Origin of the sequence: Streptomyces sp. LBL (genome assembly GCF_029893585.1) — a bacterium.
GTDB lineage: Bacteria > Actinomycetota > Actinomycetes > Streptomycetales > Streptomycetaceae > Streptomyces.
Genome location: NZ_JARXYX010000005.1, coordinates 57672 through 169958 on the forward strand (window position 1 = coordinate 57672; position 112287 = coordinate 169958).

Consider the following 112287-nt stretch of genomic DNA (forward strand, 5'->3'; position numbering starts at 1 on the left):
GTGCGCCGCGGCGGGCGGTGCCGGGGTCGCGTTGAGCACGGACTGGAGGGTGGCGGGCGTGTTGCTGCGGCGGAACGGGGAGACGCCCTCCGTGGCCGCGTACAGGACCACGCCGAGGGACCAGAGGTCGCTGGCCGGGCCGGGGCGCTGGCCCAGCACCCGTTCCGGCGCGATGTACTCGGGTGAGCCGACGAAGCCGCCGGTGTCGGTCAGATTGGTCTCGCCCTCGATCTGCGCGATCCCGAAGTCGGTGAGTACGACCCGCTCGTGCCGGCCCAGGAGGACGTTGTCCGGCTTGACGTCCCGGTGCAGGATGCCCGCCGCGTGCGCGGCCTCCAGCGCGCCCAGCACCTCAAGGCCGGTTTTCGCCGCTTCGCGGGCCCCGAGGGTGCCCTCCTGCAACGCGTCGCCCAGCGAACGGCCCTGCACCAGCTCCATCACGATCCACGGTCGGCCGTCCACGACCGCCACGTCATGGACGTTCACCACGGCCGGATGGTCGAGCCGGGCGGCGGCACGTGCCTCGCGGCGCATCCGCTCGTACGCCGTGGCCCGTTCACGCTCGGGAAGGTGGTCCGGAAGCAGGGGCTCCTTGACGGCGACCTCGCGCTCCACCGTCTCGTCCCTGGCCCGCCACACCGTGCCCATACCGCCGTGTCCGAGCTTGGCGAGCAGCCGGTAGCGGCCGGCGATGAGTCGTCCGGTGCCGGGGTGCGGCGTGGGAGGTGCCTGCGCCGATTGGGCCGGCTGAGTCGGCTGAGTCGGCTGGGCCGGTCTCGGTTGCGCGGGCTCCGGCTGCGGCTCCGGCTCCGGCTGCGGCTGCGGCTGCGGCTCCGGCTCCGGCTGCGGTGGCACGACCTGGGTGGGCAGGGCGTACGGGTTGCCGGGGTGCGGCACGGCCACCGGCGGGCCCGGCGGATTCGGCGGATTTGGCGGATTTGGAGGGTGCAGAGCGAAACTCGTTGGCTCGTCGGACCCTTGAGGGACTCCCCCGTCGCTGCTCATGGTTCATCCATATCGCGCCAACCGGTCCGGAAGCCACCTCGAACGCTTTCCGGTCACCGACCCGTGACCAAGGTGTCGACCGCGACGTCGAAGTACTCCTTCGCCTCCGGCACCTTTACGACCGGCGCCGAGACCCAGACGTCGTACAGCCGTCCGTCCTCCTCCCAGCACAGGTCGTACGTGTGCCGGGGGCCCTCCGCCGCGCTGAATCCGTCCCAGGTGAACTCCCAGAGCGCGGCCGGACGTCCACGGTGCGCGACCCGGGTGACCCGGCCCTCGCGGTATCCGGGGTTGGTGTCCGGGCCCTCGGCCGCCGCCCGTCGCAGCACGGTCAGCGGGGCGCCCGTGTCGGGGTCGGCGACCCTGATACCGAGGCGGAAGGTGTTCCACGGTGACATGTAGAAGATCCGCTCGCCCTGCGGTTCGCGGGTGAAGCCGTCCGGCACGGCGAGCATGAACCCGGCGGGATCGCGGGAGAGGTGGTAGCCGGAGGGGGCGGAGCTCCCACTCGGGCTCAGGCCTCCACTCAGGCCTCCACTCGGGCCCCCGCTCAGGCCCCCACTCGGGCTCGGCCTCGTGCTCGTGCTCGGGCTCGGGCTCGGGCTCGCACTCGCACTCGTCGATGAGTAGGGTGCCGAACTCATCCGCGTACCCGCGCCGTTGGCGCCATCGCTCATCAGCAGCGCCGCCGCGGACACGCCCGCGCCGGCCATCGCGGCGACCAGCAGCGCGGTGATCAGCACGCCTCGCGGGGAGCGCCAGGGAAAGGCCGCCGGGGGCCGGGCGGGCTCGTCCGGCTGGGGCGGGGCGGACCCGGACGGCAGATCCGACGGGCGGTCCGACGGCAGATCCGACGGCAGATCCGACGGGCGGTCCGACGGCGGCTTCGGCGTGTGGCCGGGCGGGGTGGCGGGGGTGTCGTCGGCCGGCCCCGTCCGGGCGCGGCCGAGCGACAGGGTGTGGGTGCGCCCGGGCGGCGGAGGCGAGGGCGTGCGGCCGGTGTCCCGGAAGGTCCGCAGCATCCGCTCGGCCCGCTCCGCGTCCAGCCGTCGGTCGGGATCGCGTTCGAGGAGGCCCCGTACGACCGACAGGATCGGCGTGGCCTGAGCGGGCGGCCGGATCTCGGCGGAGACGACGGCGTGCAGGATGCCGCCCAGCGAATCGCGACGGAACGGCGACTCACCGCTCAGGACCGTGCACAGCAGCGCGCCCAGTGACCACAGGTCGGAGGGCGGACCGGTGCCGGCCCCGGACATCCGCTCGGGCGCGGTGTACTCGGGCGAGCCGACGAAGGCACCGGTCTCGGTGAGCGTGGCGGCGCCCGCGACCTGGGCGATACCGAAGTCGGTGAGGACGACGCGGCCGGTGCCCTCCTCCACCAGGACGTTCGCGGGTTTGATGTCGCGGTGCAGGACCCCGGCCGCGTGCGCCGCGCGCAACGCGCCCAGCAGGGCGATGCCGATCCGGGCGGCCTCGTCGGCGTCGACCGGGCCGTGCGCGGCGATCCGCTCGGCGAGCGAGCCGCCCTCGATCAACTCCATGACGATGTACGGGCGTTCGTCGTGCTCGACGACGTCGTGGACCACGATGATGTGCGGATGGCTCAGCTGGGCGACCGCACTCGCCTCGCGCAGGGTCCGCTCCCGCTGCCGCCGGGCTCCCTCGGCGGAGAGCGTCTCGTCGAGAGGGAGTTCCTTGACCGCCACGCTCCGGCCGAGCAGCTGGTCGCTCGCCCGCCAGACGACCCCCATACCTCCGCGCCCGAGCTGCGCCTCGAGCCGGTAACGGCCCGCAATCACGCGGGAGTTTGCCCACTCGGTCCCCATGCGCCCCATTATGCCGCAGATGGCGTCCGCGCCCTCGAAATCCGGTCGCCGCCCGACGCCACTCCTCCGACCTCTCGGTCAGTACACGTGCTGCCCCAGGCCGACAGAACGACCCGGGAGCGAACACCTGTCTACTCCCGGGCCCGCCACCGCGCGGAAGGAGGTGGCGGGGTCGGTCAGCATCGCGGGAATCGCCACGGTGGCCGCGACGATCGCGAGCAGCCGAATGACGATCCTCTTCAAGCTCTGCCCCCTGTAGTGACCACTCAGATGGTTAGGGCATGTTCACATCATGCCTACCCGGAAGAGCAACGGGAAGCAACGGGGGTCAACTGGCCTTATTACAGCGGCTGTTGCCAGCCCTGCAGAATCCACTTGAACTGCTTGCTCATCTCCTCCCAGTCCTTCTCCGGGGAAGACAAGTAGATCGCGTACTCGACGCCGTCCCGCGAGAAGTACATCTGCTCGATGGCATGGCGCGGCCCGGCGACGTAGGGCGGATCCTTGGCCAACGCCGTCCAGGTGTACTCCCACAGCGAGCCTTTGCAGTCTCGATAGGTGTTTTCCGCCATGGTCACCTGCTGGTAGTCGACCAATTTCTGGAGCTGCTGCTCGAGATCCTCCTGGTGGGACTTGGCGTCGGCGAAGTCCGGTGACTCGTCGATGGCGATCCGCACGAAGTGCCGGCCGCCGTCCGGCGTGTAGTCGATCTGCTGGAAATCGCCCTGCGGGCCGAAGACCTTCCGCTCCCAGCCCTTGGGCAGATAGAGGCTGAAGCCCACCGGGTCGTCGCGCCGGACCCACGAGGCCGGAACTCCTCCCTCCGGGGCCTGTCCGCTCCCGCTCGGGCCCGTGGGCGTCGGCAGGTCGGAGGCCTGGGCGGCCTTTTCCCGCTGCCGCGCCTCGTCCCACGCCTTCAGGCCCACGGCCATACCCCCGCCGATGATCGTGGCCAGGGCGACGACGAGAGCCAGCACGCGCAGACGGCGACGCTTGGGCGGCTGCGTGGGGGCGATGGCGGTGTGGTGCGCCGGGCCGAGCACGGTGGGGCCGGTCGCACCTGGGTACGGCGTACCGGTCGCCGGCGTGGTCACCGGTCCGTTCGCTCCCGACCGGGCCGCCGCGTCCTGGTGGGAACCGGTGTGCTGGGAACCGGTGGTGTGGGAACCCATGGGCCCCGCGACCATGGGCCCCGCGACCATGGGCCCACCCGTCATGTGACCGCCCGCCATGGCGCCGCCCGGCACGGGACCGCCCGCCATGGCGCCGCCCGGCACGGGACCGCCCGCCTCGGGGCTACCTGCCATGTGACCGCCCGTCATGGGGCCGCCCACCACGGGGCCGCCCGCCATGTGACCGGAATCCACGGTGCGGGAACCCTCATGTCTCGTCGGCACATACGCCTGGGCGGCGCTCGATCGTCGTCCCTCCGCCGCCTCGGCGAGCATCTGCTCTGCCGCGGCCATGTCGGGCCGCACGGCCGGGTCCTTGGACAGCAGCGCGGTGATGACGGGCGCGAGTGGGCCGGCGTAGCGCGGTTCGGCGGGTTCCTCCTCCACGACCGCCTGCATGGTGGTCAGCGGTGTCGTCCGGCGGAACGGCGACCTGCCCTCGACCGCCGTGTACAGCGTGGCGCCGAGCGCCCACAGGTCGGACGAGGCTCCCGGGTCGTGGCCGCGGATCCGCTCCGGGGCGAGGTAGTCGACCGAGCCGACGACCTCTCCCGTACGCGTGATGGTCGTGTCGCCCTCGATCTGGGCGATACCGAAGTCGGTGAGGAGGACACGGCCGTCCCGGCCGAGGAGCACGTTGCCGGGCTTCACATCGCGGTGAAGTACCCCGGCGGAGTGCGCGGCGCGCAGCGCCCGCAGCACCCACAGCCCGATCCGGGCGGCCTCCAGGGGCTCGACGCGGCCCTGTTCCTTGACCGCGTCGGCCAGCGAGTGGCCCTCGACCAGCTCCATCACGATCCACGGCCGGCCGTCGTGGTCCAGCACGTCGTGCACGGTGACGACGGCGGAGTGGTTGATCCGGGCGGCCGCGCGCGCCTCGGCCCGGGTACGGGCGAGAAGGACGGTCCGGTCGGCCTCGGACACGTAGAGCGCGGCGGTCAACTCCTTGATCGCGACGGCCCGGTGGAGTACCTCGTCATGGGCGCGCCACACCCGGCCCATACCGCCCGCGCCTATCGGGTCGGCGAGCCGGTAGCGCCCCGCGAGGAGCTGGCCCTGCATCTGATTCACGTTGCCCCGCAATGCTCTTGACACGGTCAGAGTAAAGACCCGTCGTCGCCGAACGGAACCGGCAGGGCCGCAAGGAGACCGCACTGTGACGGTTGTCGCTTCCCGGGACGGGAGTCAACCATGGGGCCACGAACGGTGTCCCGTCAGCCGGTGACCCGATAGGTACCGGATGCCTGCTCGTACAGCCGGGTCACCTCGTCCCGCTCGGCCTCCGGGCCGCGCACCTGCACCACGTGGTACTTTCCACCGATCAGCATCGCGATGTTGCGCACATACAGCTCGCGCCCGTCGTCCCCGGTCCAGGTGAACTGCCCCTCGGCCATGGTCCGTCCGCCCACCTGAATCGTCTTCAGCCCGGTCGCGGTGGCCCAGCTGGAGTCGCGGTACGGCTGCAACTCCGGCTCCTTCTCCCGCTGGTACACCATCGGGTCGCTGCCGTCCTCGCCCGCGGTGTCCCGTCCCGGTACGACGATGAGCTCGAAGTTGCCTTGCTTGTACACCACCTGACCGCGCCCGTTGAGCGGTGTGCGGTCCCAGCCGCCCGCGACGGCGACCTGGAAACCCTCCGTGTCCTTGCGCAGGGTGAAGCCGTCGGCGACGTCAGGTCCGGTGGTCTGGGTCTCGCCGGCCCCGGCCGACGTGGAGGAACTGTCCTGCGAGTCCGGCGAGGTCTGCTCGGGCCGGGGCTCGCTGCTCGCCTCCGGGGACTGCCCGGGCGCCGGACTGACCTCACCGGCGTTCCCGGTACGGTCCGCGGCGCCTTTCGTCCCGGAGTCGGACTTCGGCATGAAGAGCATGGCGTACGTGAGGGCGCCGACCAGCAGGAGCAGGATCAGCACCAGCAGGGTCCGGCCGAGGCTGCGCGGCGAACTCGCCTCCTCCCGCGCCCGCTTGTGCCGTCCGTGGTGGGCGGGCAGCCCCGCGCGCCGCCTGCGCACGAGCTCGCCCCGCCGCCGTATGACAGGAAGCCGGCTGGTGTCGGTGGGTGGCGCGGCGACGACATGCGTGCCGGCCTCCGGCTCGGGCGCCGAACGCACCAACGAGCGCAGCCAGCCACGTAGTTCCTCGAAGTCGAGTCGCTCGGTCGGGTCCTGCCGCAGCAGCGACTCGACGACCGGCCGCAGCGGACCGCACTCCTCGGCGAAGGCGGGCGGCTCCGCGCACACCAACTGCACGAGTTCGGCGGTCGATTCCTCCGGGTAGGGCGCGTGTCCCTGTACGGCCCGGAAGAGCAGCGCGCCCAGCGCCCACAGGTCGGTCGCGGGCCCGATCGGCGCCGCCAACTGCCAGTTCTCGTGCACCGGACCGGCCTGCTCCGGCGCCCACCGCTCGGTCACGGGGCCCACCACAGCCATCCGCGCCTGCCGGGCCCGCTCTGCGGCCAGGGCGGTCGCGGGCCCACGCCGCACGGGCGCACCGGCGGCCGGCTCGTCCCAACGCCCGGTGGACGCGGCGGCACCGGGGGGCAGCGGGTACTCCGCGCTGTTTCCTGTGGGGTTCGGCTTGTCGTACGCGCTGTGGGACCCGGAGTACGGCGACTGCTGCGCCGAGCCGTTGGCCTGTGCGGCGGGGTCGCCCTCGGGGGCACGGCGGGCACTGGGCAGCGCCGCCGGGGCGCCCTCGCGGGCAGGACGGGCACGGGGGAGAGCCGCCGGGTCACCCTCCGGGGCGGGACGCGCTCCCGGTAGGGCCGCTCGTCCGCTCTGCGTCTCCTGGACCCGGGCCGCGGCCCGCGCCCCCGCGCGATACGCGGCGATCGCCCCGGCCCGCGCCGCCCTGATGTCCGCACCGGCGTCGACCGCCCGGCTGACCGGCGCGGTGGACGCACCGTTCGCCGTCTCGGCCCCGGCAGCGGGCAGTGCGCCGGCGGTCCGCGCTTCGATGGCGGCCCGCCGAGCAGCCTCGGCATCGGCCCCGTCGAGCCCCACCGCACTCACCGGGCCTTGAGAACCCCCGGGGCTACCCGATCCAGGGGGACCGTCCGAGCCACTGGACCCCTGGGGGCCACCGGATCCAACAGGTCCACGGGAACCGGCGCCGCCTCGTGCGCCGTACGCACCGCCTCCGGAGCCGTATACGCCGCCTCCAGAGCCCTGAACACCACCACCGGCCCCCTGAACGCCGCCTCCGGAACCCTGAACGCCCGTACGGGAACCACCGGCACCCACCGATACCCCGACGCCACCGGTCCCGCCAGGTCCCGCGCCTGCCCCGCCGGGTCCCGTACCCCGTCCGCCGGAGCCCGCGGCTCCCCCGGCGGGCCCTCGCCCGTCGCCGGGCTCACCGCCCCCCGCGCCCCATTCCTGGTCCTCGACCGGCACCGGGTCGTACCCGCACAGCGCCTCTTCCGCCGCGCCGACCGCCAGGCCGGACAGCATCACCCGGCCGTCGTCGCAGACGAGCACCGTGCGGGCGGTGACGTTCCGGTGGATCCAGCCGTGAGCGTGCAGGACGCGCAGGGCCGTGAGGACGTCCGCGGCGACCTCGGCCGCCCGGTACGGCGTCAGCGGCTTCTCCGCGAGCAGCGCCGCCAACGGCCGGGCGGCCACCGACTCGCTGACTATCCACAGCGACCCGCCCTCGGCGAACACATCGAAGACCTGGTCGAGCCGAGGATGGTCGGGTATCCGTGCCGCGGCCTGCGCGGCTTCGACGGCCCGCCGTACGGCCGGATCCGTCGGCCGTCGTACGTCCCCGCCGCCGGGAACGCGACGCGCCCCGCGGTCCCGTACTCCTCGCGGGTCCCGTGCCGTGAAACCGTCCGGCAGACCCTCGGCGTCGAGCACCTCCGCCTCGACGACCTCCGGCAACGGCACCTGCCTGACCAGGACTTCCTGTCCACTGTAGGTGTCGAAGGCCCGGGTCTCGGTGAGTTCGTACTCGTCGGAGGGCGGCAGCGGCAGGCGGTAGCGGTCGGCGAGGACCCGTCCCGCATAGTCGTCCACGTTGCCTCCCCCGGCCGCCCGGTCGCTCAATTCCGTTCGTCTCGCGCGCCGTTCCGCATGTCTACCTGCGGCGTACGGCCCGCAACCACTCACGATACGTGCCGAAGGCAACCGGCAAAGAGAGGATGCGAGATCTCACGTCCCAAACCCGGGATCGAACAAGAAGTCGATCACCGCACAGTTCCTCATGCCTTTGACTGGAAGGTGGCGGTCAGCGTCTGCCAGGTACCCTCGCGCAGACCACTGTCCCAATTCGCGGCTTTCGCCGTGTACATGAGCGCGTATCCCTGGTGGTTGTTGACGACGAATCCACGGTCGATCGTCCGGTAGCGCGTCCCACCGTCCGTGTAGGTGAACTCCCAGTCGGCCGTGTTCCAGCCGCGGTAATCCGCCTTCTCTATACGGATCTTCTGGTACTGGGAGCGCCTCATGGAGTTTTCCTGGTTCTTCCAGTCCGCCACCGGGTCGTCCTGGGGCGTGGACGTCCAGGCCACGAGCAGCCTCTGCCCGTCGGGCCCGGTGAACCGGTCCCCCGCCACGTCCGTCGACCGGTACTTCCAGCCCTTGGGCAGCCGGATCGAGTACCCCTGGCTTCCCTGGTGCGTGGAGGAAGCCGCCTTGTCTCCGGCGGAAGCTGAGGAACCGGAGGAACCGCCCGACCCGGCACCCTTGCCGGACGCGCTCGTCTCGGCACCCGAAGCGCTCTGCTGCCCCGACCCGGGCCTCTCCGCCGCGGACGGTTTCTTCGAACCGTCCGTACGGGTGCCCCCACTCTTGTCCTTCTTGGTGTCGGCGCTCCCGCTCGCACTGGCCGTCACCTTGGCACCGCCGCCCAAGGCCCCGTCCGGCCCGTCCTTGCCGCCGAGCGTCAGCGCCAACACGATGCCGATCACGACGGCGAGCACCACGACCACCGCGATGAGGACCAGCGTCCTGCGCGGCACCACATCGGTGAGCGGCGCCCTGGGCACGGGTCGCGGCGGCATGTCCGGCGGAGTCATCACGGGCCACCCGGAACTCCGGCCGCCCGTCCCGCCGTTCGCCCCCTGGGTGCTCCCGTCCCGAGGCCCGGGCACCGCGCCCGACCGCGAGGCGGAAGCCGACCCCGACGCAGCCGAAGCGGAGGGGGAGGGGGAGGGGGAGTGGGAGGGGGGCACGGAGGGGGATACGGAGGGGGATACGGATCCCGTCGACGCACCCTTGCCCGAAGAGGAGGAGCCTCCCGACCCCGAAGCCGCCGGACCGCCACGGGAACCCGCGGCCGCCGCACCAGTACCCGTGCCCGAACCCGCCGCACCACCGAGCCCGGCCGCGGCCCCGGCCGATCCGCCACCGGAACGCGAGCCACCCGCGCCACCGCGACTCCCCGAACCGGCCGTCCCACCACCGGCGCCGGCCCCGGACTTCGACCCAGTCCCACCTCCGGCCCCGGGCCCGACCCCAGATCCACTACCAGTCCCAGTCCCGGTTCCCGTGCCCGTTCCCGCCCTGGAGGCATCTGTCCCGCCCCCGGACTTGGTGCGAGCCGCGGCCGCGGACGTCGCCGCAGCTCCCGCCGCCCCAGCGGCCTTCCGCATGGAGCGCAGTGCCCCGCGGAACCGCTCACCGGACTCCTCGCCCCGCTTGGACCCGCCACCGCTCGCCGGACTCCCCTTGTCCGCGGGCTCGTCGGGCTGCGGCGGCAGCGGCACGACCTTCGTCGCGTCCAGCGCCGACTCGGGCTCGGCCTTCGGCGCGTGGATCACCGCGCTGAGCATCGCCCGCGCGGCGGCGTCGTCGAGCCGCTTGACGGGGTCCCTGGTGAGCAGGCCGTAGATGACGTCCTTCAGCGGACCGGCGTTCTTGGGTTCCTCCAGCGGCTCGGTCATCACCGCGGTCAGGGTCGCTATGGCCGACCCCTTGTCGTACGGCGGCACACCCTCGACCGACGCGTACAACAGCCCGCCCAGCGACCACAGGTCGGCCGCCGGACCGGGCTTGTGCCCCCGGGCACGCTCCGGGGAGATGTAGGACGGGGCGCCGACGAGCATGCCGGTCGAGGTGATGGACGGGTCGCCCTCGACCTGGGCGATGCCGAAGTCGGTGAGCACGACCCGGCCGTCCTCGGAGATCAGCACGTTGGACGGCTTCACGTCACGGTGCAGGATGCCCTCGCGGTGCGCGGACCGCAGCACATCGAGGACCGCCAGGCCCACTTCGGCCGCTCGCCTGGGTTCGAGGAGGCCGTCCTCCCGTATGACCTCGGCGAGCGACTTGCCCTCGACGAGTTCCATCACGATCCACGGCCGGTCATCCTCTTCGACCACGTCGTAGACCGTCACCGCGCTGTTGTTGCGGATCCGCGCGATCGCCTTGGCCTCGCGCAGCGTCCGCGTGATCAGGCGCCGTTTCTCTTCCTCGTCGATGTTGGTCGGGAACCGCAGCTCCTTGACGGCGACCGTGCGGCCCAGGGTCTCGTCCTCGGCGCGCCACACCGTCCCCATGCCGCCGCGACCGAGCACGCCTCCCAACCGGTACCGCCCGGCGAGAAGACGCCCGCTGTTGTCCTGACGAGTGTCCTGACGGGATGTCCCCGCCCGCTCCGCCTCCGACATGCGTCCCCTCATGCAACCCGCCCTGACAGAGCCTCCATTGTCCCTCACCCGACAAGTGCCCGACGCCCAGGGTGCCTCTGGGGACACCGAGCCCACCGCGCAGCCCGGGACACCCCGCCCCCGCCCCCCACCGCGGGCCGCTCCCGCCTCCCGCCGCAGGCCACTCACGCCCCCATCCGCACGGCACAACCGCCCCTTCGGCGAGCGTGGTCACGAGCCTCTCCCGTGACCCCGGCCGCCCGGGTGTGGAGCAGCGCCGCCGCCCTGCTCGGCGGTCGAGCGCTGTCCCCGCACCTCGTAGAACGGCCGGGTTCCGAACGAAGATCCCGCTTCCCGACACTCGTTCGGGTGATGTCGAGTCAGAGCCCCCGAGGGTGCCTACAACTGCGTGATGTCCGGCGCCCCGAGCCGCGCCACGTCCGCCGTCAGATCGTCCGGCTGCCGCTGCGACTCCCGCTCCGCCTCCACCCGCTTCTCGTAGTACTCGATCTCCCGCTCGATCTGGTCGGTGCCCCAACCGAGCACCGGCGCCATCAGTTCGGCGGCCTCGCGGGCGCAGCGGACGCCCCGGTCGAAGGTCTCGATGGAGATACGGGTGCGCCGGGTCAGTACGTCGTCGAGGTGCCGTGCGCCCTCGTGCGAGGCGGCGTACACGACCTCGGCGCGCAGATAGTCGTCGGCGCCCCGCAACGGATCACCCAACGCGGTGTCCGCGGCTATGAGGTCGAGGACCTCCTCCGTCATCGCGCCGTACCGATTCAGCAGGTGCTCCACGCGCACGACGTGCAGGCCCGTGCGGGCGGCTGTCCGCGCCCGGGCGTTCCACAGGGCGCGATAGCCCTCCGCCCCCAGCAGCGGGACGTCCTCCGTCACGCACTCGGCGACCCGCATGTCGAGGCCGTGCACCGCCTCGTCCACCGCGTCCTTCGCCATCACCCGGTAGGTCGTGTACTTGCCGCCCGCCACGACCACGAGCCCGGGCACGGGATGCGCCACCGTGTGCTCGCGCGAGAGCTTGCTGGTGGCGTCCGACTCACCGGCCAGCAGCGGACGCAGGCCCGCGTACACACCCTGGACGTCGTCCCTGGTCAGCGGGACCGCCAGGACGGAGTTCACATGCTCCAGGAGATAGTCGATGTCGGCGCTGGAGGCGGCCGGGTGGGCTTTGTCGAGGTCCCAGTCGGTGTCGGTCGTGCCGACGATCCAGTGCCGGCCCCACGGGATGACGAAGAGGACGGACTTCTCAGTGCGCAGGATCAGGCCGGTCGAGGAACTGATGCGATCCTTGGGGACGACCAGGTGGATACCCTTGGACGCCCGGACGTGGAACTGGCCGCGCTCGCCCACCATCGCCTGAGTGTCGTCGGTCCAGACACCGGTGGCGTTGACGACCTGTTTGGCGCGGATCTCGTACTCCCCGCCCGCCTCGACGTCCTGCACCCGGGCTCCGACCACCCGCTCGCCCTCGCGCAGGAAGCCGGTCACCCGCGCGCGGTTGGCGGTCTTCGCGCCGTACGCCGCCGCGGTGCGCACGAGGGTCGCCACGTAGCGGGCGTCGTCCATCTGTGCGTCGTAGTACTGCAGCGCGCCCACCAGCGCGTCCTTCTTCAAGGCGGGCGCGACGCGCAGGGCGTGACGGCGGCTCAGATGGCGGTGCAAGGGCAGGCCCCGGCCGTGCCCGCGGGCCATCGACATCGCGTCGTACAGCGCGACGCCGGAACCCGCGTAGAGCCGCTCCCAGCCCTTGTGCTGGAGCGGGTACAGGAAGGGCACCGGCTTCACCAGATGCGGCGCGAGGCGCTCCAGCAGCAGCCCGCGTTCCTTCAGCGCCTCGCGGACGAGGGCGAAGTCGAGCATCTCCAGATAGCGCAGGCCGCCGTGGACCAGCTTGCTGGACCTGCTGGAGGTACCGGACGCCCAGTCACGCGCCTCGACCAGGCCCACGGACAGGCCCCGGGTCACGGCGTCGAGCGCGGTGCCCGCGCCGACCACTCCCGCGCCCACCACCAGCACGTCCAGTTCACGCTCGGCCATTGATGCGAGTGACTCGGCGCGCTGCGCCGGTCCCAGTGTCGCTGTCCTCACCGTTGCCTCCCGCTGTCGGTCGTGCCGGTCGCACCCCTACGGAGTGGCCCGGTCCGTATCCCCCATGCGCAAATTCTGACCGTCTTGCCCGAGTTCAGCCATCGCTCGCCCCAGCCTGTGGACAACCTTCACGGACACGCGGAACAACGCGCGCAGACCCACGAAGAGACACACGCGATCAATCCAGCATATCGGTCATATTTACTCCTAGTCTGACATTGCACTCGCCCATCTTGTCCACTGGGCTTGCGCACCTGTCCCGCTTCGGCTACTGGGAAGGACGGTCCACGCCATGCCCGCAGATCTCGCCGTCATCGGACTCGGCCCCTACGGACTGCCCCTGGCCCAGGCCGCCGTCGCCGCCGGCATCTCCACCCTCGGATACCGGACCGGACCCGAGCCCGGCTCCCTCAGCCCCGCCGAACTGCGCCGGATGCTCTCGGGGGGCTTCCGGCACGCCACCAGCCCGGCCGAGCTGGGCCGGGTGCGCACCGTCGTCATCTGCGCGCCCACCCCTCGCGGCGCGGACGGCGCGCTCGACCTGAGCCAGGTGGAGGGGGCCGCCCGTACCCTGGCGGCCCACCTGCGCCCGCACACCACGGTCATCCTGGAGTCGCCCGTGCCCCCGGGCACCACGGAGGACTTCCTGCGCCCGCTCATCGAGGAGGGCTCCGGTCTGCGCGCGGGCCGCGACGTCCACCTCGCCTACTCCCCCAGCCGGGTCGACCCCGGCAACCGCGACCACACCCCCGCCAACACCCCCAAGGTGATCGGCGGCCTCACCCCCGCCTGCACCGAGTCCGCCGCCGCCTTCTACAGCCGTCTCACCGACAAGGTGGTACGCGCGCGTGGACCGCGCGAGGCGGAGACCGTGCAGCTCCTGGAGACCAACTTCCGGCACGTCAACATCGCCCTCGTCAACGAGATGGCCGTCCTCTGCCACGACCTCGGCGTCGACCTCTGGGACGTCATCCGCTGCGCGGAGACCAAGCCGTTCGGCTTCCACGCCTTCCGCCCCGGCCCCGGCGTCGGCGGCCACGCCGTCCCGCAGGACCAGGCCGGCCGGACCGGCCGGACCCTGCGCATGGTGGAACTGGCCCAGCAGGTCAACAGCCGGATGCCGCGTTACGTCATCCAGCGCGCGGCGGCCCTCCTCAACGAGCACGGCAAGTCCGCGCGTGGCGCCCGCGTGCTGCTGCTCGGCGTCACCTACAAGGCCGACCTCGCCGACCAGCAGGCCACCCCCGCCCAGGAGATCGCGACCCGCCTGCTGGAGCTCGGCGCCTCCATCAGCTACCACGACCCGCACATCCCGTCCTGGAGCGTCCTGGACCGCCCTGTCCCCCGCGCCGACTCCCTCTACGAGGCCGCCGCCGACGCCGACCTGACGATCCTGCTCCAGCAGCACCGCACGTACGACCTCCAGGGCCTGTCGGTGAAGGCCCAGCTGCTGCTGGACACGCGGGGGGCCACGCCTACGGGGGCGGCGCATCGGCTGTGAGGGGGGCGCTCGGGACTGCCCGGGCTCCAGGGCTGGTGGCGCGGGGCTCCCTCGCATCGGTAACGTACGAGTGCGGATCCCGTCGCCCCGGGGACGGGAACCCGCATCCGGTGCCGCGCCGCTCCCTGGCGGATCCGGTACCGTGCAAAAAGTGGAGCCCACCGCAGCGGGTACTGCGGCCGGCTCCTGACGGGTTACGGGTGTCCGCCCCTACTGTGTTTGGGGGCGGCCGCTCACCGTCCGTGAATCCGCAAGATCCACCTCCTCCGGCACTTCACCATCCGAAGACGGATCCGGTCCCAGCGGGTGGGCTTGCGGTGGCGGCCCATAGGCGCCCCCTTCCACGACGCCACCCATTGACCCGGTAGGCGGCACGTGGGAACTCGGGCCGGGCCCCGAGGGCCGGGGTCCGGAACTTTGTTCTTGGAAGGGGGCACCCCACACAACTGGGGCGCCGACGTGAACGCTCCCCCCGCGACCCCGCTGACCAGCCCGAATTCGCCCCGAAGGCAACCGTGCGCCCCCGCCCCACATCTCGCGCCCCCGCAGACACACCCGGACATGCGAAAGGGGCCGGTCGCTCACCCAAGTGAGACGACCGGCCCTCTACACGTCCTACGGAACTACGGGACCCACGCGGACCACGGGCCCACGGAAACCACGCGGACTACCGCCGATGCACCGAGTCCGCCACCGTCACCTCGACGCGCTGGAACTCCTTCAGCTCGCTGTAGCCGGTGGTCGCCATCGCCCGCCGCAGCGCCCCGAAGAAGTTCATCGAGCCGTCCGGCGTGTGGGACGGGCCGGCGAGGACCTCCTCGATGGTGCCCACCGTGCCGAGGTCGACCTTCTTGCCGCGCGGGAGCTCATCGTTGACGGCCTCCATGCCCCAGTGGTGCCCCTTGCCCGGCGCGTCGGTCGCACGGGCCAGCGGGGAGCCCATCATCACCGCGTCGGCGCCACAGGCGATCGCCTTGGCCAGGTCGCCGGACCAGCCGACACCGCCGTCCGCGATCACGTGCACGTACCGGCCGCCGGACTCGTCCATGTAGTCGCGGCGGGCAGCCGCCACGTCGGCGACCGCCGTCGCCATCGGGACCTGGATGCCCAGCACGTTGCGCGTGGTGTGCGCCGCGCCGCCGCCGAAGCCGACCAGGACGCCCGCAGCTCCGGTGCGCATCAGGTGCAGGGCCGCGGTGTACGTGGCGCAGCCGCCGACGATCACCGGGACGTCGAGCTCGTAGATGAACTGCTTCAGGTTCAGCGGCTCGTGCGAACCGGAGACGTGCTCCGCCGAGACCGTCGTACCGCGGATGACGAAGATGTCCACGCCCGCGTCCACGACCGCCTTGGAGAACTGGGCCGTGCGCTGCGGGGAGAGCGCGGCGGCGGTGACCACGCCCGAGTCACGCACCTCCTTGATGCGCTGCCCGATCAGCTCCTCCTTGATGGGAGCGGCGTAGATCTCCTGGAGCCGGCGGGTCGCGGCGTCCACGTCCAGCTCGGCGATCTCGTCGAGCAGCGGCTGTGGGTCCTCGTACCGCGTCCACAGGCCTTCGAGGTTCAGCACGCCGAGGCCGCCGAGCTCGCCGATACGGATCGCGGTGGCCGGGGAGACGATGGAGTCCATGGGTGCGGCCAGGAACGGCAGCTCGAAGCGGTAGGCATCGATCTGCCAGGTGATCGAGACCTCCTTCGGGTCCCGCGTGCGGCGGCTGGGGACGACGGCGATGTCGTCGAAGGCGTACGCCCGGCGGCCGCGCTTGCCGCGCCCGATCTCGATCTCAGTCACGTCTGTGGCCTTTCCCTCTTCGTTGCAGCGTCTTCCAGTATCGCCGACGGGCACGACACGGGTACGCCAAGGGCGGCCCCGGAATGCCCGGGGCCGCCCTTCGGAAACCTGGTGACTACTTGCTACGGCTGTAGTTCGGGGCCTCTACCGTCATCTGGATGTCGTGCGGGTGGCTCTCCTTGAGGCCCGCCGAGGTGATCCGGACGAAGCGGCCCTTGGTCTCCATCTCCTCGATGGAGGTCGCGCCCACATAGCCCATGGTCTGGCGCAGACCGCCGACGAGCTGGTGCAGCACGTTGCCCAGCGGGCCGCGGTAGGGCACCTGGCCCTCGATGCCCTCGGGCACGAGCTTGTCGTCGGACGCCACCTCGGCCTGGAAGTAGCGGTCCTTGGAGTACGACCTGGCCTGGCCCCGGGACTGCATGGCACCGAGCGAGCCCATGCCGCGGTACGACTTGAACTGCTTGCCGTTGATGAACTGCAGTTCGCCGGGCGACTCCTCGCAGCCGGCGAGGAGGCTGCCCAGCATCACCGTGTCGGCACCGGCGGCGAGCGCCTTGCCGATGTCGCCGGAGTACTGCAGACCACCGTCGCCGATCAGCGGGACACCGGCCGGACGGGCCGCGAGGGAGGCCTCGTAGATGGCGGTGACCTGCGGTACACCGATGCCGGCGACCACCCGGGTGGTACAGATCGAGCCGGGGCCCACGCCCACCTTGATGCCGTCGACGCCGGCGTCGATCAGCGCCTGGGCGCCGTCGCGCGTGGCGACGTTGCCGCCGATCACGTCGACGCGGACACTCGACTTGATCTTCGCCATCCAGCTCAGGGCGTTGCTGTTGTGGCCGTGCGAGGTGTCGACGACCAGGAAGTCCACCCCGGCCTCGGCCAGTGCCTGGGCCCGCTCCAGCGCCTCGGGGCTGGCGCCCACGGCGGCACCGACGATCAGACGGCCCTCCGCGTCCTTCGCCGCGTTGGGGTACTGCTCGGCCTTGACGAAGTCCTTGACCGTGATGAGGCCCTTGAGGACGCCCGCCTCGTCGACCAGCGGAAGCTTCTCGATCTTGTGACGGCGCAGCAGCTGCATGGCGTCACCGCCGGAGATGCCGACCTTGCCGGTGACCAGCGGCATCGGGGTCATGACCTCGCGCACCTGGCGGGAGCGGTCGGTCTCGAAGGCCATGTCGCGGTTGGTGACGATGCCGAGCAGCTTGCCGTCCGGGTCGGTGACCGGTACGCCGCTGATGCGGAACTTCGCGCACAGGGCGTCGGCCTCGCCCAGCGTCGCGTCGGGGTGCACCGTGATGGGGTCGGTGACCATGCCGGACTCGGAGCGCTTCACCAGGTCGACCTGGTTGACCTGGTCCTCGATGGAGAGGTTGCGGTGCAGTACGCCGACGCCGCCCTGACGGGCCATGGCGATCGCCATACGGGACTCGGTGACCTTGTCCATCGCCGCCGAGAGCAGCGGGATGTTCACCCGGACGTTGCGGGAGATGCGGGACGAGGTGTCGACCGCGTTGGGGAGCACCTCGGATGCGCCCGGCAGCAGCAGCACGTCGTCGTAGGTGAGCCCGAGGGTCGCGAATTTGGCGGGCACTCCGTCGACGTTGGCAGTCATGACACCTTCCCCAAATGGCCTTGATCGGTGCGGATGTCCATGCTAACGGGAAGCGGTGAGCCCGAATTCCAGCGTCCCGTCCGACCGGGGGCTTCGTATGTCCGTACGGAACCGGAGCAACCCCCGTTCACCGAAGAAGCCCCTGTTCAACGCAGGCCCTACTGCTCGGCGAGCGCCCGCAGCCTGCTCAGCGCACGGTGCTGCGCCACACGGACCGCGCCGGGTGACATTCCCAACATCTGGCCCGTCTCCTCCGCCGTCAACCCCACCGCGATCCGCAGCAACAGCAGTTCGCGCTGGTTGTCAGGGAGGTTGGCCAGCAGTTTCTTGGCCCATTCGGCGTCGCTGCTCAGCAGGGCTCGCTCCTCCGGGCCGAGGGAGTCGTCCGGACGCTCGGGCATCTCGTCCGAGGGAACCGCCGTCGACCCCGGATGCCGCATCGCCGCCCGCTGCAGGTCGGCGACCTTGTGCGCGGCGATGGCGAAGACGAACGCCTCGAAGGGGCGGCCGGTGTCCTTGTAGCGCGGCAGGGCCAGGAGGACCGCGACACAGACCTCCTGGGCGAGGTCCTCGACGAAGTGCCGGGCGTCGCCCGGGAGGCGGGACAGACGGGTGCGGCAGTAGCGCAGCGCCAGGGGATGGACATGGGCGAGCAGGTCGTGCGTGGCCTGCTCGTCCCCGTCGACGGCGAGGTGGACGAGACCGCCGATCGCCCCCGGGGCCGTGCCCGCCTCGTCCTCACGCATCGGTCCATGGTGCCTTGGCGGCGGGCGATCCGTGACATCGCGCTGGTCGTTGTGCATCGAAGCGTTATGAGCAGGTGCGCCGGCACTCATCTCCTGCGCCCTCCCGTTCCGCTCGACCGACTCGTCCCCGAGGAACTCCACACCTCAAGGATGCGGCATCCGCGCCGAAACGGGCAGCGGGCGCCGAATGAGCCGCTTGACTGGCCTCGCAACCGCACCTTTCAGGGGCGCGGGGAACCGCGCGACCAGGCACCGACGGCCCGCAGCTTTCGATTGCCTGACCAGCGGAGGGCTAGTGCCGCGGCAGGCAATGTCTGCCCGAGAGGAGCGGCGTCATGGGGGTCCCCCCGCTCGAGCGCAGCCGAGAGTGGGGGAGCGTGCTGTCGGCGTGCCGGGCGGAAGCCCTCGTACTGGATGTACGTGGGTTTTCGCCCGGTGCGGCGAGAGGGCGTGCCAGGCGTCGCGACGGGGCGAACATCGCCTGTCGCGGCACTAGCGCACCAGGCCCCAGCGGAACCCGAGCGCCACGGCGTGCGCCCGGTCCGAGGCGCCGAGTTTCTTGAAGAGCCGCCGGGCGTGTGTCTTGACGGTGTCCTCGGACAGGAACAGCTCGCGGCCGATCTCGGCGTTGGAGCGGCCGTGGCTCATGCCCTCGAGGACCTGGATCTCGCGCGCGGTGAGCGTGGGCGCGGCGCCCATCTCGGCGGAGCGCAGCCGACGCGGCGCCAGGCGCCAGGTCGGGTCGGCGAGGGCCTGGGTGACGGTCGCCCGCAGCTCGGCGCGGGAGGCGTCCTTGTGCAGATAGCCGCGGGCACCGGCGGCGACCGCGAGGGCCACGCCGTCCAGGTCCTCGGCAACGGTGAGCATGATGATGCGCGCACCGGGATCGGCGGACAGCAGCCGACGGACGGTCTCCACGCCGCCCAGACCGGGCATGCGTACGTCCATCAGAATCAGGTCCGAGCGGTCGGCGCCCCAGCGGCGGAGGACTTCCTCGCCGTTGGCCGCGGTCGTCACGCGCTCGACGCCGGGCACGGTCGCGACCGCGCGGCGGAGCGCCTCTCGGGCAAGCGGGGAGTCGTCGCAGACGAGGACGGATGTCATGACCGCCCTCCGCAGCTGATGCACGTCACCTTGAGCCTCCAGGCTGGTACGAAATCGTCACCTGTGCGGTCGACCGTCTCGGGCGCCTGCCCGAGCGCTTGTGTTTTCAACCGCCTCCGCACTCTCAACGACGGTCACTCGAAAGAGTTACGGGGCCGTGCGCCCTCTTCGGCACTCTACGTGAGGGCGTGGACACGGTGACAGACATGCGGGGCCCGCCCCCGACGTTTCATCACAACCCATGCCCCATTCGGACCCTTTTCTTCCCATTCACTGGTGTCTGAAGCTAGATTCGCAATGAGTCATATTTTCATCTCCTTAGATCGCAGTCGTGCGGAGTCGTGCGGTCCTGCACGCCGCAAGGATCAACAACCTCCCAGATCGGCTACAAGGGGTTACAAGATGGCAGATTTCTCCCGCCTTCCCGGACCGAACGCGGACCTGTGGGACTGGCAGCTCCTGGCTGCCTGTCGCGGAGTGGACAGCTCGCTCTTCTTCCATCCGGAGGGTGAGCGCGGTGCGGCCCGGAGCGCTCGCGAGAACTCGGCCAAGGAGGTCTGCATGAGGTGCCCGGTGCGCGCGCAGTGCGCGGCACACGCGCTGGCGGTGAGAGAGCCGTACGGCGTCTGGGGCGGCCTGACCGAGGACGAGCGCGAGGAACTCATGGGACGGGCGCGCCACCGGCTGGTGTCGGCGGCGGCCGCGGCCGGGGACGGCCCTTCGAGCGAGTGAACAGAGTCACGGAGCAACTGAAGGAACGTTTTTCCTACGGGGGCACGCGCCGCGTGCCCCTGCTTTCGGCCGCGCCACCGGGCGACGGCACCGCGCGGGGCCACCTCGATCCGCCCTATCAGGCAGCTCGGGCAGCGGCCCGCGCCAGTTGGTCCAACGTCGCCGCCACGGCCGGCACCTTCGACAGATCGGGCAGCGTCAGCGCGACGATCTCCCGCCGGACCGGCGGTTCCAGTGTCACTGTGCGTGCGCCTCTGGGCCGTACGGACGCGACGGCGAGCTGTGGCAGGACGGCGACGCCGAGACCCGCGCCCACCAGGCCGACCACCGCGGGATAGTCGTCGCTCGCGAAGTCGATGCGGGGCGTGAAACCGGCGGCCTCGCACACCTCGACCAACTGGCCGCGGCAGCGCGGGCAGCCCGCGATCCAGGGTTCCTGCGCGAGTTCCCCGATGGCGACGGAGTCCGCGCGTGCGAGGCGGTGCCGTTCGGGTACGAGGGCGACGAGCCGGTCGGTCAGCAGCGGCCGTACGGCGAGGTCGTCCCACTCCTCGGCGCCCGCCGCCCCCTCGTACCGGAAGGCGAGCGCCACATCACAGTCGCCCTCGCGCAGCAGTTCGACGGACTGGGGCGGTTCGGCCTCCTCCAACGAGACGCGGGTGCCGGGGTGCTCGGTACGCAGGGCGGCCAGCGCCGTGGGGACGAGCGTGGAGCTGCCGCTGGGGAAGGAGACGAGGCGGACCCGGCCGGCACGCAGGCCGGCGATGGCGGCGACCTCCTCCTCTGCCGCGGTGAGCCCGGCGAGGATCCCGGCGGCGTGCCGGACCAGGGCCTCGCCGGCCTGGGTCAGCCGCATCTCGCGGCCGCTGCGGATGAGCAGGGGGGTGCCGACGGATGCCTCCAGGGCCTTCATCTGCTGACTGACGGCGGGCTGGGTGCAGCCCAGCGCCCGCCCGGCCGCCGAGAAGGAGCCGGTGGCGGCGACGGCGCGCAGCACACGGAGATGACGGGCCTCGATCACGGAGTCGAGTATAAGCGGGCCTTGGGGGCGGGGCCGGATAATGCGTCGATGCTTTTGCCGAGCGCTGCGTACCGTACCGTCATGAAGCTGCTGTCGGTGAATCCGGGCCGCCCGAAGGCCGTGCCGTACACGGCCGACCCGGAAGGCGTCACCTGCATCGACACCTCAGGGAGTTGGCGCGGGGGTGTTCCTGACCTCGCTCACCGGTTGCCGTTCGCCTGGCCTTCACGCATCGGGAGGCCCTGTGCAGGGAGCGGACGCGCGCACTCCGGGTCACTAATCTTGCGCCATGACAACGGCTCTCATCACCGGATCGACCGCGGGCATCGGTGCCGCGTTCGCACGGCGGCTGGCCTCGGACGGGCACAACCTCGTCCTGGTCGCCCGCGACACCAAGCGGCTGCGTGAACAGGCGACCGAACTGCACGACCGGCACGGGATCGAGGCGGAGGTCCTCACCGCCGACCTGGCGACGGACGACGGCATCGAGGCGGTGGCCGCTCGGCTCGGCGACCGCAGGAACTCCGTCGACCTGCTGATCAACAACGCCGGCTTCGGCAACAGGGGCCGCTACCTCGACGTGCCGATGGCCGACGAGCTGACCATGCTCAAGGTGCACTGCGAGGCGGTGCTGCGGCTGACGTCGGCGGCGTCCGGGGCGATGCGGGAGCGGGGGCGCGGGGGTGTGGTCAACGTGGCCTCGGTGGCGGCCTTCTTGCCGCGCGGGACGTACGGGGCCTCCAAAGCGTGGGTCGTGCAGTTCACGCAGGGGGCGGCGCGGGACCTGGCGGGCAGCGGCGTACGGCTGATGGCGCTGTGCCCGGGGTTCGTGCGGACCGAGTTCCACCAGCGGGCCGGGATGGGGACCGACAACATCCCGGGGTGGATGTGGCTGGACGCGGACAAGCTGGTGGCGGCGGCGCTGGCGGATCTGGCGCGCGGGAAGTCGTTGTCGATTCCGGATCCGCGCTACAAGGCGCTGATGGGTCTGGCGAAGATCACTCCGCGCTCGCTGCTCGGTGGGATCTCCTCGAAGACGGGGCGCAAGTACGGGCCCCAGTAGCGGGCGGGTGGCGCGGCGTCTCCGGTGGGACAATGGGCAGGACGGGAACCGTGCCCAGGGGGGCCGGAGGCGGCGTCATGACGTTCGTACAGCTCATCGACTGCAGGACCGACCGGTTCGACGAGATGAACCGGTTGATGGACACATGGGTCGAGCAGACCAAGGGGAAGCGGACCGCGACGCACGCGGTGGTCGGCAAGGACCGCTCCGACGCGTCGCACTTCATCGAGATCGTGGAGTTCCCCTCGTACGAGGAGGCCATGCGGAACTCGGTGCTGCCGGAGACCGACCGGATCTTCCGGGACATGGTCGCCCTGTGCGAGGGGATGCCCGAGTTCACCGATCTGGACGTGGTGTGGGACGAACAGCTCAACCCGGTGGTCGCACGGGAGTTCTTCGAGGAGGCCGGGCAGGCCGACACCGAGGCGCTGTTCGAGCGGTTCGCCGTCGACTACGTGGACCACAACCCCGCCAATCCCGATGACCTGCGGCTGGAGGGGGCGCGCGAGGAGTACGAGGGGTGGCGGCGGTCGTTCACCTTCGCGTTCCGGGTCGACGACCAGATCGCCCAGGACGACCGGGTGTGCACCCGCTGGACCTGGGCCGGCCGGCACACCGGCGATTTTCTGGGGATTCCGGCCACCCGACAGGACGCCGTCATGACCGGGACGACCTGGCACCGGTTCCGGGACGGGAAGATCTGCGAGGGCTGGTGGGAGTACGACCGGGCCGGCCTGATGGAGCAGCTGGGCGCGTTCGGGGAGTGACCCGCGAAAGGGAGCAGCTGAGCGCGTTCGGGGAATGACCCGCGAAGGGGAAGGGGCCCCGTTCCAGCACCTGGGTGCGGAACGGGGCCCCTCTGCGAGCGGGTGCCTCAGTGGGCGTGGCCGTGGGAGTGACCCCCGGCGGCCGGCTCTTCCTCTTCCTTCTTCTCGACGACCAGGGTCTCGGTCGTGAGCAGGAGGGAGGCGATGGATGCGGCGTTCTCCAGGGCGGAGCGGGTGACCTTCACCGGGTCGATGACGCCGGCCTTGACCAGGTCGCCGTACTCGCCGGTGGCGGCGTTGAAGCCCTGGCCCTTGTCGAGCTCGGCGACCTTGGAGGTGATGACGTAGCCCTCCAGGCCGGCGTTCTCGGCGATCCAGCGCAGCGGCTCGACGACCGCGCGGCGCACGACCGCGACACCGGTGGCCTCGTCGCCGGTCTTGCCGAGGTTGCCCTCGAGGACCTTGGCGGCGTGGACCAGCGCGGAGCCACCACCGGAGACGATGCCCTCCTCGACCGCGGCGCGGGTCGCGGAGATGGCGTCCTCCAGACGGTGCTTCTTCTCCTTCAGCTCCACCTCGGTGGCGGCGCCGACCTTGATCACGCACACGCCGCCGGCCAGCTTCGCGAGGCGCTCCTGGAGCTTCTCGCGGTCCCAGTCGGAGTCGGTGTTCTCGATCTCGGCCTTGATCTGGGCGACGCGACCCTGGACGTCCTTGGAGTCACCGGCGCCGTCGACGACCGTGGTGTCGTCCTTGGTGACCGTGACACGGCGGGCGGAGCCCAGCACGTCCAGACCGATCTGGTCGAGCTTGAGGCCGACCTCCTCGGAGATGACCGTGGCGCCGGTGAGGACCGCCAGGTCCTGCAGCATCGCCTTGCGGCGGTCACCGAAGCCGGGGGCCTTGACCGCGACCGCGTTGAAGGTGCCGCGGATCTTGTTCACGACCAGGGTCGACAGGGCCTCGCCCTCGAGGTCCTCGGCGATGATCAGCAGCGGCTTGGAGGAGTTGGCCTGGATGACCTTCTCCAGCAGCGGCAGCAGGTCGGAGATGGAGGAGATCTTGCCCTGGTTGATGAGGATGTACGGGTCCTCCAGGACGGCCTCCATGCGCTCCTGGTCCGTCACGAAGTACGGCGACAGGTAGCCCTTGTCGAAGGCCATGCCCTCGGTGAAGTCCAGCTCCAGACCGAAGGTGTTGGACTCCTCGACGGTGATGACACCGTCCTTGCCGACCTTGTCCATCGCCTCGGCGATGAGCTCGCCGACCTGGCTGTCCTGGGCGGACAGACCGGCGACGGCGGCGATGTCGGACTTCTCGTCGATCGGCCGGGCGGTCGCGAGGAGTTCCTCGGACACAGCCTTGACCGCGGCGTCGATGCCCTTCTTCAGGGCGGCCGGGGAGGCACCCGCGGCGACGTTCTTCAGGCCCTCACGCACGAGCGCCTGGGCGAGCACGGTGGCGGTGGTGGTGCCGTCACCCGCGATGTCGTTGGTCTTGGTCGCCACCTCCTTCACCAGCTGGGCACCGAGGTTCTCGAACGGGTCCTCGACCTCGACCTCGCGGGCGATGGTGACGCCGTCGTTGGTGATGGTGGGAGCGCCGAACTTCTTGTCGATGACGACGTTGCGGCCCCGGGGGCCGATCGTCACCTTGACCGTGTCGGCAAGCTTGTTGACGCCGCGCTCGAGGGCGCGACGGGCGTCCTCGTCGAACTTCAGGATCTTCGCCATGGGAGCGTGAGCCCTCTCGGAAATCTAGGTGAAATTAGCCGCGCCCCTGGCACCCGGCTCACTAGTGATCGCGGGGGGCCAGGGGCGCAGCTCAAGCAAGGTGCTTCGCGGTGAGGCGAAGCGGGGTGAAGCCTGGTGAAGCGAGGTGAACTACTTCTCGATGATCGCGAGCACGTCGCGAGCCGAGAGGACGAGGTACTCCTCGCCGTTGTACTTCACTTCGGTGCCGCCGTACTTGCTGTACAGCACGATGTCGCCGGTCTTGACGTCGAGCGGAAGTCGCTCGCCGTTCTCGAAGCGACCCGGGCCCACGGCAAGGACGACGCCCTCCTGGGGCTTCTCCTTCGCGGTGTCCGGGATGACCAGGCCAGAGGCGGTGGTCTGCTCGGCGTCGAGCGGCTGGACCACAATGCGGTCCTCGAGCGGCTTGATGGCAACCTTGGAGCTGGTGGTCGTCACGATCCGACCTCCCCCTTCGGAGATCACGGGGTTGACTGTCTGAGGTGGCGACCAGGTGGATCCGTCGTCGCGGGTGCCGGACCTGCCCGTCGCTAGTTGGCACTCTCCAGGGGGGAGTGCCAGAACCGAGACTATGACCGCGATTAGCACTCGGTCAAGCGGAGTGCCAATGCGTCCGGCGTGGCGGGCGGGTTTTCCTTCGGCTCGCCGTGGGTTTTCGTCGGCCGGCCGTGGGATTCCGTCGCCTCGCCGCCGGTGGTCCGGTGGCTCGGCCGCAGGTTTCCGTCGCCTCGCCGCCGGTTTCCATCGCCTCGCCGCCGGTGGTCCGGTGGCTCGGCCGCAGGTTTCCGGCGGCTCGGCCGCAGGTTTCCGTCGGCTCGCCGCCGGCGTTCCGGCGGTCCTGGTGCTCGCGGAGGTCGTCTGTGGGGCGGAACTACAGGTAGTCCTCCAGCCTTCCCACCGTCAGCCCCCTCCTCTGGATCTCCCGCAGCAGCCGTACCGTCCGCTCCCGCAGGGTCGGGGCCGCCCACTCGCCCGATGCCACCGACACGATGTCGCCGGGGCGCAGCCGGTTCCCGCCCTCGCCGAAAATCAGTTCGTCGCTCTCCATCGAGACGCGCCACAGGACGACCGCCGAGAGCCCGCAGTCGGCGGCGGCGCGCAGGGTCATCGGGTCGTACGTGCCGTAGGGCGGGCGGAGGAGACGGGGGCGGAGGCCGAAGCGGGAGCGGAGTTTCTCCTGCTGGCCGCAGATCTCGGCGCGCTGGCCGGCGTAGGGCAGGCCGCGCAGGGCCTGGTGGTCGAGGGTGTGGTTCTGGACGCTCGCGCCGACCGACTGGAGGCGCGCGAAGTCGCCGTAGCCCGGTCCGACGACCCTGTCGGTGAGGAACGTGCTGACCGGGAGCCGGAGTTCACGGACCAGGTCGACGAAGCGGGGGTCCCGCTCGGCACCGTCGTCGTAGGTGAGGAAGACGACCTTGTCGGTGGTGCGGACGCGGCGCACGGCCGGCGGCAGGCCCGGGCCCGCCGTCCGGGCGGCTGGTGGACGGGCCGGCGGCTTCGGCGCGGGCGGCAGGGGGGCGGCCAGGCCCCAGCGGCGGTACACGGGCTTCCCCGCCCCGGACGGCCCGCGCGAGCCCACCCGCTGGGCCGCCTTCCTGCCCAGCCGTTCGATGGGGTCGACGGACTGGGCGCAGCCGGTGAGCAGGGACAGCGCCAGCACCAGCGCCAGCACCGGCGCCAGCACCGGCGCCAGCACCGGCACCAGTACCGCTGCCGTCGGCGACCACCGCCTCAGCCGGATCTCGGCGGGACCGCCGTCCCGCGCACAGCCCGGCAGGAGGACGGCAGAGGCGAGTACGGCAGTGGCGTGCGCGGCAGCGGTGAGTACGGCAGCGGCGTGCGCGGCGATGTCGCCCGGCACACTCACCCGAGCCCGGAATTTGTAGGTTTGTCCTACTGTCCCCATGGGGCCGGATCCTCGCAAAGCACCCCGGCGAACCCCGGGTGACACCGCCGCCGGAGGCGGACGGTCCACCGACTGGCCCACAATGATCCGGTGAACGACCTCGCCCTCCTCCTCACCCCCGAGGGCCGCGCCCTCCTCCACGAAGTGCGCGGCACCGTCCCCGCCGACGAACTCACCGTCGCCACCCGGCTACGCCGTGAGCACCCGGCCGCACTGGTGTCGGCGGCGCTCGGGCAGGCCCGGCTGCGGCAGCGGGCGGCGGTGAAGTTCGGGGCCGAGGACGCCGGGCGGATGTTCTTCACGCCCCACGGGGTCGAGCAGTCGACCCGGACGAGCGTGGCGACATACCGCGCCGAGCGGCTCAAGGCACTCGGCGTGACCTCCGTGGCCGACCTGTGCTGCGGGATCGGCGGCGACGCGATCGCGCTCGCCCGGGCGGGGATCAGGGTGCTCGCCGTGGACCGCGACCCGGTGACGGCCGGGGCGGCCCGGGCGAACGCCGAGGCGCTGGGCCTCACCGACCTGGTCGAGGTGCGGGAGGCGGATGTCACGGAGGTGGACACGGCCTCGTACGACGCCGTGTTCGTCGACCCGGCGCGGCGGGGTGGCAGAGGCCGGATCTTCGATCCGGAGGCGTACTCGCCGCCCCTGTCGTGGGCCGTCCGGGCCGCCCTCAGCGCCCCACACGCGGCCCTGAAGGTCGCCCCGGGCATCCCGCACGAGGCCGTCCCCGCCGAGGCGGAGGCCGAGTGGGTCTCGGACGGCGGGGACGTCAAGGAGGCCGTGCTGTGGTTCGGCACGGAGCCGGGCGCCGTCCGGGCCACGCTGCTGCCGGGACCGCGCACGCTGCTCTCCCGAGGTCTGCCCGACCCCGACGTCCGCCCGGTCGGCCGGTACCTGTACGAGCCCGACGGCGCCGTCATCCGCGCCCACCTGGTCGCCGAGGTCGCCGAACAGCTCGACGGCGGGCTGCTCGACGCCACGATCGCCTACCTCACGGCTGACGAGCGGCACGTGACCCCGTATGCCTCCGCGTACGAGATCACCGACCAACTCCCCTTCAGTGTCAAGAAGTTGAAGGCTCTGCTGCGGGAACGCGAGATCGGCATCCTGACCGTGAAGAAGCGCGGGTCGGCGGTGGAGCCGGAGGAGCTGCGCCGGAAGGCCCTCCCCAAGCAACGCGGTCCGAACTCGGCGACCGTGTTCATGACGCGGGTCGCCGGGGCGCCGACCATGCTCCTCGGACACCCCGCCTGATTCAGGAGGCCTCAGCCTCGGCCGCCCGTCTCAGCAGCAGTTCCCGTTCCCGTGTGTTGTGGGTCAGCTCCGCCGCCCGTACGAACTCCGCCCGCGCCTGAGCCGTACGGCCAAGACGCATCAGGAGATCGCCCCGCACGCTCGGCAGCAAGTGGTAGTCCCGCAGGGCCGGTTCGGTGGCCAGGGCGTCGACGATCTCCAGCGCCGGGCCCGGCCCGTCCGCCATCGACACGGCGACCGCGCGGTTGAGTTCGACGACCGGGGAGGCGACCCGGGCGGCGAGCAGGGCGTAGAGCGTGGAGATCGTCTGCCAGTCGGTCTCCTCGTAGGAGTACGCCATCGCGTGGCAGGCGGCGATGGCTGCCTGGAGGGCGTACGGGCCCGGGGCGCCGGTGGTGTCGGCCCGGCCGAGGGCGGTGATGCCGCGGGCGATGAGCATACGGTTCCAGCGGCTGCGCTGCTGGTCCTTGAGGAGCACCGGCTCTCCGGACGCGCCGGTGCGGGCGGCCGCGCGGGACGTCTGGAACTCCAGCAGCGCGGTCAGGCCGTGGACCTCCGGTTCCTTCGGCATCAGACCGGACAGCACCCGGGCCAGCCGCAGAGCGTCCTCGCACAGGCCCGGGCGCAGCCAGTCGTCGCCGGCCGTGGCCGCGTACCCCTCGTTGTAGATCAGGTAGATGACGTCGAGGACGGAGCCGAGGCGGGCCTCGCGGTCGGGGCCGTACGGCACCTCGAAGGCGACGTTCTTCGTGGCGAGCGTGCGCTTGGCCCGGACGATGCGCTGCGCGACCGTCGCCTCCGGCACCAGGAACGCGCGGGCGATCTCGGCCGTGGTCAGGCCGCCCAGCAGCCGCAGGGTGAGGGCGGTGCGGGCCTCGGCGGACAGCACCGGGTGGCAGGCGGTGAAGACCAGGCGGAGCAGGTCGTCGTCGATGTCGTCGGGATCGGCGAACTGCTCGGGTTCCTCAGGCGGTGCCGCGTGCGACAGGTCCCGGCCGATCTCGGCCAGCTTGCGGACGTAGTTCTCCCGGCGGCGGATCAGGTCGACGGCGCGGCGCCGGGCGGTGGCCGTGAGCCAGGCGCCCGGGTTGTCGGGGACGCCCTCCCGCGGCCACTGCTCCAGGGCCGCGACCAGCGCGTCCTGGGCCAGTTCCTCGGCGATGCCGATGTCCCGGACGAGACGGGCGACGCCGGCGATGATGCGCGGGGACTCCATGCGGAAGACGGTCTCGATGGTGCCGCGCGGGTCGGCGGAGGGCTGTGAGCTCACAGCCCTCCATTCGACACCGGTTGCGGCGCCCGGCCAAGCCGCCAGGCCCGGGCAGGCCCTCAGTCCTCCGCGATCTCAGCCTTCCGCGATCTCCCGCACCTCGCAGGTCACCGTCCAGTGCTCCTCGTGCACCTTCAGGAACCGCTTGGCCCACTCGACGGCCTCGGTCTGGTCCTTGCACTGCATGATCGCGTAGCCGCCGACGACCTCCTTGGCCTCGGTGAACGGCCCGTCGGTGACGGACAGCTCCCCGCCCTCCCAGCGCACCCGGGTGCCCTGCGCGGACGGCGTCAGCCCCTGGGTGTCGAGCATCACGCCGGCCTTGGTGACCTCCTCGATCAGCTCGCCCATCCGCTGCATCAGCTCAGGACTGGGGCCCTCGGCGGGCGCGGTCTTCTCGTCGATCTGCACGAGCGAGAGGTAGCGCGGCATGGTGACTCCTTCGGGTCCGGAGGCCCGGCTCTTCCCGGCCTCTCACCCCTGCGTCGAACGGGAGACACGCGGATCGACACCCGAGCCGAAATTCCCCGAAGTTTTTTCCGCGGACCTGTTTCCGCAGGTGAGAGCGGGTCGGAGCCGTTGTGGCCGTGCGTACCTCAGCGCAGCGACGCCCACAGTTCGCTCGCCGGCGGCTCCTCGGCGACCACCCGGTTGGGATCCGAGGGCGCGGTCACGACCGGCATCGTCACCGTCTTCACCTGGCTGGACGACAGGCCCCGCAGGCTCTCGCCGAGCCGCATCAGCTCGGTGAGCGAGTCGAGGCCGGTGTCGGTGGTGAGGCTGCCGGTGATCGCGTCGGTCACGCTGTACAGCCTGGTGGGCTCGGAGAGCAGGTTCGTCGAGGAGATCCGTTCCAGCAGGGCCTTCACCAGCTTCTGCTGGAGACCTATGCGGCCGAGGTCGCTGCCGTCGCCGATGCCGTGCCGGGTGCGGGCCAGGGCGAGGGCCTGGACGCCGTCGAGGTCGTGGGTACCGGCCTTCAGCTTCAGGTGGCTGTCGTCGTCTTCGATGTCCTCGTCCGTGGTGACGGTGACCCCACCGAGGGCGTCGACGAGCTTCGCGAAGCCCGTGAAGTCGATCTCGACGTAGTGGTCCATGCGGATGCCGGTGATCGACTCGACCGTCTTGACCGCGCACACGGCCCCGCCCACCGAGTACGCGCTGTTGAACATCGCGCCGTACCCGACGCCCGTGGAACCGCCCGAGGAACCGCCCGAGGCCGGCGGACACGAGGGCCGGGTGACGAGCGTGTCGCGCGGAATGCTGACCACGGTTGCCCTCGTCCGGCCGGCGTCGAGGTGGACGACCATCGCCGTGTCGGACCGGGCGCCCTCGCTGCTCCCGCCGCCGAGTTCCTGGTTCTCCCTGCCGCTGCGCGAGTCCGAGCCGAGGACCAGGATGTTCAGGGAGCCGGTGGGCAGCGGCGAGGCTGCGACGGTACCGGACGGGGACGGGGTGGTCAGCGCCCTGGGCGGGCGGTCGTCGCCGAGCGCGCTGTTGATGTCCACGCTCTTGATGTTGCTGTTGAGATGCCAGTACGCCCAGCCCGCCGCCGCGATGCCGAGCACCAGCGCGCCCGCGAGGGTGACACCGGCGACCTTGAGCGCTGTCGACCGCCGGCTCCGCCGTCTGCCCTCGTCGCCGTTCTCGTCATGTCCGGTCACGCGACGAACGTAAGTCCGAATTATTAGGAGAATGTTAGGGCTCGGGGTGTGAGGTGCATTTCTTTGGAAATTCTCATCGTTCCGGAAGCCGGCTGAAACCTCCGGAAGCCACCCGAAGCCACTGGATGCCGCTGGACGGCACTGGACGCCACCGAACTCCGCCGAACACATCCGAATGTTTCGGCTGTACAGACGGAGGTGTCGGGCGTGGGGTGATCCCGCACGGGGTCCTGCTGTGGCGTGGCCACTTCAAGCAGAGGACGAACCGTGGAAGCTCGCATACTCCCCGGTCAGCCCGCCGTCACCGACTCGAACCGCCACCGATGCACCGACCGCCTGACCAACTCTCCGTCCGGCTCCGGCAGTTCGGGTAGCTCGGCGTCGTACGCCGTATCCCACCACGTGATGACCAGCACCCGGTCCCCCGGCGCCCGGAAGGTCTCCCGGCGCAGCGGCTCCTGGGCGAGGTCCTGCTCCCGCGCCCAGGCCAGCAGTTGCTCGCCCCGCCCGTCGACCGCCCGGGCCTCCCACATCAACGCGACCGTCACGAGTAGAGGTTCTCCTTGCCGACCTCGTGCACATGGTCGTGGCCGGGCACATGAGGGTCCGTCACCGGCAGCGAGGAGTCCGCCGAGAGGTCCCAGCTGGACGGCACCCGGTTGCGTGCCACCATCTCCGCGCCCAGCGCGGCCACCATCGCCCCGTTGTCGGTGCACAGCTTGGGCCGGGGCACCCGCAGCCGGATCCCGGCGGCCTCGCAGCGCTCCTGGGCCAGCACCCGCAGCCGCGAGTTGGCGGCCACACCGCCGCCGATCATCAGGTGGTCCACGCCCTCGTCGCGACAGGCCCTGACCGCCTTGCGGGTCAGCACGTCCACGACCGCCTCCTGGAAGGACGCCGCCACGTCCCGCACCGGTACGTCCTCCCCCGCGGCCCGCCTGGCCTCGATCCAGCGCGCGACGGCCGTCTTCAGCCCGGAGAAGGAGAAGTCGTACGCCGCGTCACGCGGCCCGGTCAGTCCGCGCGGGAACGCGATGGCCCGCGGGTCTCCCTCCTTCGCGTACCGGTCGATGACGGGGCCGCCGGGGAAGCCGAGGTTCAGCACGCGGGCGATCTTGTCGAAGGCCTCGCCGGCCGCGTCGTCGATGGTCGCGCCCATCGGGCGTACGTCCGAGGTGATGTCGCTCGACAGCAGCAGCGAGGAGTGGCCGCCGGACACCAGCAGGGCCATCGTCGGCTCCGGCAGGGCACCGTGCTCCAGCTGGTCCACGCAGATGTGGGAGGCGAGGTGGTTGACGCCGTAGAGCGGCTTGCCGAGCGCGTATGCGTACGCCTTCGCCGCGGAGACGCCGACGAGCAGCGCCCCGGCGAGCCCCGGGCCGGCGGTGACCGCGATGCCGTCGAGGTCCCGCGCGCTCACCCCCGCCTCCTTCAGCGCGCGGTCGATGGTCGGCACCATCGCCTCCAGGTGGGCGCGGCTCGCGACCTCCGGCACGACCCCGCCGAAGCGGGCATGCTCGTCGACGCTGGACGCGATGGCATCGGCCAGCAGGGTGGTGCCGCGGACGATGCCGACGCCGGTCTCGTCACAGGAGGTCTCGATGCCGAGGACGAGGGGTTCGTCAGCCATGGGTCTCGGTTCCTTGTACGCCGTTCACGGAGGTGGAAGGGTCGGTCAGTCGCATCACCAGGGCGTCCACGTTCCCCGGCTGGTAGTAGCCGCGCCGGAACCCGATGGCCTCGAAGCCGAAGCGCTCGTACAGCTTCTGCGCGCGGACGTTGTCGACCCGGCACTCCAGCATCACCTCGGCGCACTCGAAGGCGCCGGCGGCCCGCAGCAGCTCGGTCAGCAGCCGGCTGCCGAGACCCGTGCCCTGGTGGTCGCGGGCGACGGCGATCGTTTGTACGTCGGCGAGCTCGCCGGCGGAGGCCAGGCCCGCGTATCCGACGATCCTCCCGTCGGCGGTCTCGGCGACCACGTACCGCCGGTTCGCCTCTGCGCCGCGGGAGTGCGCCAGTTCGGACCAGAACATCCCGCGGGACCAGGCGTCCTCGGGGAAGAGGTCCCGCTCCAGTTCCAGCACGGGGTCGATGTCCCACCAGCGCATCTCACGCAGCCGAGGGCTCACGGTCGATCCGGTCACCCCGGGGGTCTCTTGGGAGGTCTCTTGAGGGGTCTCTTGAGGGGTCACTTGGGGGTGACCACCTTGTAGTTCTTGGGGACCTGGGCGTCGGGCCGGCGCAGGTACATCGGCCGGGGAGCCGGGAGTTCCTCGCCTGCGGCCAGCCGCTCGGCGGCCAGCGCGGCGAGCGCCGCCGCCGACGCGTGCTCGGGCTCATGGGCGCTCGGGAAGGTGTCCGGGTACAGCAGCGCGCCCGCGCCCACGGCCGGCAGTCCGGCCACCCGCTCGGCGATGTCGGCGGGCCGGTCGACGGCGGGGTCGGTCAGGCGCGTACGGGAGTCGGCGTACGTGGCCCAGTAGACCTCCTTGCGCCGGGCGTCCGTCGCCACGACGAAGGGGCCCTCCTCGATGTCGGCCGCGTAGGCGAGACCGTCCAAGGTGCACACACCGTGCACGGGGACGCCGAGCGCGAGCCCGAAGGTGTCGGCGGTCATCAGACCGACGCGCAGCCCGGTGTAGGGACCGGGGCCGACGCCGACGACGATCCCGGTGACGGCGTCGAGCCGCAGACCGGCCTCGGCGAGCACCCGGTCCACGGCCGGCAGCAGCAGTTCCCCGTGCCGGCGCGCGTCCACCTGACTCGACGAGGCGATGACGTCCCCGCCGTCGTGCAGCGCGACGGTGACAGCGGGGGTGGCGGTATCCAGAGCGAGCAAGAGCACGCAAACAGCCTACGGCTCCCACGGGCTCGTGTCGGACGGCGAGGTCGGACGGTCACCGGCTGCTACCTTCGCCGCCAGACACGAGGTACGGCGAGGTACGACGACGTACGACGACGTACGACGACGTACGACGACGTACGACGACGTACGACGACGTACGACGACGTACGACGACGTACGACGACGTACAGCGACGTATGGCGACGTAACGACGGCGTACGACGACCTACGACACGGAGGTGGACGAGTGTGACCAGCAGCAGCGCCGGATTCGTGGCCGGGCTCACCGCGGCGGCCCTCGCGGGCGTCGGCTTCCTCGGCTACCAGACCTCCGCGGACGTCCCCGCCGGCCTCGGCACACCCGGCGCGAGCGGTTCGCCCCCGGGGGCTGCCGCGAAGCCGTCGCGGGCCGAGCGGGATCGGGCGGCCCTGCCCGCCGTCTCCGGCGCGGGCGAGCGGGTCGTGTACGCGCTGGGCGGCGACCGGGTCTGGCTGGTGGGCCGGGGCAACACGGTCCGACGCACCTTCACGGTCGCTCCGGGAAGCATCGACCCGGCGCCGGGTACCTACGAGGTCACGTCCCGCCTCGGCTCGGTCACCGGCACCGACGGCGCCCCCATCGAGCACGTCGTCCTTTTCACCGACGTGGACGGCCTGCCCGTCGGCTTCAGCGCGGCGGTGGACGCCGCGGCCTCTCCCGCCGATCCGAGCGTACGGACGGGCGGCGTCCGCGAGTCCCGCGCGGACGGCGACGCGATGTGGCGGTTCGCGACGGTCGGAGCGAAGGTCGTCGTGATCGGCTAGCTCTGTTCTCCGCGGTGTGGCTGTAGACGCATCCGCAGATGGACTGCGGGCTTCCAACGGACCGCTCAGGCGGCTTTGCGGTGCTCGGCGGGCCGCCGCGAGAGCCCCGGGTCAGGCACGCGCGGCGGGGTCGAGATCTCGTGCGCGGCGGCGCAGGACGCGAGCAGGTCGCGCATGGACACACCGGCGACGGCCCCGTACGGCTGCGCCCGCAGCTCCGGCGGCGGCTGCTGCTGCGGCTTGTTCTCGGTGACCGACATGGACGCCTCCTGTAAGTTCGGGGGCGGGCGTAGTTAGGTAGACCTAACCACGAACTGGGTACCATGTGACCACGCACAAGAGGCCGAGCGCAACATCTTGCCGACGTCTTGTCGGAACAACGCGGAACATTCATGAGGCCGGCCGTCACTCAAGCAGCGACCCTCATCAACGACCCTCATCCACCGACGCTCACGCGGACATCACACGCGGCTCCACGGCTCCACGGCTCCACGGACGCTCACGCGGACAGCGCTCCCAGGTCCACCGTCGCCCAGCGCTCGCCGAGTCCGGTCAGGGTCACGTGCCGTACCTCGTCGGTCGTGTCCCCCACGGCCCGGTGCACGACGACCTGCAACCGGTCGTCGGTCAGCTCCTCGACCTTGCCCTCGCCCCACTCCACGACGATCACCGACTCGGGCAGCGAGACGTCGAGGTCGAGGTCCTCCATGTCGTCGAGGCCGCCGGCCAGCCGGTACGCGTCGACGTGCACGAGGGGGGGACCGTCGCCCAGGGGCGGGTGCACCCGGGCGATCACGAAGGTCGGGGAGGTGACCGCACCCCGGATCCCGAGCCCCTCACCCAGCCCCCGGGTCAGCGTCGTCTTGCCGGCGCCGAGCTCCCCGGTGAGCATCACGAGGTCGCCCGCGCGCAGCAGTTTCGCGAGCCTCCGGCCCAGCTCCCGCATCTGTTCGGGAGAGGTGACGGTCAGCTCGGTCTTTACCGGGTCCTGCGGCGCCGTTGGTGCTTCCATAGGTGCTTACGGTAGCTCCTGCCGGGACCGCACCCGCACGGGTGAGCAGGTCGGCGAGGCGGTCGGTGACCACTTCCGGGTGTTCCAGGATCACCAGGTGCCCGGCGTCCGGTACGAGGACCAGTTCGGCGTCCGGCAGCAGGTCGGCGATGGCCTCGCTGTGCTCACTGGGCGTGACGAGGTCCTGGACCCCGGCCAGCACGAGCACCGGCATGTCCCTGAAGAGGGCGAGCGCCTCGGTCTTGTCGTGGTCGTTGAACGCCGGGTAGTACTCGGCGACCACGTCGATCGGTGTGCCTTCGATCATCCGCTCGGCGAACCGGACGATGGCCGGGTCGACGTCCCGGGAGGCGAAGGAGTACCGCTTGATGATCCCGGCGAACAGGTCGGCCGTGGCCCGGCGCCCCTTCTCCACCAGGGCCGCCTGCTGTCCCAGCGCCTTCAGTACGCCGGGCAGCACCCGCCGTACGACGTTGACGCCGGCCACGGGCAGCCCGAAGTTGACCTCGCCGAGCCGCCCGGACGAGCTCCCGACCAGGCCCACCGCCACCACCCGGTCACGGATCAGCTCGGGATGCGCGTCGGCCAGGGCCATGACGGTCATCCCGCCCATGGAGTGCCCGACCAGCACGATCGGCCCCTCCGGCGCGGCCGCGTCGATGACGGCCTTGAGGTCCCGTCCGAGCTGCTCGATGGTGATCGGCGCCCCCTCCTGCGTCTGGGCCACGCCCCGCCCGGACCGCCCGTGGCTGCGCTGGTCCCAGTGCACGGTCCGTACGACACCCCTGAGCGCCGCCCGCTGGAAGTGCCAGGAGTCCTGGCTGAGGCAGTAGCCGTGGCTGAAGACGACGGTCACCGGAGCCGGTGCCTTGCCCCCGAAGAGCCGGCGCCGCCGGGGTTCCGGGCCGCCCTCCGGCTCCACGTCGTCGACCTCGTAGTACAGCTCGGTGCCGTCGTCGGCGTACGCCTTGCCGGGCGTGCCGCGCAGGGAGCCGTACGGCCCTGTCGAGTCCAGCGCGAGCCGGGCCTTGCGGCGCATTCCACGGCCGACGGTGAGCCGCTCGATGGCGACACCCGCGGCGGCGCCCGCGGCGACCACCCCTATCGCGGCGCCCGCGATGCCGGTCGCCCGGCGCCACCCGGCGGCCGCCCCCGCGGCGGAGGCGACGGCCGCGGCTGCTTCCACGACCGCCTCCGCGCTGCTCTCGCTCACGTACCGCTCCTCTTCGCCGGACTACTGGATTCGCTGGGTCGGGTGATGCAGGTGGTTCCTACGGCCGCTTGTTACGGCCGTTTCCTGTGGCTGTTTGCTACAACGCCGGGCTTGCTGTTCTTCATCGCCCTGTGCGCTTACCCCGTTTGTTCCTCGTTCACATAGACGCGGGGAACACGTGTTCCGATCCGGGTGACGATCTCGTAAGCAATCGTTCCCGCGGCCTGCGCCCAGTCCTCGGCGGTGGGTTCACCGCGGTCGCCGGGCCCGAACAGCACGGCCTGCGTGCCGGTCTCGGGCGTGTCACCGCCCAGATCGACGACGAACTGGTCCATCGCGATCCGGCCGGCCACGGTCCTCCACTTGCCGTCGACCAGCACCGGGCCGGTCCCGGAGGCGTGCCGGGGGATGCCGTCCGCATAGCCGACGGGCACCAGGCCGAGGGTCGTCTCGCCCGGGGTGACGTAATGATGCCCGTAGCTGACGCCATGACCCCCCGGAACGCGCTTCACCAGCGCGATGGAGGCGCACAGCGTCATCACCGGACGCAGCCCGAAGTCGGCCGGGTGGCCGACCTCGGGGCTCGGAGAGATGCCGTAGAGCGCGATCCCGGCCCGGACGAGGTCGAAGTGGGACTCGGGCAGCGTGAGCGTGGCGGGCGAGTTGGCGATGTGCCGCACCTCGGGCCGTACGCCCTGCCCCTCGGCGTACGCCACCATCTCCCGGAAACGGGTGAGCTGGGCGGCGATGGAGGGATGCCCGGGCTCGTCGGCGCAGGCGAAGTGCGACCAGAGCCCGGTGACGCGGACCAGCCCTTCGGCCTCGGCGCGCAGCGCGGCGCCGACCAACTCGGCCCAGTCCTCGCCGGGCTGACACCCGTTCCGGCCCAGCCCGGTGTCGGCCTTGAGCTGCACGCGCGCGGAGACACGGGCGGCCCGGGCGGCCTCGGTGACCTCCGCGAGGGCCCACAGGGCGCTGACCGAGACATCGAGGTCCGCCTCGATGGCCTCCCGCCAGGGTCCGCCGGGCGTCCACAGCCAGCACATGATCCGCCCGGTCAGTCCGGCGGCGCGCAGCGCGAGGGCCTCCTCGGGGGTGGCCGTGCCCAGCCAGCGCGCCCCCGCCTCGACCGCCGCGCGGGCACACGGAACCGCCCCGTGGCCGTACGCGTCGGACTTCACCACGGCCATCAGGGCCGCGCCCGGCGCATGGGCGCGCAGGGTCCGCACATTGGCCCGCAGGGCGGCCAGATCGATCTCGGCGCGAGCGCGCGGGGGCGCGCTCGGCTGGGCTGCTGTCTCACTCATCGCGCACCAAGTGTCTCAGAGGGGTGGAACAAAGCCTCCGGACGGCTACGCCCCAGCCCCCCGCCAGGGCTGACACGGGCTCGGCGGCGCCGCCGGGGGCGAGTGCGGTCTGTGGGCCGGGGGCGATCTCAGGACCGGGTGCGGGCGGTAACCCGTCTGGCGGACGCCCGCCTGCCCGAGATGCGTCCGTCGGCGATTCGCCTACCCGAGGTACGTCTGCCCCAGATACGTCTGCCCGAGATACGTCTGGGCGCGGCCGGCACTCGGGTACGGAGGTGGTACGGACGAGTAAGGCTCACCCAGCCTCAGGCCGTCCCACCCTGCCGTCCCACCCTGCCGTCCCACCCTGCCGTCCCGCTCACCGCCGTACGTCCCGCCACGCCCGCACCACCGCCTCCGCCACGTCATGCGCCCCCACCGGCGCCCCGTCCGCCGCGAGCCTCCCGGCCAGCCCGTGCAGATACGCCCCGACGCTCCCCGCGTCCCTCGCGGACAGCCCCGCCGCCAGCAGCGAGCCCGTCAGCCCCGACAGCACGTCACCGCTTCCGGCGGTGGCGAGCCAGGACGTGCCCGTCGCGTTCACCCGCACCGCCCCGCCCGCCGAGTCGGCCACCAACGTCGTCGATCCCTTCAGCAGTACGGTCGCCCCGTACCGCCCCGCCAGCTCCCGCGCCGAACTCAGCCGAGCCCCCTCGACCTCCTCCCGCGCCACCCCGAGCAGCGCGGCGGCCTCTCCGGCGTGCGGGGTCATGAGGGTGGGCGCGGTACGGTCCCGCACCGCGTCCACATCCGCCAACCGCAGCCCGTCCGCGTCGATCAGTACGGGTACGTCCGCCGCCAGCACCTCCGCCACCGTGACGGCGTCGTCCCCGGCGCCCGGTCCGACGACCCACGCCTGCACGCGCCCCGCCTTCTTCGGCCCCTGGTCCGACACCAGCGTCTCGGGAAAGCGGGCGATCACCGCGTCCCCGGCGGGCCCCACGTACCGCACGGCCCCGGCGCCGCCCCGCAGCGCCCCGGAGACGGCGAGCACGGCGGCCCCGGGATACCGCGCGGACCCGGCGGCGATCCCGACCACGCCCCGCCGGTACTTGTCGCTCTCCGCCCCCGGCACCGGCAACAGCCGCGCCACGTCCGCGTGCTGCAGGGCCTCCAGATCGGCCTCGTCCGGCAGCTCCAGCCCGATGTCGACAAGCCGCACCGACCCGGCGTACTCCCGCGCCGGATCGACCAGCAGCCCCGGCTTGTGCGTCCCGAAGGTGACGGTCAGGTCGGCCCGTACGGCCGCCCCGTTCACCTGCCCCGTCTCGGCATCGACCCCGCTCGGCAGGTCGACGGCGACGACGGCGGCCCGGGACCGCTCCGCGGCGGCGGCGAGCGGCACGGCGTCCGGCCGCAGTCCGCCCTTGCCTCCGATCCCGACGATGCCGTCGACGACGAGGTCGGCCCGCGCGATGAGGTCCTCGGCGGCGCCCGGAGCCACCGCCCGGCCCCCGGCCCGCCGCAGTGCCACGAGCCCCTCCGCATGGGCCCGTTCGGGAGCGAGCAGTACCGCTGTGACACCGGCCCCGCGCCGGGCCAGCCGGGCCCCGGCGTACAACGCGTCACCCCCGTTGTCGCCACTGCCGACCAGCAGCACGACCCGGCTGCCGTACACCCGCCCGAGCAGGTCCGCGCAGGCGGCGGCGAGCCCGGCCGCCGCCCGCTGCATCAACGCCCCGTCCGGAAGCCGTGCCATCAGCTCCCGCTCGGCCGCCCTTACCGTCTCCACGCTGTACGCAGTACGCATGGATCGAGTCTGCCGCAGAACTCCCGCAGCACGCGAAGGACCCAATACGGCATCACTTCGCCGTCGGCGTTGTGCGAGTAGAGCCCCGGGCACGCCGAGACGGGGTGCGTGCGGCACACGAACGCGTCCGCTTCCCCCACGGGAAGCCAGAACCAGCGACCCCAACGGTCACAAGTGCCCCACAAGCTGTCCCGAGAAGCACACGAATGGGTCCGCCATGCCCTTGAAACCATTCCGCGCGCCAGCCGGAATCAGCCCTACCGCTTTACTGGTGAATAACCGGACACATACGGATCCACACCTTCCATGCCGGTGAGGAATGATCAATTCCAGTCAGCTAGCTGACAGTCGCCGAGCAGTAGAGATGTCCAAAAGTTCAATTCCTTCCAGGTCAGGACGCCGAACGCGATCCTCGCCCGATAACTTCCGGCCATATTCATCACCGTTCCGCCCTCAGAAGTGAAGCGCTTACCTGGGGTAAGCGCACACTTGTTGGCATATGCCCGGACCTGAGGCTGTCTCAGATGCCCCGTGCGTCGCAAAAGACCCCTGGGCAGGGAGCTTCACGAAACGCACACTTATGGCGTTCGGCGAGCGCAGCCGCGGCCGTCGCCCATTCCGTGGAGGACTTTCCCGCGATGACCGATCCGGACAGACCGGACAGACCCGTCGGCCCCCTGACCCGAGCCGTCCGCTACGCCGGACGCCTGCTGTGCTGGAGCCTGGGCGCCGGCATGGCCACAGCAGCCGCCGACAGCACCGTCGCCCCGCACACCCCCTGGTGGGGGACCCTCTGGCCGGTGCCCTGGTACGCCACGTGCGCGTCCGCTCTCGCCTGGGCGCTGCTGCGCGCCCGCGAGAAGTCCGTGGGCCGACCCGTCGGCGGCGACGACGACCCGTGGACCGACGAGGAGGTCTACGCGGAGTGGGACAAGGCCGCGTGAGCGGCGGGCCACCAACACCGGCCCACTCCGCCCGCCGCACCCACCGTCACCCCTCCGCGATCACCACCGCCGACGCCACCCCCGCGTCATGGCTGAGCGACACGTGCCAGGACCGCACCCCGAGTTCAGCCGCGCGGGCGGCGACCGTACCGGTCACCCGCAACCGTGGCTGCCCGCTGTCCTCGACGTAGACCTCGGCGTCGGTCCAGTGCAGGCCAGCCGGGGCGCCCAGCGCTTTGGCCAGGGCCTCCTTGGCGGCGAACCGCGCGGCGAGCGAGGCGACATGCCGCCGCTCCCCGCTGGGCAGCAGCAACTCGCTCTCCATGAACAGCCGCTTGGCCATCCCAGGCGTCCGCTTCAGCGACGCCTCGAAACGATCGATCGCGGCTACGTCGATACCGACCCCGATGATGCTCATCCGGGCACTCTACGATCTGCCCGCCGACCGCGGACTCGTCTCCCCCGTGACCAGATCGGCCTGATGTGTCGCGGTGAGGGCACGATCCAGGAAGCGGGTCAGCAGATCCGCGTCGTGGCACAGATTGACGCCGCGGTGGAGTTCCTTGGAGAACCCGACATCGCGCGTGTCCAGAACACGCAGTACCGCTGCCGCCCAGGCCGAGAGATACCCGGCAGCGAAGCCTGCGGCCCACTGCGCGGGTGCCTCGCCCTCCCCCACCGCTTCGGCGCGCACCCGCGCCAGGTCCTCAACGCGGAGAATTCCGCGCTGCCTGAGTCCCTCCAGCCCGAACAGGAAGTCACCGGCCACCCTGTCCTCGGGGATGCCCAACGCAAGGCACGTGGTCGAGAACCGGTAGAGATCGAGCAACTCCGGCGGCCCGTCCTGTGGCCTGCCTTGCTGGTCGCCTTGCGGGTCGCCTTGCGGGTCAGCCACCGTCAGGCCCGTTCCGGACTGGTCCCCGGAGCCTCCGGGTCCTCGACGAACAGGTCCTCGGCCCGCTCGACGGTGCGGGAGCGCTCCAGCCAGGCGTCCACGCGGTCGAGATCGGTGCAGGCGGTGATGCGCTCGCGCACACTGTCCGATACGGGGATGCCGCGCACCTCCAGCACGAACAAGATCCCCTTGGCCTCGCCTTCTGCCTCGCCTTCTGCCTTGCCCTCTGCCTTGCCCTCCAGGTAGGCCGTCTCACGGACCGTCCCACGGCCGGGGAAGTAGCTGACAAACGACATGATTTCCCTCAGTTTCTCTCCAGCTGGGGTGCTACCCAGGTTGATTTCCAGGAACTCGAAGAAGTACCCAGCTGTCTCGGGATCCGATTCCTCGAGTTCCTGAAGGGCGGTAATGATCGCCTTCAGTATGGCCTCACAGGCGGCGCCGCGGGCGTGTGCCAAGGCGGAGAGTACGGCCAGTGGGAGGTTCTTCGCCGCCGTCCTGGCGTCGGTGATCACCGGCAGGTTGTCCGGCCCGGCGACCAGCGGATACGTCCGCTGAGCCGTCCAGCCGCGGGTGCCGCAGTCGAAGGGCCCGGCCGCCCACTTGGCAGTGGCCCTGTCCTGACAGACCACGAGAAGCAGCACGGGCAGCCGGTACTTCGCCTGGAGGTGGGCGACGTAGTAAGCCCAACTCGCCTCCTTGCCTGCGACCTTGCCCGATTGCGCCTCGATGGCGAGCAGGAAGTCCTCGCCGTCGGACGGGCCGATACGCAGCACGGTGTCCACACGCCGCTCCAGCGGCCGGGCCTCCGTCACGTCCGTGGTGACGGCGTCCACGGTCGCCTTGGCGGATAACGGGACCCCGAGCACCCCGAACACGGGAGCCAGGATCTCGGGCCGCTCCTGGAAGATCCGGTGCATGCCCTCGTGAGCTGATGTGACCATGTGTGCAACCCAAAGGGAGTAGAAGCTCGACTGTCCGGGCGATTGGGTGACGTTCACTCTTTCGAGCGGCGGCAAAAACGTTCACGCGACAGAGGTCAGCTCGCACCAGACGAATTTCCCCCGATTCCCCTGTCTGGTCAGCGGATACCAGCCCCACAGGTCGGCACACACCCGCACCAACGCGAGCCCCCGCCCCTCCTCCGACTCGCCGAGCTGTTCCAACGCCCTCGGCGGTTCCGGCGGCGCCGGATCCGCGTCCCACGCGCCGATCCGCAGCACGCCGGCCGACCAGCACACCCGTAGCGCAGCGGGTCCCTTCGTATGGCGTACGGCGTTGGAGACCAACTCCGTCGCGAGAAGTTCGGCCACGTCGACCAGGCCGATGAGCCCGTGCATCGTGAGGATCAGACGGAGGGTACGGCGGCTGACGGTGACGGCTCGGAGGTCGTTCGGGACGCAAAGGGAGTACTCCCACGGTTCGGCTACGTTTTCGGGCATGCGTGAACTCCGTTCAGGTGGTGGGGGGTTGCGGTCAGCGGGCGGTGGCAATGCCGCAGCCGTCATGGCAGGACGGGGCGGTGCGCTTCCGGAGCTCCCAGCCTTCCGCAGAGTATGCGTCGCGTCACTGACAGTAGGTCTATGGATTCATGTCTTGCAAGCCGATCGCGTAATCTGCCCTCCGAACGAGTTGCGCTCACACGCGCGTAGAGCAAGGAGCAGTCGATGGCCCTGAGGCGCGAGCCAACAGCACGTCAGATGCGCCTAGCGGTTGAGCTGCGCAGACTCCGAGAGGCCGCAGGTCTCAACGCCCGTCAAGCGGCGGCACTTCTCGGAGTGGGCCCCGCCCAGATCACCCACATCGAGTCCGCACTCGCAGGCGTGAGCGAGAAGCGACTGCGCCGACTCGCATCCCACTACGCCTGCACAGATGGGGAATTCATCGACGCTCTGGTCGCCATGGCCACCGATCGGACACGCGGCTGGTGGGAGGAGTACCGGGGCCAGTTGCCCACGTCATTCCTCGACCTCTCCGAGCTGAACCACCACGCCTCGTCCCGGCAGGATGTTGCGATCCTGTACGTGCCGGGCCTGCTGCAGACCGAGGACTACGCCAGAGCGGTCTTCTCTGGCAGAGTGCCCGAACTCACCGACGATGAACTTGGGTTGCGCGTCAGACACCGAATGGCGTGCCAGGACATCACCGTCCGGTACGAGTTGGTGATTCACGAGTCGGCCCTACGCATCAGGGTCAGCAACCGCGCCACCTCCCGGGCTCAGCTCACCAAGCTCCTTGAGCTCTCCGAAGCCGACAACATCACCGTGCGTGTCATCCCCTTCGATCTGGACGACTTCGCCAGAGCCGCCAGCACCATGACATACCTGGGCGGTCCCGTACCCAAACTGGACACAGTGGTGCGTGACGTACCCCACGGCTCGGCCTTCATCGACTCTGAAGCACAGCTCGGCGCCTTTCGATACCGCTTCCGTAAGGTGGAAGCGGTATCGCTCGACCCCGAACGGTCACGTGACTTCATCAACCGGCTGACGAAGGAGCTGTGAGGCACCCATGGACAACTGGCGGAAGTCGTCCTACTCAGGCCCCGACGACGGAAACGAGTGCGTGGAGGTCGCGAACTCCCCCACGCACATAGCCATCCGCGACTCAAAGACTCCGGCCAGGGCCAAGCTCACCTTCCCAACTGGGGCCTTCATCCCGTTCGTCGACGCCCTCAAAGACACCCCCGACAACTGGCGGAAGTCGTCCCACTCAGGCCCGGACGACGGCAACTCCTGCGTGGAAATCGCAACCGACCTCACCCGAGTAGCGATACGCGACTCCAAGACATCGGCCGGCGCAACGCTCACCTTCCCCACCAGAGCCTTCACCACCTTCGTCGAAGCCCTGAAGCCGACTTTCTCCACCGTCACCGACTTCCCCGGGTTCCGAGGCTGACCCACCTCGTCCCCCGAGCCGTCGCCAGCTCACAAGCGAACACCTGCAGCGCCACCGCCGCCACCACCGTCCGCAGCAACGTCGGCGTGGCCGGAGCCAGAGGTCAGGTCATGTCCCCCGCTCCTCCAGCTCGGCCCGCAGAGCAGCGAACCCCGGTACTCCAGCCGCCTCAGTCCGGCCATCACGACATCGAGCGCAGCCTGCGACCCCGCGTATCCCCGTATCCCCCCGTATCCCGCATCCCCCCGTATCCCCGTATCCCCGCATCCCCTGATGCCGCCCATAGAACCGCAGCCTTACGCACAACCCACCGCCCAAAACGACCCCCGCATGCCCGAAATCGGACACCCCGCAGCCGTACGAAGCCCGAGCCGACCCCAAACCGACCCCAAACCGGCCCTCCGCGTGACCCACCCCACCCTCCACCCCGTTCAAACTCCGTTAACAATGGACTGTGATCTCTCAGGTCTCCCCGATACCCCGGAGCGCCCACCGGCACAAGCCGGAGGCGACTCCCTACGTCGACCTCACCCGAGCCGAGTGGAGCGCGCTGCGCGAGAAGACGCCGCTGTCGCTCACCGCCGACGAGGTCGAGAAGCTGCGTGGCCTCGGCGACGTCATCGACCTCGACGAGGTGCGGGACATCTACCTCCCGCTCTCCCGCCTCCTCAACCTCTACGTCGGCGCGACCGACGGCCTCAGAGGGGCGCTGAACACCTTCCTCGGCGAACAGGGGTCTCAGTCCGGCACCCCGTTCGTCATAGGAGTGGCCGGCTCGGTCGCCGTAGGAAAGTCCACGGTTGCCCGACTGCTCCAGGCCCTGCTCTCCCGCTGGCCGGAACACCCCCGCGTCGAACTCGTCACGACCGACGGTTTCCTCCTCCCCACCCGGGAGCTGGAGGCCCGCGGCCTGATGTCGAGGAAAGGTTTCCCCGAGTCGTACGACCGCCGCGCGCTCACGCGTTTCGTCGCCGACATCAAGGCGGGGAAGGACGAGGTCACGGCGCCCGTCTACTCCCACCTCATCTACGACATCGTCCCGGACCAGCGCCTCACGGTCCGACGTCCCGACATCCTGATCGTCGAGGGCCTCAACGTCCTCCAGCCCGCGCTGCCCGGCAAGGACGGCCGCACCCGCGTCGGTCTCGCCGACTACTTCGACTTCAGTGTGTACGTCGACGCCCGCACCGAGGACATCGAGCGCTGGTACCTCAACCGCTTCAAGAAGCTGCGGGCGACGGCCTTCCAGAACCCGTCCTCGTACTTCCGCAAGTACACCCAGGTGTCCGAGGAGGAGGCCCTCGACTACGCCGGCACCACCTGGCGGACGATCAACCGGCTCAACCTGGTCGAGAACGTGGCCCCCACCCGGGGCCGCGCCACCCTCATCATCCGCAAGGGCGCCGACCACAAGGTGCAGAAGCTCAGCCTGCGCAAACTGTGAAGCCGAAGCGGGGGCCTGTAGAAAGGCACCATGCTGCATCTTCGCCTCATCACACCGTCCGACAAGACCGACGACGTGGTCCGTCTGATCGAGAGGACGGTCGGCACCACCCACCTCGTCGTCCTGCCGGGCGCCGCCCGCAACCCGGCCGGGGACGTGGTGATGTGCGACGTCGCCCGTGAGGCCGGCGACGAACTCCTCACCGGGCTCCAGGCGTTGGGCCTGGACGACAGCGGCTCGATCGCCGTCGAGAACATCGACCTGTCGCTGTCCAAGCGCGCCGACGAGGCCGAGGCGGAGGCACCCGGCGAGGGCGCCGACGCGGTCCTGTGGGAGCACCTCACCGATGCGACCCACGAGGAGTCGACCCTCTCCGTCACCTATCTGGCGTTCATCACCCTCGCCACGATGATCGCGGCCTGCGGTGTGGTGCTGGACAACGCGATCCTGATCGTGGGCGCGATGGCGGTCGGCCCGGAGTTCGGCCCGCTGGCCGGTATCTGCACGGCCGCGGTGCAGCGCGCCCCACGCCTCGCGCTCCGCTCACTGACCGCACTGCTGGTGGGCTTCGCGGTGGCGATGGCGGTGACCGTCGGCTTCAGCCTCTTCATGGACGCCGTCGACCTGTTCTCCAAGGCCCAGTTGGAGGCCGAGCGCCCCAACACCGGCTTCATCTACGCCCCCGACTGGTTCTCGTTCGTCGTGGCGGTGCTCGCCGGAGCCGCCGGCACCCTCTCCCTGACGTCCGCCAAGTCCGGTGCGCTGGTGGGTGTGGCCATCTCGGTCACGACGGTCCCGGCCGCCGCCAACGCGGCCGTCGCCATGATCTACACCGACACCGACCAGGCCTGGCACTCCACGGAACAGCTCCTGCTGAACCTCCTGGGCATCATCCTGGCCGGCACCCTGACCCTGCTCCTCCAGAAGTGGCTCTGGACGACGACCCGGACGACGACCCAGCGGATACGCTCAGCTTCTTGAAGCGCCGCGAACGGCAACGCGCCCCAGCGGGGCGCGGGGCTCTGCCGCTGTGCGGCTCCGCCGCGTGGCCCTACCCCAGCGCCGCCTTCACCTCATCGGCCAACCGCCCCGCCACAGACCGCGCCTGATCGATATCAGCCGCCTCGACCATCACCCGGACCAACGGCTCCGTCCCCGACGGCCGCAACAGAACCCGCCCCGTCTTCCCCAGCGCCCGCTCCGCGTCAGCCACCGCCGCGGCCAATTCCTCAGACGTACCGACCTGGCCCCGATCCACGTCCGGCACATTGATGAGAACCTGCGGCAACCGCTCCATCACAGCCGCCAGCTCCCGCAGCGACCGTCCGCTCTCCGCGACCCGAGCCGCCAACAGCAACCCGGTCAACGTCCCGTCCCCGGTCGTTGCGTGGTCGAGGATGATCACGTGCCCGGACTGCTCGCCACCGAGCGCGTAGCCGTGCTCCTTCATCTCCTCCAGCACATACCGGTCCCCCACCGCCGTCTGGATGATCTTCAACCCCTCCCGCTCCAGAGCGAGCTTGAAGCCGAGGTTGGACATCACGGTCGCGACCACGGTGTCGGCCCGCAGCGCCCCCCGCTCCCGCATCGCCAGCGCGAGGACGGCCATGATCTGGTCGCCGTCCACCTCCGCACCGGTGTGGTCGACGGCCAGGCACCGGTCGGCGTCCCCGTCGTGCGCGATGCCGAAGTCCGCGCCGTGCTCGACGACCGCGGCCTTCAGCGGGCCGAGGTGGGTGGACCCGCATCCGTCGTTGATGTTGAGCCCGGTCGGCTCGGCCCCGATCGTGACGACCTCGGCACCGGCCCGCGTGAACGCCTCCGGCGACACGAGGGCGGCAGCGCCGTGCGCCTCGTCGAGGACGATCTTCAGACCGTCCAGTCGGTTCGGCAGCACGCTGACGAGATGGGCGACGTATCGGTCGAACCCTTCCTCGTACGACCGCACGCGTCCCACGCCCGCACCTGTCGGCCGGTCCCACGGGGCGCCGGTGCGGTGCTCCTCGTAGACCGCCTCGATGCGCTCCTCCAGCTCGTCGTCGAGCTTGTGCCCGCCGCGGGAGAGGAACTTGATGCCGTTGTCCGGCATGGCGTTGTGGCTGGCGGAGAGCATGACACCGAGGTCGGCGCTCAGCGCGGCCGTCAGATACGCCACCGCCGGCGTCGGCAGGACGCCCACGCGCAGGACGTCCACGCCCGCGCTGGCGAGGCCCGCGACCACCGCGGCCTCCAGGAACTCCCCGGACGCACGCGGGTCCCGTCCGACCACGGCGGTCGGCCGGTGACCCTCGAACGTGCCCACCTCGGCCAGTACGTGCGCCGCGGCGACGGAGAGGCCGAGAGCCAGCTCGGCCGTCAGATCCGCGTTGGCGACACCGCGCACGCCGTCCGTGCCGAAGAGTCGTCCCACTTGTCCTCCTGAGGAAGCATCAGTTTCACAAGGCGCGCTCACAACGGATAGCGGCATCCGATCACACAAGCCTTTGAACGTCTTGTGTCGTTATACGCCCTCGATGGTGATAAACGAACGCCCCGGCGGCACTGTGGCGTGCCGCCGGGGCGTTCGTAGGAGCAGGCAGCGAAGCTTAGCGCTTGCTGTACTGCGGGGCCTTGCGGGCCTTCTTGAGACCGGCCTTCTTGCGCTCGACCGCACGGTCGTCACGCTTGAGGTAACCGGCCTTCTTGAGGGCCCCGCGGTTGTTGTCCACGTCGGCCTCGTTCAGCGCGCGGGCCACGCCGAGGCGCAGGGCGCCGGCCTGACCGGAGACGCCGCCACCCGAGATGCGGGCGATGACGTCGTAGCGGCCGTCGAGCTCGAGCACCTTGAAGGGCTCGTTGACTTCCTGCTGGTGGACCTTGTTCGGGAAGTAGTCCTCGAGCGTGCGCCCGTTGACCTTCCACTTGCCGGTGCCGGGCACGATGCGAACGCGCGCGATGGCGTTCTTGCGACGGCCCAGGCCGGCAGCCGGCTGCGGGTCGCCGAAGCGGCCGGCGAGGGACTCCGAGGTGTACTCACCCTCGACGGGAACCTCGGACTCGGTGGTGTAGCTCTCGATGTCGACGAGCTCGGTCTCGGTCTCTTCGACCGGCTGCTCAACAGTGGTCTCGGCCACGATGCTCCTCAGATTCTTTTCTGTCTTAGGGGGTGGCCGGAACTACTGCGCGACCTGGGTGATCTCGAACGGCACCGGCTGCTGGGCAGCGTGCGGGTGCTGGTCACCCTTGTAGACCTTCAGCTTCGAGAGCATCTGACGGCCCAGAGTGTTCTTGGGGAGCATGCCCTTGACGGCCTTCTCGACAGCTTTCTCGGGGTTCTTGTCGAGGAGCTCGTCATAACGGACGGAACGCAGACCACCCGGGTAACCGGAGTGGCGGTACGCCAGCTTCTGAGTGCGCTTGTTGCCGGAGAGGTGCACCTTGTCGGCGTTGATGATGATGACGAAGTCACCGGTGTCGACGTGAGGCGCGTAGATCGGCTTGTGCTTGCCCCGCAGAAGGGACGCGGCGGTGGTGGCGAGACGGCCCAGGACGATGTCCTGAGCGTCGATGACGTGCCACTGGCGCGTCACATCGCCGGGCTTGGGGCTGTACGTACGCACGGTTCGTAGCCTTCGCTTCGAGTGAATGGTCCTAGACAAGGTCACCGAAACGATCACGACAGCCTGGACCGCACTGCGGCGACGCATACCGCGTACGTGGGTCGCTGGTCATCGGCCCGGTGGACCGGTGTAAGGGCCCGTCCCGTGAGAATGAGCAAGCCAATACACAACGAACATGCAGGATACCTGCGGCGCCCGGGCCGGGTCAAAACGAGGTGTTTCGCAACCGGACAGGGCCTCCTTGAGTGTACGTCCACCCGATCGGCCCCCGCGCCTGACATGGACGGGGTCCGGCCACTGAAGGGGCCCGCCGCCGAATGGGCCCCTTCGAGGAACCAGGGACTGCCCAAGACACCGGACGTGGGGATCGTCATACGCGGATCCGCCGGCCGGCCGGATGCGCGCGGCCCGGATCACGAGGGCATTGCCCATCCGCCGTCCGAGGTCAGCCGTGCCGTGCACGCCACCGCGACCCCGGTACGGCCCTGGTGACGGCGCCGGTACGGGCCTGGTGACGGCCGCCGTTTCAGCCCTGGTGACGGCCGCCGTACCGTCCCGGAACGGCGGCCAGCGCCGCCCACGGAGGCCGGCTCACCCTTCGTACCAACCACCCTGAGATGTCGCTTTTGCGGTCGCTCATCAACCGAACGCCGGGGGTTCCAGAGCTTCTTGAGGCGGACCGGCGCACCGCTCGGCCCGTCTAAGATGCGCCCCATGAGCTTTGGGCAGCAGGGGGGACCCCAGTCGCAGTGGGATCCCTGGAAACCGCAATCCCAGCAGCAGCCGTGGGACGGCGACGCCACCGGGTCGCCGGACTGGGCCGCCCTCGCCGAGGCGTCCGAGACGCGCAACAAGCGGCGTCGACTGCTGTTCATCGGCGGTGGCGCGCTCGCCACACTCGCGGTCGGCACGGCCGTCGCCATGATGGTGGTGTCGGCCGGCGGCAGCGACGATGCCTCGAACAAGCCGGCCTCCTCGCTGCCGGCGGCCACGGACATCCCGAGCGGATCCGGCACCGCGGCCCCGTCGTTCGCGCCGACCAGCGCGCCGCCGCCGCTGGACCCGAAGGACTTCGTGGCCAGCAAGAGCAAGGACACCGCGCCGTTCGGCCCGGACATCCTGTACCCGGGTACGCAGCTGACCATGGGATCGACGATCTACAAGAAGGGCCCGACGGCCGACACCAAGAGCTGTGCGGCGGCCGCCAAGGGCACTCTCCCGAAGATCCTCAACGACAACGCCTGCACCCGCCTGGTCCGCGTCACCTACACCCAGGGCGGCATCGCGGTGACGGTCGGCGTGGCCGTCTTCGACACCGAGGCGGCGGCGATCAAGGCCAAGGGCCAGTCGGACAAGCAGAGCATCGTCGCGTCCCTGGCCGGCCAGGACGTCAAGGCCTTCTGCAACTCCGCCGTCTGCCGCTCGACCACCAACTCCTACGGGCGCTACGCCTACTTCACGATCGCCGGCTTCACCAACGGCAAGGACGTGACGAGCAAGGACACGGCCGTCTTCGCCACCGGCGACGACCTGGCCGAGTTCACGTTCCGGCAGATCCGCCGCCGCGGCGAGGCCCAGGCGTCGGCCGCGGCGAACAGGTAGCAGGAACAGCACGGCCGGCACGAGCAGCACGGCCGGCACGAGCGGCACGGCCGGCACGAGCGGCACGGGCCCGGGGCCGGTTCAGCAGCAGCCGGCCCCGGGCAACGACCGCTTGTTCCGCGCCTCCTTGTTACGGGCGACGAGCAGGTGGTCGGCCGGGTAGCCGACCTCCTCCAGCGTCAGCCCGTGCGGCCGTACGACATGCACCGCGGAGTCCCGTACGCCGGCCGCGAGCACCTTGCCCGGCCAGTCCGGCCCGCGATGCCCGTCCCCCACGAACAGCAGCGCCCCGATGAGCGAGCGCACCATGTTGTGGCAGAAGGCGTCGGCGCGGACGGTGGCGGTGATGATCCCGTCGGCCCCTCGCTGAAGGCTCAGCTGCTGGAGCGTACGAATGGTGGTCGCGCCCTCCCGCCGCTTGCAGTAGGCGGCGAAGTCGTACTCCCCGAGCAGCCGCTCCGCGGCCTCGTTCATGGCGTCGACATCGAGCGGCCAGTCGTGCCAGAGGACGTGGCCCCGCAGCAGCGGGTCGACGCCGCCGGGGCTGTCGGTGACCCGGTACGCGTAGCGCCGCCAGATCGCCGAGAACCGCGCGTTGAAGCCGGCCGGGGCCTCGGTGAGGGACCACACCCGCACGTCCTTCGGCAGCCGCCCGGCGAGCCGCTTCAGCAGCTTCTCCCGGTGCTCGGCCCAGAGCTCCTCCGGCAGGTCCACGTGCGTCACCTGCCCGCGCGCGTGCACCCCGGCATCGGTCCGCCCCGCCACGGTCAGCTCGTACGTGGTGTCCTTCGACCGTGTGACGGTCCGCAGGGCGTCCTCGATCTCGCCCTGCACGGTCCGCCGTCCCCCGGCCTGCTTCGCCCACCCGGAGAACTCGGCCCCGTCGTAGGAGAGGTCCATCCGCACCCGTACGAACCCGGGCTGTACTTCGTCACTCACCCCTAGATCCTCTCAGCAACGCAAGAACGGGCCCGCCCCGCATGGGGGCGGACCCGCTCGACGCGAGGTGATACCTCAGGCGTCCTTCGACTCTGTGGCGTCCTCGGCCTCGTCGGCCTTGGTCACGTCGACCTTGGTCTCCTCCGCGTCCTTGGCGGCACGCTGGGTGGCGGCCTCGGCCTCACCCGTCGCCTGCTGCGCGACCGTCAGCGCCTCGACCAGCTCGATGACAGCCATGGGCGCGTTGTCGCCACGGCGGTTACCGATCTTGGTGATACGGGTGTAACCACCCGGACGGTTCTCGTAGCGCGGGCCGATCTCGGTGAAGAGCGTGTGCACGATGCTCTTGTCCGTGATCACCTGGAGCACCTGACGGCGGTTGTGAAGGTCGCCCTTCTTCGCCTTGGTGACCAGACGCTCGGCGTACGGACGCAGCCTGCGCGCCCTCGCCTCGGTGGTGGTGATACGGCCGTGCTCGAAGAGCGACTTCGCGAGGTTCGCGAGCAGCAGCTTCTGGTGCGCGGCACTGCCGCCCATACGGGCACCCTTGGTGGGCTTCGGCATGTCCTTCTCCTTGGTTTCTGCCCCGGCCGTGTGAGGTACCGGGGTCAGGACCCGGCGAGCGGTCGCTCACCGGCAACAACCAGCGCCCCCATAGGGGCGCGGGGAACTGCGCGACCAGCCATGACGGTCCCGCAGCCAAGAACCGGCAGTCGGTCCCGAGCTTTTAGTACTGCTCGGTCTCCACAAAACCGGCGTCCGCGTCGTCGTCGGCGCCGAAGGCGTCGGCGGCGGCGGTCGGGTCGAATCCGGGCGGGCTGTCCTTGAGCGCGAGGCCCATGCCGGCCAGCTTCGCCTTGACCTCGTCGATCGACTTCGCACCGAAGTTACGAATGTCGAGGAGGTCGGCCTCGGAACGAGCCACGAGCTCACCCACGGAGTGGATGCCCTCACGCTTGAGGCAGTTGTACGACCGAACGGTGAGCTCCAGCTCCTCGATCGGCAGCGCCAGATCAGCGGCCAGGGCGGCGTCCGTGGGGGACGGGCCCATGTCGATGCCCTCGGCGTCGATGTTCAGCTCACGAGCCAGACCGAACAGCTCGACCAGGGTCTTACCCGCCGACGCCATGGCGTCACGCGGACGCATGGCCTGCTTGGTCTCGACGTCGACGATCAGCTTGTCGAAGTCGGTGCGCTGCTCGACACGCGTGGCCTCGACCTTGTACGTGACCTTCAGCACCGGCGAGTAGATGGAGTCGACCGGGATACGACCGATCTCCTGGCCCACCTGCTTGTTCTGCACGGCGGAGACGTAACCACGGCCACGCTCGACCGTGAGCTCCATCTCCAGCTTGCCCTTGCCGTTGAGCGTGGCGAGGACGAGGTCGGGGTTGTGCACCTCGACACCGGCCGGGGGCGCGATGTCGGCGGCGGTGACCAGACCCGGGCCCTGCTTACGCAGGTACATCACGACCGGCTCGTCGTGCTCACTGCTCACGACCAGCTGCTTGATGTTGAGGATCAGGTCGGTGACGTCCTCCTTGACGCCCGGCACGGTGGTGAACTCGTGCAGAACGCCGTCGATGCGGATGGACGTGACCGCCGCACCCGGGATCGAGGAGAGGAGCGTACGACGCAGGGAGTTACCGAGGGTGTAGCCGAAGCCCGGCTCCAGCGGCTCGATCACGAACCGGGAGCGGAACTCGTCGACGACCTCTTCGGTCAGGGACGGACGCTGAGCGATCAGCATGTATGGATCAGATCCTTTTTTCGTGGACGCCCGCTATTTGACGCCCGACAAAACCGCACCTCAGAAGAGGCCGGGTATGGCAAGGGTACGGGCGATACGGCGCTTTTACGGCGCTGTACCGCCCGGAACCCGAAGACCGACGTACCGGCCGTGCGTCAGACGCGACGACGCTTGGGCGGACGGCAACCATTGTGCGGGGTGGGGGTGACGTCCTGGATGGAGCCGACCTCGAGACCGGTCGCCTGAAGCGAACGGATGGCCGTCTCACGACCCGAACCCGGGCCCTTGACGAACACGTCCACCTTGCGCATGCCGTGCTCCTGCGCGCGGCGGGCGGCCGACTCGGCGGCCATCTGCGCGGCGAAGGGGGTCGACTTGCGCGAGCCCTTGAAGCCGACGTGGCCGGCGGAGGCCCAGGAGATCACGTTGCCCGAGGGGTCCGTGATCGAGACGATGGTGTTGTTGAACGTGCTCTTGATGTGCGCGTGGCCATGAGCGACGTTCTTCTTTTCCTTGCGGCGCACCTTCTTGGCAGCGCCCTGACGACCCTTGGGGGGCATCTATATCTCCTACGGGAGGTGGTCGGTCCTTCAGCGAAGACCGTGGACAGAGGTCCGCTGTGGACTACTTCTTGCCCGGCTTCTTCTTGCCGGCGATGGCGCGACGCGGGCCCTTGCGGGTACGAGCGTTGGTGCTGGTGCGCTGACCGCGGACGGGCAGACCGCGACGGTGACGCAGACCCTGGTAGCAGCCGATCTCGACCTTGCGGCGGATGTCGGCCTGGACCTCGCGGCGGAGGTCACCCTCGGTCTTGAAGTTGTTGTCGACGTACTCGCGGATCGCGACGAGCTGCTCTTCAGAGAGGTCGCGAACGCGGGTGTTCGGGTCGATGCCGGTCTCGGCCAGCGTGAGCTGGGAAAGGGTCCGGCCGATGCCGAACACATAGGTCAGGGCGACCTCCACGCGCTTTTCACGCGGGATGTCAACACCGGAAACGCGTGCCATTCAATGGCTCCAGTTGATCTTCGGAGGTCTTCCACAGAACCTGTTCCCGACCGCCGTACCAGGTACGAACCGGGTCCCCGGCCTCCGAACCGGGGGTGTCGGGCGATCACTCGCCCGGGTCCTGCGTATGAACATGTTCAGCTCGCGTCGCGCGAATTTCTGCGGGTGCAGAGGGTGGTGCTGTGTGCGATCAGCCCTGGCGCTGCTTGTGGCGCGGGTTGTCGCAGATGACCATGACCCGGCCGTGACGGCGGATCACCCTGCACTTGTCGCAGATCTTCTTGACGCTCGGCTTGACCTTCATAGGTGAGGTTCTCCGGGTCAGTTGCCGACGGCCCCGCTCACACGGGACCTGGGCAAGATCTACTTGTAGCGGTAGACGATCCGGCCACGCGTCAGGTCGTACGGAGACAGCTCCACCACGACCCGGTCGTCAGGGAGGATGCGGATGTAGTGCATACGCATCTTGCCGCTGATGTGTGCCAGGACCTGGTGGCCGTTCTGGAGCTCAACCTTGAACATGGCGTTCGGAAGAGACTCGACGACAGTGCCCTCGATCTCGATGGCACCTTGCTTCTTGGCCACGCTTCGCCCTTCGAATCGACTACCTTGATCGACTCTCTTTGCTTCCCTTACGGGAGCATGCGGACATGCGGGTGCACGAGAGCCGACGAGTCAGTCTACGTCAGCACACCCGGAAAGACGAATCGTGGAAGTCTGCCCTGCACCGAAGATTCCTAAGCACCTGGCGCCCGGGTATCAGCCTGACGAGTGGATCAGGCAAGAGGATCCGGTGCCGCCGTCACGCCGTGCTCGGCCAGCTTCGCCCTGCCGCCGTCCGGAGCCGTCAGGACCAGCGGGCCCTCCTCGGTCAGGGCGACCGAGTGCTCCCAGTGGGACGACCAGGTGCCGTCGGTCGTGATGACCGTCCAGTCGTCCGGAAGGACCTCCGTCCTCGGGGTGCCCAGGGAGACCATCGGCTCGATGGCGAGGCAGAAGCCGGGGACGAGCTTGGGGCCCTTGCCGCGGCGACGGTCGACATAGTTCAGAAGGTGCGGGTCCATGTGCATCTCGGTGCCGATGCCGTGGCCGCCGTAGTCCTCGATGATGCCGTAGCGGCCGCCGCCGGGCTTGGGCTGGCGGCGGATGTACGTCTCGACGGCCCTCGACACGTCCACCAGGCGGTTGCCCTGCTTCATCGCCGCGATACCGGCCCACATCGACTCCTCGGTCACCCGGGAGAGCTCGATCAGCTCCGGCGCGTGACCCGAGCCCACGAAGGCTGTGTAGGCCGCGTCGCCGTGCCAGCCGTCGATGATCGCGCCGCAGTCGATGGAGATGATGTCCCCGTCCTTGAGGACCACCTCGTCGGAGGGGATGCCGTGCACGACGACCTCGTTCACGGACGTGCAGATGGTCGCCGGGAACCCGCCGTAGCCCAGGAAGTTCGGCTTCGCGTTGTGCTCGGCCAGCACCTTGCGCGCGACCTGGTCCAGGTCCCTGGTCGTGGCCCCGGGCACCGCGGCCTCACGGGTCGCCGCGTGGATGGCGGCCACGACCAGCCCCGCCTCACGCATCGTGGCGATCTGCTCGGGGGTCTTGATCTGCACCATGGCGGCGAAAGCCTTTCTTGGACCGGAAGGGGGACGGGCGCCATCAACGATACGGGCACCCACGCAGCAGCCGCGGCCCCCTCGAAAGGGAACCGCGGCTGCGACGACGTACGAAGAACAGCTCCGGAAACCGCTGGCAGGAACCGACTGCGCGAACGGCTGCGGAACCCGACCGCGAAGACCGCTACGCGGCGTGGTCCTCGCGCTTGAGCGCCTCCATGGCACGCGCGGTGACGTCCTCCACCTTGCCGAGCGCGGAGATCGTGACCACCAGGCCCTGCGCCTTGTAGTAGTCGATGATCGGCTCGGTCTGCGTGTGGTAGACCTCCAGCCGCTTACGGACGGTCTCCTCGGAGTCGTCGTCGCGCTGGTACAACTCCCCGCCGCAGACGTCGCAGACGCCTTCCTTCTTCGGCGGCTTGTACGTCGCGTGGAAGACGTGCGCCGACTTGTTGCGGCAGGTGCGGCGGCCGGCGATGCGCTTGACGACCTCTTCCTCGGGGACCTCCAGGTCCAGCACGCCGTCCAGCTTCATGCCCTCGGACTGCAGCATCTCGTCCAGCGCCTCGGCCTGCGACACGTTCCGCGGGAAGCCGTCCAGCAGGAAGCCGTTCTCCGCGTCGGGCTGCTCCATGCGGTCCTTGGCCATCCCGATGGTGACCTCGTCCGGGACCAGGTTGCCCGCGTCCATATAGGACTTCGCCAGTTTGCCGAGTTCCGTCTGCTTGCTGATGTTGGCCCGGAACAGGTCGCCCGTGGAGATGTGCGGGATCGACAGGTTCTTGGCCAGGAACGCGGCCTGCGTTCCCTTACCGGCGCCCGGCGGCCCGACGAGGACGATACGCATCAGCGGAGGAACCCTTCGTAATTGCGCTGCTGGAGCTGGCTCTCAATCTGCTTCACCGTCTCGAGACCGACACCCACGATGATCAGGATGCTGGTACCGCCGAACGGGAAGTTCTGGCTTGCCCCGAAGCCGACCAACGCCATCATTGGTACGAGAGCGATCAGGCCCAGATACAGCGAACCCGGCCAGGTGATCCGGTTGAGTACGTACGACAGGTACTCAGCGGTCGGTCGGCCAGCCCGGATGCCCGGGATGAAGCCACCATACTTCTTCATGTTGTCGGCGACTTCCTCGGGGTTGAAGGAGATCGCCACGTAGAAGAACGCGAAGAACACGATGAGCAAGAAGTACAACGTGATGTAGATCGGGTGGTCGCCCTTGACGAGATGAGTCTCGATCCAGGTCTTCCAGCCCGACGTACCGCTGGAGAACTGCGCGACCAGAGCCGGGATGTAGAGCAGCGACGACGCGAAGATGACGGGGATCACACCCGCCTGGTTCACCTTCAACGGGATGTACGTCGAGGTACCGCCGTAGGAACGGCGGCCGATCATCCGCTTCGCGTACTGGACCGGGATCCGGCGCTGGGCCTGCTCGACGAAGACCACCAGGCCGACCATGACCAGGCCGACCGCGATGACCGTGCCGAACTCGATCCAGCCGCCCGCCAGGGTGCCCTGCTTCTTGATGGCCCACAGCGCGGACGGGAAGGTCGCGGCGATCGAGATGAACATCAGGATCGACATGCCGTTGCCGATGCCGCGGTCCGTGATGAGCTCACCGAGCCACATCACGACGGCGGTGCCGGCGGTCATGCAGATGACCATGACGATGGTGGTGAAGATCGCGCGGTCCGGGACGATGCTTCCGGCGACCTGGCAGCCGCTGAACAGCGCCCCGCTGCGGGCGGTGGCGACCAGGCCGGTGCCCTGCAGGATGGCGAGCGCCACCGTCAGATACCGCGTGTACTGCGTGATCTTCGTGGTGCCGGCCTGTCCCTCCTTCTTGAGGGCCTCCAGACGCGGGATCACGACGGTCAGCAGCTGCAGAATGATGCTCGCGGTGATGTACGGCATGATGCCCAGCGCGAAGATGGTGATCTGGAGCAGCGCTCCACCGCTGAACATGTTGACCAGACCGAAGAGTCCCTGGTTCGCGGACGCCTCGTCCATACACTGCTGGACGGCCGTGTAGTCGACGCCCGGGATCGGCACGTGGGTACCCATCCGGTAGACCACGATGATGCCGAGCGTGAAGAGCAGCTTCTTGCGCAGGTCGGGCGTCTTGAACGCCCGGGCGAACGCGGTGAGCACGGTGCCTCCTGCGACCCCCGCGCAACTGCGTCAAGGGTGACGGTCTTGAAGGTCCAATAGGAACGACGACATGTGTAACGGTTGACTGCCGCCCAAGGTGCCTCATGGGAAGCATCTTGTGAAAGTAGGCAGTCCAAGCCACCTTACCGGCGAGACTGCCCCCGTGGAACGACCAACCGGGGATACCCCATTTGTGGGATATCCCCGGTCGGGATCGCTCAAGTCATCGAGACGCCTGAGGGATTCAGATGAGCTCGGTGACGGTACCGCCGGCGGCGGTGATCTTCTCCTTGGCGGAGCCGGAGACGGCGTCGACCGTCACCTGCAGCGCCACGGAGATCTCGCCCTGGCCGAGGACCTTGACGAGGCTGTTCTTGCGAACGGCACCCTTGGTCACGAGGTCCTCGACGGTGACCTCGCCACCCTCGGGGTACAGCGCGCCCAGCTTGTCGAGGTTCACGACCTGGTACTCGGTCTTGAACGGGTTCCTGAAGCCCTTGAGCTTCGGAAGACGCATGTGGAGGGGCATCTGCCCGCCCTCGAAGCGCTCCGGAACCTGGTAACGGGCCTTTGTGCCCTTGGTACCACGACCTGCCGTCTTACCCTTCGACGCCTCACCACGACCCACACGGGTCTTGGCGGTCTTGGCGCCCGGGGCGGGACGGAGGTTGTGGATCTTGAGCGGGCTGTTCTCCGCCATGATCAGTCGACCTCCTCGACCGTCACGAGGTGGCGGACGGTGTGCACCATGCCGCGGAACTCGGGACGATCCTCCTTGACGACCTGCGTGTTGATGCCCTTGAGACCAAGGGAGCGCAGGGTGTCACGGTGGTTCTGCTTGCTGCCGATGTACGACTTCTTCTGCGTGATCTTGAGCTGTGCCATTACGCAGCACCAGCCCCGGCACGCGCACGCAGCAGAGCCGCGGGAGCGACGTCCTCGAGCGGCAGGCCACGGCGGGCCGCGACCTCCTCGGGACGCTGCAGGCCCTTCAGAGCCGCCACGGTCGCGTGCACGATGTTGATCGCGTTCGACGAGCCGAGCGACTTCGACAGGATGTCGTGGATACCGGCGCACTCGAGCACGGCACGCACCGGGCCACCGGCGATAACGCCGGTACCGGGGGACGCGGGCTTGAGCAGCACGACGCCGGCAGCCTTCTCACCCGTGATCGGGTGCGGGATGGTGCCCTGGATACGGGGGACCTTGAAGAAGTGCTTCTTGGCCTCCTCAACACCCTTGGCGATGGCGGCCGGCACCTCCTTGGCCTTGCCGTAACCGACACCCACGGTGCCGTCACCATCGCCTACCACGACCAGCGCGGTGAAGCTGAAGCGACGACCACCCTTCACAACCTTGGCGACGCGGTTGATCGCGACAACGCGCTCAACGTACGCGGTCTTCTCGGCGGCAGATGCGCCGCCGTCACGGCCCTTCCGGTCCCGCCGCTCGCCGCCACCGGCACCGCTTCCACGGCGCTGGGGTCCAGCCATTGGATTACCTCTCTCTTTCCGCTAGCTACGGAAGCGGCTCAGAACTTGAGCCCGGCTTCGCGGGCGGCGTCCGCCAGGGCGGCGATGCGCCCGGCGTACTGGTTGCCACCACGGTCGAATACGACGGCCTCGACACCGGCGGCCTTGGCGCGCTCGGCGACCAGAGCGCCGACCTGCTTGGCCTGAGCCGACTTGTCACCCTCAGCACCGCGGATCGAGGTGTCCAGGGTGGACGCCGACGCAAGGGTGTGGCCCTTGAGGTCGTCGATCACCTGGGCCACGATGTGGCGGTTCGAGCGGGTAACGACCAGACGAGGACGCTCCGCCGTACCGTTGATCGACTTGCGGATCCGGATGTGGCGGCGCTTGATCGCGGCGCGCTTGTAGGCGTCGCCCTTGAGGATCTTCTGTCCGTATGCCATGGCTTACTTACCCGCCTTTCCGACCTTGCGGCGGATGACTTCGCCCTCGTACTTGACGCCCTTGGCCTTGTACGGGTCGGGCTTGCGCAGCTTGCGGATGTTGGCCGCAACCTCGCCAACCTTCTGCTTGTCGATGCCCTCGACCGAGAAGCGGGTCGGGTTCTCCACCTTGAAGGTGATTCCCTCGGGCGCCTCGACAGTGATGGAGTGGCTGTAGCCGAGCGCGAACTCGAGGTTCGATCCCTTGGCCGCGACGCGGTAACCGACACCGCTGATTTCGAGCTTCTTCACGTAACCCTGGGTCACGCCGGTGATCATGTTCGCCACCAGCGTGCGGGACAGGCCGTGCAGGGCCTTGTTCTGACGCTCGTCGTTGGGGCGGGTGACATTGAGAATGCCGTCCTCACCCTTGGCGATCTCGATCGGCGCCGCCACGGTGTGGGAGAGCGAGCCCTTGGGGCCCTTCACCGAAACCGTACGGCCGTCGATGGTGACGTCCACGCCGGCGGGAACCGTGATGGGGAGCTTGCCAATGCGCGACATAGCTGTTTCCTCCGTTCCCTTCCGCTACCAGACGTAGGCGAGGACTTCTCCGCCTACGCCCTTCTTGCCGGCCTGCTTGTCGGTGAGGAGCCCGTGCGACGTGGAGATGATCGCCACGCCGAGGCCGCCGAGCACCTTCGGCAGGTTGGTGGACTTCGCGTACACCCGGAGACCGGGCTTGGAGATCCGCTTGATGCCCGCGATGGAGCGCTCACGGTTGGGGCCGAACTTCAGCTCCAGGACGAGGTTCTTGCCGACCTCGGCGTCCTCGACCTTCCAGCCCGTGATGAAGCCCTCCTGCTGGAGGATCTCCGCGATGTGAGACTTGATCTTCGATGCCGGCATCGTCACGGAGTCGTGGTATGCCGAGTTCGCGTTTCGCAGACGCGTAAGCATGTCTGCGATCGGATCAGTCATGGTCATGAATTGGCCTTCGGCCTCTCTCGCCGGGGTTTCCTGGTGCGCCATCCCTCTCCCCGATCCGAGACGGGACGGGTGCGGCGCGGTGGACCTACGGCGTAGTAAGTCGTATGGGCGTCCAGGCGCCCAACCCTCCTAGCCTAAGCCATGGAGGGGTGGGCACCTGACACCACCCTTTACTTACCGAGAGTTCCTGAAATCACAGTCCGGTCTGTCGGCCCGAAGGGCCGCCCTTGAGGGGCGGTGGCCGGGCGACGGGTGGACAGGACTACCAGGAGCTCTTGGTCACGCCCGGCAGCTCGCCACGGTGGGCCATCTCACGAAGGCACACGCGGCACAGGCCGAACTTGCGGTACACGGAGTGCGGACGGCCGCAGCGCTGGCAGCGCGTGTAGCCACGTACACCGAACTTGGGCTTACGAGCAGCCTTGGCAATCAGAGCCTTCTTCGCCATCTCGCTCACGCCTCCTTGAAGGGGAAGCCGAGGTGACGAAGGAGCGCCCGGCCCTCAGCGTCGTTGGTCGCCGTGGTCACCACGGTGATGTCCATACCCCGGGTGCGGTCGATCTTGTCCTGGTCGATCTCGTGGAACATGACCTGCTCGGTGAGACCAAAGGTGTAGTTGCCACGGCCGTCGAACTGCTTGGGGGACAGGCCGCGGAAGTCGCGGATGCGCGGAAGCGCCAGCGACAGGGTGCGGTCCAGGAACTCCCACATGCGGTCGCCACGGAGCGTGACGTGGGCACCGATCGGCTGGCCCTCACGCAGCTTGAACTGCGCGATGGACTTACGGGCCTTGGTGACGGCCGGCTTCTGACCGGTGATCGTGGTGAGGTCGCGAATCGCGCCGTCGATCAGCTTGGAGTCGCGGGCGGCGTCGCCCACACCCATGTTGACCACGATCTTGACGAGACCGGGGATCTGCATGACGTTCTCGTACTTGAACTCGTCACGCAGCTTGCCCGCGATCTCCTCGCGGTACTTCGTCTTCAGACGCGGAGTGGTGGTGGTAGTCATCAGATGTCCTCACCCGTCCGCTTGGCAACGCGGATCTTGTTGCCTTCGTCGTCGAAGCGGTAGCCGACGCGGGTCACGACCTTGTTGCCGTCCTTCTCCACGACCAGCTGAACATTGCTGACGTGGATCGGGGCCTCGGTGGTCACGATCCCGCCGGCCTGCGAACCGCGAGCGGTCGGACCGGCCTTGGTGTGCTTCTTGACCCGGTTGACACCCTCGACCAGGACACGGTCCTCACGGGGGAAGGCCGCGATGACCTTGCCCTGCTTGCCCCTGTCCTTACCGGTGATGACCTGGACCAGGTCGCCCTTCTTGATCTTCATGCTTACAGCACCTCCGGCGCGAGAGAGATGATCTTCATGAACTTCTTCTCGCGCAGCTCACGACCGACGGGGCCGAAGATACGGGTGCCGCGAGGGTCGCCGTCGTTCTTCAGAATGACGGCGGCGTTCTCGTCGAAGCGGATGTACGAGCCGTCCGGACGGCGGCGCTCCTTGACGGTGCGAACGATGACCGCCTTGACGACGTCACCCTTCTTCACGTTGGCGCCGGGGATCGCGTCCTTGACGGTGGCGACGATGACGTCACCGATGCCCGCGTAGCGGCGACCGGAGCCACCGAGCACACGGATGCAAAGGATTTCCTTCGCACCAGTGTTGTCGGCGACACGCAGTCGCGACTCCTGCTGGATCACGTCTATCTCCTGATTGTCTGCCGGTTCCCGGCGAGCTCCGCACATGACTTACGGAGCTCGCCGAGCCTGGCGGAACTGTCCTGCGGGTCTGCCCGCAGGCGGTTTCTTTGGAATTCGCTTGCGCGAATTACCTACTTGGCCTTCTCGAGGATCTCGACGACGCGCCAGCGCTTCGTCGCGGACAGCGGCCGGGTCTCCATGAGGAGGACACGGTCGCCGACACCCGCGGCGTTCTGCTCGTCGTGCGCCTTGAGCTTGTTCGTACGGCGGATGACCTTGCCGTACAGCGCGTGCTTGACGCGGTCCTCGACGGCGACGACGACAGTCTTGTCCATCTTGTCGCCGACGACGAGACCCTCACGGGTCTTGCGGAAGCCACGGGCCCCTGCAGTCTGCTCAGTCACGTTGTTCTCACTCATCAGGCGCTCTCCACCGTCTCGATGCCCAGCTCGCGCTCACGCATCAGGGTGTAGATCCGCGCGATGTCCTTACGGACGGCCTTGAGCCGACCGTGGTTCTCGAGCTGGCCCGTCGCCGCCTGGAAGCGGAGGTTGAACAGCTCTTCCTTGGCTTCGCGGAGCTTGTTCAGAAGCTCCTCGTCACCCAGTTCGCGCAGCTCGGACGCCTTGGTACCGACCGACATCACGCTTCACCTGCCTCGCGCTTGACGATCCGGCACTTCATCGGCAGCTTGTGGGCTGCGCGAGTGAGGGCCTCACGGGCGATCTTTTCGTTGGGGTAGGACAGCTCGAACATGACGCGTCCCGGGTGCACGTTCGCGATCCACCACTCCGGCGAACCCTTACCGGAACCCATGCGGGTCTCGGCGGGCTTCTTCGTGAGCGGGCGGTCCGGGTAGATGTTGATCCAGACCTTGCCGCCACGCTTGATGTGGCGGGTCATCGCGATACGGGCCGCTTCGATCTGACGGTTGGTCACGTACGCCGGCGTGAGGGCCTGGATGCCGTACTCGCCGAACGAGACCGTCGTACCACCCTTGGCCTGACCACGGCGCTTCGGGTGGTGCTGCTTGCGGTGCTTGACCCTACGAGGGATCAGCATGTCGGTCAGGCCTCCGTTCCAGTGCTCTCAGCCGGAGCGGCAGCGGCGGCGGGAGCCTCGGCCTTGGGGGCCTCGGCCGGCTGCTGCTGGCCGCTCTGGGCCCCCTGCTGCTGCGGCTTGCGGCCACGGCCGCCACGCTCGCCACCACGGCCACCACCACGGGCCGGGCGGTCGCCGCCGCCGCCACCGGTACCACCACGGGCCGGGCGGTTACCCGCACGGGCCGCAGCGTTCTCGGCGCGGACCTCGGCGATGTTCTTGACGTCGCCCTTGTAGATCCAGACCTTCACACCGATGCGGCCGAAGGTCGTCTTGGCCTCGAAGAAGCCGTAGTCCACGTTCGCGCGGAGCGTGTGCAGGGGCACACGGCCCTCGCGGTAGAACTCCGAGCGGGACATCTCGGCGCCACCGAGGCGGCCACCGCACTGGATCTTGATGCCCTTGGCGCCGGCCTTCATCGTGCCCTGCATGCTCTTACGCATGGCGCGACGGAAGGAGACGCGGGAGGAGAGCTGCTCGGCGACGGCCTGAGCAACCAGCTGAGCGTCCGTCTCGGGGCTCTTGACCTCGAGGATGTTCAGCTGGACCTGCTTGCCCGTGAGCTTCTCGAGGTCACCGCGGATGCGGTCGGCCTCGGCGCCACGGCGGCCGATGACGATGCCCGGACGGGCCGTGTGGATGTCCACACGGACGCGGTCACGGGTGCGCTCGATCTCCACCTTCGAGATGCCGGCGCGCTCCATGCCGGACGTCATCATCCGACGGATGGCGACGTCTTCCTTGACGTAGTCCTTGTACAGCTTGTCGGCGTACCAACGCGACTTGAAGTCGGTGGTGATACCGAGCCGGAACCCATGCGGGTTAACCTTCTGGCCCATTACCGGGTTCCTTCCTTGCTGCTGACGACCACGGTGATGTGGCTGGTCCGCTTGCGGATCCGGTAGGCGCGGCCCTGCGCACGCGGACGGAACCGCTTCAGGGTCGGACCCTCGTCGACATACGCCTCGGAGATGACGAGGCTGTCGGCGTCGGTGTGGTCGTAGTTGTGTGCGGCGTTGGCAATGGCGCTGTCCAGCACCTTGCCGACCGGCACGCTCGCGGCCTGCGGGGCGAAACGCAGGACCGCCTGAGCCTCCGTGGCGTCCATGCCACGGATAAGGTCCACCACGCGGCGGGCCTTCATGGGCGTGACGCGGATGTACCGCGCCTGGGCCCTGGCTTCCATGGTTGTCCTTCCAGTGTCTGTCATGGTCATTCCACCCCGCGTTAGCGGCGCTTCGACTTCCGGTCGTCCTTGACGTGACCCCGGAAGGTGCGCGTCGGCGAGAACTCGCCGAGCTTGTGGCCGACCATCGACTCGGTGACAAACACCGGAATGTGGGTCTTGCCGTTGTGCACCGCGATCGTGTGGCCCAGCATGGCCGGGACGATCATCGAGCGACGGGACCAGGTCTTGATGACGTTCTTGGAACCCGCTTCGTTCTGGACATCCACCTTCTTGATCAGGTGGTCGTCGACGAAGGGCCCCTTCTTGAGACTGCGCGGCATCTAAACCCGCTCCTAGCGCTTCTTGTTCGTCTTGCGGCGGCGGACGATGTACTTGTTCGAAGCCTTCTTCGGCGAACGAGTACGACCCTCCTTCTGACCCCACGGGGAGACCGGGTGGCGACCACCGGAGGTCTTGCCCTCACCACCACCGTGCGGGTGGTCAACCGGGTTCATCGCCACACCGCGAACGGTCGGGCGGACGCCCAGCCAGCGCTTGCGGCCGGCCTTGCCCCAGTTGATGTTGCTCTGCTCGGCGTTACCGACCTCGCCGACCGTGGCGCGGCAGCGCTGGTCGACCAGCCGGATCTCACCGGACGGCATGCGGAGGTGGGCCATGGTGCCCTCCTTCGCGAGCAGCTGCACCGAGGCGCCGGCGGAGCGGGCGAACTTGGCGCCGCCACCGGGACGGATCTCGATCGCGTGGATCGTGGTACCGACCGGGATGTTGCGGAGGGCCAGGTTGTTGCCCGGCTTGATGTCGGCCCCGGGACCGTTCTCGACGCGGTCACCCTGCTGCAGGTTGCGCGGGGCGAGGATGTAGCGCTTCTCGCCGTCCACGTAGTGCAGCAGCGCGATACGCGCGGTGCGGTTGGGGTCGTACTCGATGTGCGCGACCTTCGCCGGCACGCCGTCCTTGTCGTGACGACGGAAGTCGATCACGCGGTAGGCGCGCTTGTGTCCGCCACCCTGGTGGCGAACGGTCACACGACCGGCGTTGTTACGGCCGCCCTTGCTGTGCAGCGGGCGGACCAGCGACTTCTCCGGCGTGGACCGCGTGACCTCGACGAAGTCGGCGACGCTCGAGCCACGACGGCCCGGCGTAGTCGGCTTGTACTTGCGGATTCCCATTTCTCAGTCCTCGTCCGATATCGGACGATCCGACCCGCTTACGCGGTCGGACCGCCGAAGATGTCGATACGGTCGCCCTCAGCGAGGGTCACAATCGCGCGCTTGGAGCCGGCACGCTGACCGAAGCCGGTCTTGGTGCGCTTGCGCTTACCGATGCGGTTGATCGTGTTGACCCCGGTGACCTTGACCGAGAAGACCGCCTGGACGGCCTGCTTGATCTGGGTCTTGTTAGAGCCCGGGGCGACGATGAACGTGTACTTGCCCTCGTCGAGAAGCGCGTAGCTCTTCTCGGAGACGACCGGCTTGAGCAGCACGTCACGGGGGTCCGTGAAGGACTTGCTCAGCGGGGTCTCGACGGTGTTCTTGCCCTCGGTGGCGTGGCGACGCGCCTTGGCGACGCGCGCGGCCTTGGCCGCCTTGGCCGCCTTGGAGGCGATGGAGGGGTGACGGATAGCCATCAGACCTCGCTCCCTTCGGTGTCGTTGGCCTTCGGGCCGGACACGAAGGACTCGAAAGCGGCCTGGGTGAAGACCACGTCGTCCGAGACGAGAACGTCGTACGTGTTCAGCTGGCCCGGCTCCAGGATGTGGACCTGGGGCAGATTGCGGGCGGACAGCCACGCGGCCTCATCGGCGCGGTCGACGACCAGGAGCAGGTTGTTGCGCTCCGAGATCTTGCCGAACAGCGTCTTGGCGGACTTCGTCGACGGGTTCTCACCCTCGACGACGCCGGAGACGACGTGGATGCGGTTGTGACGGGCCCGGTCGGTGAGGGCGTGACGCAGGGCCGCCGCCTTCATCTTCTTCGGGGTCCGCTGCGAGTAGTCACGCGGCTGCGGGCCGTGGACGACGCCACCGCCGGCGAACTGCGGCGCGCGGGTCGAACCCTGGCGCGCACGGCCGGTGCCCTTCTGACGGTAAGGCTTCTTACCGCCACCACGGACTTCACCGCGACGCTTGGTCTTGTGCGTGCCCTGACGGGCAGCGGCGTTCTGCGCGACGACGACCTGGTGGAGCAGCGGGATGCTGATCTTCTCAACGCCGAAGATCTCCGCGGGGAGCTCGACGCTACCGGTCTTCTCGCCTGCAGGCGAAAGGATGTCAACAGTGCTCATCGGTACCTCAGGCCCCCTTGGCCGCAGTGCGGACCAGGACGAGGCCGCCGTTCGGACCGGGGATGGCTCCCTTGATGAGGAGCAGTCCCTTCTCCGCGTCAACAGCATGGACGGTCAGGTTCTGGGTGGTGACCCGCTCGTTACCCATACGGCCCGCCATGCGCATGCCCTTGAAGACACGGCCGGGGGTGGCACAGCCACCGATGGAGCCGGGAGAGCGGTGCTTGCGCTGGGTGCCGTGACCGGCGCCGAGGCCCTTGAAGTTGTGACGCTTCATGACACCGGCGAAGCCCTTGCCCTTGCTCTTGCCGGTCACGTCGACCTTCACGCCGGCCTCGAACACCTCAGCGGTGATCTCCTGGCCGAGCGCGTACTCGGAGGCGGCCGCGGTGCGGATCTCGACGAGGTGGCGACGGGGGGTGACGTCGGCCTTGGCGAAGTGACCCTTGAGGGGCTTGTTCACCTTGCGCGGGTCGATCTCGCCGAAGGCGATCTGGACCGACTCGTAGCCGTCACTGTCATTCGTACGGACCTGGGTCACGACGTTCGGGCCGGCCTTGACGACGGTGACCGGGACGACACGGTTGTTCGCGTCCCACACCTGCGTCATGCCGAGCTTCTCGCCCAGGATGCCCTTGATCTGCTTAGCCATTCTCAGATCACCGGCCTTCAGAGCTTGATCTCGATGTCGACACCGGCCGGGAGGTCGAGTCGCATCAGAGAGTCAACGGTCTTGGGGGTCGGGTCGAGGATGTCGATCAGGCGCTTGTGCGTGCGCATCTCGAAGTGCTCGCGCGAGTCCTTGTACTTGTGCGGCGACTTGATGACGCAGTACACGTTCTTCTCAGTGGGCAGCGGCACCGGGCCCGCGACCGACGCACCAGTACGCGTCACCGTCTCGACGATCTTCTTCGCCGAGGAATCGATGACCTCGTGGTCGTAGGCCTTGAGCCGGATGCGGATCTTCTGTCCCGCCATGGCTACTAGTAGTCCTGTCTCTCGTTTAACGCTCTGGAACCCGATGTTCCGAACATTCACTCTCCGACCCACGCGGTCGGGTGTGTCGCGCTCTCACTGACACAGATGTCCCATCCCTGGAACATCCCGTCTGGGAAGCACGGCCCTTCCGGAACCGCAAGCCGGGGGTGAAAACCCACCGGGCGCCTGGCCGGCGCTGCACTGACACTTCCCGAAAGATTCCCGTACGTCCGCCCCAGCGCTGCCACCTGGCAGTTAGGGCGACGAGTACTGTGGGACTCGCTTCCGGTCCTCCCGGCGGGAGGCGCGCAGCATCAACACTCGACCGAGCAACTCCGCCAGTCTGCCACAGGGGGCGGGGGGCTGGCCAATCGGGGCGGAGACAATACCCCGGGGGTGACGTAGGTCAAACCTGCAGCCCGGAGGCGGGCGAGTGCGGCGGGTGCGGCCAGAAGGCCGTGGTCTGCCGGCGGCCGGCGATCACGGACGAAACAACCGGCCGACCACGGCCACGACGGCCAGAAGCACGTCGGTCCTGTCGGCACGCGGCCGGTCGAACCGCGCTTGCTTGCAGACTCGCCCCGACGACCGTTCCGCCAGGCAGTCGGCCCGTCGGTCTGCCGGTGACAGGCGTCGTGGTGGGGCGCCCGCCAGCGATTCCTGAATTGGCTGGGACACCGTGTCCGGATGCCATGCCCTGGCCCGGAGCGGTATTGCCGGAAGCCGGACCGGGAGTGTTCCGGCTTTGAGTCGGGCCGGCTCCCGATACGCCGCGGCCTGGCGTCAAGCCGGAAGCCCCTCCCCGGGCTGGGCAGGCACACGTCCGCCACAACTCGTCCTGCCCTGCCCTCTCGTAACGGAGGACATACGAGAAGCACCGCTGGAAAGCGGCGGAGTCGCGCCGCTCGTGAACGGCGCGCACCGGTGTCCGGACGTCATACCCATGCCCATACCCGCGTCATCGGTTACCTGATATCCGATCCAGTTCCCGCATGAAGTGAATATCAGTCAATCTGACATATCGCGCAAGAGTTAAATATCTCTCTTGAGGGGCATTTAGCTATTCAAGAGTGTGTATTTCGCCGGTGCCCGTCTGGGGCCGGTCGCCTGCTCGCTGTCGGCCCATGCGGTGGAGCAGACATTTCCGTGCGGGAGGAAATCCTTCCGCCTGTCTCAGGGAGTGTCATGTTCACCTTGACATCGCCATCGCCGCAGCCGGTCCAGGCGCGCGGTCTCGGCTTCAGTGCCGCGTTCGCGGCAGGGGCCTCCATTCCCGTGGGCGACACGCCCCAGGGAATCGCCCTCACACCCGATGGGGCCCGCGCGTATGTGGCCAACCGGGGCTCGAACACCGTCAGTGTGATCGACACCGCCGTCGACGCCGTCATCGCCACGATTCCCACAGGGGCCGGTCCCACCTTCGTGGCCACCAGTCCGGACGGTACCCGGGCGTATGTGACCATCAACGACGCCGGCCTCCTAGGCGTGATCGACACCGCCACGAACTCCATCGTCGCGAACGTCGCCGTAGGGGTCGGGGCGTCGGTGGTAGCCCTCGTTCCGGACGGCACCCGCGCCTACGTGACGGTGCAACTCACGGACACGGTGAGCGTGATCGACACCGCCACCAACACCGTCACCACCACCATCCCCGTGCCGGGAGGACCGATCGGCCTGGCCATCACCCCGGACGGGACACGCGCTTACGTCGCGTGTCTGTCCACGAACGCGGTCAGCGTGATCGACACCGCCACCAACGCCGTCACCGCCACGATCGGCGTCGGCATCGTTCCCATTCTGCTGACGGTCACCCCCGACGGGGCGCACGTCTACGTCGCGAACGTCGGCAACTCCTCCGTGAGCGTGATCGACACCACCACCGACACCGTCACCGCCACCGTCGGCGTCAGCGCCCAGCCGCGCTTCCCGTCGGTGAGCCCGGACGGCTCCCATGCCTACGTGCCAAACGCCTATCCGGACACGGTGAGTGTGATCGACACCGCCACGAACGCCGTCGTCGAGAACATCGACGTCGGAGACGGCCCCACCATCGTCGCGTTCACCCCCGACGGGACACACGCCTACGTGACCAACACCGACGCGGACACCGTCGGTGTCATGGCGACCACCGTGATCCCCGACCAGGGATCCACGGCCGGCGGCACCACCGTGACGCTCACCGGCCACCACCTGGCCAACGCCACCACCGTGCGCTTCGGCACCGCTCGGGCCGTCATCACCGCCAACACCGCGACCTCGCTGACCGTCACCGCCCCCGCGGGATCCGGTGCCGTCCCCGTGACGGTGACCACCGCAGGGGGCACCGGCACCCTCGGACAGTTCTACTACCGGCCGGTCCCCTCCCTGACGGATATCAGCCCCGCTGCAGGCCCCGTCGCCGGCAGCGACGACGAAATCGTCATCACCGGCCGCAACCTCGCCGGAGCCCTCGACGTGTACCTCGGGCTTACCCGGGCGGTCATCCAACAGGTCTCCGACACCCAGGTCACCGTCAGGGCCGCCACAGCCCCGGCACCGGGCCCCGTCGCGGTAACCGTCAGCACCCCCGGCGGCAGCGCCCACGGCCCGGTCTACACCTACCTCAGCGCGCCCACCGTCACCAGCGTCGATCCCGGCACGGGACCGGTCACGGGCGGCACCCAGGTGAACCTCACCGGCACCGGCCTCGGCGCCACCGACCAAGTCACCTTCAACGGCACCCCGGCAACCTTCGCCGTCATCTCCGACACCACCGTGACCGCGACCGCCCCGCCCGGCGGCGCTGAAGGCACCGTCAACGTCACCGTCACCGGCCCCGGCGGCACCGCCGGCGGATCATTCACCTACGTCTCCGAACCCGACGTCTGACCCACCGAGCGCGCCGACGCCTCCAAGGTCAACTGTCGGCGGCTCCTGGGCTCACAGCCGCGGAGCAGCTCCAGGTACACGACCACGTTTTGCCGTCGCCTCCTTGGGACGGCAGGACGTGTGCCTGCCAGCCCGGCAAGACGGCAAGACCGGTGCTCCGGGATGCCGAATACCAGCTCGGACATGTGCCTGAGGAGCCCGTCGAGGAGTGGACCTCCATCGTCACCGACGCCCACAGGGAACGCTTTTACAAGGAAGTCACCCGCGACGAGGCTGAGGTCGAGGTCGAGGTCGAGGTCGCTATGGCCCGGACCCGCGCCGAGGCCGCAAAACCGCGTCTCCATAAGGCAGTCGACGGTAATTGAGGTGCGCTGAAGTCAGAGGGCGGGCTACGGTCGCGGGCATGTTCATCCTCCGCCAGATCTACGGCTGACACGGTCGGGGCAGCGCCCCGTCTCCCTTCCGCATGCCCATGTGCGCGCCTGCATCCGAGGCTCTCGGAGAGGCCGGCGCGCGGGTTTGCCGTGTCCCGTCCGCCGTAGACCTGAAGTGAGTGATCATCCATGTCCCGTCGCCGTGCCCACATCGCGATGGTCGGCATCCCCGCCGTCAGCCACGTCCTGCCCAGCCTTGAGATCATCCGCGAGCTGGTGGCCCGCGGCCACCGCGTGACCTACGCCAACGACCCCGCGGTGGCCGACCTGATCACGGCCACCGGTGCCGAACTGGTTCCCAGCACCTCCGTGCTGCCGGTCGCCGACAACAACTGGCCCGACGATCCCATCGCCGCAATGGGCCTCTTCCTCGACGACGCCGTCCAAGCACTGCCCCAGCTGCGCGCCGCCTACGACCCCGACCCGGCGGACCTGTACCTGTACGACATCGGCGCCTACGCCGCGCGCGCCCTCGCCGAATCACAGGACCGGCCACTCGTGCAGCTGTCCCCGACTTTCGTGGCCTGGGACGGCTACGTCCAGGACGTCGCCGCACACCTGCGGCACCTGCCGGGCGCCGACGCCTACCGGGCGAGGTTCGCGCACTGGCTCGCCGGATGCGGGGCGTCCACCACCGACGTGGACGCCTTCTCCGGTCCTCCCGCGCGGGCCCTGGCGCTGATCCCCCAGGCGATGCAACCGCACGCCGACCAGGTCGACACCGACACGGTGACCTTCGTCGGGCCCTGCTTCGACCCACAGGCGGGCGGTGACGGCTGGACGCGGCCGGCGGATGCGGAGAACGTGCTGCTGATCTCCCTGGGCTCGGCGTACACCCGTCAACCGGAGTTCTACCGCCGGTGCCTGGCGGCCTACGGCAACCTGCCCGGCTGGCACGTCGTCCTCCAGATCGGCAAGTACACCGACCCGCGGGAACTCGGCGACGTCCCGCCCAACATCGAGGTGCACTCCTGGGTCCCACAGCGGGCGATCCTGGAGCGGGCGGACGCCTTCGTCACCCACGCCGGCATGGGCGGCTGTGGCGAAGGACTGCTGGCAGGTGTCCCGATGATCGCCGTGCCACAGGCCGTCGACCAGTTCATGAACGCCGACCGGCTCGTGGACCTGGGCGTGGCCCGCCGTATCGACACCCCGGATGCCACCGCCGAGGCCCTACGAGCGGCCCTGAACGATCTGGTCACCGACGCGGAGGTCGCCCGCCGCTCGGCACTGCTGCGCTCCGGCGCGCAGGCCGAGGGCGGCACCCCGCGCGCCGCCGACCTCATCGAGAACATGCTGGCCTGAGCCTGGCCCGCCACAACCGGGGTCATGAGCATCGGCAGACTCGCGTCGGCCTCACCGAGGTGGGTGAGGCCGGGGTGCCGCCACTCGTGCAGATCCCAGCCAGCGCCCAGTCCGCGTGCCCAGCCCGCGCCCAGCCCGTGCCCGGCACGCGCCCGGCCCCGTGTGCCCTCCCGTGCCCGGCACGCCACCAAGGGCCGTGTGGGCGTTGGGCGTTGGGCGTTGGGCGTTGGGCGTTGGGCGTCGAGCGGGGCGCGTGTCCGCCCGTACGACGGGCGCACTCCTGTCGCGGCTCGCGGCGTTCGCATACGTTCCAACGCACCACCGCACCCACTCGTTCCAATACTCCGCGTGACTTTTCCCGCTCGCTCCATGCCTACTTTTCATGGTGATCGCGACCCCATACTCCGAGGTCGGCAGTGGCGGCGAACTGCGGTAAACCCTTGTCAGTGCCGGGTCAGGGGCGCTCGCCCGCAACCCAGGAATCAGTGCGCCCTTCCGGGCGCTCCAAGATCGTAAGGAAGGCCTCAATCATGCTCTCGGAGACGATCACCGCGGCGGCCGCGGGCACCTGGAAGCTCGGCGACCGGGAAGTCAACCGTCTCGGTTTCGGCACGATGCGCCTGACGGGCAACGGCATGAGAGGGAATTCTGACGGTGCCCCGATCGACCGCGACCTTGCGATCAGACTCCTGCGCCGCGCGGTCGACCTCGGCGTGAACCACTTGGACACCGCCGCGTTCTACTTCTCCCCATTGCGCTCCGCCAACGAGCTGATCAACCGGGCGCTGGCCCCATACCCCGATGACCTGGTCATCGTCACCAAGGTCGGCCCGGGGCGAGGACCCTCGGGTGAGTGGCTGCCCCCGGCCACGCCCGAGCAACTGCGCGGCCAGGTCGAGGAGAACCTTCGCCAACTCGGCCGTGACCACCTCGACGTCGTCAACCTGCGCAGGACGAACCAGGACTCGATCGCCGAGCACTTCGGCGCCCTGGCCGAGTTGCGCGACGCCGGCCTCATCCGTCACCTGGGCATTTCCAGCGTCAAACCCGAACACCTCGCTGAAGCCCAGAACATCGCGCCGGTGGTCTGCGTGCAGAACACGTACGGTCTCGATCGCCGACTCGCGGACGCCAACGGTCTCCTGGACAGCTGCGGAGAGCAGGGCATCGCGTTCGTCCCGTACTTCGCGATCTCCGGCGACCGGGGCGAGGCGGGTGCGAGCGAGACACACGAGGACGAAGTGCTCGCCGTCGCGCGGGCACACGGTGCGACGCCCGCGCAGGTCCGGCTGGCCTGGACTTTGCACCGTGGACCACATGTGCTGGCCATCCCGGGCACCGGCAACCCTGACCACTTGATCGAGAACGTCACCGGCGGCGCGTTGCGGCTCTCGCAGGACGAACTGACCCGACTGCGGTCCCTCCACCAGAGGAGAGCGTGAGCCAGGGTCCTCAACTGTTGGTTGTTTAGCTTAAGCAGGCTGGTTGATGCTGCTCCGTGTCATCGGTGCGGTTCCTCAGGATCTGTTGATCCTTTCATCCTCATAAGATGCCTTTTGTGCAGGTCAGCGGAATGTGGTGTTCCTCGATCCGTTGCGCCGACGCCGACGCCGACGATCGTGGTCGTCCCGCTCTGCCCCTCCGGCCTTCCCGCACCCGCAGGGTGCGGGAAAGCCGTGTCCTTGTGTGATGGTCAGTCGTTAGGCCGATCGGAGGCGGGGATGCGGCCGCTGCTGAAGGTGGCCGGACACGTGCGGGAGAGTGAGGTGGTGGGCATGGCCAAGCTGATGGCGACGGCCACGTGCACCGCCTTCGCCGGTGTGCTGGAGGCAACCGGTGAGCGGATCGGGCAGCGGGGCTTGCTGGAACGGGTGGGTTTCCTCGCCGAGTTGAGCCGGACACTGACCGGTGCTCTGGTGGCCGCCCGGTGGGACGAGAACTCCTTCGACGTGCTGGCCGCCGGGGTGGACGAGCGGGGTGAAGTCCTGCCGTCCAAGGGGTGGATGGCGCTGCGCCGCCTGAACTGGCCGAAGGCTGTCCCGCCGCCGGCGGGGGTGTATGTGTCGGACCGGGTGCGCCGGGGTGTGGAGGAGTACGCGGCCCGCACCCTGCGCCTGGCCCTGCACCGCCGCAATATAGTGGCCGCGGTCCTCGCCACCTGGCCCGCCGATCCGAGCCGCCGCACCGAGGCTGAGTGGACGGCGTTGCGGGCGCTGCTGCCCGCTGGGGTGAGTGGTGCGGAGATCCGCAACCGCACCCGGCAGATCCGCGCGTATGCGGCCGAGCACGGGCAGCTGCCCGCCGGCCTGTGCGTCCTGGAGGGCCCGCCGCAGGTGCCCCCGCTGGTGTTGCTGGCCGCGATGGACCGCCAGCAGGTCACCCTGGCCCGGGTGGACGCGGCCACCGCCCGGCTCCGGGTCAAACTCCCCCTGTGCGCGGCCCCGGCCACGGGCCGTGACTGGGCCTGGCACGTGATCGACATCCGCCTGCCCGCCACCGTCACACCGGATGCCGTGCTGCACACCCCCACCCTGCGCCCCACCCGCACGGGCCGGATCGCCCTCGACCTGCCCCACTCCCGGCCCGCCCCAGCCACCAAAGCAACCGGTCACACTCTGACACTCGGCTTCGACTGGGGCGTCAACACCCTGCTCACCGGCGTCCTGGGCCGCCTGACCGGCCAGAGCCCGGCCCAGCGGGTGGTCACCGACGGGCGTCCCCTGGTCTTCGACGCCACCACGGTGAGCGCCGCCCTGCACCGGCTGCGCGGCGTGCGCGAAACCCTTGCCGCCAAGCGCGATCACTACCGGGCACTCGCGGACGGGCTGGGCTCCCCGCACCTGGCCTGGGGCGAACATCTCGACCGGGCGCGGGTGCTGGAGGTCGAGCACGGGCGGGTGTGTGCGCGGATCCGGCAGCTGAATGCCGCGCTGGCCTGGGCGGCGGCCCGCTGGGCCGTCGATCAGGCCGTGGCGCTCGGCGCGAGCGTCATCTACCTGGAAGACCTGACCACCCTGGAAGCCCGCGGTCACCTAAGCGGCAACGCCCGCCTGTCCGGACAGGTCCGCGGCACCGTCGCCGAAGCGATCCGCCACCTGGCTACGAAGGCCCAGGTCGCGGTGGTCACCGTCCCGGCCCGGGGCACCTCCAGACTGTGCCCCGGATGCCTCGCAACGCTCACCCACCATCCGGCCCCCGACCGGCTGTCCGAGCGCGGCTGGAAGTGGGCACACTGCACGGGCTGCGGGCTGTCCATGGACCGTGATCATGCCGCCGCCCGCCGGATCGTCTCCCGCGGCCTGCTCGCACAAACCCACACCACCACCGACCGCGCCACCCACGCCCGCACCATCCACACCACCATCGAAGGCACCGTGCGGTTGGTGAGGCGTGCGAAGAAGACCACCCGCCGCCTGCGCCGCCAACGCCGCACAGAGCACACCCCGCCCCGGCCGCGCGGACCCAAGACCACCCCGGGCAAGGGACACCCCACCCCCGGCAGGCCCGCCGCCCCTCGTGGCCGAGGTACTCGGCGCGCCGCCGAACAGGCCCCCGGACAGAAGACTTCCCGCCGTATGCCCGATGTGCGTACGGTCCCCGCCACCACCCCCACCACGGGGGCAGTCCAGCGTCCGGCGGGGCATGACACCACGACACCAGCCCCCGTTTCCGGGCCGGCGTCAGGTCATGGAGTACCCGCACCCCACCGGCCCGAAGAAGACCTTCTTCGATCCAGCCGGGTGCGGCTCTCACACAGAACCTGTCGCCGGCGCACCCGCGCCGCCGAGCGGACCGGCTTCCACCACCTGCACGCCACCGCAGTCCACCCCCTCACCCCGAGGTTCGGACCACCGGACAGCGACCGCACACCGCCACGCCGCGCCCGAAAAGCCTGGAAACCACAGGCACACACAGAGTTCTAGAGACGCTTCGTCAGGTTCACGGGAGGGCGAGGGTGAGGCACAAGAGCCGGAGTACGGCATGAAGAAGCTGAAGAGGCTGCGGCTTCCTCGGCCTGCTTCCACCGGACCCCTCCCGCCCCGCCGCCACCGTGGCGCGCATACGTACCTCACGCATACGAGACGTCACCAGTGGGACTGCTTCACACGGCCCCTGAGCCGACGCGTCGTCAGCCGGCCAGGCACAACAATCAGGTGAGCAGCGCGTGGCGTCGTGTTCCTCGACGCCACGCGGGTGAGCATGTGCGGACCCAGCCCTCTTCCCGCACCGAGGCGATCCGATGCCCGACCGCGCCGACCCTGTCCGCCCCGAGAGTGTCGTACCAAAGTGGGCCTCACGGCACCGACCGCCGGAGCAGCCGCTGTTCAGCGGCGTCTACGGACTGGTGCTGGCCAGCGCCCTCGCGGCCGCGCTGGACGCGACGGGCGAGAAGGCCGAGCCCGGTCCGGACGCGCTGTGGGTCCTGCTCACCGCGCTGGCGTCGGCCGCCGCCCATGGGTACGCGCACGTCATCGCCCAGCGTGCGTCCGTCGACAGGGCAGCCACCACGAGCAGACGGCAGTTGGTGCTCGCCGAATGGCCACTGGTCGCCGCCGTGCTGCCCACGGTGGGGCTACTGCTTGCCGCGGTAGCCGGCTGGTGGGCAGAGGCCACGGCTGTGGAGGCGGCCCTGCTGTTCAACACCGTCGCCTTGTTCGGCTGGGGCGCCTGGGCCGCCCGCATCGCCGGGCATGGATGGCCGTCCTCGTGCCGGGCGGGGGGCATGGACATGCTGATCGGTCTGGTGATCATTCTCGCGAATGCCCTGATCAAGTAGGCAGGCGCGGGAGGCGTACGAGTTCCGTTACGCCTCCCGTCCGGGTCCGGTAAGGATCCAGTACGGGTCCAGTACGGCGGCGCAATGCATCCCCGGTCGCGGTCGGCCGTGCACAGCGCGCCCTGGACCTCCACGGTTCCAGGGAGTCTGCACCCGCCGTCCCACGTTCTCAAGTATGAACAAGAACCACGTACCCATCCCTTGACGCGTCCACGGCAAACACTTACGTTCTGCTATCGAGAACACGAGAAAGCGCTTTCTCTTGCACGGCACCCCAGGTCACGGACGAACCCGGAGGCACCCCCCATGCAAGTGAGACCCGTCATCGCATGTGTCAGCCTGCTGGCTGGCGCGCTCGTCGCGCTCTCCGGCACCCCCGCTCAGGCCGCGAGCACCACCCAGTACGTGTCGCCGAGCGGCACCGACAGCGCCGCCGGCACACAGTCGGCGCCCACCACGCTCGCCACGGCGATCAGCCGCATCGCCCCCGGCGGCACCATCTACCTGCGCGGCGGGACGTACAAATACTCGTCGACGATCACGATCCCGGCCGGCAGCAACGGCACCTCCAGCGCCCGCACCGCCCTGACCGCCTATCCCGGCGAGACCCCGGTGCTGAACTTCTCGGCCCAGAGCGAGAGTTCGTCGAACCGCGGTATCCAGCTGAACGCCGACTACTGGCGCTTATCCGGCCTCACCGTCGAGCGCGCCGGGGACAACGGGATCGCCGTCGGCGGCAGCAACAACGTCATCGAGCGCACGGTGACGAGGTACAACCGCGACACGGGACTGCAACTGGGCCGCATGTCGTCCAGCACCCCGAGTTCCCAGTGGCCGTCGAACAACCTGATCGTGAGCTCGGAGTCGCACGACAACGCCGACTCCGACGGCGAGGACGCCGACGGCTTCGCAGCGAAGCTCACCACCGGCACCGGGAACGTCTTCCGCTACGACGTCTCCCACAACAACATCGACGACGGCTGGGACCTGTACACCAAGACCGAGACAGGCGCCATCGGCCCGGTCACCATCGAGTACTCCCTCTCCTACACCAACGGCACTCTGAGCGACGGCACCGTGAACTCCAACGGCGACCGCAACGGCTACAAGCTCGGCGGCGACGACATCGCGGTCAACCACGTCGTACAGCACAGCATCGCCTACCGCAACGGCAAACACGGCTTCACGTACAACAGCAACCCCGGCAAGATGACGATCTCGAACAACGCGAGCGTCGACAACACCCAGCGCAACTTCTCGTTCGACGTCGGCACCCATGTGTACCGGAACAACACCTCGTGCCGGTTCAGCGTCAGCGGCTCGAACGACAAGACCGTCGGCGACACCGACAGCTCCAACCAGTTCTGGACCGGCACCAACGGATCGCGCTGCTCCTCCTACTCCGGCGCCCTGGGCTGGTCCTTCGCCTCGGACGGCCGCCTCGCCGTGAACTTCGGCGGCAAGGTCGTGACACCGTGACCTGACGCCACCGGCGCCAGTGCCGCCTGACGGCAGCGAAGGGGCCGTACGACTTCTTGGTCGTACGGCCCCTTCATGGGCTCAGCCGACTTGCGGGCTGCCATTCGGCAGGGCGTCCGCACTCTCGCAGTCCCAGACCTCACGAGCCCCGAGCCGGAGGGTTTCCGCCGCGAGGGAAGCCATGTTCTGGATGACGGCCCGGTCCGTCGTCTTCTCATAGGTCACGTCGACCTCTACGAGCGTCTTCTCTTCGTCATCCTTGGCGAAGCAATCGACGAAGAGGAAAGCTGTGTCCTCTTTATAGTACCCCTCGGCCTTACCAAGAGTGATCCGATTAACGCCCGCCTCCCTCGCTCCGCGCGCCGCATTCTCCATGCTGTAGTCCGACTGGAGATAAAAGGAATGGTCGACCGTTATCGACTTTCCCCCACCGTACAGTTTGCATGTACCGGGCTTTGTTTTGGAGGTAACGGCGTTCCGAGGATTGAAGACACCTGAATGTCATTCCGAGAATGGTTTGCCCTTTTTCGGCAGAAGTGCCTTCACGGTCGCTCCCGGAAGAGCCCCGTCGCATACTCGCGCAGGCACCGCGACGGCTGGTTCTCACGCTTGGCGGCTTCGTCCTGACTCGCCGCATTCACGTTGTCGTAGCCCGCTTCCTTGGCAGCCGTGTATGTGGCGTCATAGATCGCGTCGGCCGAATTCACCCTCTGTTCCTCCAGGAACAGGTCGCGGTCCTTCAGTGCTCCCGCACTGGAATCCCTGGTGAATTTGTCAACGACCGACTCCTGAATATCCTCCACCACCCAGCCGACCGCCTCAGCCACCGGAATCTTGCCCACACCCATACCAATGACGCGTCCGGCCCATTTGAGTGACGGAGTGACGGGCATGTACCTCTAAGGCGCCCCGTCGTGAGACCCGACGGACCACCCGCCACAGTCGCGACCACCGCGACAATTGTGGCCCCCCTGGCGGGTTGCGCGCTGAGACCGGGAGTCTGTGGCTCTCGGCTGTCGGCGAGCGCCGGGGGCAGACCGCCCCGAGGCACCTCGCCCCGTCGGTCAACCGGCCTGGCCCGCGTTCCGCATCCGCGTGAATGACGTGGCCAGCCCCCGCTTGAGCATCCCCGCCACCGGCCGCTCCACGAACCGGTGCACCAGCCAGCTCAGCACCAGGAACCCGGCCAGCACCACGACGATGAGAAGACGCGCGTCCATCGTGTCGCGGAGGCGGTTGATCATCGCCGTACCGGCCGCGTAGTGCATCAGGTACAGCGGATACGTCAGCGCGCCGGCCGTCACCAGCCACTTCCACCGGATCCGGTCCGTCGCGCCGAGGGCGATGGCCACCATGGCCAGCAGGAAGACCGTGAAGATCAGGACGCTCCCCCGCCACCCGGACACATGCTCGACCTCGTCGATCCGCTGCCCGAGTTCGTGTTGGCCCATCAACCAGGCCAGGGCGAGGATGCCCCACAGCAGCAGGTCCTGGCCGAAGCGGTGCATGAGGTAGAGGGCGAGGCCCGCGATGAAGTACCAGGCGCCGTCCGGATTGGCGACCAGCTCCAGCAGGGGGAACCCCGAGACCGGAGCGAGCATCGCGCCGGCGCCCCACACACAGCAGAAGACCACGACCTTGCGGTACGTCAGCCCGGTCATGACCACCAGCAGGAACAGCAGGTAGAAACGCAGCTCGGACCAGAGCGTCCAGTAGACGCCGTCGACGTTGGCCACGCTCGAACCGGACTGCAGCATCGTGAGGTTGAGCAGCACCTCGCGCGGGCGCAGGCGTTCCCACACTCCCGGGACGGCGACCAGCACGGCGGTCGTGAAGAGGACGGCGAACCAGTACGCCGGGTACAGCCGCATCACCCGGGAGACGAAGAACTGGCTCGGTGTACGCCCCCAGCAGGACATGCAGATCACGAAGCCGCTGATCACGAAGAAGATCTCGACGCCGATCCAGCCGTAGGAGGAGAACCGGAACACCGTGGGCATGATGTCGGACACTCGCCGGTCCCAGATGGCGTTGCCCGGCTGGTTGACGCGGTTGGTGCCGGCGTAGTGGTGCATGGCGACCATCAGGGCGGCCAGCAGCCGGATGCCGTCGATGGCGTACAGCCGACGGCCCACGCGCTCCCGTACGACGGCGTGGCGGCCCGTGCCGGCGGACTCTGGGGGCTGCCGCTGTCCGGGCACGGCGAGCGGAGGGAGCGGCTGCTGCAAGCCGCCGACAGCCCGCCGCGGTATGGACGCTCTGCTGTCCGCGCCGTGCATCGACACCTGTCCGTCCGTCCTCATAAGAGTGAATTCGGGGCCTGAGTGGCCACCGGGCGCCCCAGGCTACGGCCGCCCCAATCACCTCACAGCGAACAGACGAGAACATTCCGCCCCTCCGCACAGGGGAGTTGCCCGAACCATCGCCGACGCGTCTCGCAACGTTCCCTCACTCTTCGCTTGACACCCTTCACGCAAGGCTGAACACCGGCGCCCGCACGGTGAACGGGCCCACACGGCACCGGACATGAACCCGCGCGGCGAGCCGGCCCCACGGCACCGGAAAGAACCCGCACCGCGAACCGGCCGCCCAGCACCGGAAGGAAGTCGCGCGGAAACGAACCCGCACAGCGAAGAGGCCCGCACGACCGAAGTCGTACGGGCCCCTTCAGGTGCTCGCGCTGGAGCTACCAGGTCAAGCCAACAAGGTTACTTGTTGATCTTGGTGACCTGGCCGGCGCCGACCGTCCGGCCACCCTCACGGATGGCGAACTTCAGGCCCTCTTCCATGGCGATGGGCTGGATGAGCTCCACCTTCATCTCGGTGTTGTCACCCGGCATGACCATCTCGGTGCCCTCGGGGAGGGTCACGACGCCGGTCACGTCCGTCGTACGGAAGTAGAACTGCGGACGGTAGTTGTTGAAGAACGGCGTGTGGCGGCCACCCTCGTCCTTGGAGAGGATGTAGGCCTGCGCCTCGAACTCGGTGTGCGGGGTGACCGAGCCCGGCTTGATGATGACCTGGCCGCGCTCGACGTCCTCGCGCTTGATGCCACGAAGCAGCAGACCGACGTTCTCACCGGCCTGGCCCTCATCGAGCAGCTTGCGGAACATCTCGATACCGGTGACCGTGGTGGTGGTCTTGTCCTGCTTGATGCCGATGATGTCAACGGTCTCGTTGACCTTCAGGACACCACGCTCGATACGGCCGGTGACGACCGTACCGCGACCGGTGATCGTGAAGACGTCCTCGATGGGCATGAGGAACGGCTTGTCGACGTCGCGCTCGGGGGTCGGGATCGACTCGTCGACGGCGGCCATCAGGTCCAGGACCGACTGGCCCCACTCCTTGTCGCCCTCGAGCGCCTTGAGCGCCGAGACCTTGACGACCGGCAGGTCGTCGCCCGGGAACTCGTACTCGGAGAGCAGCTCACGGACCTCGAGCTCGACGAGCTCCAGGATCTCCTCGTCGTCCACCATGTCGGCCTTGTTCAGGGCGACGACGATGTACGGAACGCCGACCTGGCGGGCCAGGAGCACGTGCTCCTTGGTCTGCGGCATCGGGCCGTCCGTGGCGGCGACCACGAGGATGGCGCCGTCCATCTGCGCCGCACCCGTGATCATGTTCTTGATGTAGTCCGCGTGACCGGGGCAGTCGACGTGGGCGTAGTGACGGGTCTCCGTCTGGTACTCGACGTGCGCGATGGAGATGGTGATACCGCGCTGGCGCTCTTCAGGAGCCTTGTCGATCTGGTCGAAGGCCGAGGCCTCGTTCAGGTCCGGGTACGCGTCGTGCAGCACCTTGGTAATGGCGGCCGTGAGGGTCGTCTTACCGTGGTCGATGTGACCGATGGTGCCGATGTTGACGTGCGGCTTAGTCCGCTCGAACTTCGCCTTCGCCACTGGGGTCCTCCTGGGAGTGGTTCTGGTACGCCTTACTTCATCGGCGCCAGGTGATCTTTGCTGGATGGCCCGGATCCCCGGGGCATTCCTTCCGCGCGTGCGGTGAAATGCCCCACGAGGCTCCGGAGTCAAGCCTACGGCGTGTGAACGCTGTGCGTTACTCGCCCTTGGCCTTCGCGATGATCTCCTCGGCGACGTTCCGCGGAACCTCGGCGTAGGAGTCGAACTGCATCGAGTAGCTTGCGCGACCCGAAGTCTTGCTGCGGAGGTCTCCGACGTAGCCGAACATCTCCGAGAGGGGCACGAGGCCCTTCACGACGCGGGCACCGGCCCGCTCCTCCATGGCCTGGATCTGACCACGGCGGGAGTTGATGTCGCCGATGACCTCACCCATGTAGTCCTCGGGCGTGGTGACCTCGACGGCCATCATCGGCTCAAGAAGCACGGGGCTCGCCTTGCGCGCGGCCTCCTTGAAGGCCTGCGAACCGGCGATCTTGAACGCGAGTTCGGAGGAGTCGACCTCGTGGTAGGCACCGTCGAGGAGCGTGACGCGCACGCCCGTCATCTCGTACCCGGCGAGGATGCCGAACTGCATGGCCTCCTGCGCACCGGCGTCCACCGACGGGATGTACTCCCGCGGGATACGGCCACCGGTGACCTTGTTCACGAACTCGTACGACGCGTCGCCGTCCACGATGGGCTCGATCGCGATCTGCACCTTGGCGAACTGACCGGTACCACCGGTCTGCTTCTTGTGGGTGTAGTCCACGCGCTCGACGGCCTTGCGGATCGTCTCACGGTACGCGACCTGCGGCTTACCGACGTTGGCTTCGACCTTGAACTCACGGCGCATACGGTCGACCAGCACCTCGAGGTGCAGCTCGCCCATACCACCGATGATGGTCTGGCCGGTCTCCTCGTCCGAGTGAACCTGGAAGGACGGGTCCTCCTCGGCCAGGCGCTGGATCGCGACGCCCAGCTTCTCCTGGTCACCCTTGGACTTGGGCTCGATGGCGACCTGAATGACCGGCGCCGGGAAGTCCATGGACTCCAGGATGACCGGGTTCTTGTCGTCGGACAGCGTCTCACCGGTGGTGGTCTGCTTCAGGCCCATCACGGCGACGATGTCGCCGGCGCCCACCGACTCGATCTCCTCACGCTTGTTCGCGTGCATGCGGTAGATCTTGCCGATGCGCTCCTTCTTGCCCTTGACGGAGTTCAGCACGGCAGTGCCGGACACCAGGCGGCCCGAGTAGACCCGGACGAAGGTGAGCTTGCCCAGGTGCGGGTCGCTCATGATCTTGAACGCGAGCGCCGACAGCGGTTCGTCGTCGGACGGCTTGCGCTTGACGACCAGCTCCGGGTCCTTGACGTCGTGGCCCTCGATGGCCTCGACGTCCAGGGGGGAGGGAAGGTAGCGCACGACCGCGTCGAGCAGGGGCTGAACGCCCTTGTTCTTGAACGCGGTGCCACAGAACACCGGGGTGACCGTGACGTCGCTGGACTTGCCGGACGCGATGGTGATGCGACGGATCGCGGCGTACAGCTGCTCCACGGAAGGCTCCTGGCCCTCCAGGTACAGCTCCATGATCTCGTCGTCGTTCTCGGCGACGGTCTCGACGAGCTTGCCGCGGTACTCCTCGGCAGCCTCGGTGTGGGTGGCCGGGATGTCGACGACGTCGTACATCTCGCCCTTCTCCGCCTCGGCGGACCACACGAAGGCCTTCATCGTGACCAGGTCGACGACGCCCTTGAAGTCGGCCTCGGCACCGATCGGGAGCTGCATCACGATCGGCGTCGCACCCAGGCGGTTACTGATCATGTCGACGCAGCGGTGGAACTCGGCACCGGTCCGGTCGAGCTTGTTGACGAAGCAGATACGCGGGACGCCGTAGCGGTCCGCCTGCCGCCACACGGTCTCGGACTGGGGCTCGACACCGGCGACGCCGTCGAACACCGTCACGGCACCGTCGAGCACGCGAAGCGAACGCTCCACCTCGACGGTGAAGTCGACGTGGCCCGGGGTGTCGATGATGTTGATGGTGTGGTCGACGTCGGCCAGCGGCCAGTGACAGGTGGTGGCAGCAGAGGTGATCGTGATGCCACGCTCCTGCTCCTGCTCCATCCAGTCCATGGTGGCGGCGCCGTCGTGGACCTCACCGATCTTGTAAGACACACCGGTGTAGAACAGGATCCGCTCGGTGGTGGTCGTCTTGCCCGCGTCGATGTGGGCCATGATCCCGATGTTGCGGACCTTGGCCAGGTCAAGTGAAGTGGTAGCCATAAGGCTTCGGTCTTCTCTCGGTCTCGTCGTGGGTAGCGACTACCAGCGGTAGTGCGCGAAGGCCTTGTTGGACTCGGCCATCTTGTGGGTGTCCTCGCGCTTCTTCACAGCGGCACCAAGGCCGTTGGAGGCGTCGAGAAGTTCGTTGAGCAGACGCTCGGTCATGGTCTTCTCGCGACGGGCGCGGGAGTAACCGACCAGCCAGCGCAGCGCAAGGGTGCTGGCGCGGCCGGGCTTGACCTCGATCGGCACCTGGTAGGTCGCGCCACCGACACGGCGGGACTTGACCTCGAGGGTCGGCTTGATGTTCTCGAGAGCGCGCTTCAGCGTGATGACCGGGTCGTTGCCGGTCTTCTCGCGCAGGCCCTCCATGGCGCCGTAGACGATGCGCTCGGCGGTGGAGCGCTTGCCGTTCAGCAGCACCTTGTTGATGAGCGACGTGACAAGAGGAGAACCGTAGACCGGGTCGATGATGACCGGGCGCTTCGGGGCGGGGCCCTTACGAGGCATTCTTACTTCTCCTTCTTGGCGCCGTAGCGGCTGCGGGCCTGCTTGCGGTTCTTGACACCCTGGGTGTCGAGGGAACCGCGGATGATCTTGTAGCGAACACCGGGCAGGTCCTTCACACGGCCACCACGCACGAGCACGATGGAGTGCTCCTGCAGGTTGTGTCCCTCACCCGGAATGTAAGCAGTGACCTCGATCCCGCTGGTCAGACGCACACGCGCGACCTTACGCAGGGCCGAGTTCGGCTTCTTCGGGGTGGTCGTGAACACACGCGTGCAGACGCCGCGACGCTGAGGGGAACCCTCGAGTGCGGGCGTCTTGTTCTTCTCGACCTTGTCCTGCCGGCCCTTTCGGACCAGCTGCTGGATCGTAGGCACTACTTCTCCGGTTTCTGTGTGCCGAATGGTAAAGCTAACCTGGAACGTCGCCGACCCACGCGGTCGGGTGTGTCGAATCCGGCAGACTCCCGCCGCGAGGCGGAAAGGGCGCAGATCACGGTGGCCAGTTGACGGCTCGCCATGCGGTTGAAGGCACGCACGAGAGCCAGGGCACACCCCAGGCACAAGGTATGAGCGTACCTACCTCATTCGCTGCGGTCAAAACAAATGGACGCCACTCGCACCACCTGGCAGAACATGTCAAGCCCCCGCACCGTGGATGATCTTCGAATTCGCAGCCGGCGCGGGCCGTGACACCTCGTGAGGCGCCTCCCGGCCGAGACCGAACCCGTCTTCGGCCCCGCCTCCGTCATCCGGTCGCGAGCCCCACGAGGACCAGCAGTGTCAGTACGAGCGCCCAGCAAGCCGTGGACAGCCAGCCGAGGACCAGCCCGGTGATCGCGAGCCCGTCACCGCCCTCCCCGCCGCGCTGGATCTCCCTACGCGCCACATGCCCGAGGACCACCGCCGGAACCCCGGTGAGTCCGAAGGTGGGCACGCACAGCAGCCCGCACACGGCAGCCGCCACGGCCTTCCCGTTCGTCCGCGGCCGCGGCGCGGGCAGAAAGGTCCCCGGCACACCCACGACGGCCGGCTGCGGTACGGGCCCCGCGGGCAGGTCGGCCACCAGCAGGGCCAGCTCCCCCACCGTCCGCGCCGTGTAGGCCCGCGCCACCCGCTGGTCGAACTCCGTCTTCTCCAGCCGCCCCTCGCCGTACCCCGCTCTGAGCACGTCGACGGCCCGCTCCCGGTCCGCGTGCGAGGCGAGCAGGGGCGAGGCGCCGTGGCCCTGCCAGGACGTACTGGGGCCCTGCCAGGGCGTGCTGTGGCCCTGCCAGGGCGTGCCGTGGCCCTGCTGCCAGGGCTGCGCGACACCCCCGCCCCGCCAGGGCCGCGGGACACCCTCACCGGCGCTCCCACTCAGCTCCTGCCCCTGGTCCTGCCTCGACCGTGACACGCCCTCGGCGTTGTCCTTGTCCTTGCCCTTGTCCTGCCACGGCTGCCACGACGGGTACGACACGGGGAGCACCTCCCGGACGGCGAGATGTCCCCATGATGCGCCCACTCCCCTGCGCGGTGACCGTATGGCGCGAACTGCGGCCACAGATGTCCGGATAGCACACCTTTTACGCCCCTTCCGCGCCCCAGCGCGACGGCCCCACGACCCACGACCCACGACCCACGGCCGCCGAATACGCCGAAGGGCGGCCACCTCGAAAGGTGACCGCCCTCCACTTGCTCAAGCGGCTCGTGCTCAAGCGCTCAAGCGCTCGAAGCGACTCGCTTACTGGTTGTACGGACCGTAGTCGTAGTCCTCCAGCGGCACGGCCTGGCCGGAGCCCGTGCCGAACGGCGAGTAGTCGATGTCGTCGTAGCCGACGGCCGAGTACATCGCGGCCTTGGCCTCCTCGGTCGGCTCGACCCGGATGTTGCGGTAGCGGGACAGGCCCGTACCAGCCGGGATGAGCTTACCGATGATGACGTTCTCCTTGAGGCCGATCAGGGAGTCGGACTTGGCGTTGATCGCCGCGTCCGTCAGAACCCTGGTCGTCTCCTGGAAGGACGCCGCCGACAGCCAGGACTCCGTGGCCAGCGAGGCCTTGGTGATGCCCATGAGCTGCGGACGACCGGAGGCGGGGTGACCGCTCTCCTGGACCACACGACGGTTCTCCTGCTCGAAGCGGGAGCGCTCGACCAACTCGCCGGGCAGCAGCTCGGCGTCGCCGGACTCGATGATCGTCACGCGGCGCAGCATCTGCCGGATGATGATCTCGATGTGCTTGTCGTGGATCGACACACCCTGCGAGTTGTAGACCTTCTGGACCTCGCCGACCAGGTGGACCTGGACGGCCCGCTGACCCAGGATGCGCAGCACGTCGTGCGGGTTGGTGGCACCCACGGTGAGCTTCTGGCCCACCTCGACGTGCTCGCCCTCGCTGACCAGGAGTCGGGCGCGCTTCGAGATCGGGAACGGCGTCTCGTCGCTGCCGTCGTCCGGGGTGACGACGATCTTCTTGGTCTTCTCGGTCTCCTCGATCCGGATGCGGCCGGAGGCCTCGGAGATCGGGGCGACACCCTTCGGGGTACGGGCCTCGAAGAGCTCGACGACACGCGGCAGACCCTGCGTGATGTCGTCACCGGCCACACCACCGGTGTGGAAGGTACGCATCGTCAGCTGGGTACCGGGCTCACCGATGGACTGGGCGGCGATGATGCCGACCGCTTCACCGATGTCGACCAGCTTGCCGGTGGCCAGCGAGCGGCCGTAGCACATCGCGCAGGTGCCGACGGCGGACTCGCAGGTCAGGACCGAGCGGGTCTTGACCGTCTCGATGCCCGCGGCGACCAGCTGGTCGATGAGGACGTCACCGAGGTCGACGCCCGCCGGGGCGAGCACCTTGCCGTCGACGACGATGTCCTCGGCGAGGCAGCGCGCGTACACGCTGGTCTCGGCGTTGTCCGCCTTGCGCAGGACACCGTCGGCGCCCCGCTCGGCGAAGGCCAGCTTGAGGCCACGGTCGGTGCCACAGTCCTCCTCGCGGATGATGACGTCCTGCGAGACGTCCACCAGACGACGGGTCAGGTAACCCGAGTCGGCGGTACGCAGGGCGGTGTCCGCCAGACCCTTACGGGCACCGTGCGTGGAGATGAAGTACTCCAGGACGGACAGGCCCTCACGGAAGGACGCCTTGATCGGACGCGGGATCGTCTCGTTCTTCGCGTTCGACACCAGACCACGCATACCGGCGATCTGACGCATCTGCATCATGTTTCCGCGAGCACCCGAGTTGACCATCATCGAGACCGGGTTGGTCTTCGGGAAGTTCGCGTTCATCGCCTCGGCGACCTCGTTGGTCGCCTTGGTCCAGATCGCGATGAGCTCCTGCGTGCGCTCGTCCTTGGTGATCAGACCGCGCTCGTACTGCTTCTGGACCTTCTCGTCCAGGTCCTCGTAGCCCTTGACGATCGCGCGCTTCGCATCGGGAACGACGATGTCGGAGATGGCCACGGTGACGCCGGAACGGGTCGCCCAGTAGAAGCCGGCCGCCTTCAGGTTGTCGAGCGTCGCCGCCACGATGACCTTGGGGTAGCGCTCGGCGAGGTCGTTGACGATCTCGGAGAGCTGCTTCTTGCCGACCTCGTAGTCGACGAACGGGTAGTCCTCGGGCAGCAGCTCGTTGAAGAGCGCACGGCCCAGCGTGGTGTTCAGCCGGAAGGTGTCACCCTGCTGCCACTCCGGGTCCCCCTCCTCCTGAGCCGGCGGGGTCCAGCCGCGCGGCGGGATGGTGCCCACCGGGAAGCGGATGTCCACGCGCGACTGCAGCGAGAGGTCACCGGCGTCGAACGCCATGATCGCCTCGGCCGAGGAGCCGAAGGACCGGCCCTCGCCCTTGACGTCCCGCAGCTCGCCGTCGGTGGTGAGGAAGAACAGACCGAGGACCATGTCCTGGGTCGGCATCGTCACCGGACGGCCGTCGGCGGGCTTGAGGATGTTGTTCGAGGACAGCATCAGGATGCGGGCCTCGGCCTGCGCCTCCGCGGACAGCGGAAGGTGCACGGCCATCTGGTCACCGTCGAAGTCCGCGTTGAACGCGGTGCAGACGAGCGGGTGGATCTGGATGGCCTTGCCCTCGACCAGCTGCGGCTCGAATGCCTGGATGCCGAGGCGGTGCAGGGTGGGCGCACGGTTCAGCAGCACCGGGTGCTCGGCGATGACCTCTTCGAGGACGTCGTACACGACGGTGCGGCCACGCTCGACCATGCGCTTGGCCGACTTGATGTTCTGCGCGTGGTTCAGGTCGACCAGGCGCTTCATCACGAACGGCTTGAAGAGCTCCAGCGCCATCGCCTTCGGCAGACCGCACTGGTGCAGCTTCAGCTGCGGACCGACGACGATCACGGAACGCGCCGAGTAGTCGACTCGCTTGCCGAGCAGGTTCTGACGGAAGCGGCCCTGCTTGCCCTTGAGCATGTCGGAAAGCGACTTCAGCGGCCGGTTGCCGGGGCCCGTGACCGGGCGGCCACGACGACCGTTGTCGAACAGCGCGTCGACGGCCTCCTGAAGCATGCGCTTCTCGTTGTTCACGATGATCTCGGGCGCGCCGAGGTCGAGAAGCCGCTTCAGACGGTTGTTCCGGTTGATCACACGGCGGTACAGGTCGTTCAGGTCGGAGGTCGCGAAGCGGCCACCGTCCAGCTGCACCATCGGGCGAAGGTCCGGCGGGATGACCGGCACGCAGTCGAGGACCATGCCCTTGGGGCTGTTGGAGGTCTGCAGGAAGGCAGACACGACCTTCAGCCGCTTCAGCGCACGGGTCTTCTTCTGGCCCTTGCCGGTACGGATGATCTCGCGGAGGCGCTCGGCCTCCTCGTCGAGGTCGAAGGACTCCAGGCGCTTCTGCAGGGCAGCCGCACCCATGGAACCGTCGAAGTACGTGCCGAAGCGGTCACGCAGCTCGCGGTAGAGGAGCTCGTCGCCCTCCAGGTCCTGGACCTTGAGGTTCTTGAACCGGGCCCACACCTCGTCGAGACGGTCGATCTCGCGCTGCGCACGGTCACGCAGCTGCTTCATCTCACGCTCGGCACCTTCGCGCACCTTGCGGCGTACGTCGGCCTTGGCGCCCTCGGCCTCCAGCTCGGCCAGGTCGGTCTCGAGCTTCTTGGCGCGGGCCTCCAGGTCGGAGTCCCGGCGGTTCTCGATCTGCTGCCGCTCGACGGAGACGTGCGCCTCCAGGGAGGGCAGGTCACGGGTGCGGCGCTCCTCGTCGACGTACGTGATCATGTACGCCGCGAAGTAGATGACCTTCTCCAGGTCCTTCGGGGCGAGGTCGAGCAGGTAGCCCAGCCGCGACGGAACGCCCTTGAAGTACCAGATGTGGGTGACAGGAGCGGCCAGTTCGATGTGGCCCATCCGCTCACGGCGCACCTTGGCGCGAGTCACCTCGACGCCGCAGCGCTCACAGATGATGCCCTTGAACCGGACACGCTTGTACTTGCCGCAGTAGCACTCCCAGTCCCGGGTCGGACCGAAGATCTTCTCGCAGAAGAGTCCGTCCTTTTCGGGCTTGAGGGTGCGGTAGTTGATGGTCTCTGGCTTCTTGACCTCGCCGTGGCTCCACTGACGGATGTCGTCAGCGGTGGCCAGACCGATCCGGAGCTCATCGAAGAAGTTGACGTCGAGCACTATGCGTCAATCCCTCTCAGGGTTGTAAGTCATGGGGTCTGATACGGGGGTCCTGGGGCCGGAGGCCTTCATGACGAAGGCCTCCGGACTCCCGTCAGACCTCTTCGACGCTGCTCGGCTCACGCCGGGACAGGTCGATGCCAAGCTCCTCCGCAGCGCGGAAGACGTCCTCGTCGGTGTCGCGCATCTCGATGGACATGCCGTCCGAGGACAGCACCTCCACGTTGAGGCACAGGGACTGCATCTCCTTGATGAGCACCTTGAAGGACTCGGGGATGCCGGGCTCGGGGATGTTCTCGCCCTTGACGATGGCCTCGTAGACCTTCACGCGGCCGGTGACGTCGTCGGACTTGATGGTCAGCAGCTCCTGGAGGGCGTAGGCGGCGCCATAAGCCTCAAGCGCCCACACCTCCATCTCACCGAAGCGCTGGCCACCGAACTGGGCCTTACCACCCAGCGGCTGCTGGGTGATCATCGAGTACGGACCGGTCGAACGGGCGTGCAGCTTGTCGTCGACCAGGTGGTGGAGCTTCAGGATGTACATGTAGCCGACCGAGATCGGCTCCGGGAACGGCTCGCCGGAGCGGCCGTCGAACATCCTCGCCTTGCCGGACGGAAGCACCATGCGGTCGCCGTCGCGGTTCGGGATGGTGTGGTTCAACAGACCCGAGAGCTCGTCCTCACGCGCACCGTCGAAGACGGGGGTGGCGACGTTGGTACCCGGGTCGACCTGGTCGGCACCGATGACCTGCAGGCGCTTCGCCCAGTCCTCGCCGAGCCCGGAGACGTCCCAGCCGCGGCTGGCGAGCCAGCCGAGGTGGATCTCCAGCACCTGTCCCGGGTTCATGCGGGACGGCACACCCAGCGGGTTGAGGATGATGTCGACCGGAGTTCCGTCCTCGAGGAACGGCATGTCCTCGATGGGCAGGATCTTCGAGATGACGCCCTTGTTGCCGTGTCGGCCGGCGAGCTTGTCACCGTCCGTGATCTTGCGCTTCTGCGCCACGTAGACCCGAACCAGCTGGTTCACGCCCGGCGGCAGCTCGTCGCCCTCTTCACGGTCGAAGACGCGGACGCCGATGACCTTGCCGATCTCGCCGTGCGGCACCTTCAGCGAGGTGTCGCGCACCTCGCGCGCCTTCTCACCGAAGATCGCGCGGAGCAGGCGCTCCTCGGGGGTCAGCTCGGTCTCACCCTTGGGCGTGACCTTGCCGACGAGGATGTCACCGGCGACGACCTCGGCACCGATACGGATGATGCCGCGCTCGTCGAGGTCGGCGAGGACCTCCTCGGAGACGTTCGGGATGTCCCGGGTGATCTCCTCGGGGCCGAGCTTGGTGTCACGGGCGTCGACCTCGTGCTCCTCGATGTGGATCGAGGAGAGGACGTCGTCCTGCACGAGGCGCTGCGACAGGATGATCGCGTCCTCGTAGTTGTGACCCTCCCACGGCATGAACGCCACGAGCAGGTTCTTGCCCAGCGCCATCTCGCCGTTCTCGGTGGCCGGACCGTCGGCGAGGACCTGGCCCTCGATGAGCCGGTCACCCTCGTTGACGATGACCTTCTGGTTGACCGAGGTGCCCTGGTTGGAGCGCGAGAACTTGGCCAGGCGGTACGTGATGTACGTGCCGTCGTCGTTGGCGGTGGTGATGTAGTCCGCGGAGACCTCCTGGACCACACCGTCCTTCTCGGCCTTGACCACGTCGCCGGCGTCGGCGGCTGAGCGGTACTCCATGCCGGTGCCGACGAGCGGGGCCTCGGACTTGATGAGGGGCACGGCCTGACGCATCATGTTCGCGCCCATGAGGGCACGGTTGGCGTCGTCGTGCTCGAGGAACGGGATCATGGCGGTCGCGACCGACACCATCTGGCGCGGCGAGACGTCCATGTAGTCGACGTCGTCACCGGGGACGTAGTCGACCTCTCCGCCACGACGGCGGACCAGCACGCGGGACTCCTCGAACCGGAACTCGTCGGTCAGCGGGGCGTTGGCCTGCGCGATGACGAAGCGGTCCTCCTCGTCCGCGGTCAGGTAGTCGACCTCGTCGGTGACGACACCGCCGGTGACCCGGCGGTACGGCGTCTCGATGAATCCGAACGCGTTGACCCGCCCGTAGGAGGCCAGCGAGCCGATCAGGCCGATGTTCGGGCCTTCCGGCGTCTCGATCGGGCACATGCGGCCGTAGTGCGACGGGTGCACGTCACGGACCTCGAACCCGGCCCGCTCACGGGAGAGACCACCCGGGCCGAGCGCGTTGAGACGACGCTTGTGCGTCAGGCCCGACAGCGGGTTGTTCTGGTCCATGAACTGGGACAGCTGGCTGGTGCCGAAGAACTCCTTGATGGAGGCGACGACCGGCCGGATGTTGATCAGGGTCTGCGGCGTGATCGCCTCGACGTCCTGCGTGGTCATGCGCTCACGCACGACGCGCTCCATACGGGCGAGACCCGTACGGACCTGGTTCTGGATCAGCTCGCCGACGCTGCGGATACGACGGTTGCCGAAGTGGTCGATGTCGTCGGTCTCGACGATGATCGAACGACCGGACTCGCTGACCGTCTCGGTCTCACCGGCGTGCAGCTTCACCAGGTACTTGATGGTGGCGATGATGTCGTCGGTGGTGAGCACGCCGGCGTTCAGCGGCTCCTCCGCGCCGAGCTTCTTGTTGACCTTGTAGCGGCCGACCTTCGCGAGGTCGTAGCGCTTCGGGTTGAAGTAGAGGTTCTCGAGCAGGGTCTGCGCGGCCTCACGCGTCGGCGGCTCGCCCGGACGCAGCTTGCGGTAGATGTCGAGCAGCGCGTCGTCCTGGCCCTGGGTGTGGTCCTTCTCCAGGGTGGCGCGCATGGACTCGTACTCGCCGAACTCCTCGAGGATCTGCTCGGTCGTCCAACCGAGAGCCTTGAGCAGAACGGTCACGGACTGCTTGCGCTTGCGGTCGATGCGTACACCGACCATGTCGCGCTTGTCGATCTCCATCTCCAGCCAGGCACCCCGGGACGGGATGATCTTGGAGGAGAAGATGTCCTTGTCGGACGTCTTGTCGATCGAGGAGTCGAAGTAGACACCCGGCGAACGGACCAGCTGCGACACCACGACACGCTCGGTGCCGTTGATGACGAAGGTGCCCTTGCCGGTCATGAGCGGGAAATCGCCCATGAAGACCGTCTGGGACTTGATCTCGCCGGTCTCGTTGTTGGTGAATTCGGCCGTCACGAAGAGCGGAGCCGCGTACGTGAAGTCGCGCTCCTTGCACTCATCGATGCTGTTCTTCGGCGGCTCGAAACGGTGGTCGCGGAACGTCAGCGACATCGACCCGGAGAAGTCCTCGATCGGCGAGATCTCCTCGAAGATCTCTTCCAGACCGGACTTGGTGGGGACGTCCTGACCGGATTCCAGAGCCGCCTCGACCCTACTCTGCCAGGCGCTGTTCCCGAGCAGCCAGTCAAAGCTCTCGGTCTGCAGCGCGAGCAGGTTGGGAACCTCAAGCGGCTCCTTGATTTTTGCAAAGGAGATGCGCAGCGGGGCGGTGCTGGCACCGTTGTTCGTATTCGCGGTCGAGGCAGTGCGCGAGGCGGCCAAGAGGGGGTCCTTCCGAGGGCTCGGACTCACTACGCGCGTACCGGTCCCTCTCCCGTGCCCGAGGACAGACTGTGCCTCGCAGGCGGAAGAGCCTGGTCGGAAACGGTCTGTTCATCGATGCTCGGGGGAGAGTATGCCCCTGGTGACGGGCAGGAGGCAGCTAACAGGCAGCGCAAAGGGTCAGTGTAGCCACTTGGCGCACTGATGTCCAGCCCCGATTTTTAAAGACCCTCGTTGTCCTCAACGCCCTTGGCATGCCTGCTCTCAACGCACGTTCATACTGCCCTCTTCGTCGCCGATCCATGCCTCGGATGCGGATCCGTTCTGACGACGCGTCCTGAGAATTGCGCGCTGCGTGCGGTTCGTCAAGGCCCCCTTGCCCGGACCCTGGGCACCCGGCGACACGAACGAAGATCACCATACTCTCCGCATACACGAGAGCACGGTAACCGTGGCCGCCCCTCCAGGAACGCCGAAGAGCGACCACCCGGATGGATGATCGCTCTTCGCTGCCTCAGCGTTACAGCCCTCTCAAAAGGACCGTGTCAGCGGGCTGGAGAGTCCTGCGGACTCCGTGGGGTCACTTGACCTCGACGGAGGCGCCGGCGCCCTTGAGGGACTCGGCGGCCTTCTCGGCGGCGTCCTTGGCGACCTTCTCGAGGACCGGCTTCGGAGCGCCGTCCACGAGGTCCTTGGCCTCCTTCAGACCCAGGGAGGTCAGCTCGCGCACGACCTTGATGACCTGGATCTTCTTCTCGCCGGCGCCGGTGAGGATGACGTCGAACTCGTCCTGCTCCTCCGGGGCCTCGGCAGCGGCGGCCGGGCCGGCGGGGGCGGCGGCGACCGCGGCGGCGGCGGTGACGTCGAACTTCTCCTCGAAGGCCTTCACGAACTCGGAGAGCTCGATGAGGGTCATCTCCTCGAACTGCGCGAGCAGGTCGTCCTGGCTGAGCTTCGCCATGATGGGCGATCCTTCCACTTATTCGGCTGGTGCCGGTATGTACATGTCTGGCGGGCGTACGTTCGGCCCGCTACGACCGCTGCTTCAGGCGTACCTTCAGGCGACGGTCATTTTGCGAGCCGAGTTACTCGGCACCGCCCTGCTCTTCGTGCTTGGCGCGAAGCGCGTCCACGGTACGGACGAGCTTCGACGGGAGCGCCTGGAAGACCTGAGCAGCCTGAGTCTGCTTGCCCTTGAAGGCACCTGCCAGCTTGGAGAGCAGAACCTCGCGGGACTCGAGGTCCGCAAGCTTCTTGATCTCGTCGGCGGACAGCACCTTGCCGTCAAGGACACCGCCCTTGATGACGAGGTTCGGGTTGTCCTTGGCGAAGTCACGAAGACCCTTCGCCGACTCCACCGGGTCACCGGTGACGAAGGCAACTGCCGTCGGACCGTTGAACAGGTCGTCGAGCGTCGAGATCCCGGCCTCGTTGGCCGCAATCTTGGTCAGCGTGTTCTTCACCACGGCGTACTGGGCGTTCTCACCGAGCGAACGGCGCAGCGTCTTGAGCTGCGCCACGGTGAGACCCCGGTACTCGGTCAGCACGGCGGCGTTCGAGCTGCGGAACTGCTCCGCGAGCTCGGCCACCGCGGCAGCCTTGTCGGGCCTTGCCATGAGCGTCGGCCTCCTTCCGGGTGATTTCGACCGCTCGGAAGGGGCTGGGCAAAACGAACGCCCCGGCGCAGGCGCACGGGGCGTAGCTCTACCGGACTTTCGCAGCGTAAGCAGCGACTTCCCGGGAGCACTTCCACATTCACCTACGCGGGTCGTCCGCGAATTTCAGCGGATCCTTCGGCCACCGGGCCCTCTCACGAGTGCACGGCGACGACCAGCGGTCTTTGGCTTCTTCGGAAGAGTACGTGACCGGATCGCCGTCAGGCAAATCCGGCCGTACGACGCTCTGTTCCCGGCGCGCGGCTAGCCGTTCTGGACTTCCTTCATCATCTGGGCCAGGTCCATCGTGTCCTTGGCGGGCGGGGCCGTCACGGTCACGGGCTTGTTGAGGTCGAGGAAGGTGATGGTCATGTCGAGCCGGCCCTTGTCGGCGTCGCCCCGCATGCGGAACTGCTTGGTGTGGTCGTCGCCGTCGACCCACATGTCCATCGTGAGCTTGTCGACACCGAGCTTCTCGTACTGCTTGATGCTCTTCTCGCGCTGCTCGCGGGTGGCCTTGTCCTTGTCCTTCAGGGAGGCCTTGAGATCGGCGAGGGTGACGACACCGGAGTAGCGGGTGGTCTCGGCACCGTCGACGGTCTCGGTGCCGACCTTCTTCACATCCTTGGCGCCGGTGAGGAAGGTGGACTCGGTCGCCGGGTTCTGGTCGGCCTGGCCCGAGCCCGGCGCGCTCTTGCCGAGGCCCTTCCCGCCCAGTGCGGACATGTCGAACTTGAGCCAGCTCTTGCCGCCCATCTCCTTGGCCGCTGCGGCTCCTGCGCCGACGTACATGGCCTTGTCGACCAGCCGGATCTCCGCGGTGCCGTCCTCGCCCTGGTCGAGCGCGGTCATCTTCATGCTCATGGCCATGGTCGGCTTGATGCGCATAGACGCCTCGGCCTTGACCCGTCCCTCCTCGGGGACGCGGCCGGTCATGCGGTAGTGGAGGGACGTGATGTCCTCCGTGTTCTTCGCCGCCTTGGCGACGGCCGCCACCGGCGACATACTCGGCGACTTCTCCGTCCCACAACTCACCGCACCGGCGGCGAGGAGCAGGGCGGCGAGGCCGGCACCCGTGGTTTTACGGCGCACGGAAGCACGTATGGACGACACCATTGATTCCCCCCAAGGAACACACGGACCATTCACAGCAAGGCCGTGAGCCTATCCCAGGTGACGGAGCCCGGCCCGTGAATTCCTGTGGGACACAGGGGATTTGGGTGGCTCAGCGGGCTCATGACCCTCAGGCCCCTCAGGCCCCTCAGGCCCCTCAGGAGGGCGAGGCGTTCTGCTGAGCCAGCAGTTCCCTGAAGTCCCCGGTGTCGTCGGCGGGCGGCTTCTTCGCCAGGACCCGCACGCCGTAGTCGCTGTAGTGGGCGCTCTGGGTCAGCTCGCCGGCCGCCGTCCGGCTCTTCTCGACCTTCTTGACCAGCAGGTCCCGGTCGTCGACCCAGATGTCGACGGTCTCGGCGGTGACGCCGGCCTCCTGGAGCTGCTTCCTCAGCCGGGAGTCGGCGACCTCGCTCACCGCCACCGTGCCGGAGTAGTGCGTGGTGGTCCGCCCGCCGACCTTCTCCTCCCCCACCCTGCGCACGTCCTCCGAGTCCAGCAGCAGCTTCACCGACTGGTTCGGCGTGGTGTTGCGCATCTGGTCGGCGAAGTTCGCGTTCGCGCCGCCGGCGAGGGCCGCGAGATCCCCGTACGCGTACTTGATCCAGTGCTTGCCGCCGGCCTTCTCGGCGAACGCGTCGCCCATCCGCGCGTAGTAGGCGTCGGCCAGGTAGCGGGCCTCCATCGAGGTGATACCGAGCGCGCGCATCGTCTCGGCCGCCGTGCCGCCCGTGTACGTGATGGTGAGGGTGCCGGTGAGGCCGTCGCCCCAGCCGAGGGCGCCGTCGGCCTTCACGGACAGCTGGGTGCCCATGACCGTCGTGGACCGTATCCGGGCCGACTCGGCGCGGTCCGTGGACCGTTCGGCGGAGCGCAGGGCCGTCAGGGAGGCGGTGCTCGCCCCGCGGCTGCCCTCGGGCTTGGCGGAGGACTCGGACGAGGTGCAGGAGTCTGTCCCCGTGAGCGTCGCCGTCAGCACGCCCGCGAGGGCGAGGTGGCGCCCGTTCGTGCACTTCATACGTCCCCCTGTGCCGTTGCCCGTGTCCGCACGCTAACCCAGGGCACGACACCCGCACATGGGAACGGGCCCCGCCCCCGGGAAGGAGGTGCGGGGCCCGTCGCCGACTGTGGCGAGCCGGAGCCGTCAGGCTCGGTCCGATCAGACAGCCGCCGGGTCCTCCTCGACGAGGAGGTTGCGGGTGCGGTTCGAGTCGAGCTGGATGCCGGGGCCGATCGTGGTGCTGAGCACGGCCTTCTTGATGTAGCGACCCTTGGCGGCGGACGGCTTCAGGCGGAGGATCTCCTCCAGGGCCGCGCCGTAGTTCTCCACCAGCTGGGTGTCGTCGAAGGACGACTTGCCGATGATGAAGTGCAGGTTCGAGTGCTTGTCGACGCGGAACTCGATCTTGCCGCCCTTGATCTCGGTCACGGCCTTGACCACGTCCGGGGTCACGGTGCCGGTCTTCGGGTTCGGCATCAGACCACGCGGGCCGAGGACGCGGCCGAGGCGGCCGACCTTGCCCATGAGGTCCGGGGTGGCGACGACGGCGTCGAAGTCCAGACGGCCCTTCGCCACCTCGTCGATGAGCTCGTCGGAGCCGACGATGTCGGCGCCCGCGGCGGTCGCGGCCTCGGCACGGTCACCGGTCGCGAAGACCAGGACCCGGGCGGTCTTACCGGTGCCGTGCGGGAGGTTCACGGTGCCACGGACCATCTGATCGGCCTTGCGCGGGTCGACACCCAGACGGAAGGCGACCTCGACGGTGCCGTCGAACTTGGACGTGGAGGTCTCCTTGGCGAGACGGACGGCCTCGAGCGGGGCGTACAGCTTCTCCCGGTCGATCTTGGCGTCCGCAGCGCGGAGAGCCTTGCTGCGCTTGCTCACAACTGCTCCTGGGGGTTCTGAAGGAGGCGTGGTACGGGCCGAGCAGGCCCTGCCACGTGCGGCTTCTCAGCCGCATGGTTCTACGAAGGTGCGGTTCAGCCCTCGACCGTGATGCCCATGGAACGGGCGGTGCCGGCGATGATCTTCGACGCGGCGTCCAGATCGTTGGCGTTCAGGTCGGGAAGCTTGGTCGTGGCGATCTCACGGACCTGCGCCTCGGTGATCTTGGCGACCTTGGTCTTGTGCGGCTCGCCCGAGCCCTTCTCGACACCGGCGGCCTTGAGGATCATCTTCGCGGCCGGCGGCGTCTTGGTGATGAAGGTGAAGGAGCGGTCCTCGTAGACCGTGATCTCCACCGGGATCACCCAGCCACGCTGCGACTCGGTCGCGGCGTTGTAGGCCTTGCAGAACTCCATGATGTTGACGCCGTGCTGACCGAGCGCGGGGCCGACCGGCGGGGCCGGGTTCGCCGCACCGGCGTTGATCTGGAGCTTGATGAGCCCCGTGACCTTCTTCTTCTTGGGAGGCATGGCTCTCCGGGTCCTTTCGAATCGGGTGCGCCTCCGCCCGGGTCGCGTCCCGGATGAAGGCATACCGCACAACGATAACGGGTATAGATGCGCGGCCAAAAACCGAGCAGGTCAGACAGGCTTTGACAGCCCGTCTGACCTGGTCGGAAGCGTTGGTCCAGAAGCCCTTCGGAGGTCTGGTTCCTGGAGGGCTGGTCCCTGGAGGGCTAGTTCTTCTGGATCTGGTCGAAGGACAGCTCGACCGGCGTCTCTCGACCGAAGATCTCCACGAGACCCTTGACCTTCTTCGAGTCGGCGTTGATCTCGTTGATGGTCGCCTGCAGCGTGGCGAACGGGCCGTCGGTGACGGTGACCGAGTCGCCCACCTCGAAGTCCAGCACCTGGACCTCGACCTTGCGGGCCGGAGCGGGCCTGCCTTCGGCCTCGGCGGCGTCGCGAGCGGCCTTCTCCTCGGCCTCCGGGGCGAGCATCTTGACGATCTCGTCCAGGGTCAGCGGGTAGGGGTCGTAGGCGTTGCCCACGAAGCCGGTGACGCCGGGGGTGTTGCGGACGACGCCCCAGGACTCGTTCGTCAGGTCCATGCGCACCAGTACGTAGCCGGGGAGCTTGTTCTGACGGATGGTCTTGCGCTCGCCGTTCTTGATCTGCGCGACCTCTTCCTGCGGCACCTCTGCCTGGAAGATGTAGTCCTCGACGTTCAGGGAGACCGCGCGCTGCTCCAGGTTGGTCTTCACGCGGTTCTCGTAGCCGGCGTACGTGTGGATGACGTACCACTCGCCGGGGAGGGCGCGCAGTTCCTCGCGCAGGGCGGTGACAGGGTCGACGGGCTCGGCGGCCGGCTCTTCTTCCTCGACCGGCTCTTCGCCCTCGACCGGCTCTTCGTCCTCCGCCTCGTCCGCTCCCTCGGCGTCGTCGTCGGTGCCCTCGGCGGCGTCGCCGTCCTCGTCCTCGGCGGCGTCCTCGGCGTGGAGCGCGGCTTCCTCAGCGGGCTCGCCCGCCTCGGCGTCGGCAGCCTCGACCTCGTCCAGGTCCTCGTCCGCGCCCTCGACGATGTCGAGCTCGTCATCCACGGACTCGACGTCCTGTCCGTGTGGCTCGATGGCGTCGTTCAGGTTCTGGTCAGACACGGTGGCTGCTTCTTCCTGGATACATAGGGGTGGAACATGCGAAAAGGGGCGCCGGTAACCGCGGCGCCCTTCGCTCCGTGCTCAGCCGAATACGTACTTGGCCGCGTGGTTGAGCCCATAGTCAATCACGGTCACCAGGCCGATCATCACGATCACGAAGACGATCACCACGGTCGTGTACGTCGTCAGCTGCCCGCGCGACGGCCAGACGACCTTGCGGAGCTCCGCGACGATCTGGCGGTAGAACAATGCGAGACGCTTCAGCGGGCCCTTCTTGGCTCGCTTGCCGCCCTTACGAGTCTTCTTCGACTCCGGCGCCTCGTCCTGGGCGTCAGGCGTGTCGATGGAGCCCACGGCGTCCGCCATTCGTCCTCACCTGTTCCCGGGTCGTGGCCGTGCCGCGCCCGGTCTGAGCCGCACGGCGGTGCATTACTGTACGTACATGCGCGCACACATCCTGGCGAAGGTGCGTGTATAGCAGGGCCGGAGGGACTTGAACCCCCAACCGCTGGTTTTGGAGACCAGTGCTCTACCAATTGAGCTACGACCCTTTGTGTGTCCCCCAACGTACCGCATCCGACCGAATGCTCGGTGTGCACCGGTCGAGCGCAGCCCGGTGAAGGCCAACGAGGTGAGAGTGTACGTGTTCCACGGCCGGTCGTCGAACAGAAAGCGCCCGTAGGGGCGTTGTCCACGGAAGATCGCCCAGCGTGCGGCCCGAATCCGGATGGTTGTTCAGCGCTTGTTCAGTCCGTGAAACCCATGTGCCGGGCAGGTTTCCGGTCTGAAACGATGGGCCCATGAGCCCTGCAACCCCTCCCACCGAGCGCCGGGTCTCCGCCCGAGTCGGCGCGATCTCCGAATCCGCCACTCTCGCTGTGGACGCCAAGGCCAAGGCCCTCAAGGCCGCCGGGCGGCCGGTGATCGGCTTCGGCGCCGGTGAGCCCGACTTCCCGACCCCGGACTACATCGTCGAGGCGGCCGTCGAGGCCTGCAAGAACCCGAAGTACCACCGCTACACCCCGGCGGGCGGTCTGCCCGAGCTGAAGGCCGCGATCGTCGCGAAGACGCTGCGTGACTCGAACTACGAGGTCGACGCGTCGCAGATCCTCGTCACCAACGGCGGCAAGCAGGCCATCTACGAGGCCTTCGCCGCGATCCTCGACCCGGGCGACGAGGTCATCGTCCCGGCGCCGTACTGGACGACGTACCCGGAGTCGATCCGGCTGGCCGGCGGTGTCCCGGTGGAGGTCGTCGCGGACGAGACGACCGGCTACCGGGTCTCCGTCGAGCAGCTGGAGGCGGCCCGCACCGAGAAGACGAAGGTCGTCCTCTTCGTGTCGCCGTCGAACCCGACCGGCGCCGTCTACAGCGGGGCCGAGGCCGAGGCGATCGGCCGCTGGGCCGTCGAGCACGGCCTGTGGGTGCTGACCGACGAGATCTACGAGCACCTGGTCTACGGCGACGCGACGTTCACCTCGCTGCCCGCGATCCTGCCGGAGCTGCGTGACAAGTGCATCGTCGTCAACGGCGTCGCGAAGACGTACGCGATGACGGGCTGGCGGGTCGGCTGGATCATCGGCCCGAAGGACGTGGTGAAGGCCGCGACGAACCTTCAGTCGCACGCCACGTCGAACGTGTCGAACGTGGCCCAGGTCGCGGCGCTGGCCGCCGTGTCGGGTGGTCTGGACGCCGTCGCGGAGATGCGTGAGGCCTTCGACCGCCGCCGCAAGACCGTCGTGCGCATGCTCAACGAGATCGACGGCGTGATCTGCCCTGAGCCCGAGGGCGCGTTCTACGCCTACCCCTCGGTGAAGGCGCTGATCGGCAAGGAGATCCGCGGCAAGCGGCCGCAGGACACGGTCGAGCTGGCCGCGCTGATCCTGGAGGAGGCCGAGGTCGCGGTCGTTCCGGGCGAGGCTTTCGGTACGCCGGGGTACCTGCGGCTGTCGTACGCGCTAGGCGACGAGGACCTCGTCGAGGGCGTGAGCCGGATCCAGAAGCTCCTGGCGGAGGCGCAGGACTGAGTTCCGTACCGTCCCTCACAGGGCCTTGCCTACGGATTTTCGTAGGTGGGGCCCTGTTTTCTCGTGAGCGAGTCCCGGTTTTTTCGTAGGTGGGGCGCTGCTTTGTTTGTGCGAGCAAGACCACTAAAGGGGAAAGCGCTACCGGTGGGGCCGGGACGTACGGCAGGATCTTCGAATGGAGCGTGTACGTGATGTCTCTGAGCTGCCCAAAGCCCATCTGCACCTGCACTTCACCGGGTCGATGCGGCCCACCACCCTGCTGGAGCTGGCCGACAAGTACGGCGTGCGCCTGCCCGAGGCGCTCACGGATGCGCTGACCCGCGGGGAGTCGCCGAAGTTGCGGGCCACGGACGAGCGGGGCTGGTTCCGCTTCCAGCGGTTGTACGACGCGGCGCGGTCCTGCCTCAGAGAGCCCGAGGACATCCAGCGTCTGGTGCGGGAGGCGGCCGAGGAGGACGTGCGGGACGGCTCGGGCTGGCTGGAGATCCAGGTGGACCCGACGTCGTACGCCCCGCGCCTGGGCGGGCTGATCCCGGCGCTGGAGATCATCCTGGACGCGGTGGACTCGGCGATGCGGGAGACCGGGCTCGGGATGCGGGTCCTGATCGCGGCGAACCGTATGAAGCATCCGCTGGATGCGCGGACGCTGGCCCGGCTGGCGGTGCGGTACGCGGACCGCGGGGTGGTCGGCTTCGGTCTGTCGAACGACGAGCGCCGGGGCATGGCGCGGGACTTCGACCGCGCGTTCGCGATCGCGCGGGAGGGCGGCCTCTTGTCGGCCCCGCACGGCGGTGAGCTGACCGGTCCGGCGTCGGTACGGGACTGTCTCGACGACCTGCACGCGCACCGCATCGGCCACGGCGTGCGGGCGGCGGAGGACCCGCGGCTGCTGAAGCGCCTCGCGGACCGGGGCGTGACATGCGAGGTGTGTCCGGCGTCGAACGTGGCCCTGGGTGTCTACGAGAAGCCGGAGGACATCCCTCTGCGCACCCTCTTCGAAGCGGGCGTCCCCATGGCCCTGGGCGCCGACGACCCCCTCCTGTTCGGCTCCCGGCTGGCGGCCCAGTACGCGATCGCACGAGAGCACCACGGTTTCACGGACCAGGAACTGGCGGAACTGGCGCGGCAGTCGGTACGGGCCTCGGCGGCGCCTGAGGACGTGCGGGCCAAGCTGTTGTCGGGGGTCGACGACTGGCTCAGCGGGTCGCCCACGTGAGGTGAGGGCGGGTGAGTGGGAGTGGAGCGGGAGTGGAGCGGGGCCGGCTAGAGGGGGTGGGAGTGGTGCCGGCCCGTGGCCTCAGAGGCTGACGCCGACCGTGACCGGCTCGTTGACCAGGGTGACGCCGAAGGCTTCGTGGACGCCTGTCACGACCTCGCGGGCCAGGGCGAGGAGGTCTTCCGTAGTGGCCGTGCCGCGGTTGGTGAGGGCGAGGGTGTGCTTGGTGGAGATGCGGGCGGGACCCGTGCCGTAGCCCTTGGTGAAGCCGGCCTTGTCGATGAGCCAGGCGGCGGAGGTCTTCGTGTGGCCCTCCCCCGCGGGGTACGCGGGCGGCTCGACGTCTGTGCCCAGTCGCTGCTTCACGCGCGCGTGGAAGGCGCCGAACTCGTCATCGGTGAGGATCGGGTTGGTGAAGAAGGAACCGGCGGACCAGGTGTCGTGGTCCTCGGGGTCCAGAACCATGCCCTTGCCGGAGCGCAGTTTGAGGACGGTCTCGCGGGCCGCGTCCAGGGGGGCGCGGTCGCCGGGCTCGACGCCGAGGGCGCGAGCGGTCTCGGCGTACTTGATCGGGCCGGAGAGACCGTCGGCGTCTTCCAGGGCGAAGCGGACGCGCAGGACGACATAGCGCTGCGGGTCGGCCTTGAAGCGGCTGTGGCGGTAGGAGAAGGCGCACTGCTCGTTGGTGAGGGTGACCGTGTCGTGGGTGGTGCGGTCGTAGGCGACCACTTCGGTGATCGTCGAAGAGACCTCCTGGCCGTAGGCGCCGACGTTCTGGATGGGGGTCGCGCCGGCCGAGCCGGGGATGCCGGCGAGGCACTCGACGCCGGCGAGTCCTTGTTCGACGGTGCGGGCGACAGCGTCGGTCCACACCTCGCCTGCGGCGAGCTCCAGGTGGGTGCCGTGAAGGGTGAAGCCTTTGGTGGCGATGACGAGTGCGGTGCCTTCGAAGCCCTGGTCGCCGATGACCAGGTTGGAGCCGCCGCCGATGAGGAGAAGCGGGGTTCCGGTGTCGTCGGCCTCGCGGACGGCTGCGATCACCTCGGCGTCGGTCGTCGCGGTGACCAGCCGGGTCGCGGGGCCACCCAGCCGGAAGGTGGTCAGTGGGGCGAGGAGGGCGTCGTGGAGTACCTGCACGCGCTCAAGACTACGAGACGGGTGCGTGAGGGTCGGTGGGGGCGGGGCGGGTTGGGGTGGGGTGGGGTGCGGGTGTCTGCGGCGCCTGTGGGGGTGCGGTGGGGGTACGCGGGGGTGTGCATAGCGCCTGTGGGTGGGGAGCGAGGTCCAGGGCTTGGGCGGGAGCTTGGGGCATGCCGAAACGGCCCCGCCTGTTCGGCGGGGCCGTTTCATGGGGTCAGCCGGAGACTGTTTCGAGCGTGGGCTCAGGCTTCGGGGCCGACTCGGAAGACGTCGGAGACTGAGGCGGTACGGGGTGGCGTCGACCCGGGATCAGCAAGGCGGCGACTCCCGCGAGAGCGACCAGGGCCGCCCCCGTGACCAGCGCCGGCCGGAGCCCGTCCACGAAGGCCTGCCCGCTCTCGTAGCCGCCCTGGGCTGAGAAGACCGACGCCATGATGGCGATACCGAGGGCGCCACCGATCTCGCGCAGGGCGTTGTTCGCGCCGGAGGCGATGCCCTGTTCGTGGGGGCGAACGCTGGACATCACCAGGTTGGAGGCGGGCGCGAAGAAGAGGGCCATGCCGATGCCGCTCATGATCAGGCCGGGGAGTTGGCTGGCGTAGGACGCGTCCGCGGTGGCCACGGAGGCCATGTAGCCGAGTCCTGCCGCCTGGAGGAAGAGGCCCGCGGCGACGACCGGACGGCCGCCGATGCGGTCGGAGAGGATGCCGGCGATCGGGGCGACCAGCATCGGCATACCGGTCCAGGGCAGCATCCGCAGCCCCGCCTCCGTGGGTGAGTAGCCGAGCACGCCCTGCATGTACTGGCTGAGCAGGAAGATCGAGCCGAACATCCCGAGGAACATCAGCAGGCTCGCCGCGTTGATCCCGGAGAAGGCGCGGGAGCGGAACAGCCGCATCGGCAGCATGGGGTTCTTGGCGCGGGTGCTGTAGAGCACGAACGCGACCAGCAGCGCACCTCCGGTGAGCAGGCCCGTCAGCACCAGGGGATTGGTCCAGCCCTCGGCGGGGCTGCGGACAAGGCCGTACACGATGCCGAACAGACCACCGCTGGCGAGCAGCGTGCCGGGGATGTCGAGCCGGGCGCCGGTGCCGTACGACTCGGCGAGGCGCAGTCGGGCGAGCGGCAGCAGGACGATGCCCAGCGGCACGTTCAGCCAGAAGATCCACTGCCACGATATGTGTTCGGTGAGGCTGCCGCCGATCAGTGGACCGGAGGCGACCGCGAGTCCGTTGACGGCGCCCCAGATGCCGTACGCCATCCCGCGTTTGGCGGCGGGCACGGCGGCCGTCAGCAGGGTGAGGGTCAGGGGCATCATGATCGCCGCACCGACGCCCTGGATCGCCCGGGCGGCGATGAGGGAGTCGATGCCGGGCGCCAGGGCCGCGGCAGCGGACGAGACGGTGAAGACCGTGATGCCGACGAGGAAGAGCCGGCGTCGCCCGAAGCGGTCACCGAGGGCCGCGCCGAACATGAGGAGGACGGCGAAGGTGAGGGTGTAGGCGCTCACCGTCCATTCCAGGTCGTGCAGTGCTCCGCCGAGATCTTCGCGGATGGAGGGCAGGGCGGTGGTGACGACGAGGTTGTCCAGGGCCGCCATGAATCCGGCGACGCTGGTGATGACGAGTGCCCAGGCCGCTCCCCCGCGGCTTGAGATCTGCTGTGACATGACTCCCCCAGAGGTTGTCACTGATTTATTCGATGGTCGGTGGTTGGCGATCGGTGGTTGATGATGTAGTTAGTTATTGATTACTAAGTTTTGTGATCAGAAGAGGAGGAGCGCATCGACATTCCCGCAGGCGTTACGGCTTGACCAGGTTCTCCAGGCGCGCCGACACGAACATGTTCTCCCAGACCCGGTGGTCGGGCGGAAAGCCCATGGCCACCAGGGAGTTGATGAGCATGCCGCACGCCATGAAGGTCGTCGTCTCGTCCACGTCCGCGCCCAGCAGCAGGTGGACGGTGTCCCACAGTCGCATCCAGCCACCCCGCACGACCTCTCCGAACTCATGGTCGCCGGCCTGCGTGGCGGCACCTACGGTGACGTGCATCTGCATCTGCATCAGCAGCCGCTCGGGCTGCTCCGCGATGACCGTGGTGTACGTGTTCGCCATGGCACGCAGGGCCTCTTCGCCCTCCAATCCCTGGGCGGCCTCCTCGAACATGCGGATGGTGTCCTCGATACAGCGCTCCGCCACGGCGAGGAAGATCGCCTGCTTGCCCGGGAAGAGGCGGAAGAGGTACGGCTGCGAGACGCCGACACGCTTGGCGATCACCTCGGTCGAGGTGCCGTAGTAGCCGCCGCGGGCGAACTCGGTAGTCGCCGCGCGGATGACGCTCTCGCGCCTCTCTTCTGCGCTCATCCTGACCATGCGACTAAGTTAGTACTCAATCACTAACTTGGTCAAGCCCGGGGGAGCCCTTGCCGCATCGGGATGCGTTCATGCCGGTCGGGAGTTTCGGGGTTTTTTTGTTACGGGTAAGGGGCGCCCACATGGTGGGGCGCCCCTTACCCACGGCGGGGAAATCCCGGGAAATCCCACTGAGCTCTCAGGCCAGTCGTACGACCGCCCGTGACATCCCCAGCACCTTCTGTCCGGCACTGGTCGCCGTGAGGTCCACGCGGACCGTGTGATCGTCGAGCTTGGCCGCGACCTTGGCACTGACCTCGATCAGGGCGCCCTGGCCGTCGTTCGGGACGACGACGGGCCTGGTGAAGCGGACGCCGTACTCGACGACCGCGCCGGGGTCTTCGGTCCAGTCGGTGACCACGCGGATCGCCTCGGCCATGGTGAACATGCCGTGCGCGATGACGTCCGGCAGCCCGACCTCCTTGGCGAACTTCTCGTTCCAGTGGATCGGATTGAAGTCCCCGGAGGCGCCCGCGTACCGGACCAGGGTGTCGCGGGTCACGGGGAAGGACTGGGCGGGCAGTTCGGTGCCGACCTCGACGTCGTCGTAGGCGATCTTCGCCGTCATCGAATACTCACGCCCCCTCGGCCGCACGGGCGACCAGCTTGGTCCAGGCGGTCACGACGTGCTCGCCGACCTCGTCGTGGACCTCGCCGCGGATGTCCAGGATGTCGTTGCCGGCCATGGACTTGATGCCCTCGATGGTCGAGGTGACGGTGAGCCGGTCACCGGCGCGCACGGGGCGGACGTAGGAGAACTTCTGGTCGCCATGCACCACGCGGCTGTAGTCCAGGCCCAGCTGCGGGTCCTCGACGACCTGTCCGGCGGCCCTGAAGGTGATGGAGAACACGAAGGTCGGCGGGGCGATCACCTCAGGATGGCCGAGCGCCTTGGCGGCCTCCGGGTCCGTGTACGCCGGGTTGGCATCCCCGACCGCCTGGGCGAACTCGCGGATCTTCTCCCGGCCCACCTCGTAGGGTGCGGTGGGCGGATAGGTCCGCCCCACGAAGGACTGGTCGAGCGCCATGGCCCGGCACCTCCTGATGTCTGCTGCGGTTGACCGGCCGGTAACCAGGACCCGAACGACGCGAGGCCGCCCCCAAACTGCGGGGGCGGCCTCGTGTACGAGCCTGTTTCAGCGCGTTTCGCGGTGCGCAGTGTGCGCGTTGCAACGCGGGCAATGCTTCTTCATCTCCAGTCGGTCCGGGTTGTTACGCCGGTTCTTCTTGGTGATGTAGTTCCGCTCCTTGCACTCCACGCAGGCCAGCGTGATCTTTGGGCGGACGTCGGTGGCAGCCACGTGAGTGCTCCTTGACGGGCGGGTAGGACTATTGACACATAGAAGAGTAGCCGATCGAAGGACCGACCCCACAATCGGCTACTGTCAGTAGCGGTGACCGGACTTGAACCGGTGACACAGCGATTATGAGCCGCTTGCTCTACCGACTGAGCTACACCGCTGAGATGCGATCAGCCCCGCCTGTCGGCGAGAACCTTTCACACCAGAGCCCCAATACGGAATCGAACCGTAGACCTTCTCCTTACCATGGAGACGCTCTGCCGACTGAGCTATTGGGGCGAGCGATGAAGACATTACACGCTCGGCCGCCGTTCACCCAAATCCGTTTCGCGGGTCCTGGCACGGCCTGTTCCGCGCTCCATTCCGCGCTCCTCCCAGGAGCCCCGCAGGTCCCTCCGCATGGCGGACCACACCGATACGACTATTGCGCTCCTCCCCGTTGTGACCTTGTCCTCACCCTAGGCTCGAGTCACTCTGTGTGATCTTGCGTCCTCTTGTGCGGTCCCCGAGCCGCGCGGTCTCCGAGTTCGCACGGCCCCCGAGTTCGCGCGGTCCCCGATCCCCGAGCCCTTGGAGCGTGATGCCCGACAACCAGCCGCAGCCGCCCCACTCGTCGTCAGGTTCCTCCGGCTCCGGCTCCGCATCCGATCCCTCCCCCACCGATGGGGCCGCTCTCCTGCTGTGCGGGGCGCGTCTCGCCGACGGCCGGACCGTCGACGTACGGCTGGTCGGCGGGCGCATCGAGGCGGTCGGTACGGCCGGGAGTCTCGCGGCGGTCGGCACGCGCGCGTGCGGCCCGCGGGTGGACCTCGGCGGCTATCTGCTCCTGCCTGCCCCTGCCGAGCCGCATGCCCACGGCGACACCGCGCTGTCGGCCGACGGCGAGGGACCGGTCTCGTACGACGCCCACGACGTCCAGCGCCGGGCCACGGAGGCCGCTCTGCTGCAACTCGGGCACGGGGCCACGGCGGTGCGGGCTCATGTGCGCGTGGGGGATGTGCAGGGGCTCGGCGCGCTGGCCGCCGTTCTGCAGGCCCGCCGCTCGCTGCGCGGACTGACCGAGCTGACGACGGTGGCGATGCCGAGGATGCTGACCGGGGTGGCCGGGGCCGAGGGCCTGGCGATGCTGCGGGACGCGCTGAAGATGGGCGCCTCTGTGGTGGGCGGCTGTCCGGACCTGGACCCTGATCCGACGGGCTATGTGGAGGCGGTCCTGGAAGTGGCCTCCGAGCAAGGCTGCCCGGTCGATCTGCACACCGACGCCACCGATCCCGCGCGGCTCGCCCGACTCGCAGCGATGGCCGGCGGGTTGCGTCCCGGCGTGACACTCACGCCGTGCGGCGGCCTGGCGCGGCTGCCCACCGAGGTGGCCGGTCGGACCGCCGACCAACTCGCGGCGGCCGGTGTGGCGGTGGTGTGCGTGCCCCAGGGCGGCTGCGGGGGCGTGGAGTGGCGGGGCACGGCTCCGGTACGGCTGCTGCGCGCAGCCGGGGTGCGGGTGGCCGCCGGAAGTGGCGCCCTGAGGGACGTGTCGAATCCCGTGGGGCGTGGCGATCCCGTGGAGGCCGCCTACCTGCTGGCCTCCCGCCACGGCCTGCGGCCCGAGGACGCGTACGAGGCGGTGAGCGCGTCCGCGCGGGCGGTGCTGGGCCTGGCGGAGGTGCGGGTGGAGGCGGGCTTCCCCGCCGAGCTGCTGGCGGTGCGGGGCGATCGGCTGGCCGGGGTGTTGTCGCTGGCGTACAGCCGGATCGTGATCCATCGGGGGCGCGTGGTGGCTCGGACGAGTGCGGTGCGGGAGTACTACAACTCGGCTGCGGCGACGGAGTTGGGGCTGCCGAGGCAGGGGCGGGGGCGGGGGCGGGGGGAGGTGACGTAGGGCGGGGAGAGTGGGGCGGTACGCCGGAACGTGCGCCCCTTTAGGTGTGCTCTTGGAGTGTGCGCCTGGCGCTCTCTTGCCGCGCCGATCACGCGCTCTATGCGCCTCTCGCGCCCCCTCGGGATCGCGCGCTCGGCGCCGGCGCGGAAGAGCAGGTGCGGAAGAACTGTGCGTTCGGCGTGGGTAACCCGTGTGTGACCCACGCCTGCCTCGGGTGCGCGTCCGTGAGGCGTGGCCGGAGTCGTGCGGCGGATGCGGCCGTGCGGGCGTACGGTCGGAAACATGCGCATTGTCATCGCTGGTGGTCATGGTCAGATCGCGCTGCGGCTGGAGCGGTTGCTCGCCGCGCGCGGGGACGAGGTCGCGGGGGTCGTCCGCCGTGCCGAACAGGGCGAC

The 112287-nt window shown here is 68.9% G+C and carries 112 protein-coding genes, 3 tRNA genes and 3 pseudogenes (2 of these 118 running past the window's edge); 26 read left to right on the forward strand and 92 right to left on the reverse strand.

Translation table 11 applies throughout. The annotated features are described in order from the left end of the window. The 7 genes from M2271_RS07265 to M2271_RS07295 form a co-directional block, all read right to left on the reverse strand. Positions 1-1005, reverse strand: the 5' portion of a protein-coding gene (locus M2271_RS07265) for a serine/threonine-protein kinase (protein ID WP_280886288.1). 786 nt of this gene lie to the left of the window's left edge; the window shows 1005 of its 1791 coding nt (coding positions 1-1005); the start codon lies at positions 1003-1005; its stop codon lies beyond the left edge, outside the window. A gap of 53 nt (positions 1006-1058) precedes the next feature. Beyond that, a complete protein-coding gene (locus M2271_RS07270) occupies positions 1059-2831 on the reverse strand; it encodes a serine/threonine-protein kinase (RefSeq protein ID WP_280886289.1) in 1773 nt (590 codons plus the stop codon). 78 nt (positions 2832-2909) lie between these two features. Next, a complete protein-coding gene (locus tag M2271_RS07275; protein ID WP_280886290.1) occupies positions 2910-3074 on the reverse strand; it encodes a hypothetical protein in 165 nt (54 codons plus the stop codon). Positions 3075-3172: 98 nt separating this feature from the next. Continuing rightward, complete coding sequence (locus M2271_RS07280) at positions 3173-5065, reverse strand: serine/threonine-protein kinase (RefSeq protein WP_280886291.1); 1893 nt, start codon at positions 5063-5065, stop codon at positions 3173-3175. 152 nt (positions 5066-5217) lie between these two features. Then, entirely contained in the window at positions 5218-8019 is a 2802-nt protein-coding gene (locus M2271_RS07285) for a protein kinase (protein ID WP_280886292.1), read from the reverse strand. A gap of 185 nt (positions 8020-8204) precedes the next feature. Then, positions 8205-10613, reverse strand: coding sequence for a serine/threonine-protein kinase (locus M2271_RS07290; RefSeq protein ID WP_280886503.1), 2409 nt, complete (start codon positions 10611-10613; stop codon positions 8205-8207). Between the two features lie 378 nt (positions 10614-10991). After that, complete coding sequence (locus M2271_RS07295) at positions 10992-12698, reverse strand: glycerol-3-phosphate dehydrogenase/oxidase (protein ID WP_280886293.1); 1707 nt, start codon at positions 12696-12698, stop codon at positions 10992-10994. Positions 12699-12990: 292 nt separating this feature from the next. Between M2271_RS07295 and M2271_RS07300 the strand changes: the two genes are divergently transcribed. Further along, entirely contained in the window at positions 12991-14199 is a 1209-nt protein-coding gene (locus tag M2271_RS07300) for a nucleotide sugar dehydrogenase (RefSeq protein ID WP_280886294.1), read from the forward strand. A gap of 667 nt (positions 14200-14866) precedes the next feature. On the opposite strand, the gene M2271_RS07305 is transcribed toward M2271_RS07300, so the two are convergent. From M2271_RS07305 to M2271_RS07320, 4 genes are all read right to left on the reverse strand, one after another. Beyond that, positions 14867-15991, reverse strand: a complete 1125-nt coding sequence (locus M2271_RS07305; protein ID WP_280886295.1) for a GuaB3 family IMP dehydrogenase-related protein — start codon at positions 15989-15991, stop codon at positions 14867-14869. A 115-nt stretch (positions 15992-16106) separates the two neighbouring features. Further along, positions 16107-17612 (reverse strand): IMP dehydrogenase, encoded by a 1506-nt coding sequence (gene guaB / locus M2271_RS07310; protein WP_280886296.1) that lies wholly within the window; start codon positions 17610-17612, stop codon positions 16107-16109. Between the two features lie 158 nt (positions 17613-17770). Continuing rightward, positions 17771-18358 carry a sigma-70 family RNA polymerase sigma factor gene (locus tag M2271_RS07315; RefSeq protein ID WP_280886297.1) on the reverse strand — a complete coding sequence of 196 codons (588 nt, stop codon included), beginning with the start codon at positions 18356-18358 and terminating at the stop codon, positions 17771-17773. Between the two features lie 492 nt (positions 18359-18850). Next, positions 18851-19462 carry a response regulator transcription factor gene (locus M2271_RS07320; RefSeq protein ID WP_003948568.1) on the reverse strand — a complete coding sequence of 204 codons (612 nt, stop codon included), beginning with the start codon at positions 19460-19462 and terminating at the stop codon, positions 18851-18853. A gap of 402 nt (positions 19463-19864) precedes the next feature. On the opposite strand from M2271_RS07320, the gene M2271_RS07325 reads away from it, so the two are divergent. Beyond that, positions 19865-20194 (forward strand): WhiB family transcriptional regulator, encoded by a 330-nt coding sequence (locus M2271_RS07325; RefSeq protein ID WP_280886298.1) that lies wholly within the window; start codon positions 19865-19867, stop codon positions 20192-20194. A gap of 118 nt (positions 20195-20312) precedes the next feature. Here the strand turns inward: M2271_RS07325 and M2271_RS07330 are convergent, their stop codons facing one another. Beyond that, complete coding sequence (locus M2271_RS07330) at positions 20313-21215, reverse strand: LysR family transcriptional regulator (protein WP_280886299.1); 903 nt, start codon at positions 21213-21215, stop codon at positions 20313-20315. A gap of 81 nt (positions 21216-21296) precedes the next feature. Between M2271_RS07330 and M2271_RS42480 the strand changes: the two are divergent. The 3 genes and pseudogenes from M2271_RS42480 to M2271_RS07340 form a co-directional block, all read left to right on the forward strand. Then, positions 21297-21377 (forward strand): annotated as a pseudogene (locus tag M2271_RS42480) (MOSC domain-containing protein); the annotation flags it as partial. Positions 21378-21504: 127 nt separating this feature from the next. Then, on the forward strand, positions 21505-22278 hold the full coding sequence (locus M2271_RS07335; protein WP_280886300.1) for an SDR family oxidoreductase: 774 nt from the start codon (positions 21505-21507) through the stop codon (positions 22276-22278). A 77-nt stretch (positions 22279-22355) separates the two neighbouring features. Then, positions 22356-23045 carry an ester cyclase gene (locus M2271_RS07340; RefSeq protein ID WP_280886301.1) on the forward strand — a complete coding sequence of 230 codons (690 nt, stop codon included), beginning with the start codon at positions 22356-22358 and terminating at the stop codon, positions 23043-23045. Positions 23046-23152: 107 nt separating this feature from the next. On the opposite strand, the gene groL is transcribed toward M2271_RS07340, so the two are convergent. The 3 genes from groL to M2271_RS07355 form a co-directional block, all read right to left on the reverse strand. Further along, positions 23153-24778, reverse strand: a complete 1626-nt coding sequence (gene groL, locus M2271_RS07345) for a chaperonin GroEL (protein WP_280886302.1) — start codon at positions 24776-24778, stop codon at positions 23153-23155. A gap of 150 nt (positions 24779-24928) precedes the next feature. After that, a complete protein-coding gene (gene groES, locus M2271_RS07350; RefSeq protein WP_003998759.1) occupies positions 24929-25237 on the reverse strand; it encodes a co-chaperone GroES in 309 nt (102 codons plus the stop codon). A 433-nt stretch (positions 25238-25670) separates the two neighbouring features. After that, positions 25671-26480, reverse strand: a complete 810-nt coding sequence (locus M2271_RS07355) for a polysaccharide deacetylase family protein (RefSeq protein ID WP_280886504.1) — start codon at positions 26478-26480, stop codon at positions 25671-25673. Positions 26481-26795: 315 nt separating this feature from the next. Here M2271_RS07355 and M2271_RS07360 point away from each other — a divergent pair, with 315 nt between their 5' ends. Then, positions 26796-27962 (forward strand): methyltransferase domain-containing protein, encoded by a 1167-nt coding sequence (locus M2271_RS07360; RefSeq protein ID WP_280886303.1) that lies wholly within the window; start codon positions 26796-26798, stop codon positions 27960-27962. A 1-nt stretch (position 27963) separates the two neighbouring features. On the opposite strand, the gene M2271_RS07365 is transcribed toward M2271_RS07360, so the two are convergent. The 7 genes from M2271_RS07365 to tsaB form a co-directional block, all read right to left on the reverse strand. Then, complete coding sequence (locus M2271_RS07365) at positions 27964-29178, reverse strand: sigma-70 family RNA polymerase sigma factor (RefSeq protein WP_280886505.1); 1215 nt, start codon at positions 29176-29178, stop codon at positions 27964-27966. A gap of 129 nt (positions 29179-29307) precedes the next feature. Beyond that, the gene (locus tag M2271_RS07370) at positions 29308-29664 is read right to left on the reverse strand and encodes a YciI family protein (RefSeq protein ID WP_280886304.1); all 357 of its coding nucleotides are present in this window, start codon (positions 29662-29664) and stop codon (positions 29308-29310) included. 164 nt (positions 29665-29828) lie between these two features. Beyond that, positions 29829-30896, reverse strand: coding sequence for an LCP family protein (locus M2271_RS07375; protein ID WP_280886305.1), 1068 nt, complete (start codon positions 30894-30896; stop codon positions 29829-29831). 290 nt (positions 30897-31186) lie between these two features. Continuing rightward, positions 31187-31444 (reverse strand): hypothetical protein, encoded by a 258-nt coding sequence (locus M2271_RS07380; RefSeq protein ID WP_280886306.1) that lies wholly within the window; start codon positions 31442-31444, stop codon positions 31187-31189. Further along, positions 31441-32526, reverse strand: coding sequence for a tRNA (adenosine(37)-N6)-threonylcarbamoyltransferase complex transferase subunit TsaD (gene tsaD / locus M2271_RS07385; protein ID WP_280886307.1), 1086 nt, complete (start codon positions 32524-32526; stop codon positions 31441-31443). Before tsaD ends, M2271_RS07380 begins: the two co-directional genes overlap by 4 nt. After that, on the reverse strand, positions 32519-33004 hold the full coding sequence (gene rimI, locus M2271_RS07390; protein ID WP_280886506.1) for a ribosomal protein S18-alanine N-acetyltransferase: 486 nt from the start codon (positions 33002-33004) through the stop codon (positions 32519-32521). Before rimI ends, tsaD begins: the two co-directional genes overlap by 8 nt. Positions 33005-33084: 80 nt before the next feature. Then, positions 33085-33741 (reverse strand): tRNA (adenosine(37)-N6)-threonylcarbamoyltransferase complex dimerization subunit type 1 TsaB, encoded by a 657-nt coding sequence (gene tsaB / locus M2271_RS07395; protein ID WP_280886308.1) that lies wholly within the window; start codon positions 33739-33741, stop codon positions 33085-33087. A gap of 28 nt (positions 33742-33769) precedes the next feature. Between tsaB and M2271_RS07400 the strand changes: the two genes are divergently transcribed. Continuing rightward, positions 33770-33994 carry a hypothetical protein gene (locus M2271_RS07400; RefSeq protein ID WP_280886309.1) on the forward strand — a complete coding sequence of 75 codons (225 nt, stop codon included), beginning with the start codon at positions 33770-33772 and terminating at the stop codon, positions 33992-33994. Then, positions 33991-34545, forward strand: a complete 555-nt coding sequence (locus tag M2271_RS07405; protein ID WP_280886310.1) for a hypothetical protein — start codon at positions 33991-33993, stop codon at positions 34543-34545. Before M2271_RS07400 ends, M2271_RS07405 begins: the two co-directional genes overlap by 4 nt. A 65-nt stretch (positions 34546-34610) precedes the next feature. On the opposite strand, the gene M2271_RS07410 is transcribed toward M2271_RS07405, so the two are convergent. From M2271_RS07410 to M2271_RS07430, 5 genes are all read right to left on the reverse strand, one after another. Beyond that, positions 34611-34805, reverse strand: coding sequence for a hypothetical protein (locus tag M2271_RS07410; RefSeq protein WP_280886311.1), 195 nt, complete (start codon positions 34803-34805; stop codon positions 34611-34613). 239 nt (positions 34806-35044) lie between these two features. Continuing rightward, positions 35045-35491 carry a tRNA (adenosine(37)-N6)-threonylcarbamoyltransferase complex ATPase subunit type 1 TsaE gene (tsaE, locus tag M2271_RS07415; RefSeq protein ID WP_280886312.1) on the reverse strand — a complete coding sequence of 149 codons (447 nt, stop codon included), beginning with the start codon at positions 35489-35491 and terminating at the stop codon, positions 35045-35047. Then, positions 35382-36770, reverse strand: a complete 1389-nt coding sequence (locus M2271_RS07420; protein ID WP_280886313.1) for an alpha/beta hydrolase — start codon at positions 36768-36770, stop codon at positions 35382-35384. Before M2271_RS07420 ends, tsaE begins: the two co-directional genes overlap by 110 nt. Positions 36771-36907: 137 nt before the next feature. Further along, on the reverse strand, positions 36908-38077 hold the full coding sequence (gene alr / locus M2271_RS07425) for an alanine racemase (RefSeq protein ID WP_280886314.1): 1170 nt from the start codon (positions 38075-38077) through the stop codon (positions 36908-36910). Positions 38078-38435: 358 nt separating this feature from the next. Further along, positions 38436-39866, reverse strand: a complete 1431-nt coding sequence (locus M2271_RS07430) for an NAD(P)H-hydrate dehydratase (protein ID WP_280886315.1) — start codon at positions 39864-39866, stop codon at positions 38436-38438. Between the two features lie 638 nt (positions 39867-40504). Between M2271_RS07430 and M2271_RS07435 the strand changes: the two genes are divergently transcribed. Then, complete coding sequence (locus M2271_RS07435; protein WP_280886316.1) at positions 40505-40810, forward strand: hypothetical protein; 306 nt, start codon at positions 40505-40507, stop codon at positions 40808-40810. A 46-nt stretch (positions 40811-40856) separates the two neighbouring features. Here the strand turns inward: M2271_RS07435 and M2271_RS07440 are convergent, their stop codons facing one another. The 4 genes from M2271_RS07440 to M2271_RS07455 all read right to left on the reverse strand — a co-directional run bounded on the left by M2271_RS07440 (position 40857) and on the right by M2271_RS07455 (position 43147). Next, the gene (locus M2271_RS07440) at positions 40857-41228 is read right to left on the reverse strand and encodes a holo-ACP synthase (RefSeq protein ID WP_280886317.1); all 372 of its coding nucleotides are present in this window, start codon (positions 41226-41228) and stop codon (positions 40857-40859) included. Positions 41229-41237: 9 nt separating this feature from the next. Further along, on the reverse strand, positions 41238-41705 hold the full coding sequence (locus tag M2271_RS07445; RefSeq protein ID WP_280886318.1) for a hypothetical protein: 468 nt from the start codon (positions 41703-41705) through the stop codon (positions 41238-41240). A 2-nt stretch (positions 41706-41707) separates the two neighbouring features. Continuing rightward, on the reverse strand, positions 41708-42649 hold the full coding sequence (locus tag M2271_RS07450; RefSeq protein ID WP_280886319.1) for a hypothetical protein: 942 nt from the start codon (positions 42647-42649) through the stop codon (positions 41708-41710). A gap of 81 nt (positions 42650-42730) precedes the next feature. After that, positions 42731-43147 (reverse strand): ATP-binding protein, encoded by a 417-nt coding sequence (locus M2271_RS07455; protein WP_280886320.1) that lies wholly within the window; start codon positions 43145-43147, stop codon positions 42731-42733. Positions 43148-43372: 225 nt separating this feature from the next. Here M2271_RS07455 and M2271_RS07460 point away from each other — a divergent pair, with 225 nt between their 5' ends. The 5 genes and pseudogenes from M2271_RS07460 to M2271_RS07480 all read left to right on the forward strand — a co-directional run bounded on the left by M2271_RS07460 (position 43373) and on the right by M2271_RS07480 (position 47028). After that, positions 43373-44209 carry a helix-turn-helix transcriptional regulator gene (locus M2271_RS07460; protein WP_280886321.1) on the forward strand — a complete coding sequence of 279 codons (837 nt, stop codon included), beginning with the start codon at positions 43373-43375 and terminating at the stop codon, positions 44207-44209. 7 nt (positions 44210-44216) lie between these two features. After that, positions 44217-44384: pseudogene (locus tag M2271_RS07465) on the forward strand (DUF397 domain-containing protein); the annotation flags it as partial. Continuing rightward, entirely contained in the window at positions 44361-44603 is a 243-nt protein-coding gene (locus M2271_RS07470) for a DUF397 domain-containing protein (RefSeq protein WP_280886507.1), read from the forward strand. The pseudogene M2271_RS07465 and the gene M2271_RS07470, both read left to right, overlap by 24 nt. A gap of 454 nt (positions 44604-45057) precedes the next feature. After that, positions 45058-46047, forward strand: coding sequence for a type I pantothenate kinase (coaA, locus tag M2271_RS07475; RefSeq protein WP_280886322.1), 990 nt, complete (start codon positions 45058-45060; stop codon positions 46045-46047). A gap of 30 nt (positions 46048-46077) precedes the next feature. Beyond that, positions 46078-47028 (forward strand): DUF389 domain-containing protein, encoded by a 951-nt coding sequence (locus M2271_RS07480; RefSeq protein WP_280886323.1) that lies wholly within the window; start codon positions 46078-46080, stop codon positions 47026-47028. A 70-nt stretch (positions 47029-47098) separates the two neighbouring features. On the opposite strand, the gene glmM is transcribed toward M2271_RS07480, so the two are convergent. From glmM to rplM, 3 genes are all read right to left on the reverse strand, one after another. Next, positions 47099-48457, reverse strand: a complete 1359-nt coding sequence (glmM, locus tag M2271_RS07485) for a phosphoglucosamine mutase (protein WP_280886324.1) — start codon at positions 48455-48457, stop codon at positions 47099-47101. A 175-nt stretch (positions 48458-48632) separates the two neighbouring features. Then, complete coding sequence (rpsI, locus tag M2271_RS07490) at positions 48633-49160, reverse strand: 30S ribosomal protein S9 (RefSeq protein ID WP_280886325.1); 528 nt, start codon at positions 49158-49160, stop codon at positions 48633-48635. A gap of 42 nt (positions 49161-49202) precedes the next feature. Then, entirely contained in the window at positions 49203-49646 is a 444-nt protein-coding gene (gene rplM / locus M2271_RS07495; RefSeq protein ID WP_280886326.1) for a 50S ribosomal protein L13, read from the reverse strand. Between the two features lie 714 nt (positions 49647-50360). Here rplM and M2271_RS07500 point away from each other — a divergent pair. Further along, on the forward strand, positions 50361-51248 hold the full coding sequence (locus M2271_RS07500) for a hypothetical protein (protein WP_280886327.1): 888 nt from the start codon (positions 50361-50363) through the stop codon (positions 51246-51248). 81 nt (positions 51249-51329) lie between these two features. Here the strand turns inward: M2271_RS07500 and truA are convergent, their stop codons facing one another. The 31 genes from truA to rpsJ form a co-directional block, all read right to left on the reverse strand. Continuing rightward, complete coding sequence (gene truA, locus M2271_RS07505) at positions 51330-52187, reverse strand: tRNA pseudouridine(38-40) synthase TruA (RefSeq protein ID WP_280886328.1); 858 nt, start codon at positions 52185-52187, stop codon at positions 51330-51332. A gap of 75 nt (positions 52188-52262) precedes the next feature. Continuing rightward, positions 52263-52751 carry a 50S ribosomal protein L17 gene (gene rplQ / locus M2271_RS07510; RefSeq protein WP_280886329.1) on the reverse strand — a complete coding sequence of 163 codons (489 nt, stop codon included), beginning with the start codon at positions 52749-52751 and terminating at the stop codon, positions 52263-52265. A gap of 163 nt (positions 52752-52914) precedes the next feature. After that, a complete protein-coding gene (locus M2271_RS07515; protein ID WP_003966937.1) occupies positions 52915-53937 on the reverse strand; it encodes a DNA-directed RNA polymerase subunit alpha in 1023 nt (340 codons plus the stop codon). Between the two features lie 155 nt (positions 53938-54092). Then, the gene (gene rpsK / locus M2271_RS07520) at positions 54093-54497 is read right to left on the reverse strand and encodes a 30S ribosomal protein S11 (RefSeq protein WP_003956432.1); all 405 of its coding nucleotides are present in this window, start codon (positions 54495-54497) and stop codon (positions 54093-54095) included. A 64-nt stretch (positions 54498-54561) separates the two neighbouring features. After that, on the reverse strand, positions 54562-54942 hold the full coding sequence (gene rpsM, locus M2271_RS07525) for a 30S ribosomal protein S13 (protein WP_280886330.1): 381 nt from the start codon (positions 54940-54942) through the stop codon (positions 54562-54564). 190 nt (positions 54943-55132) lie between these two features. Then, positions 55133-55246 (reverse strand): 50S ribosomal protein L36, encoded by a 114-nt coding sequence (rpmJ, locus tag M2271_RS07530; RefSeq protein WP_003974245.1) that lies wholly within the window; start codon positions 55244-55246, stop codon positions 55133-55135. 59 nt (positions 55247-55305) lie between these two features. Then, positions 55306-55527 carry a translation initiation factor IF-1 gene (gene infA / locus M2271_RS07535; protein ID WP_003948620.1) on the reverse strand — a complete coding sequence of 74 codons (222 nt, stop codon included), beginning with the start codon at positions 55525-55527 and terminating at the stop codon, positions 55306-55308. A gap of 191 nt (positions 55528-55718) precedes the next feature. Next, the gene (gene map, locus M2271_RS07540; RefSeq protein ID WP_280886331.1) at positions 55719-56555 is read right to left on the reverse strand and encodes a type I methionyl aminopeptidase; all 837 of its coding nucleotides are present in this window, start codon (positions 56553-56555) and stop codon (positions 55719-55721) included. A 184-nt stretch (positions 56556-56739) separates the two neighbouring features. Beyond that, entirely contained in the window at positions 56740-57402 is a 663-nt protein-coding gene (locus tag M2271_RS07545; RefSeq protein ID WP_280886332.1) for an adenylate kinase, read from the reverse strand. Beyond that, positions 57402-58715, reverse strand: coding sequence for a preprotein translocase subunit SecY (secY, locus tag M2271_RS07550; RefSeq protein ID WP_280886333.1), 1314 nt, complete (start codon positions 58713-58715; stop codon positions 57402-57404). Before secY ends, M2271_RS07545 begins: the two co-directional genes overlap by 1 nt. Positions 58716-58959: 244 nt before the next feature. Continuing rightward, on the reverse strand, positions 58960-59415 hold the full coding sequence (rplO, locus tag M2271_RS07555) for a 50S ribosomal protein L15 (protein ID WP_280886334.1): 456 nt from the start codon (positions 59413-59415) through the stop codon (positions 58960-58962). Between the two features lie 2 nt (positions 59416-59417). Further along, entirely contained in the window at positions 59418-59600 is a 183-nt protein-coding gene (gene rpmD, locus M2271_RS07560) for a 50S ribosomal protein L30 (RefSeq protein ID WP_280886335.1), read from the reverse strand. After that, a complete protein-coding gene (gene rpsE / locus M2271_RS07565; protein WP_266435019.1) occupies positions 59600-60208 on the reverse strand; it encodes a 30S ribosomal protein S5 in 609 nt (202 codons plus the stop codon). The genes rpmD and rpsE overlap by 1 nt, the downstream gene beginning before the upstream one ends. A gap of 38 nt (positions 60209-60246) precedes the next feature. Continuing rightward, positions 60247-60630 carry a 50S ribosomal protein L18 gene (gene rplR, locus M2271_RS07570; RefSeq protein WP_053753923.1) on the reverse strand — a complete coding sequence of 128 codons (384 nt, stop codon included), beginning with the start codon at positions 60628-60630 and terminating at the stop codon, positions 60247-60249. Positions 60631-60633: 3 nt separating this feature from the next. Next, entirely contained in the window at positions 60634-61173 is a 540-nt protein-coding gene (gene rplF, locus M2271_RS07575; RefSeq protein ID WP_280886336.1) for a 50S ribosomal protein L6, read from the reverse strand. A gap of 24 nt (positions 61174-61197) precedes the next feature. Beyond that, positions 61198-61596, reverse strand: a complete 399-nt coding sequence (rpsH, locus tag M2271_RS07580) for a 30S ribosomal protein S8 (RefSeq protein ID WP_007384075.1) — start codon at positions 61594-61596, stop codon at positions 61198-61200. Between the two features lie 265 nt (positions 61597-61861). Next, positions 61862-62047, reverse strand: a complete 186-nt coding sequence (locus M2271_RS07585) for a type Z 30S ribosomal protein S14 (RefSeq protein ID WP_003948630.1) — start codon at positions 62045-62047, stop codon at positions 61862-61864. Between the two features lie 5 nt (positions 62048-62052). Beyond that, complete coding sequence (gene rplE, locus M2271_RS07590) at positions 62053-62610, reverse strand: 50S ribosomal protein L5 (RefSeq protein ID WP_280886337.1); 558 nt, start codon at positions 62608-62610, stop codon at positions 62053-62055. Further along, positions 62610-62933 carry a 50S ribosomal protein L24 gene (gene rplX, locus M2271_RS07595; RefSeq protein WP_280886338.1) on the reverse strand — a complete coding sequence of 108 codons (324 nt, stop codon included), beginning with the start codon at positions 62931-62933 and terminating at the stop codon, positions 62610-62612. Before rplX ends, rplE begins: the two co-directional genes overlap by 1 nt. Before the next feature lie 2 nt (positions 62934-62935). Beyond that, entirely contained in the window at positions 62936-63304 is a 369-nt protein-coding gene (gene rplN, locus M2271_RS07600) for a 50S ribosomal protein L14 (RefSeq protein WP_280886339.1), read from the reverse strand. 131 nt (positions 63305-63435) lie between these two features. Next, on the reverse strand, positions 63436-63723 hold the full coding sequence (gene rpsQ, locus M2271_RS07605; RefSeq protein WP_280886340.1) for a 30S ribosomal protein S17: 288 nt from the start codon (positions 63721-63723) through the stop codon (positions 63436-63438). Then, a complete protein-coding gene (gene rpmC, locus M2271_RS07610) occupies positions 63723-63947 on the reverse strand; it encodes a 50S ribosomal protein L29 (RefSeq protein WP_280878457.1) in 225 nt (74 codons plus the stop codon). Before rpmC ends, rpsQ begins: the two co-directional genes overlap by 1 nt. After that, a complete protein-coding gene (rplP, locus tag M2271_RS07615) occupies positions 63947-64366 on the reverse strand; it encodes a 50S ribosomal protein L16 (protein ID WP_006140905.1) in 420 nt (139 codons plus the stop codon). Before rplP ends, rpmC begins: the two co-directional genes overlap by 1 nt. Before the next feature lie 5 nt (positions 64367-64371). Then, on the reverse strand, positions 64372-65244 hold the full coding sequence (rpsC, locus tag M2271_RS07620; protein ID WP_280886341.1) for a 30S ribosomal protein S3: 873 nt from the start codon (positions 65242-65244) through the stop codon (positions 64372-64374). Continuing rightward, positions 65244-65591 (reverse strand): 50S ribosomal protein L22, encoded by a 348-nt coding sequence (gene rplV, locus M2271_RS07625; RefSeq protein ID WP_030619142.1) that lies wholly within the window; start codon positions 65589-65591, stop codon positions 65244-65246. The genes rpsC and rplV overlap by 1 nt, the downstream gene beginning before the upstream one ends. Before the next feature lie 41 nt (positions 65592-65632). Then, positions 65633-65914, reverse strand: a complete 282-nt coding sequence (gene rpsS, locus M2271_RS07630) for a 30S ribosomal protein S19 (protein WP_030619138.1) — start codon at positions 65912-65914, stop codon at positions 65633-65635. Positions 65915-65926: 12 nt separating this feature from the next. Beyond that, complete coding sequence (gene rplB / locus M2271_RS07635; protein WP_280886342.1) at positions 65927-66763, reverse strand: 50S ribosomal protein L2; 837 nt, start codon at positions 66761-66763, stop codon at positions 65927-65929. A 38-nt stretch (positions 66764-66801) separates the two neighbouring features. Then, positions 66802-67221: a 50S ribosomal protein L23 gene (rplW, locus tag M2271_RS07640; protein ID WP_280886343.1), complete on the reverse strand. Its 420-nt coding sequence runs from the start codon at positions 67219-67221 to the stop codon at positions 66802-66804. After that, a complete protein-coding gene (gene rplD, locus M2271_RS07645; RefSeq protein ID WP_280886344.1) occupies positions 67221-67877 on the reverse strand; it encodes a 50S ribosomal protein L4 in 657 nt (218 codons plus the stop codon). Before rplD ends, rplW begins: the two co-directional genes overlap by 1 nt. A gap of 7 nt (positions 67878-67884) precedes the next feature. Then, the gene (rplC, locus tag M2271_RS07650) at positions 67885-68529 is read right to left on the reverse strand and encodes a 50S ribosomal protein L3 (protein WP_280886345.1); all 645 of its coding nucleotides are present in this window, start codon (positions 68527-68529) and stop codon (positions 67885-67887) included. Positions 68530-68546: 17 nt separating this feature from the next. Then, the gene (rpsJ, locus tag M2271_RS07655; protein WP_003948644.1) at positions 68547-68855 is read right to left on the reverse strand and encodes a 30S ribosomal protein S10; all 309 of its coding nucleotides are present in this window, start codon (positions 68853-68855) and stop codon (positions 68547-68549) included. Between the two features lie 1185 nt (positions 68856-70040). On the opposite strand from rpsJ, the gene M2271_RS07660 reads away from it, so the two are divergent. The 7 genes from M2271_RS07660 (at position 70041) to M2271_RS07690 (ending at position 79718) form a co-directional block, all read left to right on the forward strand. Continuing rightward, positions 70041-71723 carry an IPT/TIG domain-containing protein gene (locus M2271_RS07660; protein WP_280886346.1) on the forward strand — a complete coding sequence of 561 codons (1683 nt, stop codon included), beginning with the start codon at positions 70041-70043 and terminating at the stop codon, positions 71721-71723. A 152-nt stretch (positions 71724-71875) separates the two neighbouring features. Then, complete coding sequence (locus M2271_RS07665) at positions 71876-72088, forward strand: hypothetical protein (RefSeq protein WP_280886347.1); 213 nt, start codon at positions 71876-71878, stop codon at positions 72086-72088. A 198-nt stretch (positions 72089-72286) separates the two neighbouring features. Next, on the forward strand, positions 72287-73462 hold the full coding sequence (locus tag M2271_RS07670; protein ID WP_280886348.1) for a macrolide family glycosyltransferase: 1176 nt from the start codon (positions 72287-72289) through the stop codon (positions 73460-73462). Between the two features lie 530 nt (positions 73463-73992). Further along, a complete protein-coding gene (locus M2271_RS07675; RefSeq protein ID WP_280886349.1) occupies positions 73993-74904 on the forward strand; it encodes an oxidoreductase in 912 nt (303 codons plus the stop codon). Between the two features lie 279 nt (positions 74905-75183). Beyond that, complete coding sequence (locus M2271_RS07680) at positions 75184-77385, forward strand: zinc ribbon domain-containing protein (protein ID WP_280886350.1); 2202 nt, start codon at positions 75184-75186, stop codon at positions 77383-77385. A gap of 317 nt (positions 77386-77702) precedes the next feature. After that, entirely contained in the window at positions 77703-78239 is a 537-nt protein-coding gene (locus M2271_RS07685) for a hypothetical protein (RefSeq protein WP_280886351.1), read from the forward strand. A 306-nt stretch (positions 78240-78545) separates the two neighbouring features. Continuing rightward, positions 78546-79718 (forward strand): right-handed parallel beta-helix repeat-containing protein, encoded by a 1173-nt coding sequence (locus M2271_RS07690; RefSeq protein ID WP_280886352.1) that lies wholly within the window; start codon positions 78546-78548, stop codon positions 79716-79718. Positions 79719-79799: 81 nt separating this feature from the next. Here M2271_RS07690 and M2271_RS07695 read toward each other — a convergent pair whose 3' ends face one another. The 19 genes from M2271_RS07695 to M2271_RS07785 all read right to left on the reverse strand — a co-directional run bounded on the left by M2271_RS07695 (position 79800) and on the right by M2271_RS07785 (position 102471). Next, complete coding sequence (locus M2271_RS07695; protein WP_280886353.1) at positions 79800-80093, reverse strand: hypothetical protein; 294 nt, start codon at positions 80091-80093, stop codon at positions 79800-79802. 167 nt (positions 80094-80260) lie between these two features. Then, on the reverse strand, positions 80261-80611 hold the full coding sequence (locus tag M2271_RS07700) for a hypothetical protein (protein ID WP_280886354.1): 351 nt from the start codon (positions 80609-80611) through the stop codon (positions 80261-80263). A gap of 171 nt (positions 80612-80782) precedes the next feature. Further along, positions 80783-82003, reverse strand: a complete 1221-nt coding sequence (locus tag M2271_RS07705) for an acyltransferase (RefSeq protein ID WP_280886508.1) — start codon at positions 82001-82003, stop codon at positions 80783-80785. A gap of 423 nt (positions 82004-82426) precedes the next feature. Continuing rightward, entirely contained in the window at positions 82427-83620 is a 1194-nt protein-coding gene (gene tuf, locus M2271_RS07710; protein WP_280886355.1) for an elongation factor Tu, read from the reverse strand. 157 nt (positions 83621-83777) lie between these two features. Further along, positions 83778-85904, reverse strand: a complete 2127-nt coding sequence (gene fusA, locus M2271_RS07715) for an elongation factor G (protein ID WP_280886356.1) — start codon at positions 85902-85904, stop codon at positions 83778-83780. Positions 85905-85943: 39 nt separating this feature from the next. Continuing rightward, entirely contained in the window at positions 85944-86414 is a 471-nt protein-coding gene (rpsG, locus tag M2271_RS07720; protein ID WP_081218873.1) for a 30S ribosomal protein S7, read from the reverse strand. Between the two features lie 2 nt (positions 86415-86416). Further along, a complete protein-coding gene (rpsL, locus tag M2271_RS07725; protein WP_003948652.1) occupies positions 86417-86788 on the reverse strand; it encodes a 30S ribosomal protein S12 in 372 nt (123 codons plus the stop codon). A gap of 370 nt (positions 86789-87158) precedes the next feature. Then, positions 87159-87620, reverse strand: a complete 462-nt coding sequence (locus tag M2271_RS07730; protein ID WP_280886509.1) for a DUF1707 and DUF4190 domain-containing protein — start codon at positions 87618-87620, stop codon at positions 87159-87161. A gap of 513 nt (positions 87621-88133) precedes the next feature. Further along, entirely contained in the window at positions 88134-92033 is a 3900-nt protein-coding gene (locus tag M2271_RS07735) for a DNA-directed RNA polymerase subunit beta' (RefSeq protein WP_280886357.1), read from the reverse strand. A 94-nt stretch (positions 92034-92127) separates the two neighbouring features. Further along, positions 92128-95613, reverse strand: coding sequence for a DNA-directed RNA polymerase subunit beta (gene rpoB / locus M2271_RS07740; protein WP_280886358.1), 3486 nt, complete (start codon positions 95611-95613; stop codon positions 92128-92130). A 580-nt stretch (positions 95614-96193) separates the two neighbouring features. Continuing rightward, on the reverse strand, positions 96194-96574 hold the full coding sequence (gene rplL / locus M2271_RS07745; RefSeq protein WP_280886359.1) for a 50S ribosomal protein L7/L12: 381 nt from the start codon (positions 96572-96574) through the stop codon (positions 96194-96196). A gap of 124 nt (positions 96575-96698) precedes the next feature. Next, positions 96699-97229 (reverse strand): 50S ribosomal protein L10, encoded by a 531-nt coding sequence (gene rplJ, locus M2271_RS07750; RefSeq protein ID WP_280886360.1) that lies wholly within the window; start codon positions 97227-97229, stop codon positions 96699-96701. 303 nt (positions 97230-97532) lie between these two features. After that, positions 97533-98384: a DUF1396 domain-containing protein gene (locus M2271_RS07755; RefSeq protein ID WP_280886361.1), complete on the reverse strand. Its 852-nt coding sequence runs from the start codon at positions 98382-98384 to the stop codon at positions 97533-97535. Positions 98385-98538: 154 nt separating this feature from the next. Then, a complete protein-coding gene (locus M2271_RS07760; RefSeq protein ID WP_280886362.1) occupies positions 98539-99396 on the reverse strand; it encodes a hypothetical protein in 858 nt (285 codons plus the stop codon). 141 nt (positions 99397-99537) lie between these two features. Beyond that, positions 99538-100263, reverse strand: coding sequence for a 50S ribosomal protein L1 (rplA, locus tag M2271_RS07765; protein ID WP_280886363.1), 726 nt, complete (start codon positions 100261-100263; stop codon positions 99538-99540). A gap of 95 nt (positions 100264-100358) precedes the next feature. Continuing rightward, positions 100359-100793 (reverse strand): 50S ribosomal protein L11, encoded by a 435-nt coding sequence (gene rplK / locus M2271_RS07770; RefSeq protein WP_020132675.1) that lies wholly within the window; start codon positions 100791-100793, stop codon positions 100359-100361. A gap of 206 nt (positions 100794-100999) precedes the next feature. After that, positions 101000-101920 carry a transcription termination/antitermination protein NusG gene (gene nusG / locus M2271_RS07775; RefSeq protein ID WP_280886364.1) on the reverse strand — a complete coding sequence of 307 codons (921 nt, stop codon included), beginning with the start codon at positions 101918-101920 and terminating at the stop codon, positions 101000-101002. Between the two features lie 81 nt (positions 101921-102001). Further along, positions 102002-102286, reverse strand: coding sequence for a preprotein translocase subunit SecE (secE, locus tag M2271_RS07780; RefSeq protein WP_280886365.1), 285 nt, complete (start codon positions 102284-102286; stop codon positions 102002-102004). A gap of 112 nt (positions 102287-102398) precedes the next feature. Continuing rightward, a tRNA-Trp gene (locus M2271_RS07785) sits at positions 102399-102471 on the reverse strand. A gap of 249 nt (positions 102472-102720) precedes the next feature. Here M2271_RS07785 and M2271_RS07790 point away from each other — a divergent pair. Continuing rightward, positions 102721-103947 (forward strand): pyridoxal phosphate-dependent aminotransferase, encoded by a 1227-nt coding sequence (locus M2271_RS07790; RefSeq protein ID WP_280886366.1) that lies wholly within the window; start codon positions 102721-102723, stop codon positions 103945-103947. A gap of 175 nt (positions 103948-104122) precedes the next feature. Continuing rightward, a complete protein-coding gene (locus M2271_RS07795; RefSeq protein WP_280886367.1) occupies positions 104123-105163 on the forward strand; it encodes an adenosine deaminase in 1041 nt (346 codons plus the stop codon). A gap of 81 nt (positions 105164-105244) precedes the next feature. Here the strand turns inward: M2271_RS07795 and M2271_RS07800 are convergent. The 8 genes and pseudogenes from M2271_RS07800 to M2271_RS07835 all read right to left on the reverse strand — a co-directional run. After that, positions 105245-106318, reverse strand: a pseudogene (locus M2271_RS07800) (UDP-N-acetylmuramate dehydrogenase); the annotation flags it as partial. A 199-nt stretch (positions 106319-106517) separates the two neighbouring features. After that, positions 106518-107972: an MFS transporter gene (locus M2271_RS07805; protein ID WP_280886368.1), complete on the reverse strand. Its 1455-nt coding sequence runs from the start codon at positions 107970-107972 to the stop codon at positions 106518-106520. Positions 107973-108105: 133 nt separating this feature from the next. Next, positions 108106-108675, reverse strand: a complete 570-nt coding sequence (locus M2271_RS07810; protein WP_280886369.1) for a TetR/AcrR family transcriptional regulator — start codon at positions 108673-108675, stop codon at positions 108106-108108. 178 nt (positions 108676-108853) lie between these two features. Beyond that, positions 108854-109282 carry a MaoC family dehydratase gene (locus M2271_RS07815; RefSeq protein WP_280886370.1) on the reverse strand — a complete coding sequence of 143 codons (429 nt, stop codon included), beginning with the start codon at positions 109280-109282 and terminating at the stop codon, positions 108854-108856. Positions 109283-109289: 7 nt separating this feature from the next. Continuing rightward, positions 109290-109742, reverse strand: coding sequence for a MaoC family dehydratase N-terminal domain-containing protein (locus M2271_RS07820; protein ID WP_280886371.1), 453 nt, complete (start codon positions 109740-109742; stop codon positions 109290-109292). Positions 109743-109850: 108 nt separating this feature from the next. After that, the gene (rpmG, locus tag M2271_RS07825; RefSeq protein WP_003948671.1) at positions 109851-110015 is read right to left on the reverse strand and encodes a 50S ribosomal protein L33; all 165 of its coding nucleotides are present in this window, start codon (positions 110013-110015) and stop codon (positions 109851-109853) included. A gap of 88 nt (positions 110016-110103) precedes the next feature. Then, positions 110104-110176: transfer RNA gene (locus M2271_RS07830), tRNA-Met, on the reverse strand. Between the two features lie 45 nt (positions 110177-110221). Beyond that, a tRNA-Thr gene (locus M2271_RS07835) sits at positions 110222-110294 on the reverse strand. Between the two features lie 301 nt (positions 110295-110595). Between M2271_RS07835 and M2271_RS07840 the strand changes: the two genes are divergently transcribed. Beyond that, a complete protein-coding gene (locus tag M2271_RS07840; protein WP_280886372.1) occupies positions 110596-111891 on the forward strand; it encodes an amidohydrolase family protein in 1296 nt (431 codons plus the stop codon). A 282-nt stretch (positions 111892-112173) separates the two neighbouring features. Further along, positions 112174-112287, forward strand: partial view of an SDR family oxidoreductase gene (locus M2271_RS07845; protein WP_280886373.1) — the beginning only. 543 nt of this gene lie beyond the right edge of the window; 114 of the gene's 657 nt are visible here — the first part of the coding sequence; it begins with the start codon at positions 112174-112176; the stop codon falls past the right edge of the window.

What these genes read in the sequence shown, in the direction of transcription:
- M2271_RS07270 (WP_280886289.1), bottom strand. Translation starts at nt 2,831, where the DNA reads ATGGGGACCGAGTGGGCAAACTCCCGCGTGATTGCGGGCCGTTACCGG.
- M2271_RS07280 (WP_280886291.1), bottom strand. Translation starts at nt 5,065, where the DNA reads ATGCAGGGCCAGCTCCTCGCGGGGCGCTACCGGCTCGCCGACCCGATA.
- M2271_RS07290 (WP_280886503.1), bottom strand. Translation starts at nt 10,613, where the DNA reads ATGTCGGAGGCGGAGCGGGCGGGGACATCCCGTCAGGACACTCGTCAG.
- M2271_RS07300 (WP_280886294.1), top strand. Translation starts at nt 12,991, where the DNA reads ATGCCCGCAGATCTCGCCGTCATCGGACTCGGCCCCTACGGACTGCCC.
- guaB (WP_280886296.1), bottom strand. Translation starts at nt 17,612, where the DNA reads ATGACTGCCAACGTCGACGGAGTGCCCGCCAAATTCGCGACCCTCGGG.
- M2271_RS07315 (WP_280886297.1), bottom strand. Translation starts at nt 18,358, where the DNA reads ATGCGTGAGGACGAGGCGGGCACGGCCCCGGGGGCGATCGGCGGTCTC.
- M2271_RS07320 (WP_003948568.1), bottom strand. Translation starts at nt 19,462, where the DNA reads ATGACATCCGTCCTCGTCTGCGACGACTCCCCGCTTGCCCGAGAGGCG.
- M2271_RS07325 (WP_280886298.1), top strand. Translation starts at nt 19,865, where the DNA reads ATGGCAGATTTCTCCCGCCTTCCCGGACCGAACGCGGACCTGTGGGAC.
- M2271_RS07335 (WP_280886300.1), top strand. Translation starts at nt 21,505, where the DNA reads ATGACAACGGCTCTCATCACCGGATCGACCGCGGGCATCGGTGCCGCG.
- M2271_RS07340 (WP_280886301.1), top strand. Translation starts at nt 22,356, where the DNA reads ATGACGTTCGTACAGCTCATCGACTGCAGGACCGACCGGTTCGACGAG.
- groL (WP_280886302.1), bottom strand. Translation starts at nt 24,778, where the DNA reads ATGGCGAAGATCCTGAAGTTCGACGAGGACGCCCGTCGCGCCCTCGAG.
- M2271_RS07365 (WP_280886505.1), bottom strand. Translation starts at nt 29,178, where the DNA reads ATGGAGTCCCCGCGCATCATCGCCGGCGTCGCCCGTCTCGTCCGGGAC.
- M2271_RS07370 (WP_280886304.1), bottom strand. Translation starts at nt 29,664, where the DNA reads ATGCCGCGCTACCTCTCGCTCGTGCAGATCGACGAGAAGACCGCGCCC.
- tsaD (WP_280886307.1), bottom strand. Translation starts at nt 32,526, where the DNA reads ATGGCTGACGAACCCCTCGTCCTCGGCATCGAGACCTCCTGTGACGAG.
- rimI (WP_280886506.1), bottom strand. Translation starts at nt 33,004, where the DNA reads ATGCGCTGGTGGGACATCGACCCCGTGCTGGAACTGGAGCGGGACCTC.
- M2271_RS07410 (WP_280886311.1), bottom strand. Translation starts at nt 34,805, where the DNA reads ATGTCGGTCACCGAGAACAAGCCGCAGCAGCAGCCGCCGCCGGAGCTG.
- tsaE (WP_280886312.1), bottom strand. Translation starts at nt 35,491, where the DNA reads ATGCGGGAGCTGGGCCGGAGGCTCGCGAAACTGCTGCGCGCGGGCGAC.
- alr (WP_280886314.1), bottom strand. Translation starts at nt 38,077, where the DNA reads ATGAGTGAGACAGCAGCCCAGCCGAGCGCGCCCCCGCGCGCTCGCGCC.
- M2271_RS07430 (WP_280886315.1), bottom strand. Translation starts at nt 39,866, where the DNA reads ATGCGTACTGCGTACAGCGTGGAGACGGTAAGGGCGGCCGAGCGGGAG.
- M2271_RS07435 (WP_280886316.1), top strand. Translation starts at nt 40,505, where the DNA reads ATGACCGATCCGGACAGACCGGACAGACCCGTCGGCCCCCTGACCCGA.
- M2271_RS07440 (WP_280886317.1), bottom strand. Translation starts at nt 41,228, where the DNA reads ATGAGCATCATCGGGGTCGGTATCGACGTAGCCGCGATCGATCGTTTC.
- M2271_RS07450 (WP_280886319.1), bottom strand. Translation starts at nt 42,649, where the DNA reads ATGGTCACATCAGCTCACGAGGGCATGCACCGGATCTTCCAGGAGCGG.
- M2271_RS07455 (WP_280886320.1), bottom strand. Translation starts at nt 43,147, where the DNA reads ATGCCCGAAAACGTAGCCGAACCGTGGGAGTACTCCCTTTGCGTCCCG.
- M2271_RS07460 (WP_280886321.1), top strand. Translation starts at nt 43,373, where the DNA reads ATGGCCCTGAGGCGCGAGCCAACAGCACGTCAGATGCGCCTAGCGGTT.
- M2271_RS07480 (WP_280886323.1), top strand. Translation starts at nt 46,078, where the DNA reads ATGCTGCATCTTCGCCTCATCACACCGTCCGACAAGACCGACGACGTG.
- M2271_RS07500 (WP_280886327.1), top strand. Translation starts at nt 50,361, where the DNA reads ATGAGCTTTGGGCAGCAGGGGGGACCCCAGTCGCAGTGGGATCCCTGG.
- rplQ (WP_280886329.1), bottom strand. Translation starts at nt 52,751, where the DNA reads ATGCCGAAGCCCACCAAGGGTGCCCGTATGGGCGGCAGTGCCGCGCAC.
- M2271_RS07515 (WP_003966937.1), bottom strand. Translation starts at nt 53,937, where the DNA reads ATGCTGATCGCTCAGCGTCCGTCCCTGACCGAAGAGGTCGTCGACGAG.
- rpsK (WP_003956432.1), bottom strand. Translation starts at nt 54,497, where the DNA reads ATGCCCCCCAAGGGTCGTCAGGGCGCTGCCAAGAAGGTGCGCCGCAAG.
- rpsM (WP_280886330.1), bottom strand. Translation starts at nt 54,942, where the DNA reads ATGGCACGCGTTTCCGGTGTTGACATCCCGCGTGAAAAGCGCGTGGAG.
- rpmJ (WP_003974245.1), bottom strand. Translation starts at nt 55,246, where the DNA reads ATGAAGGTCAAGCCGAGCGTCAAGAAGATCTGCGACAAGTGCAGGGTG.
- map (WP_280886331.1), bottom strand. Translation starts at nt 56,555, where the DNA reads ATGGTGCAGATCAAGACCCCCGAGCAGATCGCCACGATGCGTGAGGCG.
- M2271_RS07545 (WP_280886332.1), bottom strand. Translation starts at nt 57,402, where the DNA reads ATGCGTATCGTCCTCGTCGGGCCGCCGGGCGCCGGTAAGGGAACGCAG.
- rplO (WP_280886334.1), bottom strand. Translation starts at nt 59,415, where the DNA reads ATGGCGGAGAACAGCCCGCTCAAGATCCACAACCTCCGTCCCGCCCCG.
- rpmD (WP_280886335.1), bottom strand. Translation starts at nt 59,600, where the DNA reads ATGGCACAGCTCAAGATCACGCAGAAGAAGTCGTACATCGGCAGCAAG.
- rpsE (WP_266435019.1), bottom strand. Translation starts at nt 60,208, where the DNA reads ATGGCTGGACCCCAGCGCCGTGGAAGCGGTGCCGGTGGCGGCGAGCGG.
- rplR (WP_053753923.1), bottom strand. Translation starts at nt 60,630, where the DNA reads ATGGCATACGGACAGAAGATCCTCAAGGGCGACGCCTACAAGCGCGCC.
- rplF (WP_280886336.1), bottom strand. Translation starts at nt 61,173, where the DNA reads ATGTCGCGCATTGGCAAGCTCCCCATCACGGTTCCCGCCGGCGTGGAC.
- rpsH (WP_007384075.1), bottom strand. Translation starts at nt 61,596, where the DNA reads ATGACCATGACTGATCCGATCGCAGACATGCTTACGCGTCTGCGAAAC.
- M2271_RS07585 (WP_003948630.1), bottom strand. Translation starts at nt 62,047, where the DNA reads ATGGCGAAGAAGGCTCTGATTGCCAAGGCTGCTCGTAAGCCCAAGTTC.
- rplE (WP_280886337.1), bottom strand. Translation starts at nt 62,610, where the DNA reads ATGACTACCACCACCACTCCGCGTCTGAAGACGAAGTACCGCGAGGAG.
- rplX (WP_280886338.1), bottom strand. Translation starts at nt 62,933, where the DNA reads ATGAAGATCAAGAAGGGCGACCTGGTCCAGGTCATCACCGGTAAGGAC.
- rpsQ (WP_280886340.1), bottom strand. Translation starts at nt 63,723, where the DNA reads ATGAGTGAGAACAACGTGACTGAGCAGACTGCAGGGGCCCGTGGCTTC.
- rpmC (WP_280878457.1), bottom strand. Translation starts at nt 63,947, where the DNA reads ATGTCGGTCGGTACCAAGGCGTCCGAGCTGCGCGAACTGGGTGACGAG.
- rplP (WP_006140905.1), bottom strand. Translation starts at nt 64,366, where the DNA reads ATGCTGATCCCTCGTAGGGTCAAGCACCGCAAGCAGCACCACCCGAAG.
- rpsC (WP_280886341.1), bottom strand. Translation starts at nt 65,244, where the DNA reads ATGGGCCAGAAGGTTAACCCGCATGGGTTCCGGCTCGGTATCACCACC.
- rplV (WP_030619142.1), bottom strand. Translation starts at nt 65,591, where the DNA reads ATGGAAGCCAGGGCCCAGGCGCGGTACATCCGCGTCACGCCCATGAAG.
- rpsS (WP_030619138.1), bottom strand. Translation starts at nt 65,914, where the DNA reads ATGCCGCGCAGTCTCAAGAAGGGGCCCTTCGTCGACGACCACCTGATC.
- rplB (WP_280886342.1), bottom strand. Translation starts at nt 66,763, where the DNA reads ATGGGAATCCGCAAGTACAAGCCGACTACGCCGGGCCGTCGTGGCTCG.
- rplW (WP_280886343.1), bottom strand. Translation starts at nt 67,221, where the DNA reads ATGGCTATCCGTCACCCCTCCATCGCCTCCAAGGCGGCCAAGGCGGCC.
- rplD (WP_280886344.1), bottom strand. Translation starts at nt 67,877, where the DNA reads ATGAGCACTGTTGACATCCTTTCGCCTGCAGGCGAGAAGACCGGTAGC.
- rplC (WP_280886345.1), bottom strand. Translation starts at nt 68,529, where the DNA reads ATGGCTAAGCAGATCAAGGGCATCCTGGGCGAGAAGCTCGGCATGACG.
- rpsJ (WP_003948644.1), bottom strand. Translation starts at nt 68,855, where the DNA reads ATGGCGGGACAGAAGATCCGCATCCGGCTCAAGGCCTACGACCACGAG.
- M2271_RS07660 (WP_280886346.1), top strand. Translation starts at nt 70,041, where the DNA reads ATGTTCACCTTGACATCGCCATCGCCGCAGCCGGTCCAGGCGCGCGGT.
- M2271_RS07670 (WP_280886348.1), top strand. Translation starts at nt 72,287, where the DNA reads ATGTCCCGTCGCCGTGCCCACATCGCGATGGTCGGCATCCCCGCCGTC.
- M2271_RS07675 (WP_280886349.1), top strand. Translation starts at nt 73,993, where the DNA reads ATGCTCTCGGAGACGATCACCGCGGCGGCCGCGGGCACCTGGAAGCTC.
- M2271_RS07680 (WP_280886350.1), top strand. Translation starts at nt 75,184, where the DNA reads ATGCGGCCGCTGCTGAAGGTGGCCGGACACGTGCGGGAGAGTGAGGTG.
- M2271_RS07685 (WP_280886351.1), top strand. Translation starts at nt 77,703, where the DNA reads ATGCCCGACCGCGCCGACCCTGTCCGCCCCGAGAGTGTCGTACCAAAG.
- M2271_RS07690 (WP_280886352.1), top strand. Translation starts at nt 78,546, where the DNA reads ATGCAAGTGAGACCCGTCATCGCATGTGTCAGCCTGCTGGCTGGCGCG.
- M2271_RS07695 (WP_280886353.1), bottom strand. Translation starts at nt 80,093, where the DNA reads ATGGAGAATGCGGCGCGCGGAGCGAGGGAGGCGGGCGTTAATCGGATC.
- M2271_RS07700 (WP_280886354.1), bottom strand. Translation starts at nt 80,611, where the DNA reads ATGCCCGTCACTCCGTCACTCAAATGGGCCGGACGCGTCATTGGTATG.
- fusA (WP_280886356.1), bottom strand. Translation starts at nt 85,904, where the DNA reads ATGGCTACCACTTCACTTGACCTGGCCAAGGTCCGCAACATCGGGATC.
- rpsG (WP_081218873.1), bottom strand. Translation starts at nt 86,414, where the DNA reads ATGCCTCGTAAGGGCCCCGCCCCGAAGCGCCCGGTCATCATCGACCCG.
- rplL (WP_280886359.1), bottom strand. Translation starts at nt 96,574, where the DNA reads ATGGCGAAGCTCAGCCAGGACGACCTGCTCGCGCAGTTCGAGGAGATG.
- rplJ (WP_280886360.1), bottom strand. Translation starts at nt 97,229, where the DNA reads ATGGCAAGGCCCGACAAGGCTGCCGCGGTGGCCGAGCTCGCGGAGCAG.
- M2271_RS07755 (WP_280886361.1), bottom strand. Translation starts at nt 98,384, where the DNA reads ATGGTGTCGTCCATACGTGCTTCCGTGCGCCGTAAAACCACGGGTGCC.
- M2271_RS07760 (WP_280886362.1), bottom strand. Translation starts at nt 99,396, where the DNA reads ATGAAGTGCACGAACGGGCGCCACCTCGCCCTCGCGGGCGTGCTGACG.
- rplK (WP_020132675.1), bottom strand. Translation starts at nt 100,793, where the DNA reads ATGCCTCCCAAGAAGAAGAAGGTCACGGGGCTCATCAAGCTCCAGATC.
- secE (WP_280886365.1), bottom strand. Translation starts at nt 102,286, where the DNA reads ATGGCGGACGCCGTGGGCTCCATCGACACGCCTGACGCCCAGGACGAG.
- M2271_RS07790 (WP_280886366.1), top strand. Translation starts at nt 102,721, where the DNA reads ATGAGCCCTGCAACCCCTCCCACCGAGCGCCGGGTCTCCGCCCGAGTC.
- M2271_RS07795 (WP_280886367.1), top strand. Translation starts at nt 104,123, where the DNA reads ATGGAGCGTGTACGTGATGTCTCTGAGCTGCCCAAAGCCCATCTGCAC.
- M2271_RS07805 (WP_280886368.1), bottom strand. Translation starts at nt 107,972, where the DNA reads ATGTCACAGCAGATCTCAAGCCGCGGGGGAGCGGCCTGGGCACTCGTC.
- M2271_RS07810 (WP_280886369.1), bottom strand. Translation starts at nt 108,675, where the DNA reads ATGGTCAGGATGAGCGCAGAAGAGAGGCGCGAGAGCGTCATCCGCGCG.
- M2271_RS07815 (WP_280886370.1), bottom strand. Translation starts at nt 109,282, where the DNA reads ATGACGGCGAAGATCGCCTACGACGACGTCGAGGTCGGCACCGAACTG.
- M2271_RS07820 (WP_280886371.1), bottom strand. Translation starts at nt 109,742, where the DNA reads ATGGCGCTCGACCAGTCCTTCGTGGGGCGGACCTATCCGCCCACCGCA.
- M2271_RS07840 (WP_280886372.1), top strand. Translation starts at nt 110,596, where the DNA reads ATGCCCGACAACCAGCCGCAGCCGCCCCACTCGTCGTCAGGTTCCTCC.